At 64.9% G+C, this 112,078-nt stretch carries 107 protein-coding genes (2 of these 107 only partly in view); 50 read left to right on the top strand and 57 right to left on the bottom strand.

The features are described 5' to 3' along the window. Window positions 1-129, top strand: the final stretch of a protein-coding gene (locus tag JVX91_RS15740) for an SPFH domain-containing protein (protein ID WP_205335135.1). The gene continues 1,203 nt to the left of window position 1, outside the view; the window shows 129 of its 1,332 coding nt (coding positions 1,204-1,332); the start codon falls outside the window, past its left edge; the stop codon is at window positions 127-129. 104 nt (window positions 130-233) lie between these two features. Here the strand turns inward: JVX91_RS15740 and miaE are convergent, their stop codons facing one another. Next, window positions 234-845 carry a tRNA isopentenyl-2-thiomethyl-A-37 hydroxylase MiaE gene (gene miaE / locus JVX91_RS15735; RefSeq protein ID WP_205335134.1) on the bottom strand — a complete coding sequence of 204 codons (612 nt, stop codon included), beginning with the start codon at window positions 843-845 and terminating at the stop codon, window positions 234-236. 194 nt (window positions 846-1,039) lie between these two features. On the opposite strand from miaE, the gene JVX91_RS15730 reads away from it, so the two are divergent. Beyond that, the gene (locus tag JVX91_RS15730; protein WP_205335133.1) at window positions 1,040-1,903 is read left to right on the top strand and encodes a universal stress protein; all 864 of its coding nucleotides are present in this window, start codon (window positions 1,040-1,042) and stop codon (window positions 1,901-1,903) included. A gap of 54 nt (window positions 1,904-1,957) precedes the next feature. Here the strand turns inward: JVX91_RS15730 and JVX91_RS15725 are convergent, their stop codons facing one another. Beyond that, a complete protein-coding gene (locus tag JVX91_RS15725) occupies window positions 1,958-2,434 on the bottom strand; it encodes a DUF1289 domain-containing protein (RefSeq protein WP_205335132.1) in 477 nt (158 codons plus the stop codon). A gap of 382 nt (window positions 2,435-2,816) precedes the next feature. On the opposite strand from JVX91_RS15725, the gene acnB reads away from it, so the two are divergent. The 12 genes from acnB (at window position 2,817) to cobA (ending at window position 19,660) form a co-directional block, all read left to right on the top strand. After that, complete coding sequence (acnB, locus tag JVX91_RS15720; protein WP_205335131.1) at window positions 2,817-5,426, top strand: bifunctional aconitate hydratase 2/2-methylisocitrate dehydratase; 2,610 nt, start codon at window positions 2,817-2,819, stop codon at window positions 5,424-5,426. 382 nt (window positions 5,427-5,808) lie between these two features. Then, window positions 5,809-7,011 (top strand): CmpA/NrtA family ABC transporter substrate-binding protein, encoded by a 1,203-nt coding sequence (locus tag JVX91_RS15715; protein WP_205335130.1) that lies wholly within the window; start codon window positions 5,809-5,811, stop codon window positions 7,009-7,011. 2 nt (window positions 7,012-7,013) lie between these two features. Beyond that, on the top strand, window positions 7,014-7,592 hold the full coding sequence (locus JVX91_RS15710; RefSeq protein WP_205335129.1) for an ANTAR domain-containing response regulator: 579 nt from the start codon (window positions 7,014-7,016) through the stop codon (window positions 7,590-7,592). A 227-nt stretch (window positions 7,593-7,819) separates the two neighbouring features. Next, on the top strand, window positions 7,820-8,512 hold the full coding sequence (locus JVX91_RS15705) for a polysaccharide lyase family 7 protein (protein WP_205335128.1): 693 nt from the start codon (window positions 7,820-7,822) through the stop codon (window positions 8,510-8,512). Window positions 8,513-8,598: 86 nt separating this feature from the next. Further along, on the top strand, window positions 8,599-9,027 hold the full coding sequence (locus JVX91_RS15700) for a thioesterase family protein (RefSeq protein ID WP_205335127.1): 429 nt from the start codon (window positions 8,599-8,601) through the stop codon (window positions 9,025-9,027). A 70-nt stretch (window positions 9,028-9,097) separates the two neighbouring features. Further along, window positions 9,098-9,589, top strand: coding sequence for a cytochrome C (locus tag JVX91_RS15695; RefSeq protein WP_205335126.1), 492 nt, complete (start codon window positions 9,098-9,100; stop codon window positions 9,587-9,589). A gap of 320 nt (window positions 9,590-9,909) precedes the next feature. Continuing rightward, window positions 9,910-11,121: a nitrate/nitrite transporter gene (locus tag JVX91_RS15690; RefSeq protein WP_205335125.1), complete on the top strand. Its 1,212-nt coding sequence runs from the start codon at window positions 9,910-9,912 to the stop codon at window positions 11,119-11,121. A gap of 230 nt (window positions 11,122-11,351) precedes the next feature. Then, window positions 11,352-13,022, top strand: coding sequence for a bifunctional protein-serine/threonine kinase/phosphatase (locus JVX91_RS15685; RefSeq protein ID WP_205335124.1), 1,671 nt, complete (start codon window positions 11,352-11,354; stop codon window positions 13,020-13,022). A 274-nt stretch (window positions 13,023-13,296) separates the two neighbouring features. Beyond that, window positions 13,297-15,747: a nitrite reductase large subunit NirB gene (nirB, locus tag JVX91_RS15680; RefSeq protein WP_205335123.1), complete on the top strand. Its 2,451-nt coding sequence runs from the start codon at window positions 13,297-13,299 to the stop codon at window positions 15,745-15,747. A gap of 56 nt (window positions 15,748-15,803) precedes the next feature. Continuing rightward, the gene (nirD, locus tag JVX91_RS15675) at window positions 15,804-16,133 is read left to right on the top strand and encodes a nitrite reductase small subunit NirD (RefSeq protein WP_205335122.1); all 330 of its coding nucleotides are present in this window, start codon (window positions 15,804-15,806) and stop codon (window positions 16,131-16,133) included. A 38-nt stretch (window positions 16,134-16,171) separates the two neighbouring features. After that, window positions 16,172-18,886 carry a nitrate reductase gene (locus JVX91_RS15670; RefSeq protein WP_205335121.1) on the top strand — a complete coding sequence of 905 codons (2,715 nt, stop codon included), beginning with the start codon at window positions 16,172-16,174 and terminating at the stop codon, window positions 18,884-18,886. Between the two features lie 36 nt (window positions 18,887-18,922). After that, entirely contained in the window at window positions 18,923-19,660 is a 738-nt protein-coding gene (cobA, locus tag JVX91_RS15665) for a uroporphyrinogen-III C-methyltransferase (RefSeq protein WP_205335120.1), read from the top strand. Between the two features lie 67 nt (window positions 19,661-19,727). On the opposite strand, the gene JVX91_RS15660 is transcribed toward cobA, so the two are convergent. From JVX91_RS15660 to ppsA, 8 genes are all read right to left on the bottom strand, one after another. Further along, on the bottom strand, window positions 19,728-20,786 hold the full coding sequence (locus tag JVX91_RS15660) for an OmpA family protein (RefSeq protein WP_205335119.1): 1,059 nt from the start codon (window positions 20,784-20,786) through the stop codon (window positions 19,728-19,730). A 108-nt stretch (window positions 20,787-20,894) separates the two neighbouring features. Next, window positions 20,895-21,485 carry an RNA polymerase sigma factor SigX gene (gene sigX / locus JVX91_RS15655; RefSeq protein WP_205335118.1) on the bottom strand — a complete coding sequence of 197 codons (591 nt, stop codon included), beginning with the start codon at window positions 21,483-21,485 and terminating at the stop codon, window positions 20,895-20,897. Window positions 21,486-21,558: 73 nt separating this feature from the next. Beyond that, the gene (locus tag JVX91_RS15650; RefSeq protein WP_205335117.1) at window positions 21,559-22,383 is read right to left on the bottom strand and encodes a mechanosensitive ion channel domain-containing protein; all 825 of its coding nucleotides are present in this window, start codon (window positions 22,381-22,383) and stop codon (window positions 21,559-21,561) included. Window positions 22,384-22,385: 2 nt separating this feature from the next. Beyond that, window positions 22,386-22,634, bottom strand: coding sequence for a CrfX protein (locus JVX91_RS15645; RefSeq protein ID WP_205335116.1), 249 nt, complete (start codon window positions 22,632-22,634; stop codon window positions 22,386-22,388). A gap of 54 nt (window positions 22,635-22,688) precedes the next feature. Beyond that, a complete protein-coding gene (locus JVX91_RS15640; RefSeq protein ID WP_205335115.1) occupies window positions 22,689-23,687 on the bottom strand; it encodes a zinc transporter ZntB in 999 nt (332 codons plus the stop codon). A 113-nt stretch (window positions 23,688-23,800) separates the two neighbouring features. Then, on the bottom strand, window positions 23,801-24,289 hold the full coding sequence (gene rraA / locus JVX91_RS15635; RefSeq protein ID WP_024765711.1) for a ribonuclease E activity regulator RraA: 489 nt from the start codon (window positions 24,287-24,289) through the stop codon (window positions 23,801-23,803). A gap of 96 nt (window positions 24,290-24,385) precedes the next feature. Continuing rightward, entirely contained in the window at window positions 24,386-25,360 is a 975-nt protein-coding gene (locus JVX91_RS15630; protein WP_205335114.1) for an alpha/beta fold hydrolase, read from the bottom strand. A 65-nt stretch (window positions 25,361-25,425) separates the two neighbouring features. Continuing rightward, a complete protein-coding gene (gene ppsA, locus JVX91_RS15625) occupies window positions 25,426-27,795 on the bottom strand; it encodes a phosphoenolpyruvate synthase (RefSeq protein ID WP_205335113.1) in 2,370 nt (789 codons plus the stop codon). A 166-nt stretch (window positions 27,796-27,961) separates the two neighbouring features. On the opposite strand from ppsA, the gene JVX91_RS15620 reads away from it, so the two are divergent. The 6 genes from JVX91_RS15620 (at window position 27,962) to JVX91_RS15595 (ending at window position 34,842) form a co-directional block, all read left to right on the top strand. Then, the gene (locus JVX91_RS15620; RefSeq protein ID WP_017516884.1) at window positions 27,962-28,780 is read left to right on the top strand and encodes a pyruvate, water dikinase regulatory protein; all 819 of its coding nucleotides are present in this window, start codon (window positions 27,962-27,964) and stop codon (window positions 28,778-28,780) included. Window positions 28,781-28,942: 162 nt separating this feature from the next. Continuing rightward, complete coding sequence (locus JVX91_RS15615) at window positions 28,943-30,604, top strand: DUF3300 domain-containing protein (RefSeq protein ID WP_205335112.1); 1,662 nt, start codon at window positions 28,943-28,945, stop codon at window positions 30,602-30,604. A 10-nt stretch (window positions 30,605-30,614) separates the two neighbouring features. After that, a complete protein-coding gene (locus tag JVX91_RS15610; RefSeq protein ID WP_205335111.1) occupies window positions 30,615-31,511 on the top strand; it encodes a DUF2950 domain-containing protein in 897 nt (298 codons plus the stop codon). A 261-nt stretch (window positions 31,512-31,772) separates the two neighbouring features. After that, a complete protein-coding gene (locus JVX91_RS15605) occupies window positions 31,773-32,312 on the top strand; it encodes an ATP-dependent zinc protease (protein WP_205335110.1) in 540 nt (179 codons plus the stop codon). Window positions 32,313-32,316: 4 nt separating this feature from the next. Then, window positions 32,317-33,852 (top strand): inactive transglutaminase family protein, encoded by a 1,536-nt coding sequence (locus JVX91_RS15600; RefSeq protein ID WP_205335109.1) that lies wholly within the window; start codon window positions 32,317-32,319, stop codon window positions 33,850-33,852. Between the two features lie 3 nt (window positions 33,853-33,855). Then, entirely contained in the window at window positions 33,856-34,842 is a 987-nt protein-coding gene (locus tag JVX91_RS15595; RefSeq protein ID WP_205335108.1) for an alpha-L-glutamate ligase-like protein, read from the top strand. Window positions 34,843-35,063: 221 nt separating this feature from the next. Here the strand turns inward: JVX91_RS15595 and JVX91_RS15590 are convergent, their stop codons facing one another. The 7 genes from JVX91_RS15590 to JVX91_RS15560 form a co-directional block, all read right to left on the bottom strand. After that, a complete protein-coding gene (locus JVX91_RS15590) occupies window positions 35,064-36,248 on the bottom strand; it encodes a MalM family protein (protein ID WP_240201600.1) in 1,185 nt (394 codons plus the stop codon). An 11-nt stretch (window positions 36,249-36,259) separates the two neighbouring features. Continuing rightward, complete coding sequence (locus JVX91_RS15585; protein ID WP_205335107.1) at window positions 36,260-37,858, bottom strand: outer membrane protein transport protein; 1,599 nt, start codon at window positions 37,856-37,858, stop codon at window positions 36,260-36,262. A gap of 18 nt (window positions 37,859-37,876) precedes the next feature. After that, window positions 37,877-38,881, bottom strand: a complete 1,005-nt coding sequence (locus JVX91_RS15580) for a transporter (protein WP_205335106.1) — start codon at window positions 38,879-38,881, stop codon at window positions 37,877-37,879. A gap of 48 nt (window positions 38,882-38,929) precedes the next feature. Next, entirely contained in the window at window positions 38,930-39,691 is a 762-nt protein-coding gene (locus JVX91_RS15575) for a C39 family peptidase (protein WP_205335105.1), read from the bottom strand. Between the two features lie 78 nt (window positions 39,692-39,769). Then, window positions 39,770-40,225: a DUF6160 family protein gene (locus JVX91_RS15570; protein WP_205335104.1), complete on the bottom strand. Its 456-nt coding sequence runs from the start codon at window positions 40,223-40,225 to the stop codon at window positions 39,770-39,772. Between the two features lie 229 nt (window positions 40,226-40,454). Further along, window positions 40,455-43,178 (bottom strand): helix-turn-helix transcriptional regulator, encoded by a 2,724-nt coding sequence (locus tag JVX91_RS15565; protein ID WP_205335103.1) that lies wholly within the window; start codon window positions 43,176-43,178, stop codon window positions 40,455-40,457. A gap of 1 nt (window position 43,179) precedes the next feature. Continuing rightward, window positions 43,180-45,888 (bottom strand): helix-turn-helix transcriptional regulator, encoded by a 2,709-nt coding sequence (locus JVX91_RS15560; protein WP_205335102.1) that lies wholly within the window; start codon window positions 45,886-45,888, stop codon window positions 43,180-43,182. A gap of 162 nt (window positions 45,889-46,050) precedes the next feature. On the opposite strand from JVX91_RS15560, the gene pabB reads away from it, so the two are divergent. Further along, a complete protein-coding gene (gene pabB / locus JVX91_RS15555) occupies window positions 46,051-47,394 on the top strand; it encodes an aminodeoxychorismate synthase component I (RefSeq protein ID WP_205335101.1) in 1,344 nt (447 codons plus the stop codon). Window positions 47,395-47,649: 255 nt separating this feature from the next. On the opposite strand, the gene thrH is transcribed toward pabB, so the two are convergent. Next, the gene (gene thrH / locus JVX91_RS15550) at window positions 47,650-48,267 is read right to left on the bottom strand and encodes a bifunctional phosphoserine phosphatase/homoserine phosphotransferase ThrH (RefSeq protein WP_205335100.1); all 618 of its coding nucleotides are present in this window, start codon (window positions 48,265-48,267) and stop codon (window positions 47,650-47,652) included. A 189-nt stretch (window positions 48,268-48,456) separates the two neighbouring features. Here thrH and JVX91_RS15545 point away from each other — a divergent pair, with 189 nt between their 5' ends. From JVX91_RS15545 to JVX91_RS15535, 3 genes are all read left to right on the top strand, one after another. After that, entirely contained in the window at window positions 48,457-49,191 is a 735-nt protein-coding gene (locus tag JVX91_RS15545; RefSeq protein ID WP_205335099.1) for a phosphoadenylyl-sulfate reductase, read from the top strand. Window positions 49,192-49,276: 85 nt separating this feature from the next. After that, window positions 49,277-49,621 (top strand): hypothetical protein, encoded by a 345-nt coding sequence (locus JVX91_RS15540; protein ID WP_045208573.1) that lies wholly within the window; start codon window positions 49,277-49,279, stop codon window positions 49,619-49,621. A gap of 134 nt (window positions 49,622-49,755) precedes the next feature. Then, complete coding sequence (locus JVX91_RS15535; protein ID WP_205335098.1) at window positions 49,756-50,385, top strand: phosphatase PAP2 family protein; 630 nt, start codon at window positions 49,756-49,758, stop codon at window positions 50,383-50,385. A gap of 53 nt (window positions 50,386-50,438) precedes the next feature. Here JVX91_RS15535 and cysB read toward each other — a convergent pair whose 3' ends face one another. The 5 genes from cysB to JVX91_RS15510 all read right to left on the bottom strand — a co-directional run bounded on the left by cysB (window position 50,439) and on the right by JVX91_RS15510 (window position 54,428). Further along, window positions 50,439-51,413, bottom strand: a complete 975-nt coding sequence (gene cysB / locus JVX91_RS15530; protein WP_015476838.1) for an HTH-type transcriptional regulator CysB — start codon at window positions 51,411-51,413, stop codon at window positions 50,439-50,441. Window positions 51,414-51,579: 166 nt separating this feature from the next. Continuing rightward, a complete protein-coding gene (locus JVX91_RS15525) occupies window positions 51,580-52,065 on the bottom strand; it encodes a universal stress protein (RefSeq protein WP_205335097.1) in 486 nt (161 codons plus the stop codon). 95 nt (window positions 52,066-52,160) lie between these two features. After that, window positions 52,161-53,072 carry a 5'-nucleotidase gene (locus JVX91_RS15520; protein WP_205335096.1) on the bottom strand — a complete coding sequence of 304 codons (912 nt, stop codon included), beginning with the start codon at window positions 53,070-53,072 and terminating at the stop codon, window positions 52,161-52,163. A 16-nt stretch (window positions 53,073-53,088) separates the two neighbouring features. After that, window positions 53,089-54,042 (bottom strand): putative 2-dehydropantoate 2-reductase, encoded by a 954-nt coding sequence (locus JVX91_RS15515; RefSeq protein WP_205335095.1) that lies wholly within the window; start codon window positions 54,040-54,042, stop codon window positions 53,089-53,091. Beyond that, entirely contained in the window at window positions 54,042-54,428 is a 387-nt protein-coding gene (locus JVX91_RS15510; protein ID WP_205335094.1) for a thioredoxin family protein, read from the bottom strand. Before JVX91_RS15510 ends, JVX91_RS15515 begins: the two co-directional genes overlap by 1 nt. Here JVX91_RS15510 and JVX91_RS15505 point away from each other — a divergent pair. Further along, on the top strand, window positions 54,427-54,846 hold the full coding sequence (locus tag JVX91_RS15505) for a PilZ domain-containing protein (protein ID WP_205335093.1): 420 nt from the start codon (window positions 54,427-54,429) through the stop codon (window positions 54,844-54,846). The two genes, JVX91_RS15510 and JVX91_RS15505, sit on opposite strands and share 2 nt — an antisense overlap. A 180-nt stretch (window positions 54,847-55,026) precedes the next feature. Beyond that, entirely contained in the window at window positions 55,027-56,103 is a 1,077-nt protein-coding gene (locus JVX91_RS15500) for a 3-deoxy-7-phosphoheptulonate synthase (RefSeq protein WP_205335092.1), read from the top strand. A 64-nt stretch (window positions 56,104-56,167) separates the two neighbouring features. Here JVX91_RS15500 and JVX91_RS15495 read toward each other — a convergent pair whose 3' ends face one another. Both JVX91_RS15495 and JVX91_RS15490 read right to left on the bottom strand, forming a co-directional pair. Continuing rightward, window positions 56,168-56,452, bottom strand: coding sequence for a GNAT family N-acetyltransferase (locus JVX91_RS15495; protein ID WP_017516909.1), 285 nt, complete (start codon window positions 56,450-56,452; stop codon window positions 56,168-56,170). 22 nt (window positions 56,453-56,474) lie between these two features. After that, entirely contained in the window at window positions 56,475-57,749 is a 1,275-nt protein-coding gene (locus JVX91_RS15490) for a hypothetical protein (protein WP_205335091.1), read from the bottom strand. A gap of 224 nt (window positions 57,750-57,973) precedes the next feature. Here JVX91_RS15490 and JVX91_RS15485 point away from each other — a divergent pair, with 224 nt between their 5' ends. Beyond that, entirely contained in the window at window positions 57,974-58,663 is a 690-nt protein-coding gene (locus JVX91_RS15485; protein WP_205335090.1) for a crotonase/enoyl-CoA hydratase family protein, read from the top strand. 156 nt (window positions 58,664-58,819) lie between these two features. Beyond that, window positions 58,820-59,011, top strand: coding sequence for a hypothetical protein (locus JVX91_RS15480; protein WP_205335089.1), 192 nt, complete (start codon window positions 58,820-58,822; stop codon window positions 59,009-59,011). Between the two features lie 106 nt (window positions 59,012-59,117). Here the strand turns inward: JVX91_RS15480 and JVX91_RS15475 are convergent, their stop codons facing one another. Beyond that, on the bottom strand, window positions 59,118-59,624 hold the full coding sequence (locus JVX91_RS15475) for a macro domain-containing protein (protein ID WP_205335088.1): 507 nt from the start codon (window positions 59,622-59,624) through the stop codon (window positions 59,118-59,120). Between the two features lie 287 nt (window positions 59,625-59,911). Between JVX91_RS15475 and JVX91_RS15470 the strand changes: the two genes are divergently transcribed. Together JVX91_RS15470 and JVX91_RS15465 are read left to right on the top strand one after the other, a co-directional pair. Next, complete coding sequence (locus JVX91_RS15470; RefSeq protein WP_205335087.1) at window positions 59,912-60,133, top strand: hypothetical protein; 222 nt, start codon at window positions 59,912-59,914, stop codon at window positions 60,131-60,133. A gap of 88 nt (window positions 60,134-60,221) precedes the next feature. Continuing rightward, window positions 60,222-61,193: a magnesium and cobalt transport protein CorA gene (locus tag JVX91_RS15465; RefSeq protein ID WP_205335086.1), complete on the top strand. Its 972-nt coding sequence runs from the start codon at window positions 60,222-60,224 to the stop codon at window positions 61,191-61,193. A gap of 182 nt (window positions 61,194-61,375) precedes the next feature. Here JVX91_RS15465 and JVX91_RS15460 read toward each other — a convergent pair whose 3' ends face one another. From JVX91_RS15460 to JVX91_RS15445, 4 genes are all read right to left on the bottom strand, one after another. Beyond that, complete coding sequence (locus JVX91_RS15460) at window positions 61,376-62,113, bottom strand: amidotransferase (RefSeq protein ID WP_205335085.1); 738 nt, start codon at window positions 62,111-62,113, stop codon at window positions 61,376-61,378. A gap of 204 nt (window positions 62,114-62,317) precedes the next feature. Beyond that, on the bottom strand, window positions 62,318-62,872 hold the full coding sequence (locus JVX91_RS15455; RefSeq protein ID WP_205335084.1) for a cysteine hydrolase family protein: 555 nt from the start codon (window positions 62,870-62,872) through the stop codon (window positions 62,318-62,320). 272 nt (window positions 62,873-63,144) lie between these two features. Next, the gene (locus JVX91_RS15450) at window positions 63,145-65,289 is read right to left on the bottom strand and encodes a 3-hydroxyacyl-CoA dehydrogenase NAD-binding domain-containing protein (protein WP_205335083.1); all 2,145 of its coding nucleotides are present in this window, start codon (window positions 65,287-65,289) and stop codon (window positions 63,145-63,147) included. A 161-nt stretch (window positions 65,290-65,450) separates the two neighbouring features. After that, window positions 65,451-66,656: an acetyl-CoA C-acetyltransferase gene (locus JVX91_RS15445; RefSeq protein ID WP_205335082.1), complete on the bottom strand. Its 1,206-nt coding sequence runs from the start codon at window positions 66,654-66,656 to the stop codon at window positions 65,451-65,453. 671 nt (window positions 66,657-67,327) lie between these two features. On the opposite strand from JVX91_RS15445, the gene JVX91_RS15440 reads away from it, so the two are divergent. After that, window positions 67,328-68,131: a cytochrome c gene (locus JVX91_RS15440; RefSeq protein ID WP_205335081.1), complete on the top strand. Its 804-nt coding sequence runs from the start codon at window positions 67,328-67,330 to the stop codon at window positions 68,129-68,131. A 602-nt stretch (window positions 68,132-68,733) separates the two neighbouring features. Here JVX91_RS15440 and JVX91_RS15435 read toward each other — a convergent pair. The 4 genes from JVX91_RS15435 to JVX91_RS15420 form a co-directional block, all read right to left on the bottom strand. Then, a complete protein-coding gene (locus tag JVX91_RS15435) occupies window positions 68,734-69,468 on the bottom strand; it encodes a proteasome-type protease (RefSeq protein WP_205335080.1) in 735 nt (244 codons plus the stop codon). Between the two features lie 78 nt (window positions 69,469-69,546). Beyond that, window positions 69,547-70,356, bottom strand: a complete 810-nt coding sequence (locus JVX91_RS15430; protein WP_205335079.1) for a transglutaminase family protein — start codon at window positions 70,354-70,356, stop codon at window positions 69,547-69,549. Then, window positions 70,353-71,303, bottom strand: a complete 951-nt coding sequence (locus tag JVX91_RS15425; protein WP_065327624.1) for an alpha-E domain-containing protein — start codon at window positions 71,301-71,303, stop codon at window positions 70,353-70,355. Before JVX91_RS15425 ends, JVX91_RS15430 begins: the two co-directional genes overlap by 4 nt. A 2-nt stretch (window positions 71,304-71,305) precedes the next feature. Further along, entirely contained in the window at window positions 71,306-72,718 is a 1,413-nt protein-coding gene (locus JVX91_RS15420) for a circularly permuted type 2 ATP-grasp protein (RefSeq protein ID WP_205335078.1), read from the bottom strand. Window positions 72,719-73,084: 366 nt separating this feature from the next. On the opposite strand from JVX91_RS15420, the gene ydcS reads away from it, so the two are divergent. From ydcS to JVX91_RS15395, 5 genes are all read left to right on the top strand, one after another. Beyond that, entirely contained in the window at window positions 73,085-74,242 is a 1,158-nt protein-coding gene (ydcS, locus tag JVX91_RS15415; protein WP_205340020.1) for a putative ABC transporter substrate-binding protein YdcS, read from the top strand. A gap of 275 nt (window positions 74,243-74,517) precedes the next feature. Then, the gene (locus JVX91_RS15410) at window positions 74,518-75,537 is read left to right on the top strand and encodes an ABC transporter ATP-binding protein (protein ID WP_205335077.1); all 1,020 of its coding nucleotides are present in this window, start codon (window positions 74,518-74,520) and stop codon (window positions 75,535-75,537) included. Continuing rightward, window positions 75,534-76,436 (top strand): ABC transporter permease, encoded by a 903-nt coding sequence (locus JVX91_RS15405; RefSeq protein WP_205335076.1) that lies wholly within the window; start codon window positions 75,534-75,536, stop codon window positions 76,434-76,436. The genes JVX91_RS15410 and JVX91_RS15405 overlap by 4 nt, the downstream gene beginning before the upstream one ends. Further along, window positions 76,426-77,247: an ABC transporter permease gene (locus tag JVX91_RS15400; RefSeq protein ID WP_205335075.1), complete on the top strand. Its 822-nt coding sequence runs from the start codon at window positions 76,426-76,428 to the stop codon at window positions 77,245-77,247. The genes JVX91_RS15405 and JVX91_RS15400 overlap by 11 nt, the downstream gene beginning before the upstream one ends. Window positions 77,248-77,338: 91 nt before the next feature. Then, the gene (locus tag JVX91_RS15395; RefSeq protein WP_205335074.1) at window positions 77,339-78,763 is read left to right on the top strand and encodes a gamma-aminobutyraldehyde dehydrogenase; all 1,425 of its coding nucleotides are present in this window, start codon (window positions 77,339-77,341) and stop codon (window positions 78,761-78,763) included. A 598-nt stretch (window positions 78,764-79,361) separates the two neighbouring features. Here the strand turns inward: JVX91_RS15395 and JVX91_RS15390 are convergent. From JVX91_RS15390 to JVX91_RS15365, 6 genes are all read right to left on the bottom strand, one after another. Continuing rightward, a complete protein-coding gene (locus JVX91_RS15390; RefSeq protein WP_205335073.1) occupies window positions 79,362-80,066 on the bottom strand; it encodes a type 1 glutamine amidotransferase in 705 nt (234 codons plus the stop codon). Between the two features lie 188 nt (window positions 80,067-80,254). After that, window positions 80,255-80,593, bottom strand: a complete 339-nt coding sequence (locus JVX91_RS15385) for a ribonuclease E inhibitor RraB (protein ID WP_024765445.1) — start codon at window positions 80,591-80,593, stop codon at window positions 80,255-80,257. Between the two features lie 289 nt (window positions 80,594-80,882). Further along, window positions 80,883-81,566: a hypothetical protein gene (locus tag JVX91_RS15380; protein WP_205335072.1), complete on the bottom strand. Its 684-nt coding sequence runs from the start codon at window positions 81,564-81,566 to the stop codon at window positions 80,883-80,885. A gap of 153 nt (window positions 81,567-81,719) precedes the next feature. Further along, on the bottom strand, window positions 81,720-82,478 hold the full coding sequence (locus JVX91_RS15375; RefSeq protein ID WP_205335071.1) for an SDR family oxidoreductase: 759 nt from the start codon (window positions 82,476-82,478) through the stop codon (window positions 81,720-81,722). Then, entirely contained in the window at window positions 82,475-83,422 is a 948-nt protein-coding gene (locus JVX91_RS15370; protein WP_205335070.1) for an alpha/beta hydrolase, read from the bottom strand. Before JVX91_RS15370 ends, JVX91_RS15375 begins: the two co-directional genes overlap by 4 nt. After that, window positions 83,406-84,881 carry an NAD(P)/FAD-dependent oxidoreductase gene (locus tag JVX91_RS15365; protein WP_205335069.1) on the bottom strand — a complete coding sequence of 492 codons (1,476 nt, stop codon included), beginning with the start codon at window positions 84,879-84,881 and terminating at the stop codon, window positions 83,406-83,408. The genes JVX91_RS15370 and JVX91_RS15365 overlap by 17 nt, the downstream gene beginning before the upstream one ends. A 150-nt stretch (window positions 84,882-85,031) precedes the next feature. Between JVX91_RS15365 and JVX91_RS15360 the strand changes: the two genes are divergently transcribed. Further along, window positions 85,032-86,048 carry an AraC family transcriptional regulator gene (locus JVX91_RS15360; protein WP_205335068.1) on the top strand — a complete coding sequence of 339 codons (1,017 nt, stop codon included), beginning with the start codon at window positions 85,032-85,034 and terminating at the stop codon, window positions 86,046-86,048. 140 nt (window positions 86,049-86,188) lie between these two features. Here JVX91_RS15360 and JVX91_RS15355 read toward each other — a convergent pair whose 3' ends face one another. The 3 genes from JVX91_RS15355 to speE form a co-directional block, all read right to left on the bottom strand. Further along, on the bottom strand, window positions 86,189-86,974 hold the full coding sequence (locus JVX91_RS15355; RefSeq protein ID WP_205335067.1) for a sulfite exporter TauE/SafE family protein: 786 nt from the start codon (window positions 86,972-86,974) through the stop codon (window positions 86,189-86,191). Between the two features lie 217 nt (window positions 86,975-87,191). Beyond that, entirely contained in the window at window positions 87,192-89,267 is a 2,076-nt protein-coding gene (locus JVX91_RS15350) for an LTA synthase family protein (RefSeq protein ID WP_205335066.1), read from the bottom strand. Window positions 89,268-89,560: 293 nt separating this feature from the next. After that, the gene (gene speE / locus JVX91_RS15345; protein ID WP_205335065.1) at window positions 89,561-90,421 is read right to left on the bottom strand and encodes a polyamine aminopropyltransferase; all 861 of its coding nucleotides are present in this window, start codon (window positions 90,419-90,421) and stop codon (window positions 89,561-89,563) included. A gap of 180 nt (window positions 90,422-90,601) precedes the next feature. On the opposite strand from speE, the gene JVX91_RS15340 reads away from it, so the two are divergent. Both JVX91_RS15340 and JVX91_RS15335 read left to right on the top strand, forming a co-directional pair. Beyond that, a complete protein-coding gene (locus JVX91_RS15340; RefSeq protein ID WP_205335064.1) occupies window positions 90,602-91,507 on the top strand; it encodes a DNA-3-methyladenine glycosylase in 906 nt (301 codons plus the stop codon). Window positions 91,508-91,509: 2 nt separating this feature from the next. Then, window positions 91,510-91,986, top strand: a complete 477-nt coding sequence (locus JVX91_RS15335; protein ID WP_205335063.1) for a methylated-DNA--[protein]-cysteine S-methyltransferase — start codon at window positions 91,510-91,512, stop codon at window positions 91,984-91,986. Window positions 91,987-91,995: 9 nt separating this feature from the next. Here JVX91_RS15335 and JVX91_RS15330 read toward each other — a convergent pair whose 3' ends face one another. Further along, on the bottom strand, window positions 91,996-92,529 hold the full coding sequence (locus JVX91_RS15330) for a methylated-DNA--[protein]-cysteine S-methyltransferase (RefSeq protein WP_240201599.1): 534 nt from the start codon (window positions 92,527-92,529) through the stop codon (window positions 91,996-91,998). Between the two features lie 24 nt (window positions 92,530-92,553). Then, window positions 92,554-93,132, bottom strand: a complete 579-nt coding sequence (locus tag JVX91_RS15325) for a helix-turn-helix domain-containing protein (protein WP_205335061.1) — start codon at window positions 93,130-93,132, stop codon at window positions 92,554-92,556. 67 nt (window positions 93,133-93,199) lie between these two features. On the opposite strand from JVX91_RS15325, the gene JVX91_RS15320 reads away from it, so the two are divergent. Further along, the gene (locus JVX91_RS15320) at window positions 93,200-93,727 is read left to right on the top strand and encodes a dihydrofolate reductase family protein (protein ID WP_205335060.1); all 528 of its coding nucleotides are present in this window, start codon (window positions 93,200-93,202) and stop codon (window positions 93,725-93,727) included. 311 nt (window positions 93,728-94,038) lie between these two features. On the opposite strand, the gene JVX91_RS15315 is transcribed toward JVX91_RS15320, so the two are convergent. The 6 genes from JVX91_RS15315 to aroC all read right to left on the bottom strand — a co-directional run bounded on the left by JVX91_RS15315 (window position 94,039) and on the right by aroC (window position 98,668). Further along, a complete protein-coding gene (locus JVX91_RS15315; protein WP_205340019.1) occupies window positions 94,039-94,230 on the bottom strand; it encodes a PLD nuclease N-terminal domain-containing protein in 192 nt (63 codons plus the stop codon). A 61-nt stretch (window positions 94,231-94,291) separates the two neighbouring features. After that, on the bottom strand, window positions 94,292-94,975 hold the full coding sequence (gene mtnC, locus JVX91_RS15310) for an acireductone synthase (protein ID WP_205335059.1): 684 nt from the start codon (window positions 94,973-94,975) through the stop codon (window positions 94,292-94,294). Between the two features lie 182 nt (window positions 94,976-95,157). Then, window positions 95,158-95,703, bottom strand: a complete 546-nt coding sequence (locus JVX91_RS15305) for an acireductone dioxygenase (protein ID WP_205335058.1) — start codon at window positions 95,701-95,703, stop codon at window positions 95,158-95,160. A 47-nt stretch (window positions 95,704-95,750) separates the two neighbouring features. Continuing rightward, window positions 95,751-96,377 carry a methylthioribulose 1-phosphate dehydratase gene (locus JVX91_RS15300; protein ID WP_205335057.1) on the bottom strand — a complete coding sequence of 209 codons (627 nt, stop codon included), beginning with the start codon at window positions 96,375-96,377 and terminating at the stop codon, window positions 95,751-95,753. Further along, window positions 96,361-97,521, bottom strand: coding sequence for an MFS transporter (locus JVX91_RS15295; RefSeq protein ID WP_205335056.1), 1,161 nt, complete (start codon window positions 97,519-97,521; stop codon window positions 96,361-96,363). The genes JVX91_RS15300 and JVX91_RS15295 overlap by 17 nt, the downstream gene beginning before the upstream one ends. A gap of 55 nt (window positions 97,522-97,576) precedes the next feature. Continuing rightward, window positions 97,577-98,668, bottom strand: coding sequence for a chorismate synthase (gene aroC / locus JVX91_RS15290; protein ID WP_205335055.1), 1,092 nt, complete (start codon window positions 98,666-98,668; stop codon window positions 97,577-97,579). A 122-nt stretch (window positions 98,669-98,790) separates the two neighbouring features. On the opposite strand from aroC, the gene JVX91_RS15285 reads away from it, so the two are divergent. Continuing rightward, on the top strand, window positions 98,791-99,822 hold the full coding sequence (locus JVX91_RS15285; RefSeq protein ID WP_205335054.1) for an alpha/beta fold hydrolase: 1,032 nt from the start codon (window positions 98,791-98,793) through the stop codon (window positions 99,820-99,822). A gap of 48 nt (window positions 99,823-99,870) precedes the next feature. Then, a complete protein-coding gene (locus JVX91_RS15280; RefSeq protein ID WP_205335053.1) occupies window positions 99,871-100,656 on the top strand; it encodes a hypothetical protein in 786 nt (261 codons plus the stop codon). Window positions 100,657-100,857: 201 nt separating this feature from the next. On the opposite strand, the gene prmB is transcribed toward JVX91_RS15280, so the two are convergent. Then, on the bottom strand, window positions 100,858-101,772 hold the full coding sequence (prmB, locus tag JVX91_RS15275) for a 50S ribosomal protein L3 N(5)-glutamine methyltransferase (protein ID WP_205335052.1): 915 nt from the start codon (window positions 101,770-101,772) through the stop codon (window positions 100,858-100,860). A 179-nt stretch (window positions 101,773-101,951) separates the two neighbouring features. On the opposite strand from prmB, the gene JVX91_RS15270 reads away from it, so the two are divergent. The 4 genes from JVX91_RS15270 (at window position 101,952) to folE (ending at window position 104,357) form a co-directional block, all read left to right on the top strand. Then, window positions 101,952-102,548, top strand: a complete 597-nt coding sequence (locus tag JVX91_RS15270) for a cysteine hydrolase family protein (RefSeq protein WP_024765423.1) — start codon at window positions 101,952-101,954, stop codon at window positions 102,546-102,548. Window positions 102,549-102,719: 171 nt separating this feature from the next. Then, window positions 102,720-103,040, top strand: a complete 321-nt coding sequence (locus tag JVX91_RS15265; RefSeq protein ID WP_205335051.1) for a hypothetical protein — start codon at window positions 102,720-102,722, stop codon at window positions 103,038-103,040. Window positions 103,041-103,110: 70 nt separating this feature from the next. After that, entirely contained in the window at window positions 103,111-103,668 is a 558-nt protein-coding gene (locus JVX91_RS15260; protein WP_205335050.1) for a Smr/MutS family protein, read from the top strand. Window positions 103,669-103,811: 143 nt separating this feature from the next. Further along, entirely contained in the window at window positions 103,812-104,357 is a 546-nt protein-coding gene (gene folE / locus JVX91_RS15255) for a GTP cyclohydrolase I FolE (protein ID WP_205335049.1), read from the top strand. Window positions 104,358-104,420: 63 nt separating this feature from the next. Here the strand turns inward: folE and JVX91_RS15250 are convergent, their stop codons facing one another. The 4 genes from JVX91_RS15250 to JVX91_RS15235 all read right to left on the bottom strand — a co-directional run bounded on the left by JVX91_RS15250 (window position 104,421) and on the right by JVX91_RS15235 (window position 107,986). Next, window positions 104,421-105,272: a cache domain-containing protein gene (locus tag JVX91_RS15250; protein WP_205335048.1), complete on the bottom strand. Its 852-nt coding sequence runs from the start codon at window positions 105,270-105,272 to the stop codon at window positions 104,421-104,423. A 95-nt stretch (window positions 105,273-105,367) separates the two neighbouring features. After that, window positions 105,368-105,829 carry a bacteriohemerythrin gene (locus JVX91_RS15245; RefSeq protein WP_205335047.1) on the bottom strand — a complete coding sequence of 154 codons (462 nt, stop codon included), beginning with the start codon at window positions 105,827-105,829 and terminating at the stop codon, window positions 105,368-105,370. Window positions 105,830-106,207: 378 nt separating this feature from the next. Further along, window positions 106,208-106,810: a glutathione S-transferase family protein gene (locus JVX91_RS15240; RefSeq protein ID WP_205335046.1), complete on the bottom strand. Its 603-nt coding sequence runs from the start codon at window positions 106,808-106,810 to the stop codon at window positions 106,208-106,210. A gap of 9 nt (window positions 106,811-106,819) precedes the next feature. Further along, entirely contained in the window at window positions 106,820-107,986 is a 1,167-nt protein-coding gene (locus tag JVX91_RS15235; protein ID WP_205335045.1) for a PLP-dependent aminotransferase family protein, read from the bottom strand. An 82-nt stretch (window positions 107,987-108,068) separates the two neighbouring features. On the opposite strand from JVX91_RS15235, the gene JVX91_RS15230 reads away from it, so the two are divergent. Beyond that, complete coding sequence (locus JVX91_RS15230; protein WP_205335044.1) at window positions 108,069-108,512, top strand: MarR family transcriptional regulator; 444 nt, start codon at window positions 108,069-108,071, stop codon at window positions 108,510-108,512. Here the strand turns inward: JVX91_RS15230 and JVX91_RS15225 are convergent. Continuing rightward, window positions 108,509-109,150: a hypothetical protein gene (locus JVX91_RS15225; RefSeq protein ID WP_205335043.1), complete on the bottom strand. Its 642-nt coding sequence runs from the start codon at window positions 109,148-109,150 to the stop codon at window positions 108,509-108,511. The genes JVX91_RS15230 and JVX91_RS15225 overlap by 4 nt on opposite strands. Before the next feature lie 182 nt (window positions 109,151-109,332). Between JVX91_RS15225 and JVX91_RS15220 the strand changes: the two genes are divergently transcribed. The 3 genes in view from JVX91_RS15220 to JVX91_RS15210 are tightly spaced (at most 46 nt apart) and all read left to right on the top strand, a layout consistent with a single transcriptional unit that may run on beyond the window. Further along, on the top strand, window positions 109,333-109,935 hold the full coding sequence (locus tag JVX91_RS15220) for a LysE family translocator (protein WP_205335042.1): 603 nt from the start codon (window positions 109,333-109,335) through the stop codon (window positions 109,933-109,935). 12 nt (window positions 109,936-109,947) lie between these two features. Further along, entirely contained in the window at window positions 109,948-111,147 is a 1,200-nt protein-coding gene (locus tag JVX91_RS15215) for a benzoate/H(+) symporter BenE family transporter (RefSeq protein ID WP_205335041.1), read from the top strand. A gap of 46 nt (window positions 111,148-111,193) precedes the next feature. Further along, window positions 111,194-112,078: the 5' portion of an AAA family ATPase gene (locus JVX91_RS15210; RefSeq protein WP_205335040.1), read on the top strand. It continues 279 nt past the right edge of the window; 885 of the gene's 1,164 nt are visible here — the first part of the coding sequence; it begins with the start codon at window positions 111,194-111,196; its stop codon lies off the right edge, out of view.

The following is a 112,078-nucleotide window of genomic DNA, read 5'->3' as shown; positions in this document are numbered from 1 at the left end:
CCCAGCGTGATGATGGCCGGAGGTCAGACCGGCGCCAGCAGCCGCCAGGACGAGATCGGCCAGCTGATGGGCGTGCTGGCTACAAAGGCCGCACGCGACCTGGCGCTGGACCTGAAGGTGAAGGACTGACGCCGCATCTGTAGGAGCGAGCAAGAACTAGGCGTCCCCCTCGGTCCTACGAAGAGCCAATAAAAAAGCGCCCGTCTGGGCGCTTTTTTATTGCGGGGCGCAAGTCAGGCCGCCAGCTCCGCCGGCACGCCACTGTGGAAGCGGAACTCACTGTCCGGCGACTGGATCAGGCCGGCTTCCACCTCACGGATTTCGGCCACCCGGCGCTCGATGTCGGCGTCATCGCCATAACGACGAGCCAGGCTCAGATAGCCCTGAAAATGTCGCGCCTCGGATTTCAGCAGCGAGCCATAGAACTTCGCCAGATCGGCATCCAGGTGATCCACCAGCGCGGCGAAACGTTCGCAGCTGCGACATTCGATGAAGGCGCCGACGATCAGGGTATCCACCAGCTTCTGCGGTTCGTGATTGCGCACCACGGCGCGCAGGCCGGAGGCATAGCGGCCCGCGGAGATTGGCCGCAACGGGATGCCGCGCTTCTTCAGGATTGCCAGCACCTGTTCATGGTGGCGCAACTCCTCGCGAGCCAGGCGCGACATGAAGTTCACCAACTCCTCATGGGCGCTGTACTTGGCGATCAGGGCCAGGGCCGTGCTGGCGGCCTTGAACTCGTTGTTCTTGTGGTCGATCAGCATGACCGCCTGATCCCGCAATGCGGCTTCCACCCACGCATCCGGCGTGGCACAACCGAGGAATTCCCTGATTTCAGACAGCATGCTCGACTCCACCAACGACCCACTCCAAAAACCCAGCGCACCGGCGCCCTGCTGGCCGGTGCCATAAAGGCGGAGCATTATACGAGGGCCGTCGCGCGGAACCAGCTTCCAGCGTTGATATGCCTCAACGTCATGACGGCGATATCCCGACTACAGTTGTTCCACATAAACAACGCGCACGAAGGGAGACGATCATGCAAGCCATCCGTAGCATCCTCGTAGTCGTGGACCCGGACCAACCGGAAGGTCTCGCACTGAAACGCGCCCGGCTCATCGCCAGCGTGACCCAGTCGCACCTGCACCTGCTGGCCTGCGAGCGACGCAGCGACTACACCGCCAAGCTCGAGGCGGTGGCCGAGGAACTGCGCCAGGAGGGCTTCAGCGCCTCCAGCCGGCAGGCCTGGAAGGACAACCTGCACCAGACCATCATCGCCGAACAGCAAGCCGAAGGCTGCGGCTTGGTGGTCAAGCAGCACAGCCCGGACAACCCGCTGAAGAAAGCCCTGCTCACTCCGGATGACTGGAAGCTCCTGCGCTTCTGTCCCGCACCAGTGCTGCTGGTGAAGACCAGCCTGCCCTGGGCTGGCCGCAATATCCTCGCCGCCGTGGACGTGGGCAACAACGACGCCGAGCACCGCACCCTGCACGCTGGCATCGTCAGTCATGCGTATGACATCGCGGGCCTCGCCCACGGCCAGCTGCACGTGATCAGCGCCCACCCCTCGCCCATGCTGTCGGCTGCCGACCCGACGTTCCAGCTCAGCGAAACCATCGAGGCCAAGTACCGAGAAGCCTGCATGGCCTTCCAGGCGGAGTACGGCGTGGATGACCAACACCTGCACATCGAGGAAGGTCCGGCGGATGTATTGATCCCGCGTGCGGCGCACAACCTCGACGCGGCGGTGACGGTGATCGGCACCGTAGCGCGCACCGGGCTGTCTGGCGCTCTGATCGGCAACACCGCCGAAGTGGTGCTGGACGCGCTGGAAAGCGACATCCTGGTGCTCAAGCCAGACGACATCGTCGCGCATCTGGAAGAGGTCGCTGCCAAGCCTTGACCTGTAGGAAAGCAAAAGCGCCCATTCGGGCGCTTTCTCATTGGTAGGCGGACATCAGACTCGCGGTTCCAGCCCGTCGGCCAGGAAACTCGGCGCGATGTAACGTTCGTAGTGCGCCTCGGAGAGGATGAAGAACTCCTTGTCGATGGCGTCGCGCAGGTCCGGCAGCGGCCATTCGCGGAATTCCGGCAGCAGCGCCAGGCCGTAGGCCTCCACCTGGTTGATCATCCGCGAGCCGCGGGCGATCAGCTGGTACGCCCAGCAATACGGCGACTGCTCGGGGACGAAGCGGATCTGCCGCTGCTCCAGCTGGCTGCGCAGCAGGGGCGCATCGAAGACCTCCAGCTTGGCCATCATCACTTGTGCCAGGAGTATCTCCAGACGGCTCAAGACCGCCCGTTTCTCCTCGTCGCCGTAGCGGTTCCAGTTCACCACTTCGTGGTGGAAACGCTTGCAGCCACGGCAGACCAGGTCGCCATATACCGTCGAGCAGAGCCCGACACAGGGGGTTTTGATGCGTTGCGAAGACATGGTTGAACAGGTTGCTGGCAAAGCGGGCATGTTAGCCCTTTGTCTAGGCAAGATCACCCTCGGGCCCCACGCAAATCGGCTTACCAAGGCCCATTAATTCCATTAGAATGGCTGCGCCTTTTTGGCGTCATTGTCCGAAAGAAGCTGTTTTCAAAGCGTCACGAAGCACAGATTCCGGCAGCCGCGCGGTCTGGGCGCCTCCCTCAAGCGCCCAGACCCATCAGTCCCAGGCCACCCCGGCGTAAAACTTTGAAAACAGCTTCTGCCCGGAGATCGCCGGTGCCGTCGTAGGTCAGTGGATTACCGTCCACCATGCCTGACGAATGGATCGGAGGGGTCTCCTGGATACGCGTCCTCCGGGACCACTGATGAGGGAAATACTGTGCTTGAAGCCTATCGCAAACACGTAGAAGAGCGTGCCGCCCAGGGCGTCGTGCCCCAGCCGCTGAACGCCGAACAGACCGCAGGTCTGGTCGAACTCCTGAAGAACCCGCCGGCCGGCGAAGAAGAATTTCTCCTCGACCTGATCACCAACCGCGTACCGCCGGGCGTGGACGAAGCCGCCTACGTCAAGGCCGGTTTCCTGTCCGCCGTTGCCAAGGGTGAAGCCACTTCCCCGCTGCTCTCCAAGACCCGCGCCCTCGAGCTGCTGGGTACCATGCAAGGCGGCTACAATATCGCCACCATGGTCGAGCTGCTGGACAACGCCGAGCTGGCCGAAGTCGCCGCCGCCCAACTGAAGCACACCCTGCTGATGTTCGACGCCTTCCACGACGTCGCCGAGCGCGCCAAGAAAGGCAACGCCGCCGCCAAGGCCGTGCTGCAATCCTGGGCCGATGGCGAGTGGTTCAAGGCCCGTCCGGCCGTCGCCGAGAAGCTGACCCTGACCGTGTTCAAGGTCCCCGGCGAAACCAACACCGACGACCTGTCCCCCGCTCCGGACGCCTGGTCGCGCCCCGACATCCCGCTGCACGCGCTGGCCATGCTGAAAATGGCCCGCGACGGCATCGAGCCGGTCCAGCCGGGCTCCGTCGGTCCGCTGAAGCAGATCGAGGCCGTTAAAGCCAAAGGCTTCCCGGTTGCCTACGTCGGCGACGTGGTCGGCACCGGTTCGTCCCGTAAGTCCGCCACCAACTCGGTGCTGTGGTTCTTCGGCGACGACATCCCCTACGTTCCGAACAAGCGCGCTGGCGGCTTCTGCTTCGGCACCAAGATCGCCCCGATCTTCTACAACACCATGGAAGACGCCGGCGCCCTGCCGATCGAATTCGACTGCACCAACCTGGCCATGGGCGACGTCATCGACGTGTACCCGTACGAAGGCAAGGTCGTGCGTCATGACAGCGGCGAAGTGGTCACCACCTTCGAGCTGAAGACTCCGGTCCTGCTGGACGAAGTCCGCGCCGGCGGCCGTATCCCGCTGATCGTTGGCCGTGGCCTGACCGAGAAGGCCCGCGCCGAGCTGGGTCTGGGTGCCTCCGACCTGTTCAAGAAGCCGGAAGCTCCGGTCGACAGCGGCAAGGGCTTCACCCTCGCCCAGAAAATGGTTGGCCGCGCCTGCGGTCTGGCCGAAGGCCAGGGCGTACGTCCGGGCACCTACTGCGAACCGAAGATGACCACCGTCGGTTCCCAGGACACCACCGGCCCGATGACCCGCGACGAGCTGAAAGACCTGGCTTGCCTGGGCTTCTCCGCCGACCTGGTGATGCAGTCCTTCTGCCACACCGCTGCCTATCCGAAGCCGATCGACGTCAAGACCCACCACACCCTGCCGGACTTCATCATGACCCGCGGCGGTGTCTCCCTGCGTCCGGGCGACGGCATCATCCACAGCTGGCTGAACCGCATGCTGCTGCCTGACACCGTCGGCACCGGCGGCGACTCGCACACCCGCTTCCCGATCGGCATCAGCTTCCCGGCCGGTTCCGGCCTGGTCGCCTTCGCCGCTGCCACCGGCGTCATGCCGCTGGACATGCCGGAATCGGTTCTGGTGCGCTTCAAGGGCAAGCTGCAACCGGGCATCACCCTGCGTGACCTGGTCCATGCGATCCCCTACTACGCGATCCAGGCTGGCCTGCTGACCGTCGAGAAAAAAGGCAAGAAGAACATCTTCTCCGGCCGCATCCTCGAGATCGAAGGCCTGAACGACCTGACCGTCGAACAAGCCTTCGAGCTGTCCGACGCCTCCGCCGAGCGTTCGGCTGCCGGTTGCACCATCAAGCTGCCGGAAGAGGCCATCGCCGAGTACCTGAAGTCCAACATCACCCTGCTGCGCTGGATGATCGGCGAAGGCTACGGCGACGCCCGCACCCTGGAGCGCCGCGCGCAAGCGATGGAAGCCTGGCTGGCCAACCCGCAACTGCTGGAAGCCGACAAGGACGCCGAATACGCCGCCGTCATCGAGATCGACCTGGCCGACGTCAAGGAGCCGGTACTCTGCGCTCCGAACGACCCGGACGACGCTCGCCTGCTGTCCAGCGTACAAGGCCGCAAGATCGATGAAGTCTTCATCGGTTCCTGCATGACCAACATCGGTCACTTCCGCGCTGCCGGCAAACTGCTGGACAAGGTCAAGGGTGGCATTCCGACCCGTCTGTGGCTGGCTCCGCCGACCAAGATGGACGCCCACCAGCTGACCGAGGAAGGCTACTACGGCATCTACGGCAAGGCTGGCGCGCGCATGGAAATGCCGGGCTGCTCGCTGTGCATGGGTAACCAGGCTCGCGTACAGACCGGTTCGACCGTGGTCTCCACCTCGACCCGTAACTTCCCGAACCGTCTGGGCGACGCCACCGACGTGTTCCTGGCATCCGCCGAGCTGGCCGCTGTCGCTTCGATCATCGGCAAGCTGCCGACCATCGAGGAGTACATGGCCTACGCGAAGGACATCGACAGCATGTCTGCCGATATCTACCGCTACCTGAGCTTCGACCAGATCGCCGAGTTCCGTGAAGCTGCAGCCAACGCGAAGATCCCGGCCGTTCAGGTCTGAGTGATTCCAGCGTGACGAAAAGCCCCGCCTCGTGCGGGGCTTTTCTTTTCCAGAAAGCCCGCCATAGAGCCCTCGCCGCCGGGACTCACGATGGGCCTAATACTTATTGACCGGTTACGCCCTCGCCTTCTGGGTCTATGGTGGAAAACAGGCTCCTGCCGATATCCGTGCTCAGGTGCCCTTGTGGAACCCTCCAGAGGTGCGCTCCCTTCCTCTGCGCCCCGCCCTCCATGGCGGGGCTTCTTTTTTCCCGCCCCTGGCACAACCCTTGCTGCCCACCTGATACCTACGATCCAACGGCGGATCGTCCCCGACAATGGCGTCGCGCCCACCTTTCCTCGATGGGGAGGTGGCGCGACGCCTTTTGCGTTCAGAGGTGCAGATGATCGACAACAGCAGCGGCCGCCTGGACAACCTGGCCTGGGTGGCCGGCTCCGATGCCCCGGAGAAGACCGCGCTCAACCTGGGCTTCATGGCCCTCACCGACTCCGCCTCGCTGGTGGTGGCCGCAACCCAGGGATTCGGCCAGCCCTACGGGCTGACGCTGAACCTGCAACGCCAGAGCTCCTGGTCAGGACTGCGTGACCGCCTCCTCAGCGGCGAACTGGATGCCGCGCAGGGCCTCTATGGCCTCATCTACGGCATGCAACTCGGTCTGGGTGGAGCGCAGGCCACCGACATGGCCGTGCTCATGGGGCTGTGCCAGAACGGCCAGTCGATCAATCTCTCCACCCCCTTGATGCGCGATGGCGTGACCTCCGCTGAAGCACTCCAGCAGCATGTGCGCCAGAACGGTGCGCAATTGACCCTCGCCCACACCTTCCCAACCGGCACCCACGCCATGTGGCTGTACTACTGGCTGGCCAGCCATGGCATCCATCCCCTTCAGGATGTGCGCAGCCTGGTGGTGCCGCCGGCGCAGATGGTCGAGCACCTGAAAGCCGGCCGCATCGATGGCTTCTGCGCTGGCGGCCCCTGGGGCGCGCTGGCGGTGGACGAAGGCATGGGCTTCACCCTCGCGACCAGCCAGCAGATCTGGCCGGACCACCCGGAAAAGGTTCTGGGCACCACCCGCGCCTTCGTCGAGCAATACCCCAACACCGCCCGCGCGCTGATCATGAGCATTCTCGATGCCAGTCGCTTCATCGAAGCCAGCGAAGACAACCTGCGCAGCGTCGCCCAGTTGATCAGCGGCGAGGAATACATCGACGCCCCGCTCGCCAGCATCGAGCCGCGCCTGCTCGGCCGCTACCAGGACGGCCTGGGCCACGCCTGGCAGGACGCGCACCCACTGCGCTTCTTCAATGGCGGCCAGGCGACCTTCCCCTGGCTCTCTGACGGACTGTGGTTCATGACCCAGTTCCGCCGCTGGGGCCTGCTGCGTGAGGACGTCGACTACCTCGGCATCGCCCGCCAGGTCCAACGACTCGACCTGTATCGCGACGCCGCCAGCGCCGTGGGCATCAGCGTGCCGCATGCCGAAATGCGCAGCTCGACCCTTATCGATGGCCGCCCCTGGGATGGCAGCGATCCGGCCGGCTATGCCCGCAGCTTCGACCTCAATGCACTGGCGGAGCGAGGTTGAGCATGCTGCGCATCCTGCTGATCAACGACACCCCGAAAAAGGTCGGGCGCCTCAAGGCAGCCCTGGTGGAATGCGGCTTCGAGGTCATCGATGAATCTGGCCTGACCGTCGACCTGGCGCAGCGCGTGGAAACCCTACGCCCGGACGTGATCCTCATCGACACGGAATCCCCCGGCCGCGACGTGATGGAACAGGTGGTGCTGGTCAGCCGCGACCAGCCGCGCCCCATCGTCATGTTCACTGACGAGCACGACCCGCAGGTGATGCGCCACGCCATCCGTTCCGGGGTCAGCGCCTACATCGTCGAAGGCATCCAGGCCGAGCGATTGCAGCCGATCCTCGACGTCGCCATGGCTCGCTTCGAGAGCGACCAGGCATTGCGCGCCCAATTGCAGGCCCGCGAGCAGCAGTTGGCCGAGCGCAAGCGTATCGAGCTGGCCAAGGGGCTGCTGATGAAGATGAAGGGCTGCGCCGAGGAAGAGGCCTACACCCTGATGCGCCGCCAGGCCATGGGGCGCCAACAGAAGCTTTCGCAGGTTGCGGAGCAGATCATCGCGATGCACGAGATGCTGGGGCACTGAGAACCGCCGGCCATCTGCCAGCGGCGGCATGGCGCGATCATTTCGCCAGCCGCCAGGCTGGCCCCCGACGCGCGCACCAGCCCCTATGCTGCGGGCGCCCGGCAGGTTCCGGGCATCCGACGTGCCCATCGACCGGAGTCGATCGGGCATCGCAGTGGCCGCCGCCGGCTAGGCACCCCGGCGTCCACCCGACCACGCCGCGCAAGCGGCCCAGCCAGGGCAATTCCATGATCGACCTCACCACCTGGAACCTCAGCGTCCCCACCGACCCGACACCGACCGAAGTCACCACCCAGCAGATCGCCAGGGGCTACGAAAGCCGCTTCTTCCGCCGCGAAGGCGCCAACGTGGTGTTCTGGGTGCCCGTCACCGGATCGCACACCTCCGACAGCGTGTTCCCCCGCAGCGAACTGCGCGAAACCACGACAGATGGCGAAGTTTCCAACTGGTACTACAACCAGGGCGACAACGAACTGCGGGTCACCATGAGCGTCCAGCAGGTCCCCTCGAAGAACAAGATCATCATCGGCCAGATCCACAGCCGCTCGCCCTATACCGGCGATGGAGAGCCCCTGGTCAAGCTGCAGTACCACTACATCCCCGAGCAGCAGAGCGGGCGCCTGGAGGCCCTGGTGCGCAATCATCCCGACGACAGCGCCAGCCTCAACGTGCTGCTGCTGGACAACGTCGCGCTGGACCAGCGCTTCAATTACAGCCTGCGCGTCACCTCGGTGGGCAACCTGGGCATCCGCGTGGAAAGCTCCGACGGCCGGGCCAACTACTACCGCAAGATACTCAGCACGACCTGGTCCAAGCAGTTGCTCTACTTCAAGGCCGGCGCCTACATCAGCGACAACTACGGCAACGATAAAGAAGGCGCCAAGGTCACCGTCTACCATCTGAACATCGCTCATCGCTAAGCGCTCATTCAGTGGCCTGATAGGGCGCGCAGCGGGCGCACGGCGCGTAAAATACGCGCCACGCCCGTTTATCCCAGAGACCGTCCATGGCCCGCCTGAAACTCGAATTCCCCGAAGAACTCTTCATCTACAGCACCAAGCTCACCGTCCGCGTCACCGACATCAACGGCGCCAACCACCTGGGCAACGACTCGATGATCTCGATGATTTCCGAGGCCCGCGCACGCTTCCTGTTCGACTATGGCATCCGCGAGACCGGCATCATCGTCACCGACCTCGCTACCACCTACCGCGCCGAGGCCCACGCCCGCGACCAGTTGCTGTTCGAGGTCGGCGTGATGGACTTCAATAAGTACGGCGGCGACATCATCTTCCGCATTACCCGCCCGGCCGACGGCACCCTGGTGGCCATGGCCAAGTCCGGATTCGTGTTCTTCGACTACAAGGCCGGCAAGGTCGTGGAGATACCGACGGCATTCCGCGACACCTTCCCCAACGTCAACTGGATCGCCTGAGCGGCAAGCGAAGCGGCGGCGCGCTATACCTCTGGAGTCGTACCCATCAGCCTTCAGAGGAGATTCCAGCATGCCGTCCTTCCTTCGGGTGGGCGCGCTGTCCGGTTGTCTGTGCCTACCCTTCCACTCCCTGTTTTCACTCGCCCTGGCGGCGGAAACCGACCCGGTCCAGCGCGGCCGCTATCTGGTCCAGGTCGCCGGCTGCAACGACTGCCACACCGCCGGCTACATCCTCGCTCCGGACAAGGTGCCCGAGAGCACCTGGCTCACCGGCGACCAGCTCGGCTGGAGCGGTCCCTGGGGTACCACCTATGCCAGCAACCTGCGCCTGGCCATGCAGGCCTATGACGAGGAGCAATGGCTGGCGATAGCCAGACAAGCCAACTTCCGCCCGCCGATGCCGTCCCACGCGCTGCGCATCATGGATGAAGCGGACCTTCGCGGAATCTATCGCTACGTCCGCCACCTGGGGGCTGCCGGGGACAGGGCCCCCGATTACGTACCACCCGGCGGAACTCCCAAGGGGCCGGTCGTGCTCTTTCCGTCCCCGCCGACGCCCTGAACCGCCCTATCGGGGAGCACGCCATAGGCGCATACGCCCCGATGTGGCACTGCGGGCAACCCGAAGAATCCGTTAACTCATTGGCCTATCGAGGTTTTCCGTTGTTGGCCCGCGCCTTGCTCTGCACAAGGCGATGGTAATCAACGGCGATTACCCGACTTCGACAAAGGCGTCGCATCCACACCCGCACAGTGCGGTGGGTGGAGCGACGCCTTTTTCGTTTGCCCCGGCGCAGGGGCCCTGCGGGACCTTTCTCGAGCCCGGCAGCCGCCATGAGCGTGGCTGACCGGTGTCCTCAACCGTTGCTGATGAGGTGTTCGATGAACACGAGTTTCTGGAAAGCCGGCCATGCGCCGACCCTGTTCGCCGCCTTCCTATATTTCGACCTGAGCTTCATGGTCTGGTACGTCCTCGGCCCACTGGCGGTGCAGATCGCCACCGACCTGCAACTGACTACGCAACAGCGTGCGCTGATGGTCGCCACGCCGATCCTCTCCGGCGCCGTCCTGCGCTTCCTGATGGGCCTGCTGGCGGATCGCTGGTCACCCAAGGCCGCAGGCATCCTCGGCCAGGTAATCGTCATCTGCGCGCTGTTCGGCGCCTGGCAGCTGGGCATCCACAGCCTGGAGCAGGCGATGATCCTCGGCGTGCTGCTGGGCATGGCCGGCGCCTCGTTCGCCGTGGCGCTGCCGCTGGCCTCGCAGTGGTATCCGCCGCAGCACCAGGGCAAGGCCATGGGCATCGCCGGCGCGGGCAACTCCGGCACCGTGCTGACCGCGCTGTTCGCCCCGGCCATCGCTGCCGCCTTCGGCTGGCAGAACGTCTTCGGCTTCGCGCTGATCCCGCTGCTGGCGACCCTGATGGTGTTCGCCCTGCTCGCCCGCAACGCCCCGGAGCGGCCGCCGGCCAAGTCCCTGGCGGATTACCTGAAGGCCCTGGGCGACCGTGACAGCTGGTGGTTCATGTTCTTCTACAGCGTGACCTTCGGCGGCTTCCTTGGCCTGGCCAGCACCCTGCCCGGCTACTTCCACGACCAGTACGGCCTCGACCCGGTGACGGCCGGCTACTACACCGCCGCCTGCGTCTTCGCCGGCAGCCTGATGCGCCCACTGGGCGGCGCCCTGGCCGACCGCATCGGCGGCATCCGCAGCCTGCTGGTGATGTACACCGTCGCCGCGATCTGCATCGCCGCCGTGGGTTTCCACCTGCCCAGCGCAGTGGCCGCCCTGAGTCTCTTCGTGGTCGCCATGCTCAGCCTCGGTGCGGGCAACGGAGCGGTATTCCAGCTGGTGCCGCAGCGCTTCCGCCAGACCATCGGCGTGATGACCGGCCTGATCGGCATGGCCGGCGGCATCGGCGGCTTCTGCCTGACGGCGGGCCTTGGGGCGATTAAGCAGGCGACCGGCGACTACCAGATCGGCCTCTGGCTGTTCGCCAGCCTCGGCGTACTGGCCTGGTTCGGTCTGCACGCGGTGAAGGCGCGCTGGCGTACTACCTGGGGCAGTGCGGCCGTTACCGCGGCGCGGGTGTAGGCCATGCCTTTTGCGGCAACACAGGCTTTTTGCAGGGATAACAGTCTTCTCCCGGGCCAATCCGTGCCTGTGCCTCCCCCCTCACCCCAACCCTCTCCCTCAGGGAGAGGGGGCTGTCCGTGCCGGCTGACGCTGAGATTTCATCTCGTACCGAACGATCCCCTCTCCCTCTGGGAGAGGGTTAGGGTGAGGGCCGCCCCGAGCACCAATCCATCCCGCAGAAGCAGGCCATGAACCTGACCCTCAGCTTCGCCCAAGCCAGCGCCACCGGCCCGCGCGACGAGAACCAGGACGCCCTGCGAGTGGTCACCCCGCCCGCCGGACTGGCCACCAGCAAGGGCCACCTGTTCGCCATCGCCGATGGCGTCAGCCACTGCGCCGATGGCGGCCTGGCCGCGCGCCTGACCCTTCAGGCGCTGGCCGCAGACTACTACGCCACCCCCGAGACCTGGGCCGTTGCCCAGGCCCTCGACCGCCTGCTGATCTCGCAGAACCGCTGGCTGCTGGCCAACGGCGGGGGCCAGCCCCTGCTCACCACCCTCACCGCGCTGGTCCTGCGGGGCCGGCGCTTCACCCTCGCCCATGTCGGCGACTGCCGCCTGTACCGCTGGCACGCAGGCGTTCTGGATTGCCTGACCCAGGACCACGTCTGGGAGCAACCCGGCATGCAGCACGTGCTCAAGCGCGCGCTGGGACTCGACCAGCACCTGGTGGTGGACTACTGCGACGGTGAACTGGAGGCCGGGCAGAGCTTCCTGCTGGTCAGCGACGGCATCTGGGCTGCCTTGGGCGACAGCGCCATCCAGCGCCTGCTGGAGGACGCGCAGAGCCTGCAAGCCTGCGCCGACGCCCTGGTCAGCGCCGCCCACCTGGCCGGCAGCCAGGACAACGCCAGCGCCCTGTTGCTGCAGGTGGAAGAGCTACCACCCACGAGCCTCGGCGACGCCCTCGCCCAGCTCGACCACTGGCCCGCACCACCGGCGCTACGGGACAATCAGGAATTCGAGGGCTGGCAGGTCGTGGGCAAGCTGGCCCAGTCCCGCCAGTCGCTGATCTACCACGTGCGCGATCGGCAGAATCGCCCCTGGCTGCTCAAGACCCTGCCGCCAGCGCTGCGCGACTCTCCGGAAGCCACCCAGGCGCTGCTGCTGGAGGAATGGTTCCTGCGCCGCGTGCAGGGCCGCTATTTCCCCGAGCTGCACAGCCTGCCGCAGCGCCAGCACCTCTACTACGTGATGCGTGAGTATCCGGGGCAAACGCTGGACGAGCAGCTGAACCTCAACGGCCCGCTGAACCTGCCCGACTGGCTGGACATCGCCCAGCGCCTGCTGCGCGGCCTGGGCCAGTTGCACAGGCGCAATATCCTGCACCGCGACATCAAGCCGGAAAACCTGCACTGGGCCGACGACGGCGAGCTGCGCCTGCTGGACTTCGGCCTGGCTTACTGCCCCGGACTGTCGCAGGAAGACCCGCACGACCTGCCCGGCACCCCGAGCTACCTGGCGCCGGAATCCTTCCAGGGCGCACCGCCGGATGCCCGCCAGGACCTCTACGCCGCCGGTGTCACGCTGTATCGTCTGCTCTGCGGTCATTATCCCTATGGCGAGATCGAAGCCTTCCAGCATCCGCGCTTCGGCACGCCCGCACCGGCCAGCCGCTACCGCCCGGACGTATCTGCCTGGCTCGACGACTGGCTGGCAAAGCTGATCGCCGCCCAGCCGCAACAGCGCTTCGAAACCGCCGAGGAATGCCTGCTCGCCCTGGAGCAAGGCGAACGGCAGGCGCCGGCACGCCCGCGCCCCCTGCTGGAGCGCGAGCCGCTGAGGGTCTGGCGCGGCGTCGCCCTCGCCTCCCTGGCGATCAACCTGGGGCTGCTGCTCTGGTTGTTGCACCAGGGCTGAGGGCGCACCAGTTCGGCCCAGAACGCATCACCGCAGTGCAGCAAGAACGACGATTCGCCGGGCGATCTACCTGAAAGCCCCGAAAACCGGGGAGCGAGCAAGTTGGCACAGCCCCTGCAATAACCGCTTCAACAATCTACAAAAGCGCGTCCCTCAACGAAGAGGCTCGCACTTCCCGATCGAACGGGACTTGGACAAAGGCGTCCTCGCTGGGTAACCGGCGGGACGCCTTTTTTGTTTTCCGTGTTTCAGCTTTGCGTGACGGAGCCCTGACATGAAAAAGCTCAAGCTCGTACTAATCGGCAACGGCATGGCCGGCGTGCGCACCCTCGAAGAACTACTGAAGATCGCGCCCGACCTCTACGACATCACCGTGTTCGGCGCCGAGCCCCACCCCAACTACAACCGCATCCTGCTCTCCCCCGTGCTGGCCGGCGAACAGGCCTTCGAGGACATCGTCCTCAACGACCTCAACTGGTACAGCGAGAACGGCATCCGCCTGCTGCTCAACCGCAAGGTCACCCGCATCGACCGCCATCGCCGCAAGGTCTACGCCGAAGACGGCACCGAAGCCGAATACGACCGCCTGCTGATCGCCACCGGCTCCAACCCCTTCATCCTGCCGGTGCCGGGCAGCCGCCTGCAGGGCGTGATCGGCTACCGCGATATCGCCGACACCCAGACCATGATCGACACCGCCGGCACGCACAGCCACGCCGTGGTCATCGGCGGCGGCCTGCTCGGTCTGGAAGCGGCCAACGGCCTCAAGCAGCGCGGCATGGACGTCACCGTGGTGCATCTCTCCGACTGGCTGCTGGAGCGCCAGCTGGACCGCACCGCCGGCAAGCTGCTGCAAGAAGCGCTGGAATCGCGCGGCATCCACTTCCGCCTCAACACCCACACCGAGGAACTGATCGACGACGGCAGCGCCCGCGTCTGCGCCATCCGCTTCAAGGACGGCGAAGTGATCGCCGCCGACCTGGTGGTGATGGCCGCCGGCATCCGCCCCAACACCGAACTCGCAGAAAAGACCGGCCTGCCCTGCAACCGCGGCATCCTGGTCAACGACACCCTGCAGACCTACGACCCACGCATCTACGCCCTGGGCGAATGCGCCAGCCACCGCGGCATCGCCTACGGCCTGGTGGCGCCACTGTTCGAACAGGCAAAGGTCTGCGCCAACCACCTGGCCATGCTCGGCTTCGCCCGTTACCAGGGCTCGGTGACCTCCACCAAGCTCAAGGTCACCGGCATCGACCTGTTCTCCGCCGGCCAGTTCATGGGCGGCGAAGGCACCGAGACCATCACCCTCTCCGACCCGATCGGCGGCGTGTACAAGAAGCTGGTGATCAAGGACGACGTGCTGGTCGGCGCCTGCCTGTACGGAGATACCGCCGACGGCGGCTGGTATTTCCGCCAGATCCGCGAGAACCACAACGTCGCCGAGATCCGCGACCACCTGATGTTCGGTGAAAGCAGCATTGGTGACGTCGGCCACCAAGGCCAGAACAGTGCGGCGAGCATGTCCGACAGCGCCGAAGTCTGCGGCTGCAACGGCGTGTGCAAGGGCTCCATCGTCAAGGCGATCCAGGAGAACGGCCTGTTCAGCGTCGACGAGGTGAAGAAGCACACCAAGGCCGCCAGCTCCTGCGGCTCCTGCGCGGGGCTGGTGGAGCAGATCCTGATCAGCACCGTGGGCGGCGCGGCGGATGTGAAGCCCAAGAGCGAGAAGGCCATCTGCGGCTGCAGCGACCTCAACCACGGCCAGGTGCGCCAGGCCATCCGCGAGCATCACCTGGTCACCCTGGGCAGCGCCATGCGCTTCATGGACTGGCGCACTCCGGATGGCTGCGCCACCTGCCGTCCAGCGCTGAATTACTACCTGATTTCTACGTGGCCGGGCGAAGCGAAGGACGACCCACAATCGCGCCTGATCAACGAGCGCGCCCACGCCAACATCCAGAAAGACGGCACCTATTCAGTCGTTCCGCGCATGTGGGGCGGCGTCACCAACGCCGCCGAGCTGCGCCGAATAGCCGATGTCGCCGACAAGTACCAGGTGCCCATGGTCAAGGTCACCGGCGGCCAGCGCATCGACCTGCTGGGCGTGAAGAAGGACGATCTCCCGGCCATCTGGAAGGAACTGGACATGCCCTCCGGCCACGCCTACGGCAAGTCCATCCGCACCGTGAAGACCTGCGTGGGCAGCGAGTTCTGCCGCTTCGGCACGCAGAACTCGACCCAGTTGGGCATCGATCTCGAGCACGACCTGTTCAACATGTGGTCGCCGCACAAGGTCAAGCTCGCAGTCTCCGGCTGCCCGCGCAACTGCGCCGAGGCCGGCATCAAGGACATCGGCATCATCGGCGTGGACTCCGGCTGGGAGCTGTATATCGGCGGCAACGGCGGGATCAAGACCGAGGTGGCGGAGTTCTTCGTCAAGCTCAAGACCGCCGACGAAGTCCGCGAGTACAGCGGCGCCTTCCTCCAGCTCTACCGCGAGGAAGCCTTCTACCTCGAACGCACCGTGCACTACCTGCAACGGGTCGGCATGGAGCGCATCAGGAAGGCCGTGCTGGAAGACGCGGAAAACCGCCAGGCGCTCAATGCGCGGCTGCAATTCTCCCTGTCACTGGAACAGGACCCATGGCAGGAGCGTATCGCCCAGCAGCCGCTGAAGAAGGAATTCGAACGGATTCCCCTCAAGCAACTGGAACCCGCCTGAGTTCCCGCCGGGCCCCGCCATCGGGGCCCTTACTACCCGATTGCCGGAGACACCCCATGAACTGGTTCGACATCTGCGCCCTGGACGACATCAACCCGCTGGGCTCGCGCGTCATCGCCGGCCCCAAGGGCGACATCGCGATCTTCCGCACCTCTGACGACGAGGTCTTCGCCCTCGATGACCGCTGCCCGCACAAGGGCGGCCCGCTGTCCCAGGGTCTTATCTACGGCAAGCGCGTGGCCTGCCCGCTGCACAACTGGCAGATCGAGCTAGAGAGCGGCGACGCCGTGGCCCCCGACCAGGGCTGCGCCCATCGCCACGCGGTGAAGGTCGAGGACGGCCGCGTGCTGCTGGCCCTGCGCGGCGACCTGGCCCACTGCGCCTGAACTCCATTGCGCCTGAATGAGAAATGCGAGGCCGCGCCATGACTCCGCACCGTCGCACCACCGCCTCCACCTGCTGCTACTGCGGCGTCGGTTGCGGCGTACTGATCGAGCACGATGACGAGCACATCCTGGGCGTGCAGGGCGACCCACAGCATCCAGCCAACTTCGGCCGCCTGTGCAGCAAGGGCTCGACCCTGCACCTCACCGGCGATGCGGATGCCCGCGCGCACTTCCCGGAACTGCGCCTGGGCAAGGGTCTGTCGCGCGCCCGCACCGACTGGGATACCGCGCTGGAACATGCCGCCGGCGTCTTCGCCGAAACCATCCGCGAGCACGGGCCGGACAGCGTGGCCTTCTATGTCTCCGGCCAGTTGCTGACCGAGGACTACTACGCCTTCAACAAGCTGGCCCGCGCGCTGGTCGGCACCAACAACATCGACAGCAACTCACGCCTGTGCATGTCCTCGGCGGTGGTCGGCTACAAGCGCAGCCTGGGCGCCGATTCCCCGCCCTGCAGCTACGAGGACATCGAACTGGCCGACTGCGTGGTGATCGCCGGCAGCAACATGGCCTACGCCCATCCGGTGCTGTTCCGCCGCCTGGAAGAGGCCCGCGCGCGGCGTCCGGAGATGAAGCTGATCGTCATCGACCCGCGCGTCACCGACACCGCCGAGCAGGCCGACCTGCACCTGGCGATCCTTCCGGGCACCGACGTCGCGCTGTTCCACGGCATCCTGCACATCCTGCTCTGGGAAGGCTGGATCGACCTCGCCTTTATCGACGCCCACACCGAAGGCCTGGATGAGCTGAAAGCCCTGGTGCGCGACTACGGCCCGCTGGCCATGGCGGAAATCTGCGGTATCAGCGCCGACGACCTGCAACGCGCCGCCCAGTGGATCGGCCAGGCGCCGTCCTTCCTCTCGCTCTGGTGCATGGGCCTCAACCAGTCCACCGCCGGCAGCGCGAAGAACAGCGCGCTGATCAACTTGCACCTGGCCACCGGGCAGATCGGCCGCCCCGGCGCTGGCCCCTTCTCCCTCACCGGCCAGCCCAACGCCATGGGCGGCCGCGAGACCGGCAGCCTGTCCAACCTACTGCCCGGCCACCGCGAAGCCGCGAATGCCGGGCACCGCGCGGAAGTCGCCACTTACTGGGGAGTCGAAAAGCTCCCGGAAAATCCCGGCCTGAGCGCCATCGAACTCTTCGATGCGGTCCGTGACGGCCGCATCAAGGCCCTGTGGATCGCCTGTACCAACCCGGCACAATCGCTGCCGGACCAGACCCGTGTGCGCGAAGCCCTCACCGCCTGCCCCTTCGTCATCGTCCAGGAAGCCTTCACCACCAGCGAGACCTGCCAGTACGCCGACCTGCTACTGCCCGCCGCCAGCTGGGGCGAGAAGGAAGGCACGGTGACCAACTCCGAACGACGCATCAGCCATGTACGCCCGGCCATTCGCGCCATCGGTGAGGCCCGAGCGGACTGGAGCATCGTCTGCGACTTCGCCCGCCGCCTGGAGCAGCGCCTGCGCCCCGGCGAGCCCAGCCTGTTCGACTTCGGCTCGCCGTCCGCGCTGTTCGACGAATACAAGCTGCTGACCCGTGAGCGCGACCTGGACCTCTCCGGCATCGACTACGCGCTGCTGGACACCCGCGGCCCGCAGCAATGGCCCTTCCGCTCCGGCGCAGCCCGGGGCACCGAGCGCCTGTATGGCGACGGGCAATTTCCCACCGCCAATGGCCGCGCCCGACTGATCGCCGAGCCCTACCGCGCACCGAAGGAGAAGCGCGATGCGCGCTATCCACTGATCCTCAACACAGGCCGCCTGCGCGATCACTGGCATGGCATGACCCGCACCGGTACAGCGCCGCAACTGTTCGGCCACGTCGAAGAAGCCGTCCTTAGCCTGCACCCGGATGAACTACGCCGTCGGCGCATCAGAGACGGCCAACTGGTGCGCCTGCACAGTCGGCGTGGCGAACTGGTGCTGCCAGTGCAAGCGGACGACCGCCTGCGCCCCGGCCAGGCCTTCCTGCCGATGCACTGGGGCGATCGCTACCTCAAGGGGCTGGGCATCAATATACTCACCCTGCCCGCGGTTGACCCTCTGTCCCGCCAGCCGGAACTGAAACACGCCACCGTGGAAGTCAGCCGCGTCGAGCTGCCCTGGCAGTTCTTCGCCCTGGTGGAAGGCGAGGTACAGAAGCGTTTCGATGCCCTGCGCCCGCTATTCGAAGACTTGCGCTACGCCAGCTTCAGCCCGACCGGCCGCGAGCGACCGGCACTGGTGATCCGCGCTGCGCACGTTGAGGCGCCCAGCGCGGAGTGGCTGGCCCGCATCGATGCTCTGCTCGGCCTGTCTGATGGCCCGGTCATGGCCTACGACGACCCGCGCCGCACCGTCGGCAAACGCGTGCGTATCGAACAATCACGAATTGTCTCGCTGCGCCTGGCCGGCGAAACCGCCGCCCGCGGCTGGCTGCGCGAACTGTGGAAGGAAGGCCGCGCCGACCAGGAACTGCGCCGCTGGCTGCTCGCCCCGCTCAGCGCCGCCCCTGGCAAGTCCGGCGGCGCGATGGACAAGACCCTGTGCAATTGTCTGAACGTCAGCCAGAGCCGTATCCAGGCCGGCATCGACAAAGGCCTGGACCTGGAGGGCCTGAAATGCGAACTCAAGTGCGGGACCGCCTGCGGCTCCTGCGTACCGGAAATCAAGCGCCTGCTGGCCCGGAAGCCGTTGGCCGCCACCGCCTGAACCAAGCCGCGAAGACGGTAGCCTGAGGAGAACGACATGAGTGGAAAAGTCTGGCTGATCGGCGCCGGCCCGGGTGACCCGGAATTGCTGACCCTGAAGGCCGTCCGTGCCATGGCGCACGCCGACGTGGTGCTGATTGACGACCTAGTCAATCCAGCGGTACTGGAACACTGCCCGTCCGCGCGGGTGATCGCTGTCGGCAAACGCGGCGGCTGCCGCTCCACACCGCAGGACTTCATTCACCGCCTGATGCTGCGCTACGCGCGCCAGGGACGCCGCGTGGCGCGCCTGAAGGGTGGCGATCCTTGCATCTTCGGCCGTGGCGGCGAAGAGGCGGACTGGCTTGCAGCGCGGGGAATCGAGTGCGAGCTGGTCAACGGCATCACTGCCGGGCTGGCAGCCGCCACCCAATGCGGCATCTCTGTGACCCTGCGCGGCGTCAGCCGGGGCGTAACGCTGGTGACCGCGCACACCCAGGACGACAGCTCGCTGAACTGGCGCGGCCTGGCCGAAGGCGGTACCACGCTGGTGGTGTACATGGGAGTGGCGAAGCTGGCGGAGATCCGCGACGGCCTGCTTGATGGCGGCATGGCTGCCAACACGCCGGTGGCGATGATCGAGAACGCTTCCCTGCCCGCCCAGCGGGAGTACCGCAGCCAACTGGCGGACATGCTGGAAGACGCCCAGCGCTTCACCCTGAAGAGCCCGGCGATCCTGGTGATCGGCGAAGTCGCCGCCACTGCGCAGCAGACACTCCTGGCCTGTACCGCCTGAGCCTCACTTTCCTGCAGGCAAAGAAAAACCCGGCCTAGGCCGGGTTTTTCTCGTCAGCTCAGACCAATTACTTGGCTTGGGCTTCCACTTCGGCTTCTACGCGACGGTTAACAGCGCGGCCTTCGGCGGTTGCGTTGTCAGCAACCGGACGGGACTCACCGTAACCAACAGCGTTCACGCGGCCGCCTTCAACACCGTACTCGTTGACCAGTACGTCACGAACGGCGTTGGCACGACGCTCGGACAGTTTCTGGTTGTAGGCGTCGGTGCCGACGGAGTCGGTGTGGCCTTCAACGGTGGTGGAAGTGGACGGGTACTGCTTCATGAAGTCAGCCAGGTTTTTGATGTCAGCGTAGCTGTTCTCTTTAACCTTGGACTTGTCGAAGTCGAATTTCACGTCCAGCTGAACGCGAACGACTTCAGCAACAGCCGGGCAGCCGTTGGCGTCAACGGTGACGTTGGCCGGGGTGTTCGGGCACTTGTCGACGTTGTCGCAGACGCCGTCGTTGTCGGAGTCGGAGCAGACTTCAGCAACCGGTTCCGGAGCCGGGGCCGGCTTGGCGCCGCCACCGAAGTTCATGCCAACGCCCAGGCCAGCCATCCACTCGCCCTGGTGACCGTTGTCACGCTTCTCCAGGCCGTACTGGCCGTCGAGGCTGGCTTTGGCATAGAAGTTGTCGGTGAAGTAGTACTTCAGACCGGTACCGATCATGGCCATGGTCAGGTTCTGACGGCTGCCGTTCTCGGAGTTGATGTTGGTCAGGCTCTGGTGGCCGACACCTGCCGAGACGTACGGACGCAGGTTGCCAGCACCCGGGGTGCCGAAGTGGTAGATGGCGTCCAGAGTGCTCAGGTTGCCATGAACCTTCTTGTTGCCGGTCTCGTAGGTGCCACGAACGTCGTGGTACTCACCGTAGGAGAGAGCCAGCTCGACGTCGTCGGTCAGGAAGTAACCTACCGAGCCGCCGTACAGATCGGCGTTCTTCATGTTGCGGGTGCTGTCGGTGAAGTAGCGCTTGCCGAAAGCTTCAACTTCGACGGCGCCCTGGCCTTGAGCGAACGCGTTGACAGCGGCGGTGGCGATCAGCGAGCCAACTACGACGCCTAAGGTGTTCTTCAGTTTCATCCGTTAAATCCCCATCTTGGTGGTCAATAAGTTGTCCAACCATAGGCCGTACAACTTGGGTGGCAAGTTTATCAGAACTTCCCAAACAGAGAGACAATATTTCCCGGACTAAGATTCCGTCACATTGGAAAACTTTTCTCTCATTCGATCGAGTGCACGTTTGTAGCGCATTTTGGTGGCACTGAGCCCCATGTGCATGATGTCGGCGATTTCCTGGAACTCGAGTTCCGCAACAAATCGAAGCACGAGAATTTCCCGATCAATGGGATTGACATGAACTAGCCAGCGGTCTAGCCCACCTCGCTCCTCGACTTTCGGAGCCTTCTCTTCAGAAGCTTCCTCGATCGGATCCAGACTCAGCGCATCGAGCAATCTGCGTTTGCGGCGTTCCTTCCGATATTGGGTAATGCACTCGTTGTAAGTGATGCTGTACAGCCAGGTCTTGAACTTCGACTTGCCCTCGAAGTTCTTCAGACCATACAACACCTTGAGCATGACCTCTTGACACACATCATCGGCGTCCCGGTCATTGCCCAGATAGCGCGCACAGACGTTGAACAGCGTGCGCTGGTAACGGCGCATCAGCTCTTCGTAGGCCCGTGTCACGTGGAACAGTTCCTCGTGAGAACGCTCCACCAGCTCCTCGTCGGTCAGCTGGCGCGGGTCGTAGCGCAAGGACAGTGATTGCGGCTTGTTCAAGTCGGGTCGGGCCAGGTCAAGTCAGCGTCCGGCGCGGCTTCGGCGAAGGCGCACCGGCAATCGGTCATCATCTTCAGCGACTGGTCACACGCTGATCGAGCAGGATGCGGTTGGCGATCGACACCAACTCACCCTCATCCGTCAGCAGGATAGTCTTGATGGTACCAATTTCCTCGATGATGCCTTCGATATCCGCGACTTTCACCTGTTGTCCAACCTGGTACAGCTCCCGCACGTAGATCCCCGCGATGATCTGCCCTGCCACCTCGCGACTGCCCAACCCCAGCGCCAGCGCCGCGGCGAGGCCGATGGTGATCAGCACGATGGCGATGATGTAGTTGAGCAGGTCGGTCTTGATCTCGAGCTGGCCGATGGCGACCGAGATGCTGATGATGATGACCAGCCACTGGGCAACTCGGCCCAGGCCGTTGGCATAATCCAGGCCGAACCCATCGGCGGCGCCACGTACCAGGCTGTTGGCCAGTTGGGCGAGCAGGACGCCGACGATCAGCACCAGCGCTGCGCCGAATACCTTGGGCAGATAGAGCGCCAGCGCGTCGAGGGACGTCGACACCCGCGGAAGCCCCAGGGTGTCCACGGCGGAAACCAGGAACACCAGCAGCACGAACCAATACATGATCTTGCCGATCAGTGTCGACACCGGCACCTGGATGCCAGCGCGCGACAGCAGCTTGGTCAGACCGGTGCCGCCCATCAGGCGGTCCAGGCCGAGCTTGGCGAGCAGCTTGGAGAGCAGCGCATCGAGCAACTTGGCGACGACGAAGCCGAGCAGCACGATCACCAACGCGGCCAGCAGGTTCGGAATGAACGCGGCCAGCTTGCCCCACAGGGTGTTCATGGCGGTCAGCAGGCTCTGCGTCCAGATGTCGATTTGCATATTCAGTCGGCCTTGTCAGCGGAAGGGGCGGAATTCTGCGCGCGGCGCGAAACCGGTGCAAGGTGCATGGCTCCACGGCTCACGCCAATGGTCAGGGCTTCGAACCAATGCCCGACCAGGCTGAACAGATCGCCGGCGCCGACCTGGCGATTGGCGGTCTTGAGGACGCGATCCAGCCGCGAATTGTCTCCCGGCTGTTCCGGGGGCATTCGCAGCAGATCACGCAAGGATTCTTCAAATGGGTCGTGCATGCGCACCTCGCCTGTGTGAGGTGCTTGACGCCCCCACCACCTCAAAAGTCACACCTAGAGCCATCGCAGGCGGCGGAATATCCACCACTGGAACGTCGCCAGGCCGCCAATCAGAAGGCAGGCCGCGACAAACCCATAAGGCGCGTCCGAGCCCGGAATTCCGCCGACGTTGATGCCCAGGAGCCCGGTCACGAAGCTCATGGGCAGGAAAAAGCCGGTGATGATACCAAGCAGGTACATGGTTCGGTTCATCCGCTCGGTAATTCGACGATGTTCGGCTTCCTGAATCAGGCTGATGCGCTCGCGGACCAGCTCGAGCTCTTCCAGGTTGCGGGTCAGGCGGTTGTACAGTTCGTTCCAGTAGTCGGCATCGTCGCCCACGGTCCAGGACAGCTTGAACTTGACCATCTGCGCGTAGATTTCCCGCTGCGGCGCCAGGTAGCGGCGCAGGCCTGCGGCGCGTCGACGCAGGGTGCGCAACTGATGCTGGTCGGGGATGCTGCGCTCGTCCTCCTCGATGGCCTCCTCCATGGCGTCGAGCTGGTCGGCCAATCCGGCGATCAGGGTGTCTACACGGTCGGTGAGGTAATGGGCGAGATACAGCACCACTTCCGAGGCGGTCTTCGGGCCGCGCCCGGCATCGAGATCAGCGCGCAGGTCGGCCACGGCCTTGAGCGGACGCAGGCGCAAGGAGATCACCCGCCGGGATTCGGCGTAGACGCGCAGCGACACCATGTCCTCAGGCACCGCGCCAGGGTTCAGGTTGACGCCGCGCAGGAACAGCAGCAGGCGCTCGCCACCCAGGTCCACCAGTCGCGGCCGGGTCGCCTCCTCCAGCAGCAGGTCACAGGCGAATTCGTTCAGCCCGCTGGATTCGCGTAGCCAGGACTGGGCCTCTGGCACTCCGCGATCCCAATGCACCCAGAGGCTCTCCTCGGGCTTGAGATCCAGCAGCGGCAGTTCGCTGCGATTGATCCGCCGGCCGCCGCCGTGGCCGTCCAGCACAAAGCCGTCGATCAACCCCCGCTCCGTGCCACTCTCATACTGCTGCATGTGGTTTCCCTTCACTCGACGTCGATCGCCCGATGCGCAACGAAAGTCCCCATGAAAAATGCCGGAAGCTTTCGCTTCCGGCATTGACCCGAACACTTTCTGAAAGGTTCGATTTATTCCGGCATTTTCAAGGCTTTAGGCGAGACGATGATGCCATTGTTGTCAGCATAGACGAACTCGCCCGGGCGGAAGGTGATGCCACCGAAGGTCACCGCGACGTTGAGGTCGCCGATGCCGCGCTTGTCAGTCTTCATCGGATGGCTGGCCAGCGCCTGGACGCCCAGGTCGGTCTGGGCGATCACGTCGACGTCACGGATGCAGCCGTACACCACGATGCCTTCCCAGCCGCTCTTGGCGGCTTTCTCGGCCAGCATGTCGCCCAGCAGCGCGCGGCGCAGCGAGCCGCCGCCGTCCACCACCAGGACCTTGCCCTTACCGTCCTTCTCGACCTGCTCCTTGACCAGCGAGTTGTCCTCGAAGCACTTGATGGTGACGATCTCGCCACCGAAGGAGTCCCGCCCGCCGAAGTTGCTGAACATCGGCTCGACGACCTGGACCAGCTCCGGGTAGGCATCGCACAGATCGGGGGTGACGTAATGCATGGAAAACGCTCCTCTTGATGAAATCCGGCAGGCTCCAAGCCTGGATGTGACCGAAAGCCGCAATGGCGTCACAGTCTACTCCCTGCCGCGTCAAGCTCAAGCCCGCGCCAGAGCGCTCTCCCCCGCTGGCAACGAGCCGTGCTCCAGCCAGTGCTGCAACTGCGGCCAGACTTCACGCTGGGCGCCCTTGCTGATGAGCATCTCGACGTGGCCGAAATCGTCCGAGAATCCCTGCCGACGCCCCAGGTGCAGGTACTCGCGCACCTCGGAGCCGAACTGCTCCAGCAGTTTCCGGCAGGCCCAGGCCGGGTCCTGGATGTCACCGTCGGAGGCGACCGCCAGCACCGGGACGCGAACATTCTGCAGACCGCTCCACCAGTCGTTGTCCTTCTCGCCGAAACGGCCGAACAAGCTGTACCAATGCAGGGTTTCCAGCGCCAGCCCGAGTGGCTCGTCTTCTGGGCCGCGCTTGAGGCGGGAACCCGACAGTCCCCCCATGCGCTTGAGCAGAAAGCGCCCGCTCCAAGCCACCGGCGGCAGCTTCAGCGGCCAGTAGGTACGGCTGACCTGGCTGCCGCACAGCGCGATGCTGGCCGCCGTCGCTTCATCCAGGTAGCCGCCGCCCAGGGCGGCAGCCAGGGTGATGCCACCCAGCGAATGACCGATCCAGTGCGGCGCCTGGCCGCTCTGCTCGACCACGAAGGCGGCGATGGCCGGCAGGTCGAAGCGCGCGTAGTCCGCTACGCGGTTGCGATCGTAATCGTTGTTGCGCGGCGACAGGCCGTGACCGCGCATCTCGGCGATCCAGACGTCGAATCCGGCGCGCGCCAGGAAAGCCCCCAGGCCGACACCCTTGGGCGAATACCAGAAGCGCCGGTTGGAGAAACTGCCGTGCAGCAGGATCACCGGCACACCGCGACGCCCTTCCGGGCGCCCAAGGCGCGTGAGGGCCAGCTCGACGGTGGAGTCCGGGCTGTTGTTGGGCTTGAGGCGGTAGATATCCTCGGCGAGGTCACCGCGCAATTCCGCGCTCAGGAGCGCGACGGGAAAGAGTTGACTGCTGCTTTGCATGGAATCGCTTGCACAAAAAAGGGCGGGTGAATTCACCCGCCCTTCTCAGGATGGTAGAGGAAACGTCAGGACTGGCCTTCGGCGAGGAAGAACCAGGTATCGAGGACCGAGTCGGGGTTCAGCGACACGCTCTCGATGCCCTGCTCCATCAGCCACTTGGCGAGGTCCGGGTGGTCCGACGGGCCCTGGCCGCAGATGCCGATGTATTTGCCGGCGCGGTTGCACGCCTGGATGGCGTTGGACAGCAGCTTCTTCACGGCCGGGTTACGTTCGTCGAACAGGTGCGCGACGATGCCCGAGTCACGGTCCAGGCCCAGGGTCAGCTGGGTCAGGTCGTTGGAGCCGATGGAGAAGCCATCGAAGAACTCGAGGAACTCGTCCGCCAGCAGGGCGTTGGACGGCAGCTCGCACATCATGATGACTTTCAGGCCGTTCTCACCGCGCTTGAGGCCGTTGGTGGCCAGCAGGTCGACGACCTGGGAGGCTTCACCCAGAGTACGCACGAACGGCACCATCAGCTCGACGTTGGTCAGGCCCATCTCGTTGCGGACCTTCTTCATCGCGCGGCATTCGAGCTCGAAGCAATCGCGGAAGGACTCGCTGATGTAGCGCGAGGCGCCACGGAAGCCGAGCATCGGGTTCTCTTCTTCCGGCTCGTAGAGCTTGCCGCCGATCAGGTTGGCGTATTCGTTGGACTTGAAGTCCGACAGGCGCACGATGACTTTCTTCGGCCAGAAGGCGGCGGCCAGGGTGCTGACACCCTCGACCAGCTTCTCGACGTAGAAGCCGACCGGATCGTCGTAACCGGCGATGCGCTTCTCGACGCTTTCCTTGATGTCTGCCGGCAGGCTTGCGAAGTTCAGCAGCGCCTTGGGGTGAACACCGATCATGCGGTTGATGATGAATTCCAGACGGGCCAGGCCCACGCCTTCGTTCGGCAGTTGGGCGAAGTCGAAGGCACGGTCCGGGTTGCCGACGTTCATCATGATCTTGAACGGCAGCTCCGGCATGGCATCGACCGAGTTCTGGCGGATGTCGAAGCCCAGTTCGCCTTCGTAGATCAGGCCGGTGTCGCCTTCGGCACAGGATACGGTTACGCGCTGGCCATCTTTCAGCGCCTGGGTGGCGTTGCCGCAGCCGACGACGGCGGGGATGCCCAGTTCACGGGCGATGATCGCAGCGTGGCAGGTGCGGCCGCCACGGTTGGTGACGATGGCGCTGGCGCGCTTCATCACGGGCTCCCAGTCCGGGTCGGTCATGTCGGAGACCAGTACGTCGCCCGGCTGGACCTTGTCCATCTCGGAGACGTCGTGGATCACCTTGACCGGGCCGGCGCCGATGCGCTGGCCAATGGCGCGACCTTCGACCAGGACCTTGCCTTTTTCCTTGAGCAGGTAGCGCTCCATGACGTTGGCGCTGGAACGGCTCTTCACGGTCTCCGGGCGGGCCTGGACGATATACAGCTTGCCGTCATCGCCATCTTTGGCCCACTCGATGTCCATCGGACGCTCGTAGTGCTTCTCGATGATCAGGGCCTGCTTGGCCAGCTCGGTCACTTCGGCGTCGGAGAGCGCGAAGCGGGCGCGGTCGGCCTTCTCCACGTCGACCACCTTGACCGACTTGCCGGCCTTGGCTTCGTCGCCGTAGATCATCTTGATGGCCTTGCTGCCCAGGTTGCGACGCAGGATCGCCGGGCGGCCGGCTTCCAGGGTCGGCTTGTGGACGTAGAACTCGTCGGGGTTCACCGCACCTTGCACCACAGTCTCGCCGAGGCCGTAGGCGCCGGTGATGAACACCACGTCACGGAAACCGGATTCGGTGTCCAGGGTGAACATCACGCCGGCAGTACCGGTTTCCGAGCGGACCATGCGCTGCACGCCAGCGGACAGGGCGACCAGCTTGTGGTCGAAGCCCTGGTGCACGCGGTAGGCGATGGCACGGTCGTTGAAGAGGGAGGCGAAGACTTCCTTGGCCGCGCGGATCACGTTGTCCACGCCGCGGATGTTCAGGAAGGTCTCCTGCTGGCCGGCGAAGGAAGCGTCCGGCAGGTCTTCGGCGGTAGCGGAGGAACGCACGGCGACAGCCATGTTGTCGTTGCTGCCGGCCATTTCGGCGAAGGCCTTGCGGATCTCGGCATCGAGCTGCGCGGGGAACTCGGCGTCCATCACCCACTGACGGATCTGCGCACCGGTCTTGGCGAGGGCGTTGACGTCGTCCACGTCCAGGGCGTCGAGCGCCGCATGGATGCGATCGTTCAGCCCACTCTGATCGAGGAAGTCACGGTAGGCCTGGGCGGTAGTGGCGAAGCCACCCGGTACGGAAACGCCGGCACCGGCGAGGTTGCTGATCATTTCGCCCAGGGATGCGTTCTTGCCCCCCACATGTTCGACATCGTGGACGCCGAGCTTATCGAGGGAAACTACGTACTCTACCAAGGTGATCTCTCCACTATGTGTTGGAAAAGGTCATACAAGTCGGTGCGGCCCCACCCTGTCTGGCCGGAGCCGGAAAAATGGGTGAGAATGCCCCGGCAAAGGGCCTTGCAAACGTGGGGCCTATCATAACCAGGATTCGATCCTACCTATAAGGCCCGCAGCGCACATGAAACGAACTGCATTTTTCATTTCCGACGGCACCGGCATTACTGCCGAAACCCTCGGCCAGAGCCTTCTGGCGCAGTTCGAGAACATCAATTTCACCAAACTGACGCGACCTTACATCGATACCGAAGAAAAAGCGCGCGTCATGGTACAGCAAATCAACCGGGCTGCGGAGGCGGACGGGGCGCGCCCGATCATCTTCGACACCATCGTCAATCGTGAGATCCGCTCGGTTCTGGCGCAATCCAACGGTTTCATGATTGACATCTTCTCGACCTTTTTGTCCCCGCTCGAGCAAGAATTATCCTCAGACTCGTCGTATTCCGTCGGAAAATCCCACAGCATCGGCCACAACCCGCACTACATGGAGCGGATCGATGCGGTGAACTTCGCCCTTGACAACGACGACGGCGCCCGCACCCACTACTACGACAAGGCCGACCTGATCCTGGTCGGCGTCTCGCGCTGCGGCAAGACGCCCACCTGCCTCTACATGGCCCTGCAATACGGCATCCGCGCGGCAAACTACCCGCTGACCGAAGAAGACATGGAGCGCCTGCAACTGCCCAACGCGCTCAAGCCTTACAAGCACAAGCTATTCGGCCTGACCATCGACCCGGACCGCCTCACCGCCATCCGCCACGAACGCAAGCCCAACAGCCGCTATGCCAGCTTCGCCCAGTGCGAGTTCGAGGTTCGCGAGGTGGAGAACCTGTTCCGCCGCGAGAACATCGCCTACATCAATTCCACGCATTTCTCGGTGGAGGAAATCTCCGCGAAGATCCTGGTGGAAAAAGGCGTCGAGCGCCGCCTGAAGTAATCCCCCAGAGACTCATCGCCTCTCCGCTCGACGGCCGGTCATACCGGCCGTTGATCTTTCGGCAGCTTCTTGCCGCTGCGCCTATCATTCTCCAGACCCACGAATTACCCGTGACCTATGTCATGGGGCGGGCATTCCATAGCACCGGCACAGGAGAGCGCCATGCGAGGATGTCAGTATCTGGTTCTGGTCTCACTACTGGCGCTGTCGGGTTGTGATTCGGATGAACCGCCCAACGCCAAGACGGCCACCCCGAACACACCAGCCGCCAATCAACCCACCGTCGCAGCCGCTGCGCCAGCCCCCACGCCTGCTCCAGTACCCGCGCCCGCGCCTGCCACGGCAACGCCCACGCCCACGCCCACGCCCACGCCAGAGTCGCCGCCCCAGGCGATATTCACCACCGAGCAACTGGACCAGATGCTCGCGCCCCTGGCGCTATACCCCGACTCGCTATTGGCGCAGGTGCTGATGGCGACCACCTATCCGGGCAACGTGGCCGACGCGGCAGCATGGTCGAAGGAGCACCCCAAAGTCAGTGGCGACGACGCCGTCAAGCAAGTGGCAGATCAGCCATGGGACCCCAGCGTCCAGTCGCTGGTCGCCTTCCCGCTGGTATTGGCCACGCTGGGGCAGGACCCGGTCTGGGTGCAACGGGTCGGCGATGCCTTCCTGGCCCAGCCTGATGCGGTGATGGACGCCATCCAGCGCCTGCGCCGCCAGGCCCAGGCCGCCGGCAACCTGAGCTCCAACGAGCAACAGACCGTCACCGTGAAACCCGCCGCCGCGGCTCCCGCACAGCCAGCTTCAGGCGGCAACGCCGTGGTGGTTCAGCAACCCGCGCCGGCACAGACGATCGTCATCGAGCCGGCCAACCCACAGGTGGTCTACGTCCCCAGCTACAACCCCACGCAGGTCTATGGCACCTGGGCCTACCCCTCCAGTCCGCCGGTCTACTACCCGCCTCCACCCCAATACCCCGTCGCCACAGCGCTGGCCTCCGGCCTGGCGTTCGGCGCGGGCGTCGCCATCGTCGGCTCGCTCTGGGGCGACTGCGACTGGGACGACCACGAGATCGATGTCGATGTGGAGCACTACAACAACTTCAACAGTAACCGGAACGTCAACGTCAACCGCGACTTCAACAGCAACCGGACGGTCAACGCCAACCGCACCGCCTGGCGCCACGACCCGACCTATCGCAATGGCGTGCCGTATCGCGATGCCCGCAGTCGCGAGCAGTACAACCGCCGCCTGGCAGGCGGCGAGCAGCGCGAAGCCATGCGCGGGTTCGACTCCGCGAGAGCCGAAGAACGCTCGCGAGCACGGGAAAGCCTGACCCAGCGTGGCATCGCACCGCCTGCGAACAACCAGCAGGCGCGTGAACGCGCCCAGGCGGCGACACGAGACCTGCGCGATAACCCGCAGGCTCTCCAGCGCGCCCAGCAGGCCAACCGCGAGCCCCGCGACGCCAACCAGGCTCGCGAACGCGCACAGAACGCCACCCGCGAGCTGAAGAACAATCCCGAAGCCCGCCAGCGCGCACAGAACGTGGCGCAGAACCGCAGCACACAATCTCAGCAGCGCCCCAGGGCACAGAACAACCAGCAGATTCGCGAGCAGGCGCGCGAGCAGCACGCCAGGACCCAGGCGCCACGCAACAACGCCTTCGCCGGTGCCAACAACCCCAGGCAAACCCGCGATTTCGCCAACCGTGGACAAGCCAGCCGCGCCGCCGCCAGCCGCCCCCAAGCGCAGGCGGCTCGCGCCGGCCATACCGTGCAACGCCCTGCCCGCGCGCCCCGTGGCGGCGGTCGCCGATAGGAGACGACTCATGCGTATCGCATCGCGCCTACTGGCGCTCGCCCTCCTGGCAGCACTGCCCGGCAGCCTGCTGGCACAGGACGCCTTCCCCTCTCCGGAGGCTGCCGCCGACGCCTTCATCGCCGCGCTCGGCACCGAGAAGGCCGATCCCGAACGCCTGGCCGCGCTGCTGGGCAAGGACTGGCACAGCTATATCCCGACCGAAGGCATCGACCGCGCCGAAGTCGACGCCTTCCTCGCCCACTATCGAGACAAGCACCAGATCGAGAAGGACAATCCCCACCTCGCCCACCTGGTCGTCGGCAACGATCCCTGGACCCTGCCCCTGCCAATCGTCCATGAGAAAAAAGGCTGGGCATTCGATGCCAAGGCGGGCGGCGAGGAAATCCGCATCCGCCGCATCGGCCGCAACGAGGAATCGACGCTGGAAGCCGTGCAGGCCTATCACGATGCGCAGATGGACTTTGCCGAGGTCGATCGCAACGGCGACGGCATCCTGGAATACGCGCAGAAGTTCGTCAGCAGCGACGGCCGCCATGACGGTCTGTACTGGCCCGAGGAGGATGGCGGCGAGGAAAGTCCGCTCGGCCCGTTGTTCGGCGACGAGCTTCCCGGTGATGGCTGGCATGGCTACCACTACCGGATTCTCACCGCCCAGGGACCGTCAGCGCCCGGCGGCGCCTACAGCTATCTGATCGACGGCAGGATGACGCGCGGATTCGCCCTGATCGCCTGGCCGGTGCGGTACGGCGACAGCGGCGTCATGAGCTTCATGATCAGTCACGATGGCGAGATCTTCTCCAAGAACCTCGGCCCGGAGAGCGGGAAGATCGCCATGAAGATGACCCGCTTCGACCCTGACAGCAGTTGGAGCGAAGTTGCCGTGCCGGGAGAAAAGAATCCCTGAACCCCCGCGGTCCGGCCGTCCCCCTGGACGGCTGGACTCGCCGGCAAGGCACGCCGTCCTCCCCTGGCCGACTGGCCGTCGGACCGTCACATGCCTGCAACAAAACCGTGCCTTGGCGCCAACCGACTGTCGCCACTCAAAAACCACATGATAGAATTCTGCGCGCTCGCGCCTGGCGAACATGGCCCGCCCCGCAGCTCGCGGGCCATGCCCGAGGCAACCATTTTTCAAGGCTTTGCGGCCACCCACTCATCAAGACTCATGAGACTCACGCCCACAGCCCTGTTCCTCTTCAGCCTTATCCTGCTATCCGGCACCAGCCTCGCTGCCGGCAAGACCGTCTATGGCCTGAACGAGTACGCCCGCATCAACGACCTGGACATCGAGCTGGCCGCCAAGCTCGATACAGGCGCCAAGACCGCTTCCCTGAGTGCCCGTGACATCAAGCGCTTCAAGCGCGACGGCGAGACCTGGGTGCGCTTCTACCTGGCCACCGATACCGCCGACAGCCAGCCGATCGAGAAACCCCTGGCGCGCATCAGCAAGATCAAGCGCCGCCATGGCGACTACGATCCCGACGAGGGCAAGGCCTATACCGCCCGCCCGGTGATCGAACTCGAGCTGTGCATGGGCAAGGCCCTGCGCACCATCGAGGTGAACCTTACCGACCGCAGTGCATTCCAATACCCGCTTCTGATCGGCTCCGATGCCCTCAAGCGGTTCGGCGCACTGGTCGACCCGAGCCTGAAATACGCTGCCGGCAAGCCCGGCTGCCAACCCGTAGCGAAACCTGCCGAGTAACCCCATGCGCTCTCTTACCCTGCATCTGAAGGTCCTGATCGCCATCCTGCTGACGCTGGGCGTCGCGATCACCGCCTACCAGATCTTCGTCCTCGGCATTCCCATGACCGAGGCCGAGACCGACGACCTGTGGAACATCGACGCCAAGGTCGAATTCGTCGCCACGCCGAAGACCCCGGTGAAGGTGCAGATGTTCGTACCGCCGCTGGCCCAGGACTACGTCAGCCTCAACGAGAGCTTCGTTTCCAACAATTATGGAGTGGGCATCAACCGCTCCGACGGCAACCGCAAGGTGACCTGGTCCTCGCGCCGCGCCAGCGGCCAGCAGACCCTGTACTACCGCCTGGTGCTGACCAAGCGCTACGCCGGTGCCAGCGGCGAGAAGGCCAAGGAGAAAGGCCCGATCTTCCGCGACAGCCTGCCCCTGGAAGGTCCGGACAAGATCGCCGCCGAAGCCCTGATCGCGCCGATCCGCCAGCATTCGGCGGACGTCGAGACCTTCGTCAGCGAAGCCATCAAGCGCGCCAACAACCTCAACGACGACAACGTGAAACTGCTGCTGGCCGGCGACACCAGCCTGGACAAGCGCTCCCACGTGGTCGAGACCCTGCTCGCGGTGGCTCACGTGCCGCTGGAGCGCGTGCACACCATCCGTCTGGTCGCCAACCAGCCGCAGCAGCCCGAGCTCTGGCTGCGCAGCTACAACGGCAAGGAGTGGCTGTACTTCAATCCGGAAACCGGCGAACGCGGCTTGCCCAACGACCGCCTGATCTGGTGGCTGGGTGACGAGAGCCTGCTGTCCATCGAAGGTGGCAAGAAGGCCCAGGTCAGCTTCAGCCTCAACAGCAGCGAGATGAACGCCATCCGCCTGGCCAAGCTGTCCGACGAGAACACCGACGCCGCCTTCCTCGAGTACTCGCTGTACGGCCTGCCGCTGTCCACCCAGCAGACCTTCCAGATCATGATCATGATCCCGTTCGGCGTGCTGGTGATCCTGATCCTGCGCAACCTGATCGGCCTGCAGACCCTGGGTACCTTCACCCCGGTGCTGATCGCCCTGGCCTTCCGCGAGACCGGCCTGCAGTGGGGTATCGGCCTGTTCACGGTAATCACCGCGCTGGGCCTGTCGCTCCGCTCGTACCTGGAGCACCTGAAGCTGCAGATGCTGCCACGCCTGTCGGTGGTGCTGACCTTCGTGGTGGTGATGATCGCCGCCATCAGCCTGCTCAGCCACAAACTCGGTTTCGAGAGCGGCCTGTCGGTCGCCCTGTTCCCGATGGTGATCCTGACCATGAGCATCGAACGCCTGTCGATCACCTGGGAAGAGCGCGGCGCCGCCCACGCCATGAAGGCGGCCATCGGCACCCTGTTCGCCGCCGCCCTCGCGCACATGCTGATGCGCGTACCGGAGCTGGTGTACTTCGTGTTCACCTTCCCGGCCGTGCTGCTGATCCTGGTGTCGTTCATGCTGGCGATGGGTCGCTACCGCGGTTACCGCCTGACCGAACTGTTCCGCTTCAAAGCCTTCCTCAAGGACTAAGCCATGTTCGGCCTGATCAAGCGATGGAGAGCCCTGGAAGCCAAAGGCATCATGGGCATCAACCGACGTAACGCGGACTACGTGCTGAAGTACAACGAACGGCACCTGTACCCGATCGTCGACGACAAGATCATCACCAAGCAGCGCGCCATCGAGGCGGGCATCCACGTACCGGAGATGTACGGGATCATCTCCACCGAGAAGGAAATCGAACGCCTGCCGGAGATCATCGGCGAGCGCAGCGACTTCGTGATCAAGCCGGCGCAGGGCGCCGGCGGCGACGGCATCCTGGTGATCGCCGACCGCTTCGAGGAACGCTACAAGACGGTCTCCGGACGGATCATCAGCCATGAGGAAATCGAGCACCAACTGTCGAGCATCCTCACCGGCCTGTACTCCCTGGGCGGCCACCGCGACCGCGCGCTGATCGAGTATCGGGTAACCCCGGACCAGATCTTCAAGAGCATCAGCTACGAAGGCGTGCCGGACATCCGCATCATCGTCCTGATGGGCTACCCGGTGATGGCGATGCTGCGCCTGCCGACCCGCCAGTCCAACGGCAAGGCCAACCTGCACCAGGGCGCCATCGGCGTGGGGGTGGACCTGGCCACCGGCGTGACGCTGCGCGGCACCTGGCTGAACAACAAGATCAGCAAACACCCGGACACCACCAACGCGGTGGATGGCGTGCAACTGCCCTATTGGGACGGCTTCATGAAGCTCGCCGCCGGCTGCCATGAATTGTGCGGCCTGGGCTACATCGGCGTGGACATGGTGCTGGACCAGGACAAGGGCCCGCTGATCCTCGAGCTCAACGCCCGCCCCGGCCTGAATATCCAGATCGCCAACGACTGCGGCCTGACCCTGCGCACGCATGCCGTCGAGGCGCATCTCGCCGAGCTGGAAGCCAAGGGCGTGAAGGAAACCGTGGAAGAGCGCGTGCGCTTCTCCCAGCAGCTCTTCGGCCACGTGCACCCGAAGGAAGTCTGAGGGGCCCTGCTCCATGAAAAAGCCCGGCAAATGCCGGGCTTTTTCATGGGTGACCGCTGGGATGCAACCCCGTAGGGCGCATAACCTGGAACAGGTTATCCGCCGGATACTCTATGGCGGATAACGCTGACGCGTTATGCGCCCTACGCAACTGGGCGGTTCGCGAGCAAGGACTAGGCGTCCCCCTCGGTCCTACGAAAAGCATCGCCCCCGCGCACAGCTCATCGCACGACAGCCAGCTCGAAGCCCCCCTGGTCGCTGTGCTCGCGTACCTTCATCCCCGCCTCGTTCACCGCCAGGTTTTCCAGCGGCCGCTTGTAGGGCTTGTTGTCGAGGGTCTGCAGGCTGCGATCCTCGTCGGTGGTCAGCAGCAACACATAGCGCTCGCCCTGGTTGGCGCGCACCGGCACCGTGCCCTCGATGAAGGCGTAGCGGTACCAGGTCTCGGGGTTGAGCTTGTACACCGCATCGCTCACCAGGCGGGTCGGACGCTTCTGCTCGTCGAGGAACAGCAGCGACGGATAGACCACCTGGTGGTTGGCGAAGCTGCGCACGCGCAGGCCGTAGACACGCTGCGAACTGGGCAGCTTCATCGCCACGAAATAGCTCTTGCCCATGGGGAAATCGAAGCTGGGCGAGAACTTGTTCAGCTCCTCGTAGCGCGGCTCGTCCGAGGACAGTTCGGTGAAGTCGCCATCGCCCATCTGCTCACAGCAGCGCCGCTGCAGGTCGACATAGAGGTCATCCAGGGTCTTGCCGCTGCCCTTGAGCAGCGCCTTCATGGCATCGGTCTGCTCACCCATGCCGTCGAGCCCCGGCAGGTTGCTGGGACGGGTCTTGAGATCGATCTGCCGGCCCTCGGTGAAGGCGATCTGGCTACCGCCCTGCTCGCCCCGGCGGAATGCTGCGGCGCGCTGCTCGCTGGTGATCGGCGAGTTGCGTACCTGGCCCTTCTCGTCGACCCAGGTGAAGTAGGGGCTGCCATTCTCGCTGCGGACGAAACCACGGTCCTCATAGGACTCTGCGTCGATGTACTCCGCGGAATGATCGCCATTGGGCAGCACGTAGTCCGCGCGCCCCGGCGCCACCTGGCCGGCGGCATAGAAGCTGTTCTGCAGGTTGCCCTGGGCGTCGACCCAGGTGAAATAGCGGCGCTTGCTCTCCCCCGCCGGCTTGCTGCCAGGCCACTGGGTGACGCTGACATCCATCAGCCGGGCGCGGTCGCTCTGGTCGATGCGCCGGTCCGCCTGGCGCTGCTGCTGGGCATAGGTGGCGTCGACGAAGGTGTTGTGCACCTGGCCGTTGTCGTCGATCCACGACAGGTAGCGCCCGCTGGCGGAATACGCCGCGGGAGCGACCAGCCCGGCGGCGGCGAGGCAAGTCATCAGGAGGGTCAGCCTGCGCATGTCCAATGCCCTCAGAAGGTGGTGCGGTAAGTCATGGCGAAGATATAGGCCTTCACCGTGGTATTCACGTCAAGACCCGCGTAGGGGTTGTAGACCAGGTTGTCGATGCCGGTGCAGTTCAGGTTGCAGCTGGAGCCCGCCTTGATGCTCTGCTTGGAGACGAAGTAGTTGAAACCGAGGTCGATGACCGTGTCCTTGTCCCACTGGTAGCCCAGGCCGAGGCCATAGAGATCGGCATCGCCGATCGGCACCAGAGCGTCGGCCTTGTCCTTGGGAATCGCCGAGGGGCGGTACTCGTAGCCGGCGCGCAATTGCAGGCGGTCGTTGACGTCGTACTGCATGCCCATGGCGTAGCTCCAGGTGTCCTGGTAGCCGCGGTCGAGGATGATGCTGTGGTTGGTTGCGCCGTTGGGGGCGAAGTTCTTGGCGATGCGCAGCAGGTCGAGTTCCTTGTCGAACTCGATCTCGAACTTGTTCCAGTCGCTGTAATCGGTCCACTTCAGGTCGAAGTTGAACTGCCACTTGTCGAACGGCCGCAGCTTGATGCCGGTGGAGAAGCTGTCCGGGTTGACCAGGTTCATGGTGGCCACGCCATGTTCTTCGTCGGCGTTGCCGTAGGGGAACAGCGGACTGAGGAACGCGCCGAAGACGGAGTTCTGCATGCCCGACCAGAAACCCTGCCAGTCCTTGGTGTAGTCGACGCGGTATTTGCCCTTGAGGTGCATGCGCGACTCGCTCTGGTAGGTCGCGCCCCAGGCGAACCAGTCGTAGGGTTCCCAGAGGATGCCGAGGTTGTAGCTCGGCGACAGGGTCTGCTGCATGTCCAGCTTGAGGTTGGCCAGCGAATCGTAGGGGCCGATCCGCCCACCGCAGACGTTGAACACCAGTTCGACGATCTCCTGCGCGCCGGGCACGCAGGTGGTGTCGTGCAGGGTCTGCAGCAGGCCGGTGAGCAGGCCGGGGTTGCGGAAGTCGGTGTCCAGCGCCATCGCCTGGTGGGAAAAGCCGATGCTCATGCCCACCGAGAGGTCGTCGTTGACCTGGTATCCCAGCGACGGCGAGAAGTAGGTGATGCGCTGCAGCGAGACGCGGCGCCCTTCGAAGCGCCCCGGATCGCTGTCCGAATCCCGCGAGTAGCCCAGCGCCTGCGGAGCATAGACGTTGGTGGCGAAGGTGAACTTGGAGCCCGGCGGGTTGATGGAAAGGCCCGCCAGCGGGGCCACCAGCAGCGGCATGTCGGTCATGCCGCCGAGGCCCGGCAGGTACATGGTCGGCGTCAGGGTCCGGCTGCTGTCGCCGGCCACCGGGTCATCGTCCAGGCCGAAGGCCGAGGAGCCGTAGTCCGGCGGTGCGTGGAAGCCGGCGCGGATATCCATCACCCCGGTGATCAGCTTGATCGCCGTCTGACGGCCCTTGAGTTTGGTCAGCGCGGCCGGGTTGTAGTGCACCGCGTCGATACCGGTGGAGTCGGCCGTGACCGCGTTGGCCATGGCCATGGCCTTGGGGTTGCCGATGGTCAGATCGTTCGCCAGTTGAGCGTGGGCGAGCGTCGCCCAGCCAAGACTCACCCCTGCCATCGCCACCGCGAGGGGCGAAATGCGCATAGTCATGTGGTAGTCGCTCGTCGGTTACTGGGCCTTGAGGCCTTGGATATCCAGGGGAAGGGAAAGCCCTAGCAGTACATCCGGCGAGTCTTCGGTCAGACCGAAACCGGCGTTCACGTTGACGATGTAGTCGGGTGACGTTCGCAGCCCGAGCGAGAAGTTCATGATCGCGCTGGTCTGTTCCGGCGCCTCTACCGTGCGGTCGTTGAAGTAGTACTTGTTCTTGAACGAGTAGGCCATCTGGTACGAAGTGGCCAGCGACACGTCGTAGGACAGGGCATAGGCCATGCCCATGGCGAAGTTGATGGTGTCGCCCGGCACCACTTTCTGGAGTTCTTCGCCGTACTGGTTCTGGTGGATGTTGTCGACCTTCATGTTGTAGGTGTAACCCAGCGATCCGTAGAGCACGACCGGGTCGATCACGTAGGACATGTTGGCGCCGCCGCCCAGGCTGTAGTAACCACTGCCGGTGGATACGTCGCTGGCCACGTTCGTATCGTAGGGGCTGTCGCCGGTGGGCAACCCCAGGGTCGCGTAGAGGGTGGTGACCGGTGCGCCGCGACGAGCCGCCCAGGGCTGCCAGCGCAGGGTCGCGGAAATGTCACCCAGGCTGTAGGCGTGGATATCGCGCTCGGTGTCGTACTTCGCCACGAACGGCAGGCGCATGCTGAAGGTCAGGTTGTCCCAGATGCCGTAATCGAAGGTGAAGGAGTTGGTGAAGGTGTGCTGCGCCTCGCTCTGCGCCAGCACACTGTAGACGTTCTGGCCGGTGCGCACCGCCTGGATGCGGGTGTCGCGCATCAGCGAGTAGTCCAGTCCGTAGGTGAGTTGGCGCTCGCCCTTCTTGAGCAGGGTGTAGCTCTTCTCCGCAGCCTGGAAGACTTCCTCCAGCGCCTTGGCGCTGTCGGCGTCGCTATCCTTCTTGGCCAGTGCATCGCGCGCATCCTCGGACGACTTCTCTTCCGCCACGGCGCCTGTACTGGCCAGCAAGGCCAGAGCGGCAACGCACGCAAACCCCTTCAAATCCATCTCGCTATCCCCTGGTCTTGTTCTTATTCGTATGGGCCGATCGGGCAATCACTTGCGCCGGATGTACTGGACATCCCCCTTCGAGGCGGCTTCGCCAATCTGGTTCTGGGTGAGCTTGCTCATCTCCGGGAACTCGCGGAAAGCCAGCAGGCTGACGGTCCGGTCATCCACCAGGCGCAGGTCGTTCTCCCTCAGTTCAAGAGCGTTCTTGGGCTCCTGGCCGCTGGGGTAGATGACGAAGAGCACGTTCTGGTCCCAGATTTCCTCGAAACGGGCGCGGGTGAAACTGATGTTGCCCAAGGCAGGATCGGCAACGAAAACATGGTCGTTGTAGACATCACGGACCACGACGAAATGCTTGAAACCGGCATAGTGGATCGGCACCAGCGCCGGGTGTTCGAGCGAGTCCAGGTCGGAGAACTCGGCACGGAAGCCGCCACTCTTGTAGCCGAGTGCGGCGGCGTAGCGCTTCATGTCCAGAAGCGAGAATCCACGGCGCTGGACGATCTTGTCGGCCTCGCCGTACTTGATCAGGCCTTCCATGACCTGACGCTCCTCCAGGTTGCGCCCGAGGTAGTAGTCCAGCAGCGTGGTCAGCGCCGCAGAGCCGCAGCTGTAGTCATAGGCCTGGCGAATGACGTTGCGGAACTGCACCTGGCTCATCGGTTCGAGCTGCACCGATTCGCGGAAGGGACCATTGGGCGTGAGCGGCTGCGAGATATTCACTGTGCCCTGCTGTTGCGGCTTGGTATCCACGGCCTGGGTAAAACCGAACAGGCCCAGCAGGCTTCCCAGCAGAATCTCGAACATCCAGCCCCCTTCTCCTCAATCCTGGAAGAACCTTGCCGGCGAACGCCGGCAAGGGTTACCGCGCGTACAACCTCGGGATCAGTGACCCCAGACCTTCACGGTCGAACCAGCCAGGTTCAGGTTGGATACGGTCAGCGAGCCAATGCTGGCGCCAGTGGTGCCAACCTTGACGGCGTCGATGGTGACGTCGCCGGTCACGGTGGGCAGGCCGATGGCCAGCTGCTGGGTTGCAACAGCGGTGCCGCCACCGGCCGGGGTGATGTTGGTGGTCACCACGTCGACAGTCATCGGGGCGTTGTCGGCAATGGTCACGCTCGGCAGGTGGATACCCTGCAGGACCAGGGAACCACCGCCGGCGTCGGCGTCCTTGTAGGTGACGGCGCCGATGGAGGCGTTGAAGGTACCGGAAATGCTGATGCCGTCCTGGCCGGTGATACCGGACAGTGCAGCGTCATCCATGGATTTCATGTCGGCATGTGCCAGGAACGGAGCGGCCAGAACTGCGCTTGCAAGAACCAGTTGCTTGATTTTCATTGTTATAACTCTCCAGTGTTCAGGTGGGTTGCCCCAGGCACTGCAAGGAGCGTCCTGCCCCTCTGCAGGTTGACCGGCTTGGCCGGTCCTCCAAACCCGCAGCTTCTTCCATAGGCGCCGCGGGCATGGATTCGTGAAGCACGAAGCTTCGCGTCCTGATCTCCAAGCTACTGACCCGCCTTGAACCTGCCAGCCCATCCAAGGGATGGCGCAAAACCGACCTTCCCACTCAGGCTTCGCTGAGCAATCCCAGACTCTTCCCCTTGAGTACCGCCTGGGTCCGACTGCGTACGCCGAGCTTGGCGAACAGGTTGTGCAGATGCCACTTGATGGTGGCCTCCGACAAGTGCACCGCCTGGGCGATATCGCGGTTCGACAAACCCGCCGCCACGAGCCGCAGGATCTCCCGCTCGCGATGGCTAACATCCTGATTTTCATCGAAACTTTCCGGATCGACGGACAGCCTGCGGCATTGTTCTCGGAGCAGTTCCGCCACCCCCTGCCAGGCCGAGGCGCGCTTGGGCTCCGCCGCTTTCCAGGCCTCCCAGAGCGGCAGCAACCACAAGGCATCGTCCTGGAACAGCCGGCGATAGCCCAGATTCCACGCCTCTTCCAGCGTGGGGGCGAACAGAGCGAAGGCCTTTTCGCTGTTACCTTTCTGCCAATACGCCACAGAAAGTAACAGCGACAGACGCAGCCGCCGGTCGCGCTGATAGGCCGAGGTGAAGCCCGCCAGGCAGGACTCCAGGCGTTGCTGCGCGCGTTCGGCGTGGCGCTCGGAAAGCGCCAGGCGCGCCTCCGCCATGACCAGCGCCGCATGGGCATCGGCATAGCGCTCGGCGTTGAGCCCGGCAAGATGCCGCGCAAGCTGCAGGCAAACGCGCTCGGCCTCGTTCGGCCGGCGCATCCACAGCAACAGCTGCACCTTGCAGCTCATGGCGAGCGCATGCACCCGCTCATAGCCCGGCGACTGCAGGCCAACCAGCCATTCGTCGAGCTGGGCCAACCCTTGTTCGGCCTCGCCGGCGAAGAATCGCGCCTTGGCCATCACCAACTGACCGCGGCTGATCAGCTCCACCGGCGTGGCGACGTCGCGCCAGGTGGTGGCCAACGGCAATTCGGCGAGGATCGCGGCGTGGCGATCCTGCTCATACAACAGGTCGGCATAGGCCAGCGACAGCGGCCCGCCCACCCGGCTGCGCCGGCCGAAGACCCGCTCCACGCGACTGCGCGCGCTTTCCGCGATGGTCCGGCCACGCTCCAGCTCGCCACGCTCCTTGCAGATCAGCGCCTCGATCATGCTGACCACGACCTGCAAGTACTCGCTGTCCGCCATGCGCAGGCAATCGCGGGCGACACCGATGGCGTTCGCCGCTTCGGCGTAATCCCCCAGCAGCGCATAGGCCGCCGCCTGGATGCACGACAGGCTGGCACGGAACACCGGCTGGTTGCCCGGCACCAGCGCCAGCCACTGGCGCGCCACCTTCAGGCAGGCTTCCAGCTTGTCCTGGTAGAGCAACACCAGCGCCTTGAGCACCTGGGCCACCGCCAGCAACTCGGCCATGCCGAAATGCCGGACCTTGCCCTGCCCTTGCAACAGGCGGGCACTGAGCTCTTCGATCAGCGCCTCGGCCTCGGCGAACTTCTGCTCGAAGGCCAGTTGCCAGGCGTAGAAGATCTGGAACACCGGATGCTCGCGGATCACCTCGGCGGGAATGCTGCCGAGCATGCCGAGGATGCCGTAGACGCGGTTGCCGGCGATCAGCTTGGCGCCCTGGCGCTCCAGCAGGTCGGCGGCGAAGGCATAGTCACGGGCACGCAGGGCGTACTTGATCGCCCGGTCGGCCATGTCGCGACTCTCGCACCAGCGCGCAGCGGCGTGCAGCAGCGGCGTCGGGTCGGAGTTGCGGGCGAGGCGGCCCTGGAGAAACTCGGCGAACAGGTGGTGGTAGCGGAACCACTCGCGCTGGTCGTCCAGCGGAATGATGAACAACTGCTCGTTCTGCAGCCGCATCAGCATGTCCAGACCGTCGCGGCGGCCGGTCAGGGCATTGCAGAGTTCGGCACAGAACTCGTCCAGCACCGAGGTCTGGTCGAGGAACTGCTGCAGGGATTCGGGGAGACTGCGCAGCACATCCTCGGCGAGATAATCGGCGAGGTCGCGCTCGGTACCACTCAGGCCCTTGAGAAATCCGGCGCGATCCGGGTTGCGCGCCAGCGCCAGTGCGGCCAGGTGCAGCGCGGTGATCCAGCCTTCGGTGCGCTTGTGCAGCAGCTTCAACTCGCTGTCGGTCAGGGCCAGCCCCTTCAGCTCGGTGAGGTAGGTATCGGTCTCCTCGCGCGTCAGGCGCAGATCGTCGCCGCTCAGGCAGAAGGCCCAGGGCGCCAGGCCCGGCTCATCCACCAGGAAACGCGGGCGATAGCGGGTGCTGGTGACCAGCCGGATGTTGTCCGGCAGGTGCTCGATCAGGTAGCGCGCACCGTGGGCCAGCGCGGGATGGCGAATCTGGTGGAAATCGTCGAGGAACAGGTACAGCGGGCCGTCGAGGCGGGACAGGTCGGAGAGAAAGGCGTCGATGATGCCTTCCAGCGGCAGCGTCATGTCCGATTGCAGCAGGTTCGAGGTGTTGGCGCCAAACCCTTCCTCGACACTGCGGATGCTCGCCACCAGGTACTGCACCAGGCGTTGCGGCTCACTGTCACCCTCGTCGCAGGAGAGCCAGGCCACGTTCCGGCCATCTTCCTTCAGACGCTGCCTGAACAGGCTAAGGATGGTGCTCTTGCCGAAGCCGGCCGGCGCGCTGAGGATCAGCACGCGCTGCTGGCGGTTGGCATACAGGCGGTCGATCAGCGCGCGTCGCGGCAGCAGCGAATCGCTGTCGGTGCGCGGCGGGAACAGTTTGGTCCGCAGCAGCGGCATCGGCTGCTGCGGGAGGGTGGTCAGGGTCGTCATGTCAGAGCAGACTCAGCTCGCGGGCACGGCGAATCGCTTGAGTCCGATTGCGCACCTTGAGCTTCTCGTAGATGTTGTGCAGGTGCCATTTGACGGTGCCCAGGGCCAGCGACAACTGCTGGCCGATCTCCTCGTTGGAGAGTCCCTGCGCCGCCAGGCATACCACCTCGCGCTCGCGGTCGGTCAGACCTTCCTCGAGCACCTCCGGCAACCTGCGTGCTTCCTGCCCCGGCCAGACGGTCAACATTCCGCGAATGAAAACCTGCAAGGCCGGTTGCCGCTCGGTGGATTCCAGTTGCTGCAACAGCTGCCGGATCCCCTCGCCCTCCTCGATGAAAATGCTCCGTACCCCTTCCCGCTCGGCGCCGACCAGGCACTGTCCGAGCAGGCTGTGGGAACGCTCCTGGTAACCCAGGCGCTGGTAGCTCAGCGCTGCCAGCAAGTCCAGGCGCAGGCGCTGCAAGCCGTGCCAGCCCGGCTGCAACATGCCGCGCAGCTGGGTTATCTCATGCAGGGCTTCGCTGAAATGTCCGCGCGCCTGTAGCAGGCGAATGCGGCTGATGCCCTGCACCCAGAGCACCGGGTTGAACGGCATCTGCTTGTAGTGGCTGGCGAGCTTCGCCCAGTCGATCGCCTTGAGTCGCTGCTCGGCGCGCTTGCAGCGGTCGGTGGCGGTCTCCTGGAGGATCAGATTGATCTCCTCGCCCACCGCCATGGCGAAGAAGCGCCAGGACTGGTTGCGCGAGGCCAGGGTCTGCATCAGCCCGAGCGTGGCCAGCGCTTCCTTGCCGCGCCCCTGCAGGCGCTGGATGCGTGCCAGGCACTGCATGCCCTGGGCGTACAGGTCGATGGGGTTGACCACGTCGACCCGGCCCAGCGCCCAGCGCAGGCGTTCTTCCAGGCCATCGAGGTCGGTGCGGTAGTAGGCCGTCAGCGCCTCGGCGATGGCCGGCAGTGCCAGCGCCTGGGAGCGCTTGTCGAACAGCGGCATGGCCTGTTCGCGCACGCGCTCGATGAGCATCTGCGCCTGCTTGACCTGGCCCTGCTCCAGCGCCAGCACCACCTCGATGGTGCACAACTGCATGTGCAGGTAGCGGCCGTCGAGGAAGTGATTGCGCTGCTGCGCCAACCCCATCAGCCGCCGCGCCTGTTCGGCCTGACCGCGCACGACCTGGGCGAACGCGGCGATCAGCAGGATGGCGCCTTCGAGAAACGCGGAATTGCGCCCCAGCTGACTCTCGACGCGCCGAGCCAGCGTGATGCATTGCTCGAGATCGTCCTTCTGCAGCGCCAATACGGCTTTCACCGCAAGCGCCGAGAGGTATTGGTCGCCCATCGGGCCGCTGCCCTTGTGATCGCCCCAGCGCCCCAACAGCTCGTCGATCATGCGATTGGCTTCGGGCAGGCTGAGCTCCGAGGCGCGGGTCCAGACATCGCTGAGCACCAGGATCGGATAGCGCTCGGCGATCTCGTCCGGCACATGCCGGCGCCAGCGCGAAATCAGGTAGAGCTGGCCACGATTGATCAGCTCCAGCCCGCAACCGTCCACCAGCGCGGCGAGCATTTCCGGGTCCTCGGCGAGGCAGGCGTGCTCGATGGCCAGCGTCGGCATGTGGTGGTTGGTGAACCACAGGCTGGCGTTGAAGTGCAGTTGCTTGAAACGCTCGGGGTCGCGCTCGCGCAGGCGGGCACGGAGGAAGTCGGCGAACAATTGGTGGAAGCGGTACCACTGGCGATCACGGTCCAGCGGCAGGAGGAACAGCTGCATGCTGTCCAGGTGTTCCAGCAGCGCCTGGCCATCCTGGCGACCGGCAAGGGTATTGGCCAGATCGCCGTTGATGCGGTTGGCGATGCCCAGGGACAGCAGCGCGTCCTGGATATCCCGCGGCAGGCGTTCGAACACGGCGCGCAGCAGGTAATCGCCCACCGCCGCCTTTTCGCTGCTGAGCAGTTTGAGGTCTTCCGGCGCACCGGGTTGCTGGCGCAGCCACAGGCTGACCAGGTGAACCCCCGCCATCCAACCTTCGGTCTGGTTGTGCAACGACTGCAGGCAGCTATCTTCGAGTTGCAGGCCATCGCGGGCCAGGTACTCGCGGGTTTCGTCGCGGGACAGGCGCAATTCGTCCTGGCCGACTTCCAGCAGCAGGCCCTTCGCTCGCCAGGTGGCGAGGTTGAGCGGCGGCTGGGAACGACTGCCAATGGCCAGGGTCAGGCCGGGCGGCGCGTATTGAACCAGGCGATTGAGGCCGGCGAAGACATCGGGATGGTTGATCTCATGCAGATCGTCGAGTACCAGCAGAACCTTGCGCTCGTCGCGGGAAAGGTCCATCAGCAGGCTTTCCATCACCGCGACGACGGGCACGCGCATGGTATTGCGCACGTAGCCCAGCGCGTCCTCGCCCGTGCCCGGCACGGCGGTGGACAGCGCCTGAATGAGTTTCAGGCAGAAGCGACCGGGATCGTCGTCGTCGCTCTCCAGGGAGAGCCAGGCGACGCTATCGCCCTGCCTGGCACGGGTGCCGGACAGCGCCGCCAGGGCCGTGGTCTTGCCAAAACCGGCCGGGGCGGAGAACAGCAGTATCGAGGCATACGGATGACGATCCAGGGCATTCTGGACCGCGGGACGAATCAAATAATCAGCAGGCACCCGGGGGGGTGTTAATCTGGAGCGCAGAAGGCTGCCGGCTGCGGGTTCGAGCACTACATCCACGGCCTGTATCCCTATGTCATTATCGTTGTTGGTACGGAGCGTAGTCCGCGTGGGATATTTCAATTCTTATCAGAATGTCTTTCCTGCGTAAACTTAAGAAATAGCTCTAGGATCGACCCTTCAGACGACCTGATCACTTCATTTGCCTGCACGCGTCTACCCATGCCTGACTGTTTTCTGCACCCGCTTCCCTACCAGGAAGACCCGGGTGAACGCTTCGCCCTGATCCATCGCGCACCCGGCGCCGTCCTCCTGGATGCCGGTCGACCCATTGCCACACGTGGACGCTATGACCTTATGAGCGCCCAGCCATTGGCAGAACTGGCACCGGCTTCTGACGAATCGGCCAAGAGCTTTTTCGCCCGGGTGCGGGTGGCGCTGCAGAGCCTGGGCGACGCTCAGGCCCCCGATAATTGCAAAGTGCCATTCGTCGGCGGAATGATCGGCTATCTGGGATATGACTTTGGCCGGCGCATCGAACGCCTGCCCGAGCCGAACCTCGACGACCTCGCCCTGCCCGACGCGCGCCTGGGCCTGTATGCCTGGGCGCTGGTCACCGACCACGAGGAACGCAGCAGCCAGTTGGTGTTCCACCCTGCCTTGCCGCCTAGCGAGCAGGAGCGGTTGATTGCGCTATTCGAATGCGGTGCGACCGCCGAAGCCCTGCCGCCCTTCCGCCTGGGCGCGCCCTTCCGGCCGGACCTCAGCCGCGAGCAATACCGCGAGGCGCTGGAACGCGTGCATGGCTACATCCTCGCTGGCGATTGCTACCAGGTGAATTACACCCAGCGCTTTCGCGCGCCGTGCGATGGCTCGCCCTGGCTGGCTTACCGAGCGTTGCGCGAGGTCTGTCCTACACCCTTCGCCGGCTATCTGGAATTGCCTGAAGGCGCCGTCCTAAGCCTGTCGCCGGAACGCTTCATCCAGCTCCATGGCAACCAGGTCGAAACCCGCCCGATCAAGGGCACACGCCCACGCGGAAGCTCCCCCGAGAGCGACCGGGAAAATGCCGAAGCCTTGCTGGCCAGCGAGAAGGACCGCGCCGAGAACCTAATGATCGTCGACCTGTTGCGCAACGACCTGGGGCGCAGTTGCCGCCCAGGCAGTGTACGGGTGCCGGAGCTGTTCGCGGTGGAGACCTACCCCAACGTCCACCACCTGGTCAGCAGCGTGCGGGGCGAGTTGGCGGACGGCAAGGATGCGCTGGACCTGCTCGAAGGCAGCTTCCCAGGCGGATCGATCACCGGCGCCCCGAAAGTGCGCGCCATGCAGATCATCGATGAACTGGAACCGACCCAACGCAGCATCTACTGCGGCAGCCTGCTCTACCTCGACGTGCGCGGCGAAATGGACAGTTCGATCGCCATCCGCACCGTGCTGGTGAAGGACGGCCAGGCGAGTTGCTGGGCCGGCGGCGGCATCGTTGCCGACTCGGACTGGCAGGAAGAATACGAGGAGTCGCTGACCAAGGTTGACGTGCTCCTGCGCACCCTGGAAAGCCTGTAGCCCCTGTAGGAGCGAGCAAGCTCGCACCTACAAAGATCAAGAGCCCCTCACCCTCTCCCTCAGGGAGAGGGGACCGTACGGTGCAGGATAAAGCTATGGCGTCAGCCGGCACGATCTGCCCCCTCTCCCTGAGGGAGAGGGCTGGGGTGAGGGGAAAACAAGGCCACGGATTTTTCCAGGAAAAGACAGTTGCTCCTACCGAAAGCCGGAAAGAAAAAGCCCCGCATCTGCGGGGCTTTTTCGTCACATCCGGTCTTACAGGCTGAGCTGGCGGTTGGACGCCTTGAGGAACTCCTTCTTCAGGTCCTCATAGGTGTGCACGGCCGGGAATTGCGGGAACTCGCGAATCACGTTTTCCGGCGCGTGGAACAGGATGCCGGCGTGGGCTTCGGAGAGCATGGTGGTGTCGTTGTAGGAATCGCCAGCGGCGATCACACGGTAGTACAGGCTCTTGAAAGCAATGACCGACTGACGCTTCGGATCCTTCTGGCGCAGTTGGTAATCCACCACGCGATCGGTCTCGTCGGTGATCAGCTTGTGGCACAGCAGGGTCGGGAAACCGAGCTGGCGCATCAGCGGCTGGGAGAACTCGTAGAAGGTGTCGGAGAGGATCACTACCTGGAAGCGCTCGCGCAGCCAGTCGACGAACTCCACCGCGCCTTCCAGGGGCTTCAGGGTGGCGATCACTTCCTGGATGTCGGACAGCTTCAGGCCGTGCTCGTCGAGGATGCGCAAACGCTGCTTCATCAGCACGTCGTAATCCGGGATATCGCGAGTCGTCGCCTTGAGCGCTTCGATACCGGTTTTTTCAGCGAAGGCGATCCAGATTTCCGGAACCAGAACCCCTTCCAGGTCGAGACAGGCGATTTCCACGAACGATTTCCCCGCAGGTTTGACTTGAGAGGCGGCACTCTAGCCGCTCGCTCGGGGCGGCGCAACGCGGCACTTATACCCAAACACCACAGTCCACCTTCCTGATGGTTATTTAGGGGCATATTCGCCTCTTTGCTACCATCCCGCCCACAGAGCGCCTTGCGCCATTAAAACTAGGAATACCGCCTGATGAGCCTCCCGTTCGATATCGCGGAAATCGCCGCGACCTATGCCAGCAAATCCCCGCAGGACATCCTGAAGCTCGCCTTCGAGCACTTCGGCGACGACCTGTGGATTTCCTTCAGCGGCGCCGAGGACGTGGTGCTGGTGGACATGGCCTGGAAGCTCAACAAGAACGTCAAGGTATTCAGCCTGGACACCGGCCGCCTGCACCCGGAGACCTACCGCTTCATCGAACAGGTCCGCGAGCATTACGGCATGGCCATCGAAGTAATGACCCCGGACCCGCGCCTGCTGGAACCGTTCGTCAAGGAAAAGGGCCTGTTCAGCTTCTTCAAGGATGGCCATGGCGAGTGCTGCGGCATCCGCAAGATCGAGCCGCTCAAGCGCAAGCTGTCCACCGTCACCGCCTGGGCCACCGGCCAGCGCAAGGACCAGAGCCCCGGCACCCGCAGCCAGGTCGCCGTGGTCGAACTGGACGGCGCCTTCTCCACCCCGGAGAAACCGCTGGTCAAGTTCAATCCGCTGGCCAACATGAGCAGCGAAGACGTCTGGGCCTACATCCGCATGCTGGAAATCCCCTTCAACAGCCTGCACGAGCGCGGCTTCATCAGCATCGGCTGCGAACCTTGCACCCGCCCCGTGCTGCCGAACCAGCACGAGCGCGAAGGCCGCTGGTGGTGGGAAGAAGCCACGCAGAAAGAGTGCGGCCTGCACGCCGGCAATTTGATCAGCAAGGCCTGAGGCCTTAACCTCGGCTGACGGAAAATCCCACGTCAGCCCGCAGCCCAGGATCGGACTCCTGCATGCCTGCGGCGGAGCCGATCCCATGCGCATTACCCTGGTGAAGAAAGTCCTGGCCGACGGCCAGGATTGCCGCAAGTGCCGCGAAGTCCACGAACGCCTGGTCAAGGGCGGCTACCTGAACCGTATCGACCGCACCCTGGTCGCCGACGAGCGCAACCCTGCCAGCACCGGCTGGCTGGTCGCCGCACAATATGGCGTGGATACCGCACCCTTCTTCGTCGTGCGCCACGACGACGGCCGCGAGGTGGTCTACACGGTCTTCATGAGCTTCCTCCACGAAGTCCTCGAAGGCCGGGGCGAACTGCCGCTGGATTCGCGCGAGGCATTGGCGGAGCTGGCTCAGCGGGACGATCTCGATCGTTTGTGACGCGCTGCCCCTCTTGCACACCTCGCATCTGCCAGGCCGGGCCTTAAGGCTTCCTTCACCGGCCTGCGGCTAGGCTTACGCTGCCCATTGCACCGGCCTGTCACGGCCTCCATCCACCTGCCCGGCCGCCCCAGATGTCCAGCGCCTTGCCTTCGGTACCCAGCAATCTGCTGGATGCCGTCAACCAATCACTGTTCCTGCACATCAACGCCGCGCCAAGCACCTCCGCGGGGATGATTCATCTCGCCCAGCTGATCGCCACGGCCCCCTTGTTCCTGCTTCCGCTGGCCATGCTGTGGCTCTGGTGTCGTGGCGATGCCGGCCGGCGCAGCGCACTGCTCAGGGCGCTCTGCGTCATGGCCGCGAGCCTGGCCCTCGCGCAGACCATAGGCCTGCTCTGGCCCACGCCGCGTCCGTTCGCCTTGGGCTTGGGTCATGCGTGGCTCGCCCACGCCGCCAATGCATCGTTCCCCAGCGACCACATGACCCTGTTCGCTGGTGCCGCCATCAGCCTGCTCTGCGATGGGATCTACCTGCCGGGCGCAGCCATTGCGCTGACGGGCGTGCTGGTGGGATTGGCGCGTGTCTATCTCGGCATCCACTTTCCGCTGGACCTGCTGGGCGGCTGTGCCGTCGCTGCCATCGGCAATACCCTGGTGTGGATCGCCTGGAACCAGTGGGGCGGGCGTTGTACGGCGGCAGCGCAAGAACTCTATCGGCGCTGGCTGGCCCCGCTGATCCGACGCGGCTGGATTCGCGCCTGAAGCACCAATGAAAACGCCCGGCATGGCCGGGCGTTTTCGTATCGAGGCGGGACTCAGTAGACCGGCAACTCGATGCCTTCGAACAGCTCGTCCAGCTCGGTCTTGTTGTGGCACTGCACGGCCTTGGCCAGCAGGTCACGCGTCAGGTGCGGGGCGAACTTCTCGATGAAGTCGCACATGAAACCACGCAGGAAAGTGCCGCGACGGAAACCGATCTTGGTCACGCTGGACTCGAACAGGTGGCTGGCGTCGAGCATCACCAGGTCGCTGTCGAGCTTCGGATCGACCGCCATGTGCGCCACGATGCCCACGCCCAGGCCTAGGCGCACGTACGTCTTGATCACGTCGGCGTCGGCGGCGGTGAACACGACTTTCGGTACCAGGCCGCGCTGGTTGAAGGCCTCGTCGAGCTTCGAGCGGCCGGTGAAGCCGAACACGTAGGTCACGATGGGCTGCTCGGCGAGCAGTTCCAGGGTCAGCTTCGGCACCTTGGTCAGCGGGTGGCCCTGGGGCACGATCACGCAACGGTTCCAGCGGTAGCACGGCATCATGATCAGGTCACCGAACAGCTCCAGCGCCTCGGTAGCGATGGCGAAATCGACGGTGCCGTCGGCGGCCATCTCGGCGATCTGCATCGGCGTGCCCTGGTGCATGTGCAGGGAAACGTCCGGGTACTGCTTGATGAAGCCGCTGATCACGCCGGGCAGCGCATAACGCGCCTGGGTGTGGGTGGTGGCGATGGACAGCGTGCCCTTCTTCTCGTTGGAGAATTCCTGGGCAATCTGCTTGATGCTCTCGACCTTGCGCAGGATTTCGCCGGCGGTATTTATGATGCGCTCACCGGCCGGGGTCACGCGGGTGAGGTGCTTGCCGCTGCGGGCGAAGACTTCGACGCCCAGCTCATCCTCGAGCAGACGGATCTGCTTGCTGATGCCGGGCTGGGAGGTATAGAGGCTTTGGGCAGTGGCCGAAACGTTCAGATCGTGGTGCGCGACTTCCCAGATATAGCGCAGTTGCTGAAGCTTCATGGAATTTCCTCGAAATGAATGTCGCGACCCGCGATCAGGGGCTTCTGTTTTATAACCATATTAATGGTTTAAGGAATAAAACTAGACGTTTTTTTTCGCCCTGCATGCCATTCGTCTAATGCCGTACGGAAATTCCGGGCTTGCCCGACGTATCGTCACAAACCCTTCAGCGGTGCTGCAGCATCGGCACCAGATAGACCGGCACCTCGGCCAACTGCACCAGGCGCCCCGACGTCCGCCCCAGCGGTGTATTCAGCCCTTCCCCATGGCTGTGGCTGCCGACGATGATGATGTCCACGGCCAGGCGCCGTGCCTCCTCCAGAATCACCATCGGTGGGTCACCCTGAACCACGCGCACCGAACGAATAAACTCGGCATCCTGCCGCGCCTCCCCCAGTTCGTCGCGAAACCCTTCCATCACTCGCTGCTCGATGCTGCCCATGACATTGGCCAGGCCATTGGTGCGCATCTCCTTGAGCGTGCCTTCATCCAGGTAGGTCTGCAGAACCGACTCGGCGAACAATCCCAGCGGCTCGACCGCATGCACCACGTAGAGCTCGGCGTTATAGGCGCGGGCCAGCGAGAGAGCGTGCTGCAGTACGTAGGGGGCGTAGAGGCCAAGGTCGGTGGCGTAAAGAATCGATCTGATCATGCGGCCTCCTCGACTGCCTGCGCGGCGGGGCCTATCAGCAGCGTAGCAGGAGAACGTCAAACCCTCCGAGATGGCCGGTTGTCACGGGCGGACGGCTATCCGGAGACTTTCTGCTCGTTGCTCACACCGTGGGGAACGTGGCCCGTCGCTACTACATCGCGCGCCTTCTCGCAGTGCGCCGGCTGGTCGTCGAAGAACACGTCGGCGGCGAACGCTTCGAGGAACGCCGCCTTGTCGAGGCCACCGAGAAACAGCGACTCATCCAGGCGGATGTCCCACTCGCGCAGCGTGCGGATCACCCGCTCGTGGGCCGGCGCGGAACGTGCGGTCACCAGCGCTGTGCGGATCGGGCAGGACTCCTGCGGGAAGGCCTGCTGCACCCGGTTCAACGCCGCCAGGAAAGGCTTGAACGGGCCGCCGCCCAAGGGTTCGCGGGCGGACTCGCGCTCGTGCGTCTGGAAGGCCTCCAGCCCGCCCTGCTGATAGACCCGCTCGGAGTCGTCGGAGAACAGCACCGCGTCACCATCGAAGGCGAAGCGCAGTTCGCCGTTGGCCTCCCGGCGGGTGCCGCCGGACAGGATGGTCGCCGCGGCGAAGCCGGCCTCCAGCGCGTTGCGCACGTCATCGATGTGGGTGGAAAGGAACAGGTGGCAGTTGAAGGCCTTGAGGTAGGGATAGGGACTACGCCCGCCGACAAAGGCAGCGCGGGAAATGCCCAGGCCGTAATGCTGAATGGAATTGAACACCCGCAGCCCGGTATCCGCGCTGTTGCGCGAAACCAGGATGACTTCCACCGGCGCACTGTCGGTTCCGCCATTGAGGGCCAGCAGCTTCTGCACCAGGGCGAATGCATCTCCCGGCGGCAACACCTGGTCTTCTCGGGCAATCTGGTACTGGCGATAGGCTTCGACACCCTCGCTCTCATAGACCTGATGGCTCTCGCGCAGATCGAACAGCGCCCGCGACGAAATCGCCACCACCAGCTTGTCGCCCAGCCCTTTCGCCATGCGTGTTTCCTCGGTGTCAGGCTCCGCGAGCCTGGTTGCGTGCGTCGATGAAGCGCAGCGCGCGGTAGAGCGCCTCGATCTTCGGCAACTCGCGCCCCGCCTTGCGGGCAGCGTCGAGTGGCGCGGCGTAAATGGCGCCCAGCTCCAGCGGCCGGCACTGGCTGAAGTCATGGTACATGCTGGGCAGGTAGTCCGGCATGGCGTCGGTGGAGCTGAGCATCGCGCCGACGATTCCCGGCGGCAGCGAATGCCCGCAGGCAGCCGCGCCCGCGATCACTTCTTCCATCAACTCGCTCACCAGCGCGCGGCTGTCGGGGTTGTCCATGATGGCGCGGGTGCCCGTATCGAGCAGAACGGAAAGACCGTTGTAGGGAATGTTCCAGACCAGTTTCTGCCAACGCGCCTGTTCCAGGTTGGGCATGGCGTTGGAATCCAGGCCGGCACTGCGGAACAGGGCGGCGCCCTCCTCCACGATGGCTTGCCGCGCCTCGGCTTCCCCGGCAGGACCGGAGTGATAGCCGATGTTCACGCCGCCGAACGCCTGGTGCTCGATGACACCCGGCTCGGCGCGGTGCACACAGATGAAGCAAAGTCCGCCCAGCAGGTGAAGATGATCCGGCAGTAGCGCGCGCAGTTCGTCCTCGACGGCCAAGCCGTTCTGCAGCAGCAGGACCTTGGCGCCCTTCGCGGCGGCACGCTCGATCAGCGGCGCGAGATCGGCGTTGCTGGTGGTCTTCGCGCCCACCAGCAGCCAGTCGCAGGCCGGCATGTTGGCGACGTCGTCATAGGCATTCACCGGAGACAGGCTCAGTGCGCCATGCACCTGGCTGTTCAGGCGCAGGCCATTGCGCACCACGGCGGGATATTCGCTGCGCAGCAGGAAATGCACATCGTGCCCGGCACGGGCCAGCATCAGGCCGTAGAAACCGCCAATGGCGCCGGTTCCAATGATGCCGATTCGCAAATTCATCAAGGCAACTCCTCAGCAGGGCGCGACAGGCCATCGCGCAGGGCATGAATCAGGGGTTCGGGGCGCAGGGGCGCATGGATGGGCCCGAGAAAATGACCGTCGCGCACCAGGAACAGGGAAGGCAGATGGAAAACCTCGTAGCGCTCGACCAGGCCGCCGTTGTGACCGGCATCGACCCAGCACAGCCGATCCACAGGCAGGCCGAACTCCGGCAGCGCTTGCCGCGCCCAGCGACAGGACGAGCAGCCGGGGCTGGTGAAAATTAGCAATGACACGCCGGGCAGCTCCAGCAGCCGGCGGTCGGCGTCCAGGTCGGACAGCTCCAGCGCCGGCACTATACTGAGGTTGCCAACACTATAAAGATTGCAGTCGGAGCGTTCCGTCATGCGTCAGTTCCTGCGTCACCCATGCGACCTTCCGGTCGAGCTGGTCATCCGCAAGCAGACCTTCCTGCCGCGCCAGCGGTTGCACAATATCAGCCTCGGCGGCGTGGCGTGCAACTCGCCGCGGGGCTTTCGCCGCGGCACTTCCATCGAACTGCGCATCCCCCTGCTGGGTGACGCCGCGCGTTACGCGGGGATCGTCGCCTGGAGCCGCAAACAGAACAGCGACTACCGCGTGGGCATTGCCTTCATCGACGAGGACACGCTGTTCCGTGCACGAATGATTGAGCAGGTCTGCCAGATCGAGCACTACCGCCGCCAGCGGGCACTCGTGGAGGGTGACGAGCTGCCGATCGGGGACCTGGCACTGGAGTGGATCGCGCAGAACGCCGCAGACTTCCCATTGTTTTGCGCGGTCTGAAGGACGCGGCGCAGAAAGTCGCGCGAATGCCCGTATTTCGGGCTTTTTCCTGCCTCGGGCCATTGTCGAGGCGGCCGCGGAACGGTTAAGGTTCGGGTTCCCCTTAGCGACACTTCTGCCTGCGCCCCATCGCACGGGGAATCCTGGCGGCCGGCACCCGTGACCTGATTGAGTACCACGATGGCTGATTTACAGATCGACGACCTTAACGTTGCCTCCAACGAGACCCTGATCACGCCGGAGCAGCTCAAGCGCGAAATCCCCCTGACCGACGCCGCCCTGCGCACCGTCGCCAACGGCCGCCAGGTCGTCCGCGACATCCTCGACGGCAAGGACCACCGCCTGTTCGTGGTGATCGGCCCCTGCTCGATCCACGACATCAAGGCCGCCCACGAGTACGCCGAGCGCCTGAAGGTCCTGGCCGCGGAAGTGTCCGACACCCTGTTCCTGGTGATGCGCGTGTACTTCGAAAAGCCGCGCACCACCGTAGGCTGGAAAGGCCTGATCAACGACCCGTACCTGGACGACTCCTTCAAGATCCAGGACGGTCTGCACATCGGCCGCCAGCTGCTGCGCGACCTCGCCGAAATGGGCCTGCCCACCGCCACCGAGGCGCTCGATCCGATCTCCCCGCAGTACCTGCAGGACCTGATCAGCTGGTCGGCGATTGGCGCGCGCACCACCGAATCCCAGACCCACCGCGAGATGGCCTCCGGCCTGTCCTCGGCGGTCGGCTTCAAGAACGGCACCGATGGCAGCCTGACCGTGGCGATCAACGCCCTGCAGTCGGTTTCCAGCCCGCACCGCTTCCTCGGCATCAACCAGGAAGGCGGCGTCTCCATCGTCACCACCAAGGGCAATGCCTACGGCCACGTGGTACTGCGCGGCGGTAACGGCAAGCCGAACTACGACTCGGTCAGCGTCGCCCTGTGCGAGCAGGAACTGACCAAGGCGAAGATCCCGCTGAACGTGATGGTCGACTGCAGCCACGCCAACTCCAACAAGGACCCGGCCCTGCAGCCGCTGGTGATGGACAACGTCGCCAACCAGATCGCCGAAGGCAACAACTCCATCGTCGGCCTGATGGTGGAAAGCCACCTGGGCTGGGGCAGCCAGCCGATCCCGAAGGACCTGTGCCAGCTGCAGTACGGCGTCTCGATCACCGACGCCTGCATCGACTGGGACACCACGGTGAAGGCCGTGCGCAGCATGCACACCAAGCTCAAGGACGTCCTGCCTACCCGCCAGCGCGGCTGACGCTCAAGGCAGATACGAAAAAGCCGGGCAATTGCCCGGCTTTTTCATGTCCGCTCTGCGTGGATCAGAGCGCGGTATCGGTATGACGCTGGCGGCGTTCCAGGTAGCGCTCGACATAGGAGCACGACGGGATGACGCTGTAGCCCTTGCGCTCGGCATACTGCAGCGCGTGTTCGGTAAGGGCGGCGGCGATACCGCGGCCGCGCAGGCTGTCCGGTACGAAGGTGCGATAGATGTCGAGCGTCTGCTTGCCCAGATCCATGTAGGCCAGATAGGCGCGATGACCATCAACAGTCGTTACGAACTGGTGGCTGGTTTCATCGTGTTGGATGGACAACGACTCACTCACTTGCTCTCTCCTTCTTCGGGCCTCACAACATGACCCGTACCTGATTGATCTTGTTCAGGCGGAGGAACATCTGCGCCGAGCCAGTCCCCATCAGGACCGTGATGTAGGCTCGACCGTTCTCCACCTTGTGCAGCACACCCTGGTAATAGGCACCATCGAACGTGATGAACTGCAGGCGCTTGCCGGTGTACTGGGCAAGGCTTTCAACGCTAACGAACTCATATTGCTGCGTTCTGGCCTGCGACTCAACCGTTTCTTGGGCCGAAACCATTTGAAGATCGCTTTCCGGCGTGATTTTTCTCTTCAGTGGATCGACCCAGGCGAACCCCAGCGGGGAAACCGCTTGCTGGTTCACTAGGACGGTCGGATGCAGCATCTGGATCACATCCTTCGGCTCGAAAAATTGTAGCCCGTCCCACGCCATGCCTTCAGTGGGCGTCAACTCGACACGCAGCGAGCGCGGATCGTTCAGGTAGCGGCCGTAGGCGTCGAGTACCGGCTTGTCCAGCGCAATACGCTGCAGCCGCAGTGCCTTGTCGAATTGCTCCAGCGACAACGCCATATAAGCCTGCTGGTCGAGGCCGAGCTTGCCCCGGCAGAACTCGCTGACCCGACGCTGGTACTGGTTGTCGTTCATTTCCACGACGACCTGGGACACGCGCGGTGGATTCACGCGCATGTCGCCGGGGCGCTCCGAGACGTTCATCAACGTCATGCTGGTGTGCATGTCCAGCATGTCGCGCGTGTCGCTGCGCAGATCGAAGGTCAGCTTCTGCGCGCCCGGTTGCAGGCGGTAGGAGAACTCGATGTCCGACTGCAGGGTGCGATACCCCATCTGCAGCAGTTCATCCACACCGATGTTGCGCACGTTGCCGCAAGCCACTTCGCTCAGCGCAGTGAAGGCGCTCTTTTCCGCCGGCTGTGCGTAGAGCGACTGCATGAACGGACCATGGATCTGCAGCTCCACGCCGCTCAGGTCAACGGACATCTGCTCCGGCAGCTTGCCGTCGGCCAGGCGCTCCTTGAAGCTGAGCAGTTCGCGCAGGCCATTGAACTTGAGCTGGGCATGGGCAACCTTGAGGCTGTCCCGCGCCATGGGCACGTTGATCACCACGTTCTGCAAGCCGACGCGACCGTCGAACGAGGAGGAAATCCCGCCATAGGTGATTTCCATGAACGGCGATACGCGGGCGATGGCGTCATTCACCACGCTGCGGACCGACAGCCAGAGCGAGGCCTTGATGATCAGGGCCACCGCAACGACGGCCAGAAGGGACCACTTGATGATCTTCGACATGGAATGCACATCCTGGATTGTGCGGGGGCGGGGCGTAGGGATACTGGCAGCTTAACAGTACACCTGGCGCCCCTCCACGAGAGGCGTCTGAAAATGCGTGCATAGCGCACAGAAATGGACGGAAATTCATGGCACAGCGCTGACTCACCAGTCAGTCAAATCGCTTTACGCCCAAGGTCCACGTCAGTATGTTCTGGCCCACTTCCAACCCAGGATTTTCTGCCATGAGTGACCTGATCAGCTACCAATTCGAAGACGGCATCGCCACCCTGACCCTGAACAACGGCAAGGTGAACGCGATCTCCCCGGCGGTCATCGACGCGTTCAACCAGGCGCTGGATCAGGCTGAGAAAGACCGCGCGATCGTCATCGTGACCGGCCAGCCGGGCATCCTCTCCGGCGGCTACGACCTCAAGGTGATGACTTCCGGGCCGGAAAACGCAGTGAAGCTGGTCGCTGCCGGTTCCACGCTGGCGCGCCGCATGCTCGCGCACCCGTTCCCGATCATCGTCGCCTGCACCGGCCACGCGGTGGCCAAGGGTGCCTTCATCCTGCTCTCGGCAGACTACCGTATCGGCGTCGACGGCCCGTTCCAGATCGGCCTGAACGAAGTGGCCATCGGCATGACCATGCACCACGTCGGTATCGAACTCGCCCGTGATCGCCTGCGCCGCTCCGCCTTCACCCGCTCGGTGGTGAATGCCGAGATGTTCAACCCGCGCGACGCCGTGGATGCTGGCTTTCTCGACAAGGTGGTGCCGGCCGAACAGCTGCTGGCCGCCGCCCAGGAAGCCGCCCAGCACCTGAAGAAACTGAACATGACCGCCCACCGCAATACCAAGCTGAAGGTGCGCAAGCAGTTGCTGGAAACCCTCGACAAGTCCATCGAGCTGGACAAACAGCACCTGGCCTGATCGCCCAGGCATAAAAAAGCCCGGCTCATGCCGGGCTTTTTCATGCCACCACTATTACCTATAAGGCAACACTGATTAAGCCTGTTTGCTATTTTTCAAAAATTATTACGCATTAACCTATAGATGAACCCAAACAAACCAACCGAGGTGTTCATCATGAAACTCAACATCATCGCCGCCAGCGTCCTGGCCGCCGCTACCGCCTTTGCCGCTCAAGCCAGCTTCGCCGAAGAGTCCTCGCTGATGCAGGACCGCATGGTTCACATGACCCAGGCTGCCATCCAGCAGCAGCAATCCGAGCAGTCCGCCAGCCAGGTGAACGTCGAAGCCGCCGCCAAGCAGGGCTGAAACCTTCACACCCCAGCAGCCGCCTGCAGCAGGTGACGTCATGCAGTCGAGCCCGAAGCGAAAAGCCCGGCCTGAAGCCGGGCTTTTCAGGGGCGCCAGCGTAACCTCAGCTCAGCTTCTCTGCTGCCGCAACACCCCGCCGGTAGGTCTCGTAGACCACCACCGGGATATCCAGGTCGCCCAAGTACCGCTCCACCAACGGCTTGACCTCTTTCCAGTCCAGCCCACCGACCCCGGTCGCCAGGCAGGGCAACGCCAGGCTTGCGACGTGCTCGCTTTGCACGTACTTCGCCAATTCCTTCAGACAGTGGCTGACGTTCTCCAGGGCCGCTCCGGCCGGTTTCGCCCCACGCCCCTCCCCCTGCATGCCCTGCGTGAGCAGGTTGGCGATGCAACGGGTAGCGCCATCGGCGTCGACACCCGACCAGATCCAGATTGCACCCGGCTTCGGCGCATGCGAGTGCGAAGCATGACGGTAGTCACGCACCATCGACGGCCAGCGTTCGCGCAGGTCCAGCGCCAGCCCGCTGTCGAAATGGTCCTGCGGGGCGATGCCGTGCGCGATGACCTGGGCCTTGCTCAGCAGAATGTCGCCTTCAACGTATCGAATCATGGGGGGTTCCTTGCGTCCGGGAAGTCCTTGGCGGCCTCGCGCCACCAACTGATTTCCACGTTACGCCGGGTGGACTCCCTCTCCTTGACGAGGGTCAAGCAGCCATGAAGCCCGCCACAGTCCCGGAAACCTCCGACAGCGCTCTGCTGACATCACCCTTGCGCCTGGTTTCCGTGCCACCCGCATCTATCAATTTGCCTGATATCCAGAACCATTCGGTATCGTTATTCAATCGAATCGACCACAGCAACACTAGGCCATCGCTCCCCCCTACCCAGGTCGCCAGCATGAATCGCCAAGCCCACCGCTACGCTCGCAACGGCGCCCTCGCTGCCCTGGGGCTCTACACCATCGTGATTCTCGTGGTCACCGCCCTGGCCGCCGGCTTCGATGGCGCGCGCCGTGCCCCCGTGGATGACGTCGACCGCACCAGCCTGTTCCAGCGCTTCAACCAGGCGCTGCCAGTCGCGCTGCAAGGCCTCCAGGACTCCCTCGCCCCTCACTCCTGACCCCGCCGGCTGGCGCGTCGCGCCAGGCTGTCCAACACTGAACGCAGCCAGACATCACGCCAATTCCAGCTGCAGGGTGGGCATCGCCATGGGCCGAGTCATTGCTTCCGCCGTCTATAGCAAGGGCTACAAGGTCTCCGACATTGCGCTGGAGGATGGCTACCGCTGGGCATGCCAGCCCGACCACTTCGTCTGGACCGGCCTGCAGGAACCGACCCCCGAGGAAATGGCCAACCTGCAGCGGCAATTCAACCTGCACGAACTGGCCGTCGCCGACGCGCTGGAAAAGCACAGCCGACCGAAGCTGGAAACCTTCGGCGACGCGCTATTCATCGTCGTCTATTCACCGATCCGCGCCGATAGCCGGCTGATGTTCGTGGAGACCCATCTGTTCGCCGGCATCGGCTACATCATCAGCGCGCGCCACGGTTTTTCCCAGTCCTACGCCCAAGTCCGACAGCGCTGCGAGGCACGGCCGCTGCTGCTGGCCCATGGCACCGACTTCGTGCTCTACGCCCTGCTGGACTTCGTGATGAGCAACTACGAACCGGTGGTGGAGGCGATCCGCGAAGAGATCGAGGAGGTTGAGCAGCAGGTGCTGCGCAAATCGCTGACCCAGGAGCAGATCGAAAAGATCTACGGCCTGCGCCGCGAGGTGCTCAAACTCAAGCACTACGCCGCGCCCATGGTGGAGATCTGCCAGGAGCTGCAACGCCTGGACTTCCCCTTCATCGACAAGCAGATGCGCCCCTACTTCCGCGATGTGGCGATCCACGTCAACCGCCTGCTGGAAGACCTCACCACCCTGCGCGACGTGGCCACCCAGACCATCGAGGTCGGGCTGGCGCTGGAGTCTTCACGACAGAGCGTGGTGCAACGCAAGTTCGCCGCCTGGGCGGCCATTCTCGCCTTCCCCACCGCCGTGGCCGGCATCTACGGGATGAACTTCGAGTACATCCCGGAATTGCGCTGGCACTACGGCTATTTCCTGATCATGGGGTTGCTGGCGCTGGGGTGCGTCGGGCTGTACATCAGCTTCAAGCAGGCGGATTGGTTGTGATCCGTGCACGCCGGAAGGCAATCGCGGACGGAGTCCGCTCCTACGCTCGCCGGCCAGCGTAGGAGCGGACTCCGTCCGCGATCGGGTCCAATTCGCACAATCTTCATCAAAGACCGCCGCCCCACGCACACAAATGAAAACGCCGCTCAAGGGAGCGGCGTTTTCATTCAGCACAACAGCGATCAGGCGGCGCTTTTCTTCGCGTCACGGCCTTGCTGGACGAAGCGCATCATCCACTCGCCCACCACGGCGCCCTGGTGCGGGCGCGCGAGGCTGTCGATACCGGACTGGAATACCGGCTCACTGAAGATGTGCTTGCGCAGTTCCAGGATCGCCTGGGAATAGTCGCTCTGGAACTCCGGATGGCCCTGGAAGCACAGCACCTGGTCGCCGATGGCGTAGGCGGCGTTCGGGCAGAAATCACTGGAAGCGATGCGGCGCGCGCCGTGCGGCAGCTCGGTAACCTGGTCCTGGTGGCTGACCAGCAGGGTCAGGCCGTCACCCAGTGACGGGCTCATCCATTCCGACTGCTCTTCGACGCGATAGTCGTGGATACCCACGCCCCAGCCCTGACCGGCGCGCTCGGCCTTGCCGCCGAGCACCAGCGCCAGCAACTGGTGACCGAAGCAAACGCCCAGCAGCTTGTCGCCGCGCTGGTAGAGCTTGAGCACGTAGTCCTTGAGGGTCTGGATCCAGGGATCAGTGCCGAAGGAGTCCGCCTTGCTGCCGGTCACCAGGTACGCGTCGAACTTCTCATCGTCGGGCGGGTAATGCCCTTCCACCACGTTGTAGACCTTGAACTCGGCCGGAACGGGTTGCTTGGCGAACAGTTGCTGGAACATCCAGCCATAGCCCTTGTACTGGTCGATGAGTTCGGGGCGGAGGATGTCGGTTTCCAGAATGCAGATGTGCAACGACATGCAGGGGTGATTCCTGGGGGGTTAGCGGCTGATAAGGATGGTTTTCCTGACACTGATGAAACGCGCGTGAAAATTACGCCCTATTTTTTCACCGCACAAGATGCCGAGGCCGATTCTTGTGCAGGAATTTCAGGGGAAATACCGGAAAAACCGACTTCCTTCAATTGCATCGGCGCACAGGGGTGACGGCCGGTTGGCAAGGATTCAGTCCAGTGACCACTCGCGCAGGATCGAGTTCGCGTCCAGCACCTGCGCATATTCGCCTTGCAAGTTGGCCAGGGACATGGCGTGAACCTCCTCCGCACCACGCAGCACGCCGTTGAAATCGCGCTTTTCGAAGGCGAAGCAGGCGTCCGCCACCACCCGCGTGACGAAGCCCAGGTTGCCCGCCGTGCGTGCCGTGGCTTCCACCGAGTTGTTGGTGCTGACGCCGCAGATCACCACCGACTCGATGCCGCGCACCCGCAGCCAGCGCTCCAGGGCGCTGTTGATGAACGCGTCGGGGACGTTCTTCTCCACCACGTGCTCGTGGCCCAGCGGCGCCAGCTCTGGCTGGAATTCCGCGCCGGGCTGGCCCAGCCAGAACGGCGACCCCGGCGTACGCGAGATGTGCCGTACGTGCACCACTGGCCAGCCGGCCTTGCGCCAGGCCGCCAGCAGCTCGCCGATGCGCTGCTCGGCCTGCGGGTTGTTGCGCGGTTCGGGGGTGGTGCGCATGCCCATTTGCTGGTCGATGATCAACAGTGCGGGAGCGGTCATCGGTGCGGTCCTGATGGGTGGGAAGGCGTCATCCTAAGGTTTGCGCAGACAAGAAAAAACCGGCCACGCGGGCCGGTTTTTAGAGAGCGGTTGAAAATCCGTGCCAGTCGATTGCCCTCACCCCAGCCCTCTCCCAGAGGGAGAGGGAGAGGGAGAGGGAGCGGATCGTGCCGGCTGATGCCTCGGTTTCACCCTGCGCCGAACGGGCCCCTCTCCCTCAGGAGCGGGGCGCGTAGCCAGGGTTAGGGTTAGGGGCTCTCGAAGGAGCCGACTCAGAAGCTTTCGCCCCGCGCGGCCTTCTCCAGCAACAGCGCCGGCGGCAGGAAGCGTTCGCCATACTGCTCGGCCAAGTACTGGGCACGGGCGACGAAGTCCTTCAGGCCGTATTGGTTGATGAACTGCAGCGCGCCGCCACTCCAGGCCGCGAAGCCGATGCCGAAGATCGAGCCGATGTTGGCGTCGGCGGTGGAGGTCAGCACGCCCTCCTCCACGCAGCGCACCGTCTCGATGGCCTGGATGAAGAGGATGCGATCACGCACGTCTTCCGGCGAGATCTGCGCATCTGCCTTCTCGAAGCGCTGCTTCAGCTCCGGCCACAGGTGCTTCTTGCCGTTGGCGGGATAGTCGTAGAAACCGGCGCCGGCGGCTTTGCCCGGACGCTTGTACTCGTTGACCATCAGGTCCACCACGGCGAAGGCCGGGTGCTTGGGCAATTGCTTGCCTTCGGCCTCCAGGTCCTTGCGGGTCTGCTCGCGGATGTGAGTCATCAGGCTCATCGACACTTCATCGCTGATCGCCAGCGGCCCCACCGGCATGCCGGCCTGGCGCGCCTGGTTCTCGATCATCGCCGCCGATACACCTTCGCCGAGCATGGCCAGGCCTTCATTGGTGAAGGTGCCGAACACGCGGGAGGTGAAGAAGCCACGGCTGTCGTGGACGACGATCGGGGTCTTCTTGATCTGCAGGACGTAGTCGAAGGCGCGGGCCAGGGTGGCGTCGTCGGTCTTCTCGCCACGGATGATCTCCACCAGCGGCATCTTGTCCACCGGGCTGAAGAAGTGCAGGCCGATGAACTTCTGCGGCTGCGCCACCGCCTGGGCCAGGCCGGTGATCGGCAGGGTCGAGGTGTTGGAGGCGATCACTGCATCCGGCAACGCGGCGGATTCGGCGGCGGCGCTGACCTTGGCCTTCAGGCCGCGGTCCTCGAACACGGCTTCGATGATCAGGTCGCAACCTTCGAAATCCGCGTCACTGGCGGTCGGCTTGATCCGCGCGAGGAAGGCGTCGCGTTTCTCGGCAGTCATCTGGCCCTTGCCGACTTTCTTGTCCAACAGGCCGGCGGAGTAAGCCTTGCCCTTTTCCGCCGCTTCGATGGACACGTCCTTGAGCACTACCTCGATGCCGGCAGCAGCCGAGACGTAGGCGATGCCCGCGCCCATCATGCCGGCGCCAACGACGCCGACCTTCTTCGTCTGCTGCGGCGGGATGCCCTGCGGGCGGGACTTGCCGGCGTTGATCTCGTTGAGCTGGAACCAGAAGGTGCCGATCATGTTCTTCGCCACCTGGCCGGTGGTCAGCTCGGTGAAGTAGCGCGCCTCGATCAGCTGCGCGGTATCGAAGTCCACCTGGGCGCCTTCAACGGCGGCGCACATGATCTTCTCCGGCGCCGGGAAGCAGCCCTTGGTCTTGTCGCGCAGCACGGACGGTGCGATGGCGAGCATCTGCGCCACGGCCGGGCTGGACGGCGTGCCGCCGGGGATCTTGTAGCCGGCGCTGTCCCACGGCTGCTTGGCGGCCGGGTTGGCGGCGATCCATTCGCGGGCCTTGGCCAGCATGTCTTCGCGGCTGGAGGCCAGCTGGTGAATCAGGCCGGCCTTGAGCGCCTGGTCCGGGCGCACTTTCTTGCCTTCGACCAGGTACGGCAGGGCTTTCTCCAGACCCAGCAGGCGCACCATGCGCACTACCCCGCCGCCGCCAGGCAGCAGGCCCAGGGTGACTTCCGGCAGGCCGAGTTGGACGTGGCTTTCGTCCAGGGCGATACGGTGGTGGCAGGCCAGGCAGATTTCCCAGCCGCCGCCCAGGGCTGCGCCGTTGATGGCGGCAACTACCGGCTTGCCGAGGGTTTCCAGGCGCCGCAGCTGGCCCTTGAGCACCAGGATGCCTTCGTAGAAGGCTTGGGCGTCGGCCTTGGTGACCTTGATCAGTTCATTCAGGTCGCCACCGGCGAAGAAGGTCTTCTTCGCCGAGGTGATCACCACGCCGGCAATCGAGTCCTTCTCGGCTTCCAGGCGCGCGACGGTGGCGGCCATGGCCTCGCGGTACACACCGTTCATGGTGTTGGCGCTCTGGCCAGGCATGTCCATGGTCAGGACGACGATGTTGTCCTGGCCTTTCTCATAACGGATGGCGTCAGTCATTTTTGTTTTCTTCCCATGCTGGGGGATCGCTTCAGGGGCGTCACGAGCGAAGGTCAGGCAAGGCGGAAATTCCTCGGGAAGCGGCGTTGGCTGTAGCCAATGAGCATTCCCGGAGAATTTCCAACGCAGCTTGGCCGAGCGCAGTAGCCCATGATCGATCCTTAAATTCGTTCGATAATCGTCGCGATACCCATGCCGCCGCCCACGCAGAGGGTGGCCAGGCCGTAGCGCAGGTTGCGCCGCTCCAGTTCATCCAGCAGGGTGCCAAGGATCATGCAGCCGGTGGCGCCCAGCGGGTGGCCCATGGCGATGGAGCCGCCGTTGACGTTGACCTTGCTCTCGGGCACGCCCATGTCCTTCATGAACTTCATCACCACCGAGGCGAAGGCTTCGTTGACCTCGTAGAGATCGATGTCCTCGGCCTTCAGGCCGGCCTTGGCCAGCGCCTTGCGGGTGGCCGGCGCGGGGCCGGTGAGCATGATGGTCGGGTCGGTGCTGGTCACCGCGGTGGCGACGATGCGGCCACGGGCCTTCAGGCCCAGCTCGCGGCCCTTGGCTTCGGAGCCGATGAGCATGGCGGTGGCGCCGTCGACGATGCCGGAGCTGTTGCCCGGCGTATGCACGTGCTCGATGCGCTCGACGAAGCTGTACTTGCGCAGCGCGCTGGCGTCGAAGCCCATCTGCCCCATCATCTCGAAGCTGGGCTTGAGCGCGCCGAGGCCTTCGAGGGTGGAGTCGGCGCGGATGAACTCGTCATGGTCGAGCAGGACGATGCCGTTCTGGTCGGTGACCGGCACCAGGGATTTGGCGAACAGCCCTTCGGCGCGGGCCTTGGCGGCCTTCTGCTGGGAGCGCAGGGCGAAGGCGTCGACGTCGGCGCGGCTGAAGCCTTCCAGGGTGGCGATCAGGTCGGCGCCGATGCCCTGGGGTACGAAACTGGTGTGCAGGTTGGTCTCCGGGTCCAGCGCCCAGGCGCCGCCATCGGAACCCATGGGCACGCGGGACATGGATTCCACGCCGCCGACCACCACCAGGTCCTCGAAGCCCGAGCGCACTTTCATGGCGCCCAGGTTGACCGCTTCCAGGCCCGAGGCGCAGAAGCGGTTGATCTGCACGCCGGCGACCTGCTCGTCCCAGTCGGCCACCAGCGCGGCGGTCTTGGCGATGTCGGAGCCCTGGTCGCCCACCGGGGTCACGCAGCCCAGGACGATATCGTCGACCTGGGCGGTGTCGAGTTGGTTACGCTGCTGCAGCGCGCGCAGCACGCCGGCCATCAGGTTCACCGGCTTGACGCTGTGCAGCGCGCCGTCCTTCTTGCCTTTGCCGCGGGGAGTACGCACCGCGTCGTAAATGAATGCTTCGGTCATGGCGTTCTCTCTTAGAGTTGTCGTCACGCAGGCGTGGCGTGTCGGCCTACCTTAGCGGCGTAACGGCCAGGGGCAATGACCGCAGCGCTCAGCGCAATTGACCGCCACGCTCAGCGACCGACCGGAGGCGATCAGGCCGAAGGCTCTGGAAAGGGATTGTCGGCGGGAGCGGACGAGCGGTCGAAAAGCTGAACGGCGTTGTCACGCCCCAGTCATATAGAGGGAATATGCCTGAAGCTGCATCACTTGCTGCGAGATGGTCTAAGCCCACGCGGCACTAGGCTTAGACTCAATTCTGCAGATGATGCGAAAAGTGCCGTTGCCGGGCTTGCCGGGGCGGTTCGAAAAACCAGAAGCCAAGGTACGCGCTCCACTATCGACAGGCCGTGAGTGAGCCGTGCCAAGAACAAGAAAGGCGGAAGGACATCATGGACAAACAATCGAGAAAATGGCGTCAGGCAAGCCTGATCGTCTTCGCAACCACCGTTGTTCTGATCATTCCCAATCTGAGTCGTCTGGTCGGCTAGGGCCAACACCCGGCTTCCCCGCTGCTGCGCACCGCGTGCCGCCATCCGCGAGCCACGGTCAACGCAGCGCGGGAGCCACCTACCTCCTGCAGTGCCCACACCTCTGCTAATGTTCCGCGGCCCACTCGCCCACCGGAACCCGCCATGCGCCCACTGCTGCTGACGCTGCTCCTGCTCTGCCCCACCGCTTTCGCCGCGACGCTCACGCTGGAGCTGCCTGACGGCAAGCATGACTTCAGCACTGAACAGTTGCTGGCCAACCCCAAGGCGCAGGACATCGAGATTCCCGCCGACGTCTCCTACAACCGCGCCATGCACTACCGCGCGGTACCCCTGGCTGTGCTGCTGGACAGCGTGAAGCCCGGCGATCACCTGCAGGCCGTGGCGCTCGATGGGTTCGCCGCCGAGTTGCCGGCGGCGCCGCTGCTGGAGGACAAAGGCTCACGCGCCTGGCTGGCCATTGAGCAGTCGGACAAGCCCTGGCCGAAGCTGGGCGACGGCAAGCCATCCGCCGGGCCGTTCTATCTGGTCTGGACCGATCCCAAAGCCGCCGGCATCGGCCCGGAGCAATGGCCGTTCCAGGTTGCCACTATTCGTTACCTGAAACCGCTGGCTGAGCGTTTCCCGGCGTTGTTGCCAGCGAAGAATGCGTCGAAGCAGGTTCAGGATGGGTTCGCCCAGTTCCAGAAGAACTGCCTGGCCTGTCATCGCCTGAACGGTGCGGGGGATTCGCAGTTCGGGCCGGACCTGAATATTCCGCACAATCCGACGGAGTATTTCGCCGCGGGATATCTCAAGCAGTACATCCGCGATCCGCAGAGCCTGCGGCACTGGCCGGAGGCGCGGATGAAGGGGTTTGCGGCGGATGTGATCAGCGACAAAGAGCTGGATGAGATCGTGGCTTACCTGAAGCACATGGCGGGGCGGAAGTCTAAAGCCGGAGGCTGATCGGAAGGGCTTGCCCCGTAGGAGCGGATCTTATCCGCGAAATCCCGGCGCAGCCGGGACAGTGGTCTAGCTCAGCGCGTCGATCTGCCGGCGGGCATCGCGGATAAGATCCGCTCCTAACAAAAGAGCGAAACTCCAAGCTCCCCGCTCCCCTGTAGGAGCGGAGCTTCTCCGCGAAATCCCGGCGCAGCCGGGACACTGGTCTGGCTCAGCGCGCCGAGCTGCCGGCGGGCATCGCGGATAAGATCCGCTCCTACAAAGAGCGAAGCTCCAAGCTCCCCGCTCCCCTGTAGGAGCGGAGCTTCTCCGCGAAATCCCGGCGTAGCCGGGACAGTGGTCTGGATCAGCGCACCGATCTGCCGGCAAGCATCGCGGATAAGATCCGCTCCTACAAAGAGCGAAACTCCAAGCTTCCGGCTCCCCTGTAGGAGCGGAGCTTCTCCGCGAAATCCCGGCGTAGCCGGGACAGTGGTCTGGATCGGCGCGCCGAGCTGCCGGCGGGCATCGCGGATAAGATCCGCTCCTACAAAGAGCGAAAACCCAAGCTCCCAGCTCCCCTGTAGGAGCGGAGCTTCTCCGCGAACCCGCCCCGCAGCGAAACGTCAGTGCCAGTAATCCTCCGGCGGCGCTGGCAGTTCGCCGAGCAGCTGCCGCAGCCCCGCGCCCCACTGCCCGCGAATGCCCTCGAAGTACGCATCGCCTTCCTGGATGCGGTACCCCGCCGGGACCTCCAGGCTGCCTTCGCGGTACACCAGCAGATCCAGCGGCATGCCCACCGACAGGTTGCTGCGGATGGTCGAGTCGAAGCTGATCAGCGCGCAGCGCAGCGCCTGCTCCAGCGGCGTCGCGTAGCTCATGGCGCGGTCGATGATCGGCTTGCCGTACTTGCTCTCGCCGATCTGGAAATACGGCGTGTCGCGGGTCGATTCGATGAAGTTGCCCTGCGGGTAGACGTTGAACAGGCGCGGCACCTCGGTGCCGATCTGCCCGCCAACGAGGAACGAACTGCCCAGGTCGACGCCCTGGTTCTGGCCGATGTTCTCGTCGTGGTCGACCACCTCGCGCAGCGTCGACCCCACCAGCCGGGCCGCTTCGAACAGGTTCTCGACGTTCCCCAGGTTAGGTTCGTCGCTGCCCATGCGCTGCCGCAGCACGCTGATCACAGACTGCGAGGTGGCCAGGTTGCCGGCGGTCTGCACCACGATCAGACGCTCGCCGGGTGTGCCGAAGATATGCAGCTTGCGGAACACGGCGATGTTGTCGACGCCGGCGTTGGTGCGCGAATCAGAAACGAAGACCAGGCCCTGGGCGAGGTTCATGGCGACGCAATAGGTCATGACGTTCTCATGGCAGGTTCAGGGAGCGGGAAGCTGGCACCGATCTTAAGCCGGTGCCCGGCCTTTCGCCACGCCCGCTCACTGCTGCATCTGCTGGGCCTGCTGCAGATGCCCCGGCGCCACGGTGACGCGGGCATGCATCTGCTCGCCGCCGCCGCCCCGGCGCATGCCGCGCACCGGGCAGGCGTCGAGGTAGTCCAGGCCCACCGCCAGTTTCAGGTGGCGTTCGGGGCGATCCAGCACGTTGGTCACGTCGAAGCTGTACCAGGCGTTATCCAACCACGCCTCGGCCCAGGCATGGCTGGCCAGATGCTCCTCGACATCGGTGTAGAGGTAGCCGGAGACGTAGCGCGCCGGCACCCCGAGGTAGCGCAGACAGGCAACGAAGGCGTGGGCATGGTCCTGGCAGACGCCCTGCCCCGCGGCAAAGGCTTCGGCGGCGGTGCTGTCCACCTGGGTCGAACCGGGCACATAGGCGATGCGCTCGTTCAGCGCCTGCATCAGGCGGATCATCGCCTTGCGGTCGCGGCGCTCGGCGCACTGGGCGCGGGCAAACTCCTGCAGCGCGCCGTCGGCCAGGGTCAGGCGGGTGCTGCGCAGGAACGGCAGCGGCGACAGGTGATCGTGCTCGCACTCGTTCTGCACGTCGATTTCGACGTTGCCATGAGCGGCGATGGCGATGGCCTCGTGGGGCTCGTCGAGGGTCAGCACATGAAGGATGTTGCCGTAGGCATCGCGCTGCGGATGCGCCGGGCGCGGCAGATGCAGCTGCCAGTCGAGCACGTGCTGGCGCTCGCTTTCCTGCGGGGTGAGGCGCAGGTACTGGATGCTCGCGCGCACCTGGTCTTCGTAGCGGTAGGTGGTGTCGTGGCGGATGGAGAGTTTCATGCGGCCTCCAGGTACGAGCTGTGAATGGCGTTGGCGAGCTGGCGCACCAGCCCGATGTGGTCGGTGATCCAGGTGTGCAGGCCGGCGCCGAGCACCTCGTCGATGCCGGTGTAGCGCACCCGGGCTTCGAGTTCGGCGGCCATGCGCTGGGCCGGGCGGCCGTTGGCGCCCGGCAGGCTGGCGAGGATCTGGCGTAGCTCCTCGGCACAGGCCAGCAGCGAGCGCGGGACGTCCTCGCGCAGCAGCAGGAGTTCGGCGATGTTCCGCGCGTTCAGCGCATCGCGATAAAGCTCCGTGTAGCCCTCGAAGGCCGAGAGCGCGCGCAACAGTGCCGTCCACTGGTAGTAGCCACGGGCGGAACCTTCCGCCGGGCCGGCGCTATGCTCGCCCAGCACCTGATGCCGCGCATCGAGCAGGCGCAAGGTGTTGTCGGCGCGCTCGATGTAGGTGCCCAAGCGGATGAAGTGGAAGGCGTCGTTGCGCATGCTGGTGCCGAAGGTGGCGCCGCGGAACAGGTGGGAACGATCCTTCACCCACTCGCAGAAATGGCTGATGCCATAGCGCAGCAGGCCCTGGTGGGCGATGTCGCGCATCTCCAGCCAGGTGGCGTTGATGTTCTCCCACATGTCGGTGGTGATGCGCCCACGCACCGCGTGCGCCCCGGCGCGGGCGGCGCCGAAGCAGGAATAGATGCTGGTGGGGTTCTGCGCATCCAGGGCGAAGAAGTTCAGCAGGCGCTCGGCGTGCAGTTCGCCATGGCGAGCGAGATAGGCGTCGAGATTGCCGGTGATCAGCAGCGGCATGGCCAGTTCTTCCAGGCCATCGCCGCGACCGTCCTGCGGCATCAGCGACAACGAGTAGGAAACGTCGAGCATGCGCGCGAGGTTCTCGGCACGCTCCAGGTAGCGCGACATCCAGTAGAGATCGGAAGCGGTACGGCTCAGCATGATCAGTCCTCCACCACCCAGGTGTCCTTGGTACCGCCACCTTGTGACGAGTTGACGACCAGTGAACCTTCGCGCAACGCCACGCGGGTCAGCCCGCCGGGGACCAGGCGCACGTTGTCTGGCGCGGACAGCACGAAAGGCCGCAGGTCGATGTGGCGCGGGGCGATGCCGTTCTCGACAAAGGTCGGGCAGGTCGACAGGCTCAGCGTCGGCTGCGCGATGTAGGCCTCGGGGCGAGCCATCAGCCGCGCGCGGAAGGCTTCGATTTCCGCCGTGGTAGCCGCAGGGCCGACCAGCATGCCGTAGCCGCCGGAGCCCTGGGCTTCCTTCACCACGAGTTCAGGGAGGTGCGCCAGCACGTGGGACAGGTCCTGCGGACGGCGGCACTGCCAGGTCGGCACGTTGTGCAGGATCGGCTCCTGGTCGAGGTAGAAGCGGATCATCTCCGGCACGTAGGGGTAGACCGACTTGTCGTCGGCCACACCGGTGCCGATGGCATTAGCCAGCACCACGTTGCCGGCACGGTAGGCGGCCAGCAGGCCGGGCACGCCGAGCATGGAGTCAGGGTTGAAGGCCAGCGGATCGAGGAAGTCGTCGTCGATGCGCCGGTAGATCACGTCCACCTGCTGCGGCCCAGCGGTGGTACGCATGTAGACGCGCTCGTCGCGGACGAACAGGTCGGCGCCCTCCACCAGTTCCACGCCCATCTCGCGGGCCAGGAAGGCGTGCTCGAAGTAGGCGCTGTTGAAGCGACCCGGCGTCAGCACCACCACGCTGGGGTTATCCAGCGGGCTGGAGTTGCGCAGGGTGTCCAGCAGCAGGTTCGGGTAGTGGTCGATGGGCGCGATGCGCTGGGCGGAGAACAGCTCGGGGAACAGCCGCATCATCATCTTGCGGTTTTCCAGCATGTAGGAGACGCCGCTGGGGGTGCGCAGGTTATCCTCGAGCACGTAGTAGGCGCCGTTGCCGTCGCGCACCAGGTCGATGCCGGCGATATGCGCGTAGACATTGCCGGGCACGTCCAGGCCCTGCATCGCCAGTTGGTACTGGTCGTTGGCCAGGACCTGCTCGGGCGGGATAAGGCCTTCCTTGAGGATGCGCTGGTCGTGGTAGAGGTCGGCGAGAAACAGGTTGAGCGCCTGTACGCGCTGGATGCAGCCGGCCTCGATGGTCCGCCACTCGCTGGCGGGGATGCTGCGCGGGATGGTGTCGAAGGGGATCAGGCGCTCGGTGCCCTGGTCGTCGCCATAGAGAGTGAAGGTGATGCCTGCGCGGTAGAACAGCAGGTCGGCCTCGCGACGGCGCTGTTGCAGCTGCTCGCCGGGCATGTCCGCCAGCCAGCGGGAAAATTCTGTGTAGTGCGGTCGGCAGGCGCCAGCGGCGTCATGCATTTCGTCATAGAACACCCGAGCCATCTTCTACTCCTTGTTGCCGCTCGTCCTCGGCTGGGAAGGCCATCGCAAGGCCCGTGCCAGAGGTCGATTTCCTGTTGGTTCAATGACTTGCAAAGGCTGCCGGTACGCCTCGCACCAGCTCGGTGCGCTTTTGTCGGCCGTTGGCCCCGGCCCGCCCCGTTTGGGGCCGCGAGCGCCAGATGACGGGGCTTTGCGGGGCGCCGGGGGCTTTCTTGTCAGCCCCTGGGGCCGGAACTACGCTGCAAGAGCGTGCCCATTCGCTATGGACATGCAGCGGTCAACGGAGGTGCCATTTTTCTGCGCGCTGGTTCCGCAGTGGCTCCCACAACGAAGAACAACAGGAGTCCGTCCATGTCATCAGTGCAAATGTTTTCAGCGAAAGTCGCGGCGCTGGCCTTTGCCGGCGTCAGCCTGCTTTCAAGTGGCTCGTTGCAGGCCGCCGAGGCGCTCAAGCAACTCGGCCAGCCAGAGGGCGCCCTCGACATCATTGCCTGGCCCGGCTACGTCGAACGCGGCGAAAGCGACAAGAACTACGACTGGGTCAGCCAGTTCGAGAAGGACAGCGGCTGCAAGGTCAACGTGAAGACCGCCGCCACTTCCGACGAGATGGTCAGCCTGATGGCCAAGGGCGGCTACGACCTGGTCACCGCCTCCGGCGACGCATCGCTACGGCTGGTCTACGGCAAGCGCGTGCAGCCGATCAACATCGCCCTGGTGCCCAACTGGAAAAACGTCGACAAGCGCCTGCAGGACGCGCCCTGGCACACGGTGGACGGCAAGCACTACGGCACGCCGTACCAGTGGGGGCCGAACGTATTGATGTACAACACCAAGGTCTTCCCCAAGGCACCGGATAGCTGGAGCGTGGTGTTCACCGAGCAGAAGCTGCCCGACGGCAAGAGCAACAAGGGCCGTGTGCAGGCCTACGACGGGCCGATCTACATCGCCGACGCGGCGCTCTACCTGAAGGCCACCCAGCCCGCGCTGGGCATCCAGGACCCGTACGAGCTCAACGAAGAACAGTACGCCGCCGCCCTCAAGCTGCTGCGCGAACAGCAGAAGCTGATCCACCGCTACTGGCACGACGCGACGGTGCAGATGAGCGACTTCAAGAACGAAGGCGTCGCCGCCTCCGGTTCCTGGCCCTACCAGGTGAACGCGCTGCAGGGCGAGAAGCAGCCGATCGCCTCGACCATCCCCGGCGAAGGCGTCACCGGCTGGGCCGACACCACCATGATGCACGTCGACGCCAAGCACCCGGTGTGCGCCTACAAGTGGCTGAACTGGTCGCTGGAGCCCAAGGTGCAGGGTGACGTCGCCGCCTGGTTCGGCTCGGTGCCCGCCTCGCCCGACGGTTGCACCGGCAGCCAATTGCTGGGTGCCCAGGGTTGCGCCACCAACGGCTACGACCAGTTCGACCGTATTGCCTTCTGGAAGACGCCGCAGGCCAAGTGCGCTCAGGGACAGTGCGTGCCGTATAGCCGCTGGACGCAGGACTACATTGCGATCATGGGTGGGAGGTGATGCCCCTGCTGGATCAAAAGCCCCTCACCCTAACCCTCTCCCGCACGCGGGAGAGGGGACCGTTCGGTGCAGGATGAAACCTTGCCATCAGCCGGCACGAACGGCTCCCTCTCCCCAAGGGAGAGGGCTGGGGTGAGGGGATGCGTTGGCGCAGGACCTGTCCATAAAACTGTCGCTGGTACAAATGCCCCACCTCGCCGGCAAGTCGGCAAGCACCCCCGCCCCCATGCGCTACCTTTTCTGATGCAGCCCCCGCCACGCAGGTAGCCCGCAGCATGACCACAGCCGTCCAGTTCACCGACGTGAGCCGTCACTATGGCGAGGTGCGCGCCGTCGACCGCGTGTCCATCGAGATCCGCGACGGCGAGTTCTTCTCCATGCTCGGCCCGTCCGGCTCGGGCAAGACCACCTGCCTGCGGCTGATCGCCGGCTTCGAGCAGCCCACCTCCGGCTCCATCCGCATCCATGGCGTGGAAGCGGCGGGCCTGCCGCCCTACGAGCGCGACGTGAACACGGTGTTCCAGGACTACGCACTGTTCCCGCACATGAACGTGCTGGATAACGTCGCCTACAGCCTGAAGGTGAAAGGCGTGGCGAAGACCGAACGCTACCACCGCGCCGAGGAAGCCCTGGGCATGGTCGCCCTGGCCGGCTACGGCAAGCGCAAGCCCGCGCAGCTTTCCGGCGGTCAGCGCCAGCGCGTGGCCCTGGCCCGAGCGCTGGTCAACCGCCCACGCGTGTTGCTGCTGGACGAACCCCTGGGCGCGCTGGACCTGAAATTGCGCGAGCAGATGCAGGTGGAGCTGAAGAAACTTCAGCGCCAGCTCGGCATCACCTTCATCTTCGTCACCCACGACCAGAGCGAAGCGCTGTCCATGTCCGACCGCGTAGCCGTGTTCAACAAGGGCCGCATCGAGCAGGTCGACACCCCGGGCAACCTCTACCGTCGCCCCGCCACGCGCTTCGTTGCCGAGTTCGTCGGCACTGCCAACGTGCTGCGCGGCGACCTCGCCCAGCGCCTGCTCGGCGAGGCGCGCCCGCACTCGCTGCGCCCGGAGCACGTACGCTTCGGCCGCGCCGGCGAAGGCGAGCTGGAAGTCAGCGGCACGCTGTTCGACGTGCAATACATGGGCGCCAGCAGCCGCTACGAGATCGAACTGGAAAACGGCGTGCGCTTGGTCGCCGCCCTGCCCAACGGCGAACGCGAGGAGCGGCGGCCAAAACCGGGCGACGCGGTAACCGCCTGCTGGGCGCGCAGCGCGCTGGTGCCGCTGCTGGAAGAGCCGCCGTCATGAGGGCGATCTCCAGCTTCCTCTACCGGCGCAGCACGCTCTACCTGTTGATGCTGCTGATCCCGCCGCTGCTGTGGTTCGGGGTGATCTACATCGGCTCGCTGTTCGCCCTGCTCTGGCAGAGCTTCTACACCTTCGACGACTTCACCATGGCGGTGACGCCGGAGCTGACCCTGGCCAACTACAAGGCCCTGTTCAACCCGGCCAACTACGACATCGTCCTGCGCACCTTCAGCATGGCCATCGCCGTGTCGGTCGCCAGCGCCATCCTCGCCTTCCCCATCGCCTACTACATGGCGCGCTACGCCGGGCCCAAGGAAAAAGCCTTCTTCTACATCGCCGTGATGCTGCCGATGTGGGCCAGTTACATCGTCAAGGCCTACGCCTGGACGGTGATCCTGGCCAAGGGCGGCATCCTCTACTGGGTGATCGAACACCTGCACCTGCTCGGCCTGCTGAACCTGCTGCTGGAGGTGCCCGGCGTGGGCGGCAACACCCTGTCCACGTCGCACTTGGGGCGTTTCTGGGTGTTCACCTACGTCTGGCTGCCGTTCATGATCCTGCCGATCCAGGCCGCCCTGGAGCGCCTGCCGCCCACGCTGCTGCAGGCTTCGGCGGACCTCGGCGCACGCCCGCGACAGACCTTCTTCCAGGTCATCCTGCCGCTGGCCTTTCCCGGCGTGGTGGCCGGCTCGATCTTCACCTTCAGCCTCACCCTGGGCGACTTCATCATCCCGCAGCTGGTGGGCCCCAGCGGGCTGTTCATCGGCACCATGGTCTATGTGCAGCAGGGCGCGGTGGGCAACATGCCGCTGGCGGCAGCCTTCACCCTGGTGCCCATCGTGCTGATCGCCGTGTACCTGTCCATCGCCAAACGGCTGGGGGCCTTCGATGCGCTCTGACGCACATTCCACCGACCGCCCCTCCTGGTTCCTGCGCCTGGCCGCCTGGGGCGGGCTGGTGTTCCTGCACTTTCCGATCCTGGTGATCCTGCTCTACGCGTTCAACACCGAGGAATCGGCCTACAGCTTCCCGCTGCAGGGCTTCACCCTGAAGTGGTTCAGCATCGCCTTCCAGCGCGGCGACGTACTCGATTCCATCTGGCTGTCGGTGAAGATCGCCTGCGTCGCGACGCTGATCGCCATGGTCCTCGGCACCCTGGCCGCCGGCGCGCTCTATCGCCGCGATTTCTTCGGCAAGGAAAGCATCTCGCTGATGCTGATCCTGCCCATCGCCCTGCCCGGCATCATCACCGGTATCGCCCTGCTCTCGGCGTTCAAGACGCTGGGGATCGAGCCCGGCTTCCTGACCATCGTCATCGGCCACGCCACCTTCTGCGTGGTGATCGTCTACAACAATGTGATCGCGCGCTTCCGCCGCACCTCCTTCAGCCTGATCGAGGCGAGCATGGACCTGGGCGCTGACGGCTGGCAGACCTTCCGCTACATCATTCTGCCGAACATCGCCACGGCGCTGCTGGCCGGCGGCATGCTGGCCTTCGCGCTGTCGTTCGACGAGATCATCGTTACCACCTTCACCGCCGGCCACGAGCGCACCCTGCCGCTGTGGCTGCTCAACCAGCTCACGCGCCCGCGCGATGTGCCGATCACCAATGTGGTGGCCATGCTGGTGATGCTCGCCACCATGCTGCCGATTCTCGGCGCGTACTACCTGACGCGCGGGACAAGTGATGTGGCGGGGAGTGGCAAGTGATTTTCGGCGCATTACCAAGCGCCCTCACCCCAGCCCTCTCCCTCCGGGAGAGGGCTGGGGTGAGGGGAAACCCTTTGAAGGAGGAGCCCCCGTGCAAACCAAACTCCTGATCAACGGCCAGTTCGTCGCCGGCGAAGGCGTGAAGCTGGACGTCCTGAACCCCTCCACCGGCGAAGTGATCGGCCAAGTCGCCGAAGCCAGCGAAGCCCAGGTCGACACCGCCGTACGCGCCGCCAACGCCGCTTTCGACAACTGGTCACAGACCACACCGAAGGACCGCGCGCTTCTGCTGCTGCGCTTGGCCGACCGCATCGAGGAACACGCCGAGGAACTGGCCCACCTGGAATCGGACAACTGCGGCAAGCCCTACGCCGCCGCGCTGAACGACGAGATTCCAGCCATTGCCGATGTGTTCCGCTTCTTCGCCGGTGCTTGCCGCGTGCTGCCCGGCTCCGCCGCCGGCGAGTACCTGCCCGGCTTCACCTCGATGATCCGCCGCGACCCGGTGGGCGTGGTCGCCTCCATCGCGCCGTGGAACTACCCGCTGATGATGGCTGCCTGGAAACTTGGTCCGGCACTGGCGGCCGGCAACTGCGTGGTGCTCAAGCCGTCGGAGCAGACGCCGCTGACCGCGCTGCGCGTTGCCGAATTCATTACCGAGCTGTTCCCCGCCGGCGTGGTCAACCTGGTCTTCGGCCGCGGCCCGACCGTGGGTGCGCCGCTGGTCAGCCACGACCTGGTGCGCATGGTCTCGCTGACCGGCTCGGTGGGCACCGGCAAGGCCATCATCAAGAGCGCCGCCGACAGCGTGAAGCGCCTGCACATGGAGCTGGGCGGCAAGGCCCCGGTGATCGTCTTCGACGATGCCGACCTGGAGGATGTGATCGCCGGCATCCGCACCTTCGGCTTCTACAACGCGGGGCAGGACTGCACCGCCGCGTGCCGTATCTATGCCGGCAAGAAGGTCTACGACAACTTCGTCGCCGATCTGGCCAGCGCGGTATCCAGCCTCAAGACCGGGCTGCAGAACGATCCGAATACCGAACTCGGGCCGCTGATCACCGCCGCCCAGCGCGACAGCGTTTCCGGCTTCGTCGAACGGGCCAAGGCCAGCCCGCACATCCAGATCGCCACCGGCGGTAAGATGGTCAGCGGCAAGGGCTTCTTCTACGAACCCACGGTGGTGGCCAACGCCCAGCAGGACGACGAGATCGTCCGTCGCGAGGTGTTCGGCCCGGTGGTGTCGGTGACGCCGTTCAGCGATGCGGACGAGGCGGTGCGCTGGGCGAACGATTCCGACTACGGCCTCGCCTCGTCGGTGTGGACGAAGGATGTGGGCCGCGCCTCACGGGTCGCGGCGCGCCTGCAGTACGGCTGCACGTGGGTGAACACCCATTTCATGCTGTGCAGCGAAATGCCCCATGGCGGCTTCAAGCAGTCCGGTTACGGCAAGGATCTGTCGATGTATGGCCTGGAGGACTACACCGTGGCGCGGCACATCATGTTCAAGCATTGAATCGCGCGGGAGCCAGCTTCACGTCCTGTCAGAGCAGCTGTCTTTTCCGGAAAGCCCGTGCCAAAGCTTTCCCCTCACCCCAGCCCTCTCCCAGAGGGAGAGGGAGCCGTCCGTGCCAGCGGATGCCGCGGTTTCATCCTGCACCGAACGGCCCCTCTACCCTTGGGAGAGGGAGTCATCCGGGTCGGCTGACGCGAAGGTTTCATCCTGCACCGAACGGCCCCTCTACCCTTGGGAGAGGGAGTCATCCGTGTCGGCTGACGCGAAGGTTTCATCCTGCACCGAACGGTCCCCTCTCCCCTTGGGAGAGGGAGTCATCCGTGTCGGCTGACGCGAAGGGTTCATCCTGCACCGAACGGTCCCCTCTCCCCTTGGGAGAGGGAGTCATCCGTGTCGGCTGACGCGAAGGTTTCATCCTGCACCGAACGGCCCTCCTCCCCTTGGGAGAGGGAGTCATACGTGCCGGCTGACGCGAAGGGTTCATCCTGCACCGAACGGTCCCCTCTCCCCTTGGGAGAGGGTTAGGGTGAGGGGCTCTTGATCTTTGTAGGAGCGGACTCCGTCCGCGATGTCCCACCGCCGCCCCAAGATCGCCGGATCAGACCAACCCAGCCAGCTTCAACCAATGGCGGTAGAACCCTTCCGCCACCTGGTTCATCGCCGCGACCCGCTGCGGCAAGCCGTCGAGCATCACCTCGGCGCTCTCCTGGCTCGGCTGGCTGGGATCGAGGTATTCCGGGAAGCCGTTGACCCAGCCGCTGACCAGTTCCTCGGTCATCTCCGGATGCCCCTGCAGGCCGAGAATGCGCTCGCCGTAACTGAACCCCTGGTTCTCGCACCACGGGCTGGACAGCAGACGGGTGGCCCCTTCGGGGATATCGAAGGTGTCGCCATGCCACTGGTAGATCGGGAATTCCTCGGGCAGGTGCGCCAGCCACGGGCTCTGCCCTTCCTGGCGGCGCATCGGCTGCCAGCCCAGCTCGGTGTACGGCAGGCGATGGATCTGCGCGCCCAGCGCCTTGGCCAGCAACTGGCCGCCCAGGCAGTGGCCGATCATCGGTACGTCGCGCTCGATGAAGCGGCGGATCGCCGCGATCTCGTCGCGCAGCCATTGCAGGTCGTCGTTCACGCTCATCGGCCCGCCCATGATGGCGACGGCCTTGGGCCGCTCCAGGTCGTAGCCTTCCAGCTCGCCCAGGTCGGCACGGCGCACGTCGAACGGCAGTTGCAGGCGGTCGAGTACCGCGCCCAGATGGCCGGGCGGGCAGAAATCGACATGGGTCAGGATCAGGATATCGGTCATGGTCACCTCCGCGCGGCAGTCTGCCGCATCGGGGGCGTCGATGAAACCTGGCGTATCCGCAAGGTCGTCGTTGCACGACTGCCCTTCCCCGCACGAAGAAGCGCGCCGCCATGGCTGGCGACGGCGCACTTCCGGTTTTTGCGGGTAGAAGATCGGCCGCGCGAAGGCGGCCCAACGACGTGTTGCGATCAGCGCAGGGAAGTGACCTCCTGGGTCACGCCCCAACCATCGAGAATACCGCCCAGTGGCACCACGACTTCCTCCAGGTCGTGCTCGAAATCACCGATGGCGGCGTGGGTAGCGAACATCACCTTGCTGATCTGCAGGCTCCAGCCGCCGTCATCGCGGGCTTCGACCTGGGTTCTCAGCGATTCTCCGCGAAACTGCCGGGCAGCTTTGCGGGCGTTCTGTTCATCGGAAAAGATGGCGAAAAAGTCGATGGGATGAATGCGAGCGAAATCGAAGCCACCTTCCTTCATCCGGCGCAACACGTTGACGCTGATATCCTCCGAGAGGGGCTTTTCCATGGTATGCACCTCCTGTCGAGACGTTCAGAGTGTATTCCCGCCGACGAACGCGCCCGCACGGGCGCATTCCGGGCACTTCAGTGTGCCGCCAGGAAACGTCATTTGACGCAACGTCCCCCGAAATGGTGGCCAACTCCGTCGAACGCGCCGATCGGCGCGACGAAATTTCCCGGCCACATTTCTCAGCGTAGCGTCTGGCGGCGCGCCCTGCCGCAACTTTGACGCTCCAGCGGCGACAGCGGCGACAGGCGGCAGCCGGAGCTCGCCCGCCACCATCACACCCGCAACGCTAACCCCCGAGGGCCAGACAGATACCTGTCATCGCCACGCCCAGCGTGGTGAACGCCAGGGCACCCTGCCACGGCCGGCCACCCGCCCAGTGCGCCAGCAACCACCCCAGGCCGAACATCAGCAACAGGCCCGTGCCCTGTGCCAGGCGTAGCGCCAACAAATCGTCGTGGACAAGGAGCAGCGGCAGGATGATCGGCCAGGTCGACAGGAAGGTGTGCCCTGCAAGTATCAGCCAGGCCAGCCAGTGTTCCCGACCCAGTCGCGGGGTATCCCCCGTTCCGAGGACAGAGGCCATCATTTTGTGGCGCATGCGCTGAACGTCGTCGGGGCGCATGTCATCCACCAGCAGGTCGGGCAGAAAACCCCGCAGCCCCTCGCGGAAATGCTGGTCATCGCTCGCCCGGCGCAAGGCACGCAAGCCGCCATGCCGGCGCTCGCGCTCCACCCGCATGCCCACCAGGGTCATCAGTGCATCGACGATGCCCCAGGCCAGGTTGCACCCCAGCGCAGCCATCACCAATTGTTGCCGGCCTGTGCCGCCGGCGGCGGTAGGAATGACCGAGATGATCGTCAGCGCCATGATCACTCCGAAGGCGACTTCGCTGAGTCGGTCGAACGGGTCGGTCAAGTCGCTCCAGGCCTTGTTCCAGGCGGCTGCCCAGGAAAGACGCAGTGGCTCCACAGTCAGGCTCCCTCTGATGCGTTGCTGCCCCGGCCACCCGATGGCCAGGACGAAATATCAACACAGTCTAAAGGGACTGACGCGCACTGGCGTTTGCGCGGCGCATCGACCCGCGCCGCGCGGACAGGAGCGTGAGCGGCTGCGGGCCGCGGCTCAGCGGCTGAGCCAGGCCATCACCCAGCGATTGATCGCCGGCGGCGACAGCTGGCCGGACCAGTACATGGCGCGGAACATCGCGCCGATGGGGCGATGCACGCCATTGCTCTGGGCCTGGCGCCAGGCCGCCTTGGCGATGTCCTCGGCCACCAGGGTCACGCCCAGTCGACGCAGTACCGGCGGTTCGACGGTCTGGCTGGCGACCATCGGCGTGCGCACGAAAGGCGGCATCAGGTCGGCGACGCGAATACCGAGTTCGCGCCATTCCAGTTCCAGCGCCTCGGTCAGTCCACGCACGGCGAACTTCGACGCCGAGTAGCTGGCCATCTGCGGTACGCCGTAGAGCCCGGAGGCCGAGCCCATGTTCAGCACCTGTGCGCCGGGCGTGCGCTTGAGGTACGGCAGCGCGGCGTAGCAGCAATTGAGCACGCCCTGCACGTTGATGGCGATGATACGGTTGTGCTCGGCCAGGCTGATGTCCTCGAACCGGCCGAAGCGCAGGATGCCCGCGCAGTTGAACAGCAGGCGCAGTACACCGCCATGCTCCTGCGCAAATTCGTTCACCGCCGTGCCGACCGCCTCGGCATGGGTGACATCCAGCGCGCGATGCCAGGCGCCATCCAGCTCGGCGGCCAACGCTGCGAGCGGCTCGGGATTGAGGTCGACCAGGCCGACGCGCCAGCCGCGCTGATGGAACAGCCTGGCCGTCGCCGCCCCGATACCGGAGGCGGCCCCGCTGATGAGGATGGTGTTCATCGACGCACTCCCTGCAGATGGCCCACGAGAAAATCGGCGACGTCCTGCAGCGCGCGATCAGCCACGTCCAGCAGGCCGGCATGGGCCTGGAACACATGCCAACAGCCGGGGAAGCGTTGCAGCCGTAGCTCCACACCCTGACGTCGCGCAGCCTCTGCAAAACGCAGGCTGTCGTTGCGCAGCACCTCGTCCTCGCCGACCTGGATCAGCAGCGGCGGCAAGCCGGTGAGATCGGCATGCAGCGGCGACAGCTGGGCGTCTGCGCGGGGAATGTCGGGCGGGCAGAACATCTCCATGGCGCTGTCCATCCAGGCGCGGGTGATCAGCGGGTCGCCGGCCGCCGGGGCATGCAGGTGTTCGGCGGAAAGATCGGTCACTGGCGAGAAGGTCACCAGCGCCCCCGGCACCGGCAGGCCTTGCGCCCTGGCTTCCAGCGCCAGTTGCAGGGTCAGGTGGCCGCCAGCGGAATCCCCGGCGATGGCGATGGCCTGCGCGGGAATCCCCTTGTCCAGCAGCGCTCGATAGGCCGCCACGGCATCATCGCGCTGCGCCGGGAAACGGTGCTCGGGCGCGAGGCGGTAATCGATCACCCAGACCTCGGCCTGGCAGCGGCGCGCCAGGTTGGCGGTGATCGCCCGGTGCGTGGCCGGCGAGCCGATCAGGTACGCACCGCCATGCAGGTAGAGGATCACCCTGCCCTCGCCGCCGCCATCGGCGCGCCAGACTTCGGCGGGGACGCCGCCCAGGGTCGTCTGCTCGCGGTGTACGCCACGGGGCGTCAGCGTTGCGGCCGTCAGCCCGCGCAGCAATGCGCGTTGCGCCTTCACCGGCAGCTGCGGGCCCATCAGCCCGCGGAACAGCAGGTTGAGCGTGCCGCGCAGGGTGGCGGTGAGAATCCTTTGCTGGGTCGACAGCGGCATTACGGGTTCAACGGATGCAGTCATAGTCGGCGAACTCCGGCTGGCGGGTCTGTTGGCGGTAGCGGAAGGTGAAACCCGGCCAGTTCACGGTGTTGCGGCCGCTTTCGGTCTTGTACCAGCTGCTGCAGCCGCGCTCCCAGATGGTGTGCTGCAGGTCGTGCTGCAACTGGCGGTTGAAACCCTGCTGCACCTGCGGCTTGAGGTCCAGGTACTTCAGGCCCTCGCGCTGGATGCGTTGCAGGCAGCCGAGCACGTAGGGGAACTGGCTTTCCAGCATGTAGATGATGGAGTTGTGGCCCAGGTTGGTGTTGGGGCCGTAGAGGATGAAGAAGTTGGGGAAACCGCTGACGCTGATGCCCTTGTACGCTTCGGCGCCGTCGCTCCAGGCCTGGTTCAGTTCGCGCCCGGCAAGCCCGGTGATGCGCATCGGCGCGAGGAACTCGGTGGCGGCGAAGCCGGTGCCGTAGATGATCGCGTCCACCGGGTGGCGCTGACCATCGCGGGTGACGATGGCGTCCTCGGTGACCTCGCGGATGCCGGTATCGACCAGCTTCACGTTGCTGCGCGCCAGCGCCGGGTAGTAGTCATTGCTGATCAGGATGCGCTTGCAGCCCATGGGGTAGTCCGGCTGCAGCCGCGCACGCAGTTGCGGGTCGGCGATGCTCTTGCGCATGTGCAGATGGAAGCTGATCCGCATGAATTTCATCATCGGCGGGAACACCGTGAAGGCCAGCGCCCGCGCCTCGTGCTGGATGTATTTCAGGCCACGGTCCAGGCGCTGCAGCCAGGGCAGGCGCGCCTTGATGCGGCGCTCCCAGTCGGCGTAGGGACGATCCGGCTTGGGAATCACGTAGGCGGCGCTGCGCTGGAACAGCAGCAGCTCGGCCACCTTCGGTGCGATCTGCGGGACGAACTGGATGGCACTGGCGCCGGTACCGACCACCGCTACCCGCTTACCGTCCAGCGGCGACTCATGGTCCCACTGTGCGGAGTGGAAGGCCTTGCCCTTGAAGCGCTCGATCCCCGGCAGTTTCGGAATCAGCGGGCGGCTGAGCTGCCCCAGTGCGCAGACCAGCGATTGAGCGTGCAGCTCTTCGCCATCGGCACAGGTCACCCGCCATTCCCCGGCAGCTTCATCAAAGTTCGCTTCACGCACTTCGCAGTTGAAACGGATGCGCTCGCGCAGGCCGTACTTTGCCGCGCAGTGCCGGGCGTAATCGAGGATTTCCGCCTGGGGCGCGAATTTGCGCGACCAGTCGGCCTTGGGTTCGAAGGAGAAGGAATACAGGTGCGAAGGCACGTCGCAGGCGGCGCCCGGATAGACGTTCTCGCGCCAGCAGCCGCCCACCTCGGCAGCCTTTTCGAGGATAAGGAAGTCGGTGATGCCGGCCTTCTGCAGGCGGATCGCCAGGCCCAGGCCGGCAAAGCCGGCACCGATGATCAGCACGCGCGGGGCGGCCGATCGACGGGATGATGTTGTCATTGTTGTGCTCCCGGTTCTGATGTCCGCACAGCGGCGGATGACAACATCCTAGTGCGACTTCAGTCAGCGGGTTATGGCATAGTCGGACATAAAATTGTGACTTTCGGTCAGCGAATTTTCTTCAGAAGAACCGCTTCCTCAGAGGACGTGATGCCAGCCACCCCACCCTGGTCACCCCGGCGCAGCGCCATCAGCGTGCAGCTCATGACCCAGTTCGCCCTCGACCACGGCATGGCCCTGGAGCAATGCCTGGATGGCACCGGCCTGGACATCGGCGTGCTCGCCGACCCCGGCGCCGAGGTCGAAGCGACCCAGGAGCTGGAGCTGGTGCGCAACATCAACCGGCACATTGGCCAGCGCCCCGGCATCGGGCTCAAGGCCGGCCTGCGCTATCACCTCAACACCTACGGCATCTGGGGCTTCGCGATGCTCAGCAGCTCGACCTTCCTCAGCGCCGCGCACCTGGGCTTGCGCTACCTCGACCTGACCTATGCCTTCCACCGCATGACGCTGGAGGAACACGACGGCGAGGCGCACCTGGTGCTGGACGATGCGGCCGTGCCGGAAGACCTGCGTGACTTCCTCATCGACCGCGACGGCGGTGGCGTGCTGCGCATCCAGCGCGACCTGACCAACCAGCCGCCGCCGATCCGCCCGGCACTGTTCCGCCGCGAGGCGCCGGCCGACCTGCAGCCCTACATCGATGAACTGGGGGTGAAACCGCTCTTCGGTCAGGCGGAGAACCGCATCGTCTTCGACAGCCACATCCTCGAGATGCCGCTGCCGGGCGCCAACCCGGAAGTGGCGCGACGCTGCGAGGAACAATGCCGCGCCCTGCTCGCCCGGCGTCAGGAGCGCACCGGGTTGTCCGGGCAGATCCGCGATCGGCTGCTGGGAACGCCGGGGCGACTGCCGGACATGGAGCAACTGGCGGACGAACTGCACATGACATCGCGCACGCTGCGCCGTCGGCTGGAAACCGAAGGCAGCAGCTATCGCGCACTACTGGATGAGGTGCGCCAGGCGCTGGCCGAGGAGTTGCTGGCCACGGGCGCGATTCGTCTGGAGGAAATTGCCGAGCGGCTCGGCTATGGCGAGGTGTCGAACTTCATCCACGCCTTCCGCCGCTGGAAAGGCGTGACGCCGGGGCGTTTCCGCCGCAGTTAGAAAACCGGTTGACGATCTTGCGAGCTAGAGCCGTAGTAGGCGGAAAACGCCCGAAGAGCGGAGTTTACGTTCTGTAAATGAGCATCTGAGGGCGCTTTCCAACGCCCTACGGCCGACGCGCAGCAGATCGTAGACAGGTTTTAGAAGACCAGCTTGTAGCCGATCATCGCCAGCATCAGCGCCAGGCACGGACGCAGCACGCCGTCCGGAATACGCCCGGCCAGGTGGCTACCGACGTAGATGCCCGGCAGCGAGCCGATCAGCAGGTAGCCCAGCAGACCCCAGTCCATGTTGCCCATGCTGGCGTGGCCGAGGCCGGCGACCAGGGTCAGGGGTACGGCGTGGGCGATCTCGGTCCCGACAAGACGGCGGGTGGCGAGGAAGGGATAGAGGATGAACAGCGCGACGGTCCCAAGGGCGCCGGCGCCGATGGAAGTCAGCGCGACCATGCCGCCGAGGATGGCGCCGGTGATCACGGTCAGGGTATTCAGCCGGGGACCGCTGAAGTGGAAGCTGTCACCGGCATGGCGCTGAGCGAAGGCCAGTACCTGTTTCTTGAACAGCACGGCCAGCGCGGTGAGCAGCAGCACGACGCCCAGGGCGTTCTTGATCACGGCGTTCATGGCCGCGGTGTCGGTGTGCAGGCTGTGCAGGAACAACAGCGTCAGCGCCGCCGCCGGGACGCTGCCCAGGGCCAGCCAGCCGGTGATGCGCCAGTCGATGTTGTCGCTCTTGCGGTGAACCAGGACGCCGCCGGACTTGGTGATGGCGGCATAGAGCAGGTCGGTGCCCACCGCGGCGGCAGGGTTGATACCGAACCAGAGCAGGATGGGCGTCATCAGCGAACCGCCGCCGACACCGGTCATCCCAACGATAAAGCCTACGACAAGACCCGCGACTACAAACCCGATATTGCCGAAATCCATCTACGCGTCCTGACTGGCGAAACGATCACCTCGTGGTGTGCGCGGGAGGATACTGGCTTTTCTTATAATCCATTAGACCGATGCGGTCTTACTTTATAACTGTCTTTTGCTGACTCTGTGATCGGCCATTTCCACGCCGTCTCATCTGGAATGGCGCTCCAGGCGGAACGACAGGCAAGAAAAAGGGGCCCTAAGGCCCCTTTTACTCAGTCATCGATCACTTCACGTCAGGCTTGCCATCGACCACGCCGGTCTTGTTGTCCAGCAAGGCCTGGGTGGCGGTCTGAATGAAGGACTCCAGGCGAGTCTTCATCTGCGATTGCTCGGGGGTGTTTTCGATGCGGGTAACACCGAAGTCCTTGCCCAGCTTGTAATCGTAGACACGGATGTCGCCTTCCTTGGGCTTGATCAGGATGCGATTGCCGTAGACCAGCGCCACGTCCTGGCCACTGCCCGAGGGCTTGATCATGCCGAAGCCCTTGTCGCCTTCCGGCAGGTTCAGCAGATCTCGGCCCCAGCACTGGTGGCGCGCTTCGCCGCCCAGGCGGCCCATGATGGTCGGCACGATGTCGATCTGGGTGCCGACGGTATCGCGGGTCGCGCCGAACTTCTCCTGGATGCCGGGAGCGATGACCAGCAGCGGCACGTTGAAGCGGAACAGGTCCATCTCGGTCAACTGCTCGGGAGTGCCGAAGCCGTGGTCACCGACGATCACGAAGATGGTGTCCTTGTAGTACGGCGACTTCTTGGCCTTCTCGAAGAACTGGCCGAGCGACCAGTCGGAGTAGCGCATCGCGGTCAGGTGCTCGTCCAGGCTGCCGTAGCCGGTGACCGGCTGCACCGGCAGGTCCTTGGGCAGCGCGTAGGGCACGTGGTTGGACAGGGTCTGCAGCAGCGCATAGAACGGCTTGCCGGTGGCTTCCAGCTTGTCCAGCTCCTCGTTGCCGCGAGCGAACATGTCCTGGTCGGAGACGCCCCAGGTCGGGTCGGAGAACACCGGATTGACGAAGTCATTGCGGCCGATGAAGGAGGTCATGCCCTGGTTGGCGAAGAAGCCGGACTGGTTGTCCCAGGCGAAATCGCCGTTGTAGACGTAGACGTCCTCGAACTTGCGCGCCGACAGCAGCTGCGGCAGGCCGGAGAACTTGTGGCCGCCCTCGGGCGTCTGCATCAGGTACTCGAAGCCCGGCAGGTTGGGGAAGCACGCCATGGTGGCGAACATGCCCTGGTGGGTATGGGTGCCGTTGGAGAAGTACTGGGTGAACAGCAGCCCTTCCTTGCTCAGCTTGTCGAAGTACGGCGTGATGTTGCCCGGAGCGCCCAACGCGCCGACGTAGTGGCCGGCGAAGCTTTCCATCAGGATCACCACGACGTTCTTAACCGGCAGGGTGCCATTGGCCGGCGGCGTGTAGTCGCGGCGTACCGGCGCGTCATCGGCATCGACCAGTTTGTCGTCCGGCATCACCAGCATCTGGCGCACCGTGGCGAGGGCCTGGTCCTGCGGCAGGGTCGACTTCCAGATATTGTCGCGGTCTTCGGAGAAGCGGCTCTCGGCGGCCTTGATCAGGCTCAGGGTGCCGTTCAGGCCAAGCTGGTTGGCGAACTGCGAATCGGTGGTGAAGGCATCGCCCCAACGCAGCGGCGGGCCCTGGCGCAGGGTGCCGCGGGCGGCGACGACGCACAGCACGATCATCACCAGCAGCACGGCGACACGGATGTACCAGGCCGCCGCCGACGGGCCGCTGGCGGCCGGGCGGGTGGCGCGGTCGATGCCGCGGAACAGCATGTACAGCAGCCAGGTGGCGAAGGCCCAGGCCAGCAGGTAGCGGACGACCGGGTAGCCGTACCAGATCATGCTCATGACCGTTTTCGGGTCTTCGGACATGTACTGGAAGACCAGGCTGTTCAGGCGCTGATGGAACTCGCGGTAGAAGTCCATCTCCAGCACGCCGAGGAACAGCGTCAGGCTCGCGGCAACGGTCAGCCAGGCCTTCCACAGCCAGCGCCAGCCCATGGCGCGAACACTGGCGATAGCGAGCACCAGCGGCGCGACGATGTAGACCACGGCGCGGATGTCGAAGCGCATGCCGGTGAGGAATGCCTCGACAAAGGTGGAGGCCGGCGTGCTGCCGATCAGTTCGCGGTTATAGATGAACAGCGCAAGGCGCAGCAGGGAGTACATCACCATCAGCGTGACGACGCTGAGCGCGGTGAACGCCAGGTGGCTGGACACGGTCGGCCGCGTGAGGCTCGCACCGGTCTGGCGGTTGGTCAGGACTTCTGATTGGCCCATTTCTTGGTTCCGTTGTGAACGTTCGGGTTCTAAGGTGCGTCGTCTTTACGGACAGAACGGCTGCCCGCGCGAGCGCGAAAGGCTGCGGCATTACACCGCAAAAGCAGCGGCGGCGCATTCTATTCGGTACCGCTTAAGCAGACATTAAGCTGAACCTGGCAATCGTTTCGGGATGATGCAATTGCGCGTCGGCCCAGGTGGGACCGCCTGACGGCGGGCATAGTGCCGGATGGGGTGTGAAGAAAATGTCGGGCAAGCGCCGCCGCCCTGCCCTGGCGGCGGCGCGGGAGCGATCAGTCGTTGACCGGCTTGCCGATGGCCTGCAACACGTACTGCGGCAGGGCGAAGGCGCCCTGGTGGATGGCCGGGTTGTAGTAGCGGGTCTCGATGCCGCTGGCGGCGAAGCGCTGGGACAGGGTAGCCGCATCGACCTTGCGCAGCGCCGGATTGGTGGAGCCCCAGGCGAAGGTCATCGAGCCGCCGATGTAGGTCGGTACGGCCGCCTGGTAGAAGTGCCAGTCGGCGAACAGGCCATTCATGCGCCCGGCGGTATTGCGCACGATGTCCAGTTGCATGAAGGGCGTGCCGTTCTGGGTCACCAGCACGCCGCCGTCGTTCAGGCAGCGGTGGCAGGCCTGGTAGAAGTTCTCCGAGAACAACACCTCGCCCGGACCGATGGGGTCGGTGGAGTCGGAGATGATCACGTCGAACTTCTCGGTGGTGGTGGCGACGAAGCGCATGCCGTCGTCGATCACCAGGTTCAGGCGCGCATCGTCGAAGGCGCCCTGGGAATGGTTAGGCAGGAATTCCTTGCACATGTCGACCACGGTGCCGTCGATCTCGACCATGGTGATGTGCTCGACGCTGGCGTGCTTGGACACCTCCCGCAGCATGCCGCCGTCGCCGCCGCCGATGATCAGCACGCGCTTGGCGTTGCCGTGAGCGAGGATCGGCACGTGGGTGAGCATCTCGTGGTAGATGAACTCGTCGGCCTCGGTGGTCTGGATCACGCCGTCCAGCGCCATCACGCGGCCCATGCGGGCATTCTCGAAGATCACCAGGTGCTGGTGCTCGGTGCGCACCTCGTGGAGCATCCTGTCGACGCTGAAACGCTGGCCATAGCCGTCGTAGAGGGTTTCCTGGTAATCGTGCATGCAGTGGGCTCCCGTCGGGACAAGACACTAGGAGGGGACGGCCGGGCCGCCCCGAAAGAGGCGCGCATTCTACGTGCCCGAACATGACAGGTCGAACCCATGTCGTCGGTGAGGCCTCCAGGGCAGTTTGAAAGTCAGCCACGGGAGGACAGCCGCGCGCCCAGCAGGTAATGTCGCCCCATGAAAAACACTCTCCCCCTGCCCCAGTGCATCCGCCTGCCCTACCGCGCGCCCTGGGACTGGAAGCAGTTCCATGACCACTTCGCCCTGCGCAGCCTCGCAGGCGTCGAATGCCTGTCGCCCCGCCGCTACGCTCGCAGCGTGCGCGTGGGCAGCGAGATCGGCTGGTTCAGCGTACGCCCGCTGGAAGACAGCGCCGAGCTCGAACTGGACATCCACCTCGCACCGCAGCACGCACAAGCACTGGCGGCGCGGGTGAGCAAGATGTTCGACCTGGACAGCGATCCGCTCCATATCGCCGAGCATTTCCAGGCCGACCCGCTGCTTGCCCCACTTCTGTTGCAAGCGCCCGGCCTGCGCCTACCCACGGCCTTCGATCCGTTCGAGCAGGCCGTGCGCGCCATCGTCGGCCAGCAGGTCACGGTGAAGGCCGCCGTCACCATCGTCGGACGCCTGGTGCAGCGCCTGGGTGAAGAGTTGCCCGGCGACTGTGAAGGCCAACCGACCCGACTGTTCCCTACGCCCCAGGCCTTGGCCGACGCGGACCTCGCTGGCATCGGCATGCCCGGCAAGCGCGTGGAAACCCTGCAACGCTTCGCCGCCGCGTGCGCCAGCGGCGCCTTGGCCCTGCACATCGATGATGGCGCGGAAGACCTGGTGAAACGTCTCTGCGCCCTCCCCGGCATCGGCCCCTGGACCGCCGAGTACGTCGCCCTGCGCGCCTTCGGCGATCCGGACGCCTTCCCCACCGCCGACCTTGGCCTGCTCAAGTCGCCGGTGTGGGGCAGCGAAGGCATCACCGCCCGCGAGCTGCAACGCCGCGCCGAAGCCTGGCGCCCCTGGCGCGCCTATGCCGCCGTCTATCTCTGGCACGCCTACTCCCAGGCCGGCCGCACCGGAGGATGACCATGCACTACCGCTATCACGACAGCCCCACTGGCCGCCTGCTGCTGGCCGGCGACGAAGGTGGCCTGCGAATGCTCTACATGGACCTGGAGACCCGCCACTATCCGCAGCCGGACTGGCACGAAGGCAGCCCGCTGCTGGACGACGTGGCGCGCCAGCTGGACGAGTATTTCGCCGGCAAGCGCCAGCGTTTCGAGGTGAAACTGAACACCGGTGGCACCGAGTTCCAGCGCCAGGTCTGGCAAGCGCTGCTGGAGATTCCCTACGGCTACACCACCGTCTATGCGGAACTGGCGCGGCGCATCGGTCGGCCCAGGGCGATCCGTGCGGTGGGCACGGCCAACGGTGCCAATCCCATCAGCATCATCGTGCCCTGCCATCGGGTGATCGGCAGCAACGGCAGCCTCACCGGCTACGCCGGCGGCCTGCCGCGCAAGGAATTGCTGCTGCGCCTGGAAGGCGCGCTGGAAACCGCCTAGAAGTCCGGCCTAGAAATCGAAGGAAGCCTGCGCGGCCTGCGGGTCCTGGAAACCTTCCAGCGCCAGCATGCGCATCTTCGAGGTGCTGCCGCCCGGTGCGGAGAAACCGCCAGTCTTGCCGCCGCTGGCGAGCACACGGTGGCAGGGAATGATCAGCGGGATCGGATTGGACCCCATCGCCTGCCCCACCGCGCGGGACAAGCCGACATCGCCCAGGCGCCGGGCGATCTCGCCATAGGTCGTGGTCTCGCCGCGACCCAACTGGAGGATGTCGTCGTAGACGCGACGGTGGAAATCGCTGACCGCCGACAGGTCCAGCGGCAGGCTGTCGAAGGACACCGCCTCGCCCCGCGCATAAGCGAGGATCAATTGGCGCGCCTCGTCGATGAACGCAGGCCAGTGCGCGGTTTCGCTGCCGAGCGTGTCGAAGCGCTCGCGCACGCTGTGTACGGAGTCTCCCGGCAGATAGGCGCGCGTGATCCCCTGCGGGCTCCAGGCGAGCCCGAACCAGCCGAGGTCTGTTTCGATCAGGCAGTAATGCATCGAACGAGTCTCCATCCCTGAGCCTTATCCCGCAACTCTTTCCGCCTTCAGCACCACCTCGCACCAGCGTCGCAGCTCGGTGCCGATAGCGCTGGCCGGGGTGCCCCGGCGCTCGAAGGCCCACCAGAGCTGCGCGCCCTGCCACTGGCTGGCCATCAGGCGACCAAGTACCTGTTGCCGTTGCGGATCGTCGCTCAAGCGCCGCCCCAGTGCCGTTGCCAAGGCGACGCCCCACTGGGCGCCGCGCTCTCGCAACAGCGGATCGCGCATGTCCTCGCGCAGGATCAGCAACCCCTCCGCGTAATCGGTCTCACCCTCGCCCACGGGGAACATCGCCACCAGCATCCGCACCGCGCCCTCCGGGCTCAACTCGGCGCTTTCGTCGAGACGTGCGGTCTGCTCATCCAGTTGATCCCAGGCGCGCAGCAACACGGCACGCAGGAAATCAGCCTTGGTTGCGTGCCGCTGCACCAGCGTCGCGGCGGACAGCCCGACCTCACGGCCCACGCCGGCGAAGGTCACCGCCTCCGGCCCCTCGCGCACCATCAACGCCATGGCGGCATCCAGTATCGCTTCGTCGCTCACCGTCTTGGTCCGGGCCATGTCATCCTCTTTTATAAATGAACATTCATTTATATATTAATACAGAGCTTACCCACGGAGACTCAACATGGCCAGGATTCTCGGCTACATCGCCACCAGCCTCGACGGCTTCATCGCCACCCCGGAGCACGGTCTGGACTGGCTGTTCAGGCATGATCAACTGCAACTGGGCGAACACGACTATGGCCTGTTCCTCCAGGGCATTCGTACGGTCGTCATGGGCCGCGCGACCTACGACTTCCTCGCGGCCGATCCCAGTCCCTGGCCCTACGGCGCGAAGCGCGTGCTGGTGGTGACGTCCCGTCCTATCGACAACCCGAAGGGCGCGCTGGAAACCCGCCGCGATGTCGATGCGCTGATCGCGGAACTGCGCGCGCTGGACGACGGCAACGTGTGGATGCTCGGTGGCGGCCAATTGCAGATGGCCTTCATGGAGCGCGGGGCGCTGGATGAGCTGGAGATCTACGTGATGCCGGAGATCATCGGCGGCGGTTATCCGCTGTTCCCCGCCACCGGCTTGCGGGTGTCGCCGACGCTGCTGTCGGCCAAGGTCATCGAACCGGGGTGCGTGCGGATGCACTATCGGTTCGATTGAAGGGTAGGAGCGCCGCCATGGGTGCGATCACCGACAGAGTCCGCGTCTACAAGGTCCCCTCTCCCGCAAGCGGGAGAGGGGACCGTTCGGAACAGGGGGAAACCGCAGTGTCAGTCGGCACGAACAGCTCCCTCTCCCTTCGGAGCGGGGCGCGCAGCCAGGGTTGGGGAGAGGGGAACGCCCAGCTCAGATGCGCCAGATAAAGACAGTTGCTTCTACGATTTCAAAAGCCCTCTCCCGAAGGGAGAGGGCCGGGGTGAGGGAGATACTTGGTACGGACTCCCCAAAGGAGACAGGAAGCAACCGCTCCATCAGATCTTTACATTGCCCCTGGGCCCGGCAATGGCCCAGATAATCAGCCCGAGCACCGGCAGGATGACGATCACCAGAATCCACATGATCTTCATCGGCAGTTCGGCGACGCTTCTGACCACGTTGATGATGGCCCAGATATCCAGGGCGAAGATGATCAGACTGATCAGGCCACTCAGGGTCGAGCCCATGATGAGGTTCTCGCGGTTGGGATTGGTTCCTTCAGCGTAGCCTGCCAACCCCCGGCCTTCCTCAGACTCGCGCGGGATCGATCACTGCGAAGCTTACCACGGTGTCGTGGCCTTCCAGTACGCCGCCTTCGCGGGCCAGGCCGATGGTCTGCAGGCCGGCCTGCTGCGCAGCGTCCAGCTCCTGGACGATGTCGGAAAGGAAGAGGATGTCCTCGCCGGGCAGGCCGATGGCGGCGGCAATGCGGCGGTAGGATTCGACCTCGCGCTTGGGCCCGCTGGTGGTGTCGAAGTAGCCGGAGAACAGCGGTGTCAGGTCGCCCGCCTCGGAGCAGCCGAAGATCAGCTTCTGCGCCTGGATCGAGCCGGAGGAATAGACGTACAGCCGGTAGCCCTCGGCGTGCCAGTGACGCAGGGCATCCACGGCATCCGGGTAGACGTGCCCCTTGAGCTGGCCGGCACGGTAGCCCTGCGCCCAGACCATGCCTTGCAGTGCCTTGAGCGGCGTGGCCTTGCGGTCTTCGGCGATCCAGCCGAGAAGGATTTCGATGCAGCGCTCGGTGTCGGCGTTCGCCTCACCGCTGTCGGCGCGTACGGTAGCCAGTTGCTCGGCCACGGCCGGCTCGTCGGCATGCTCGCGCACAAAGTCCGGCAGGTGCGCGGCGGCGTAGGGGAAGAGCACATCGAAGACGAAGCTGACCGCGCTGGTGGTGCCTTCGATGTCGGTGAGGATGGCTTTGATTGGCATGGGGACTCCAGTGCAACGGTGGCTTTCGTAGGAGCGGACCTTGTCCGCGAATCCCGGCAACACCGGGGCAAACCCATCGCGGAGAAGCTCCGCTCCTACAAAGCGCACCACGCCCACCATAGGAGCGGACCTTGTCCGCGAATCCCGGCAAAACGCCGGGACAAGAGCAATTGAAAGCGCTGTCAGTCTTCCAGCAACGGAAAACGCTTGGCGATCTCATCACCCGTGAATTTCGCAACCCAGCCTTCTGCATTGTTGAACAGGCGGATGGCGACGAAGTGCGGGCGTTCGCCCATGTCGAACCAGTGGCGGGTGCCGGCGGGCACCGAGATCAGGTCGTTCTTCTCGCACTGCACGGCGTAGACGTGATCCTCGATGTGCAGGGTGAACAAGCCGCGACCGGCGACGAAGAAACGCACTTCATCCTCGCCATGGCGGTGTTCATCGAGGAACTTGGCGCGCAGTTCATCCTTCTGCGGATGGTCGGCGGTGAGGCTGACCACGTCGACGGTGACATAGCCCTCCTCTTCCTGCAGGCGGCGGATCTCGTGCTGGTAGGCGGCGATCACTTCTTCCTGGGTGGCGCCGGGGACGATGGGGGCATTCGCCGCCCAGCGCTGGAAGCGCACGCCCAGCTCACCCAGGGTGGAAGCGATGTCCTCGGCGTGGGTCAGCAGCTTCAGTGGCTGCTCGGGGTTGGATTCGTGGTAGACGGTCAGGCTGCTCATGGTCGTTATCCTTCTGGGCTTTTTTCTCAAAAGCGGGCCGGATTCGCTCAGCGCGTGCCGCCGCGAAGGCTCAGTACTTTCAGTTCGCATTCGAAGAGGAATTCGAAGGCTTCGATCTGGCGCAGGGCATCGGCCATGCGTGGCCCCCAAGTGTACAGGCCGTGGCCGCGGATCAGGTACCCGGGGCAGTCCGGATGCGCGTCCAGCCAGGGCTGCACCTTGGCGGCCAGGCGGGCGATGTCCTGGTCGTTGTCGAAGATCGGCACGGTGACGCGGCCTTCGTGGGTGGTGACGCCGCTGAAGGCCTTCTGCAGTTCGTAGTCTTCCAGCTCCAGGCGGTCGCCAGCGGTCAGGCGCGACAGCACCGTGACGTTGACCGAATGGGTGTGCAGCACCGCGCCGATCTCCGGGCGCCAGGCGTAGAGCTGGGTGTGCAGCAGAGTCTCCGCCGAAGGCTTCTTGCCCGGCTCCAGGCTGTTGCCGGCCAGGTCGGTTTCCAGCACATCGTCTTCGCCGAGTTGGCCCTTGTGCTTGCCCGAGACGGTGAGCAGCGCGCGGTCGGCCGCCAGACGCGCCGAGTAGTTGCTGCTGGTGGCCGGCGACCAGCCACGGCCATAGAGGAAGCGGCCGGCGTCGATGATCTGCCGGGTCAGCTGTTCACGGGTGTCGTTCATGCGGGTCCTCGTTCAGACGGGTCCAGATGATGAAGGCGGCGGCCAGCGCGGCGATGCTGGCGATGGCGAAAGTCCAGGCCGGCCCAAGGCTACCCCAGCTGTAGCCGGAGTAAAGCGCACCGAGCGCGCCACCGGTGCCGGCTAGCGCGGCGTAAAGCGCCTGACCCTGCCCTTGCTGGCGCGCCTGGAAACTGCGCTGGACGAAATGAATGGCGGCGGCGTGGAAGCTGCCAAAGGTCGCCGCGTGCAGCAACTGGGCAAACAGCAGCACCGGCAGGTGCCCGGCCAGCGTACCCAGCAGCAGCCAGCGCAAGGCCGCCAGCAGGAAGCTCGCCGCCAGCACCTGGCGCAGGGAGAAGCGCTTGAGCAGGCGCGGCATGACCAGGAACAGCAGCACCTCGGCCACCACCCCCAGCGCCCAGAGCTGGCCGATCAGCCCGCGGGCGTAGCCGAGCGCTTCCAGATGCAGGGTCAGGAAGGTGTAGTACGGGCCGTGGGACAGCTGCATCAGGCATACGCACAGGTAGAAGGCGAGCACACCGGGCTTGAGCAACTGTTTCAGGAAGCCGCCCGCGCTGGCCTCATCCTGTCGCGCCGGTGGCTGGGCATTCGGCACCCACCAACTGGCGCCGACGATGCCGAGCATGATCGCCAGCAGCGCCAGCGGATAGGCATCCAGGCTGGCGAACTCGAACAGCCAGCCAAGGCCGACCACGGTGCAGATGAAACCGATGGAACCCCATAGGCGCACGCGGCTGTAGGTTTCCGTGCGCCCCTTGAGGTGCGCCAGGGTGATTACCTCGAACTGCGGCAACACCGCGTGCCAGAAGAAGGCGTGCCCGGCCATGATCAGCGCCAGCCACGCATAGCTGTGGCCGAGGAAGATGCCGGCGAAGCACAGCGCCGTGCACACCGCGCCAAAGCGCACGATGGCCAGCCGCTGGCCGCTGCGGTCGCCCAGCCAACCCCACAGGTTCGGCGCCACGCAGCGCATCAGCATGGGGATCGCCACCAGCTCACCGATGCGTGGCGCGGAGAAACCCAGGTGATGGAAATACAGCGCGAGGAACGGCGCCGTCCCGCCCAGCAGGCAGAAGTAGAAGAAGTAGAAACTGGACAGCCGCCAGTAGGGAACCTGAGTCATCGGCGGCGCGACGAACCTTCCGCGAACCGGCTGGCTCGCGGAAGGCTCAGGTCGGTCAGAGCTGGCCGAGGACCGGAGTGCCGACCTTCACGTCGGCGTTCTGCGCGCGATGGCGCAGCAGATGGTCGAGCAGCACGATGGCCATCATCGCCTCGGCGATGGGCGTGGCGCGGATGCCCACGCACGGGTCGTGGCGGCCCTTGGTGATCACCTCCACCGGGTTGCCGTCGACATCGATGGAACGGCCGGGGGTGGTGATGCTGGAAGTCGGCTTGAGCGCCAGGTGGGCGATGATCGGCTGGCCGCTGGAAATACCGCCGAGGATGCCGCCGGCATTGTTCGACAGGAAGCCTTCGGGAGTCAGCTCGTCACGGTGCTCGGTACCGCGCTGGGCGACGCTGGCGAAGCCGGCGCCGATTTCCACGCCCTTCACCGCGTTGATGCTCATCAGCGCGTGGGCCAGTTCGGCGTCCAGGCGGTCGAAGATCGGCTCGCCCAGGCCCGGCGGCACGCCTTCGGCGACCACGGTGATCTTCGCGCCGACCGAATCCTGGTCGCGACGCAGCTGGTCCATGTAGGCCTCCAGCTCCGGCACCTTGTCCGGGTCGGGGCTGAAGAAGGCGTTCTCTTCGACGCTGTCCCAGGTTTTGAAGGGGATTTCGATGGGGCCGAGCTGGCTCATGTAGCCGCGCACGCTGATGCCCATGCTCGCCAGGACCTTCTTGGCGATGGCGCCAGCGGCTACGCGCATGGCGGTCTCGCGCGCCGAGGAACGGCCGCCGCCACGATAGTCACGGATGCCGTACTTGTGGTGGTAGGTGTAGTCGGCGTGGGCCGGGCGGAACAGGTCCTTGATCGCCGAGTAGTCCTTGGACTTCTGGTCGGTGTTGCGGATCAGCAGGCCGATCGGGGTGCCGGTGGTCTTGCCCTCGAACACGCCGGAGAGGATTTCCACCTCGTCGTCTTCCTGGCGCTGGGTGGTGTGGCGGCTGGTGCCGGGCTTGCGGCGGTCCAGGTCGCGCTGCAGGTCTTCCAGGGAAATCTCAAGGCCGGGCGGGCAGCCGTCGACGATGGCGACCAGCGCCGGGCCGTGGCTTTCGCCAGCGGTGGTGACGGTGAACAGCTTGCCGTAGGTGTTGCCGGACATGCGAGGCTCCGCGAAAAGACTGGTATCGAAAAGGCCGAGCAGTATACCTGCGTCAATCCGCCCTGCGAACCTTCGCCGCCCGCGAGGATCAAAGCGCCATCAGCCCCATCGCGAAGTTTTCGATGCGCCGTCTCGCCCTGCTCCTCTTCTGTCTTTTCACCAGCCTCGCCCAGGCCGCCCCCACCAGCATCCTGCAGCGTCCGTACGATCTGGACACCGGCCACGGCGTGCTGCGCGGCACGATGCTGCTGCCGCAGGTCGATACACCTCCGCCGGTCGTCCTGCTGATTGCCGGCTCCGGGCCCACCGACCGCGACGGCAACAACCCGGAAGGCGGGCAGAACGCCTACCTGCGCAAACTGGCCGAGGCGCTGGCGGAAAACGGCATCGCCAGCGTGCGCTACGACAAGCGCGGCGTGGCCCGCAGCCTGCCCGCGGCGCCCCGGGAAGAAGAACTCAGCGTCGAGGCCTACGTCAGCGACGTGGTGGCCTGGAGCGACAAGCTCGCCCACGACCCGCGCTTCGGCCGGCAGGTTCTCGTCGGCCACAGCGAAGGCGCGCTGATCGCCAGCCTGGCCGCGCCGAAAACCCACGCCGAGGCGCTGGTTGCCCTGGCCGGCAGCGCCCGTCCCATCGGTGATGTGCTGCGCGAACAGCTGCAGGGCCGGCTGTCTCCGCCGTTGCTGGCCGAAGCCGACCAGCTGATCGACACGCTGCAGGCCGGGCAATTGCAGCCCAAGGTGCCCGAGCCGCTGAAAGTGCTGTTCCGTCCCAGTGTGCAGCCCTACCTGATCTCGCTGTTCCGCCAGGTCCCGGCGAAGGCCTTCGCCGAACTAAAGCTGCCCACCCTGATATTGCAGGGCACCAACGACATCCAGGTCGGCATCGAGGACGCCGAGGCGCTCAAGCGCGCCAAGCCGGACAGCGACTTCCACCTGATCGCGGGAATGAACCATATCCTGCGCATCGTCCCGACCAGCGGTCCGCAACAGCTCGCCTCCTACAACAACCCCAACCTGCCGCTGGCCCGCGAACTGGTGCAGCGCATCACGGCCTTCGTGCAGAAGGCGCAGGGGTTGCCCGGCGGCACGCTGGCGACCGTTGAGGCGCCATCTGGAGCGAGCGTCTCAAGAAATCCGCCGGTGCGTCGATAAACCACGGGAACGCCCTGGTCACGCCCACCGGGCCCGAGGTAGATCCCCATGACAGAAACCGAACAGACCGCCGGCGTCGCGGCCGACGACAGCGCCGCCGCCCGCCCGCATCCCTGGGCCGAGCTGGCGCCGGAACACTATCGCCTGCTGCGCCTGGCGCCACTGCCCACCGACCGCACCACGGGCGCGCGGCCGCTGCGCTTCGTGCAGTTGGGGCGGGTCGAACGCCACAACGGCGAGCAGAGCCTGCTGCGCCTGACCGTTCAGGTGCCCGGCCAGGTGCTGCGCAAGGAAGTGAACCTGCTGGAGGTCTGGGCGGACCACCGCAACAAGGAAGTGCGCTTCGGCGCCGACTCGGGCTTCACTACCGAACCGCTGAACCGCGGCCTGGGGCGATTTCTGCTGGCCCAGGGAGTGGCCTGGGCGAAAAAGAAGTGGTCGCACTACCGTGTCGAGGGCGGCGCGCTGGCGATGAAGGACGCGCCCAACGAAGAGGCCCGGCAGCGCCGCGACCACTTCCTGCGCGCCCAGGGCTTCGATGTGATCTATGACGACTCGCGGCTGCTGAAGGCGCGCTACAGCGTCGGCCGGGTCAGCGAACTGTATGACGACTGGCACAAGGACAAGGTGCAGATCGTGCCGCTGCTGGAAGCCGGCGCCATGCTGGAACAGGCCGACCAGAACCTCGCCACCCAGGCCAACGAAATCCGCCGCCTGGAGCACCGCATCGAAACCTTCCGCCGCGACGACACCAGCCTGCGCTTCACCATTGCGTGCCTGACGGTATTCGCGGTGTTCCAGGCCGGGCTGCTGATCTGGATCGCCACGCACTGAGGCGTGGCGTGCCTTCGACGCCTCGCGCCGACCGTTCGGCGCTGCCGGTGGACAATCGCGGACAAGGTCCGCTCCTACCCAAAGCCGATCTCTGCGTGGGAGCGGACTCCGTCTGCGATGGGCCGAGCCCCACGCCGAAGCGTTCTTTTGTAGGAGCGAGCTTGCTCGCTCCTACAGGTTCATCGCTTCCGTGGATGTGGATCAGGTCTTTACGCGCATCCTGAACAGCTCCTGATGCTCGCGGCACTGCTGTGCCGAGAGCAGGAATACACCATGGCCGCCGTACTCGAAGTCGAGCCAGGTGAAGTCCACTTCCGGGTAGAGCGCCGCCACATGCACCTGGCTGTTGCCGACTTCTACCACCAGCGTACCGCGCTCGGTCAGGTGATCCGCGGCTTCGGCCAGCATGCGCCGCACCAGGTCCAGGCCATCGTTGCCGCAGGCCAGGCCCAGTTCCGGCTCGTGGTGGTACTCGGCGGGCATGTCGGCAAAGTCTTCGGCGTCGACATAGGGCGGATTCGACACGATCAGGTCGAAACGTTGGCCCGGCAGGCCTTCGAAGCCGTCGCCCTGCACGGTGTAGACGCGCTCGCCCAACTCATGGCGCTCGATGTTGATGTTGGCCACTTCCAGCGCGTCGAACGACAGGTCGCCCAGCACCACCTCGGATTCCGGGAAGGCACTGGCACAGGCGATGCCAATGCAGCCCGAGCCGGTGCACAGGTCGAGAATGCGCGCCGGGTCGTGCGCCAGCCAGGGCTCGAAACGACGCTCGATCAGCTCGGCGATGGGCGAACGCGGCACCAGCACGCGCTCGTCCACCACGAAGGGCATCCCGCAGAACCAGGCTTCGCCCAGCAGGTAGGCAGTCGGTACGCGCTCCTCGATACGCCGACGCAGCAGGTGCATCAGGTATTCGCGCTCCTCGTCCTCGAGACAGCAATCCAGGTAGGCGTCGGCCATTTCCCAGGGCAGGTGCAGTGCGCCCAGCACCAGTTGGCGGGCTTCGTCCCAGGCGTTGTCGGTACCGTGGCCAAAGAACAATTCCTCGGCGTGGAAGCGGCTGACGGCCCAGCGGATGTGGTCACGCAGGGTCAGCAAACGGGATTCGGTCACGGCGGCAGTCCTCGCAGCTCGCAAAAGGGGCGCATTCTAGCGGAACAGGGAGGTTCTGGGGCGCCTCCTGCCCTTTCCACAGAAGAATGCCAATACCACTTTGGCGCGCGTTCGCAAAGATTCACAGCAGCCGCGTTACGGCCCACAATGAGTGAACATGCATTTACAGGAGTCCAGACATGTCCCTTCCGCTCAGCATGCTGCAGATCAGTGGGCGCGGATATCCGCCGGCCACCCTGCGCCAGAGCACTCTGTTGATCATCGACGCGCAGGAGGAGTACCGCAGCGGCGTGCTGGCGCTGCCGGACCTGGATGCGGCGGTGGCGCAGATTCGCCTGCTGCTGGAGACGGCCCGGGCCATGGGGACCCCGATCGTCCACGTACACCACCTGGGCGTGGTCGGCGGCCTGCTCGATCCGCAGGGCCCGCGTGGCCGCTTCCTGCCGGAACTGGCCCCGCTGCCGGGCGAAGTGGTGGTGGACAAGCGCCTGCCCAACGCCTTCGCCGGGACCGACCTGCATGACCGCCTGCAGGCCGGCGGCCGCCTGGACCTGATCGTCTGTGGCTTCATGACCCATTCGAGCATCAGCACCACCGTCCGCGCGGCGAAGGATTATGGCTACCGTTGCACCCTGGTGGATGCCGCCTGCGCCACCCGCGATATCCCCACTCCGGAAGGTGGCGTGCTGGCCGCTCGCGACCTGCACCGTGCCGAAATCGCCGCCCTGGGCGACAACTTCGCCGCCGTGGTGGCCCAGGCCCAGGCGTTGGTCTGATACAACCGTCCCGACGGGCGGCAGCGACAACCGGCCAGGGCTGGGCTCAGCTTAGCCGCAGCACCCGCGAACCCGCACGAATCGTGGGTTCGCCACGCTTCCCGACCCCGGGGTTGGAACCCCACCCATCCCGGCCGGTCATAGCCTCGTTCAATAGATGAGGAAGGCGGGATGAAGATGTCCGATAGTTTCGACCCACGCACCCTGCGTCCCAAGCGGCCCGGGCGTTGGCGCTGGCGCTTCGCCGCCGCTCTTGCCGCGGTGATCGCCACCTTCGGCATCCTGTCCAGCATGGCCGGCGTAGCCGCCCTGCTTCGTCGCCAACCGGCCGTGGGCGTGATGCACATCGAACCGGGCGCTGGCGCCGTGTTGCTGGTCATCGGCCTGCTAGCCCTCTGGCTGGGCGTGATGTTCTGGCGCGCCGCCCGGCGCCGCGCACGCGGCCGCGATGGTCTGAGCCTGTCGCCACGGCTGATGCGCAAGCGCGACTGACGCCGCCCCCGCGCGATTCCGCAAGCCGTCCGCGATCCGCTAAACTGCGCGGCTCTTCGAGGAGGTGCGCATGCAAGACGACGACTTTTCCCAATTCGCCAGCGAGATGCGCGGCGTCAGGCGCATCACCGTGGACCAGGCGGACACCGGCAAACCCAAGTCCGACCGCAAGCAGCTCAAGGAGCTGCGGCAGAACGCGACCGTGCGCACCGAGAACATCCGGGTGGATGGCCTGTCCGACCAGTTCGTCATCGACGTCGGCCCCGAGGACGAACTCCACTGGGCCCGCGATGGTGTCCAGGAAGGCCAGATGCGCAAGCTCAAGGCCGGCCAGATCGATTTCGAAGGCAGCCTCGACCTGCACGGCATGAAGATCGAAAAAGCCCGCGAAACCCTCTGGGACTTCCTCGCCGAAGCCGCTCGCTTCGAGGTGCGCTGCGTCCGCGTCACCCACGGCAAGGCCGCGCGCATCGATGGCCGCAGCCCGATGATGAAGAGCCATGTGAACACCTGGCTGCGCCAGCATCCGCAGGTGCTCGGCTTCGCCTCCTGCCTGCCGCGCCACGGCGGTACCGGCGCCATCTACGTGATGCTGCGGCGGACCATGCTCGAAGGCCGCGACGAGTAAATCCTGCTCGGGATCTCCGACCACACTGCTGGCGCCAATCCACCAGCCATAACGCGCCAACCGGCGCTCGGGCCTTGCCAGCCAAGGCTGAGCGCCCTACCCTGCGCCACGGTTTTTATTTTTGTCATTGCCACAGGTAGATCATGTCCCTGGAACAAAACTACTCCGCGATCCTCAGCCAGCTCGGTGAGGATGTCACCCGCGAAGGCCTGGTCGACACGCCCAAACGGGCCGCCAAAGCCATGCAGTACCTTTGCCGCGGCTACCAGCAGACGCTGGAGGAGATCGTCAACGGCGCCCTGTTCAGCTCCGACAACAGTGAAATGGTGCTGGTCAAGGACATCGAGCTCTACTCGCTGTGCGAACACCACCTGCTGCCCTTCATCGGCAAGGCCCACGTCGCCTACATCCCGAATGGAAAAGTGCTGGGCCTGTCGAAGGTCGCACGCATCGTCGACATGTACGGCCGCCGCCTGCAGATCCAGGAAAACATGTCGCGGCAGATCGCCGAGGCCGTGCAGCAGGTCACCGGCGCGCTGGGCGTGGCCGTGGTCATCGAGGCCAAGCACATGTGCATGATGATGCGTGGCGTGGAGAAGCAGAACTCCTCCATGGTCACCTCGGTGATGCTCGGCGAGTTCCGCGAGAACGCAGCCACCCGCAGCGAGTTCCTCAGCCTGATCCGCTGAAGCCAGCTGCCATGAAAAAACCGGCCCTCGGGCCGGTTTTTTTGTGCCTGCGATTCTTCGCGATCAGCGCGTGTAGTAACCCACCGCGACCAGATAGTGGCCGGCCTTGCGCAGGAACGCGTGCTTGTTCTCCACCTTGCTGGTCACCGGGTTGCGCCACTGGTACTCGAACTCGGCCTCACCCTTGGACTTCACCAGCTCCAGCATGGCGTGGCCGATGGGGTTGCCGCCCGGGTCCTTCAGCGATTCGAAATCGGTGCCGACCATGCGCGTGTTGAAACCGTGGGCGACGAACTTCGAGGTATCCAGGTCGACCACGAAGACGTAGAGATCGTCCTCGATGAATGCCTTGTCCAACGCGTTGATCTGCTTGATCGTTGCATCCGGGTCCTTCTCGATGGCCTTCACCGCCTTGTCCAGCATGGCTGCCGCCTGCTGCGCCGATGCCCGCGGGATGTAGTAGCCCACGGCGATGAAGCGCTCGCCGACGCGCTGGTAGTACACGTGCTTGCGCTCGACCTTGCCGTCCGCCCAGTTCTTCCAGCGGTAATCGGCCTGCTGCACCTTGCCGGTATCCGGCGATTTCAGCGCCTGGACGAACTGCTGCTGCAACGAGGGATCGAGCGTGGACGAGACATCGCGGCCGATCAGCACCACCGATGGCCCGCCGCTGGCGAGCATGGTGCCCTGGCTGTCCACCACGAAGACGTAGAGGTCGCCATCGACGAACTCGCCCTGGCGGCTGAAGGCGGCAAAGGCCTTGTCACCGTCGTGTTTGTAGGCGGCCACCGCCTTGGACAACAGCGCCTTGGCGCGCGCGTCCTCGGTCTGGTTGGTCGCGCCCGACTGAGCGGCGAAAAGAGGGAAGGAAGAAAGGAACGTCAGCAGCAACAATGAATTCAACAGCGTCTTCATGCGCGAATACCCCCGTGGCATTGCTTGTAGTTGTGCACAAAGCATAGTTAGCCGTGGGAGATTCGCGTCGGCACACCGCAAAACGGGTGGCAGATTCAGCCGAAGAATCGTTTCATCGAACGCGACAGCCATCCACCATGGCTCTGGTCGCGGGTCAGCTCGTGCATGCTGGCCATCACCGCTTCCACGTAGTTGGCGTCATCGTTGCGGATATGGTTGAACAGCCAGCGCCCGAGCAGGCCCTTGAGCTCCTCGGCGACATCCTCACCGGCCTCGAAGCGCTGGCGATAGTCGGACACGCGCTTGATGAACAGTTCGTGGACCTTCTTGTGCGCGCGGGTGAACTGGTAGCCGGAATCCTCCAGCAGGGTCTCCTCGAAGGCGAAATGCGAGATGGTGTAGTCGACCAGTTCCTCGATCACGCCGCCGAGCATGGCTCGATCGTGATGGGCCTGGGCCTCGTGCAGTTGGTTGATCATCTCGACGATGCGTTTGTGCTGTGCGTCGATCACGCCGATCCCGGTATCGAGATCCGCCTGCCAGACCAGATAGGCCATCTTTCCCCCTCATTCGCCGGGCGACGACACTGCCAGCCGCTCGCACTCGGCCACATCGGTACGTCCGTATGGCAGTGCATTCAGGGTAGGGAGAGCGACAAAACGCCGCCATGATGCCGGTCAACCCCAACAGCTCGAAATCCGCGATTTAGAGCGGTTTTTTTCGGATTCATCTGATGGCAAATTGCCGGTTTTCGGTGCGCACAAGGAAAACCTTGCGTAGGAGCGGACTCCGTCCGCGATGGCACCGGCCAGCTCGGAGCGAGCGGAAAACGATCGCGGACGGAGTCCGCTCCTGCGTGGAGGTCGACTTTGGGTCTGCACAATGAAAAACGCCGCTTCCAGGGAAGCGGCGTTTTCGATGGCCAGGCGTGGAGATCAGCCCTGCATCCCCACATGCCGCGGATGGTCCGCCACCCGCGCCAGCCAGGCATTGATAGCCGGGAAGTTCGACAGGTCGAAGCCACCCTGGTGCGCCACATGGGTGTAGGCGTACAGGGTGATATCGGCGATGGAATACTGGTCGCCCACCAGATAGGGCGTCTGCTCCAGCTGCTTTTCCATCACTTTCAGCGCCTTGTAACCGCCCTTCTGGCAGCGCGCGTACTCTTCGCGGCGCTCCTCCGGCAGGCCGAGGTAGAACTCGATGAAGCGCGCCACCGCCACATAAGGCTCATGGCTGTACTGCTCGAAGAACTGCCACTGCAACACCTGGGTGCGCAGGCGCGGCTCGCTTGGCAGCAGGTCGCTGCCGTCGGCGAGGAAGTTGAGGATGGCATTGGATTCCCACAGGCAGGTGCCGTCTTCCAGCTCCAGCACCGGCACCTTGCCGTTGGGGTTCTTCGCCAGGAACTCGGGCGTCTGCGTCTCGCCCTTGAGGATGTCGATATCGCGCCACTGGTAAGGCAGGCCCAGCAGGTGCAGGGCCAGCTTGACCTTGTAGCAGTTGCCCGAGAGTTGATCGCCGTAGACGGTGTACATGCTCGCTCCTCAGTTGGCCTTGGCCGATTGGGCGTCGCGGATGACCTCGGCCAGGCGGCGCAGCCCCTCGCCCGCGCGCTCCGGCGCCACGTGACTGAAGTTAAGCCGCAAATAGCCAGGATTGGCATCGGGTTGAGTGAAGAAGGGCTCGCCGGGCATGAACGCCACGTTCTGCGCCAGCGCCGCGTCCAGCAGCGTGCGGGTATCCAGCGGTTGCTTGAGCTTCAGCCAGAAGAACAGACCGCCCTGGGGTACGTTCCAGTCGGCCAGGTCGGCGAAATGTTCCTCCAGCTGCGCCTGCATGGCGTCGCGGCGGATGCGATAGAAGTCGCGCAGCTCGGCCAGGTGACCACGGTAGGCCTCGGTGCCGAACCACTGCAGCGCCTGCCACTGGCCAACGCGGTTGGTGTGCAGGTCGGCGGATTGCTTCAGGCGCAGCAGGTGCGGAAACAGGTCCGGCGTAGCGATCAGGAAGCCCACGCGCAGGCCCGGCAACAAAGTCTTGGACACGGTGCCGGTGTAGATCCAGCTGGCTTTCTTCAGGCGGCTGACCAGCGGCGTCGCGGCGCCCTCATCGAACACCAGCTCGCGGTAGGGCTCGTCCTCGATCAGGGTCACGCCGAACTCGTCCAGCACGGCGGCCACTTCATCGCGACGCTGCTCGGTATAGCGCACGCCGGACGGATTCTGGAACGTCGGGATCAGGTAGGCGAAGGCTGGCTTGCTGGTCTCCAGGCGCTGGCGCAGCGCGGCGATGTCCGGGCCTTCGGCGCCCAGCGGCACGGTCAGGCAGTTCGCCCCGAACAGCTGGAAGGCCTGCAGCGCGGCGAGATAGGTCGGCGCTTCGAGCAGCACCTCGGTGCCCGGATCGATGAACAGCTTGCTGGCCAGGTCCAGCGTCTGCTGCGAGCCGCTGACGATCAGCACCTGGCTCGCCTCGCAAGGCACGCCCAAGGCGCGCGCTTCGGCGGCAATGGCTTCGCGCAGGGCCGGCTCGCCCTCGCTCATGCCGTACTGGCCCATGCTCACCGGCATGTCGGCCCATTCCACTTTCGGCAGCATCGGCTCGGCGGGCAGGCCGCCGGCGAAGGACATCACTTCCGGACGCTGGGCGGCGGCGAGGATTTCACGGATCAGAGAACTTTTCAGACGGGCAATGCGTTCGGAGAAGGCCATTGGGGGCACCGGTAGCGTGAGCACGGAAGAATGAGTCAAACTGCTTGACCGAAGCTACGACGACCAACACGGATACGTCAATATGCCTGACCTAACAAAAAACGCCCTGCAACTCCAGGCGATCGAAGCCTTCTTCTACAGCTACCGGGCATTCACCGCGAAACCCGACGAGATGCTGGCGCGCCGCGGCCTGAGCCGGGTGCACCACCGCATCCTGTTCTTCATCGCGCGCAAGCCGGGGCTGAGCGTCAGCCAGCTGCTGGCCGCCCTGGGCGTCACCAAGCAGGCGCTGAACGTCCCGCTGCGCCAATTGCTGGAGCGCGACCTGATCCGCAGCGAAGCCTGCGACAACGACAAGCGCCGGCGTCTGCTGGAGCTGACGGCCGAAGGCGGCAAGCTGGAAAAGGCCCTTCGCCGCGAGCAGGAGAAACTGCTGCAGCGCGCCTTCGGCGAAGCCGGCGCGGATGCGGTGACCGGCTGGCTGGCGGTGAACCAGGCTATCGCCCGCTCGCAGGACGCCGACTAGCGGGCGGCGCCGTCCAATTCGCGGGCGGCGCGCAGGAACATCAGCGCCATCGGCAACAGGCTGGCCATCGCCAGCACGGTGCCGAGCAGGAATAGCAACACGCTGAGCAGGCAAATGCCGGAAAACACCTCCAGCCATCCCATGATTTTCAGTGATGGATACGGCAGCTCGATCTTCAGCAGGCGGACCCCGTACCACAAGGTAACGATGCCGCTGGGCACGAACAGCGCCATGAGCCCCATCAGCGCGCCGTTCAGTTCGCCATTGAGCTGCCCATCGAACACCATACCGTAGACCTGCATCACGATTCCGATGGCGATGGACAACCCGACCGGCCAACCCAGGCCACGGGCGCGGAAGCGGTCCTCCAGAAAGGTGCGGGTGCGCCACAGCAGGAAGCAGCCGAGGATGGTGCAGAGCGTCCCCACCCACAGCTCATAGCGTTCCCAGAGGGGCATGTTTTTCAGGCTGCTGGTGAGCGACAGGAAGAGCTGCGCCAGGTTGCCCAGCAACAGGCCTACGCTCAGGCCAGCGAGCAGGCGCAACCGGCCGGCGCTCCAGCCGCCGTTGCGAAAGTCGCCGGGGGTGCTGTCATCCACCAGATCAACCTGGGGGGCGGCGTAGGGATTCTGTTCCATGGTGTCGGTGGTCCATTGGCCTTGCGGTAATTTCCGCACCATACCGAGCCACCCTGTGCCGCGCCACCGCCAGGCGCACTGTACGGGCCACTCGGCCGCTGGCTGTTATGGGACAGCCCGGCGCCGACAGGATTAGTCTGCAAGCACTGCCCTGCCAAAAAGAACAAGACCGGTACACCGCCATGCCCATCGAACTCCTCGGCGCCTTCGTGCTGTTCGCCTTCGTCACCTCCATCACCCCCGGCCCCAACAACATGATGCTGCTGGCCTCGGGCGTGAACTTCGGCATCCGCCGCACCATTCCGCACATGCTCGGCATCAGCATCGGCTTCCTGCTGCTGGTGGTCGCCGTGGGCCTGGGCCTGCACCAGCTGTTCGAGCGTTTTCCGGCCAGCTATACGGCGCTGCGCTACGCCGGTGGTGCATACCTTCTGTATCTTGCATGGAAGATCGCCCGCTCCGGTGCCCCCGAGGCAAAGGGCGAGAACGCCGCCAAACCCATGACCTTCCTCCAGGCCGCGGCCTTCCAGTGGGTCAATCCCAAGGCCTGGGTGATGGCCATCGGCGCCATCGCCACTTACCTGCCGGCCAACAGCTGGATCGGCAATGTGGTGCTGATCGCCACCCTGTTCGCCGTGGTCAACCTGCCCAGCGTGGGCGTCTGGACCATACTGGGCAGCCTGCTGCGGCGCTGGCTGGAAGACCCGCTGCGGCTGCGCCTGTTCAACGTCGGCATGGCGGCCCTGCTGGTCGCATCGCTCTACCCGCTGTTCACCCGCACCTGATGGAATTCGTGCATGACTGACTCCACTCCCGCCGCCGCGCGCCTGCGCCCGCTGGCCGACTCATCCCCCGCCGCCATCGTCGCCGGGTTCGTTGCCATGCTCACCGGCTACACCAGCTCGCTGGTGCTGATGTTCCAGGCCGGCCAGGCGGCGGGACTGACCACCGCGCAGATTTCCTCGTGGATCTGGGCACTGTCCATCGGCATGGCGCTGACCACCATCGGCCTGACTTTGCGCTACCGCACGCCCATCGTCATCGCCTGGTCCACTCCCGGCGCCGCGCTGCTGATCAGCAGCCTGCCCGGCGTGCCCTATGGCGAGGCCATTGGCGCCTTCATCGTCTGCGCCGCGCTGATCACCCTGTGCGGCGTCACCGGCAGCTTCGAGCGACTGATGCGCCAGGTGCCCGGTTCGCTGGCCTCGGCGCTGCTGGCCGGCGTGCTGTTCCGCATCTGCATCGAAATCTGCAACGCCGCGCAACAGCAGACGGCGCTGGTGGTGGCGATGTTCGTCAGCTACCTCGTCGCCAAGCGCCTGTCGCCGCGCTACGCGGTGTTCGCTGCGCTGCTGGTGGGCGTCGCCCTGGCCGGCCTCCTCGGCCTGCTCAACTTCAGCCACTTCCAGCTGGAGATCGCCCGCCCGGTGTGGACCACGCCGAGCTTCTCCCTGGCCGCCACCATCAGCATCGGCATCCCGCTGTTCATCGTCGCGATGGCCTCGCAGAACATGCCGGGCCTCGCCGTATTGCGCGCCGACGGCTACCAGGTGCCCGCCTCGCCGCTGATCTCCACCACCGGCATCGCCTCGCTGTTGCTGGCGCCGTTCGGTTCCCACGGGATCAACCTGGCGGCGATCAGCGCGGCCATCTGCACCGGGCCGGAAGCCCACGAGAACCCGCATAAGCGCTACACAGCCGCACTCTGGTGCGGGCTGTTCTACGGCATCGCCGGCATCTTCGGCGCCACCCTGGCCGCGCTGTTCGCCGCGCTGCCCAAGGCGCTGGTGCTGTCCATCGCCGCCCTGGCTTTGCTCGGCTCGATCACCAACGGCCTGACCAACGCCATGGCCGACGCCCGCCAGCGCGAGGCGGCGATGGTCACCTTCCTGGTCACCGCCTCGGGCTTCACCCTGTTCTCCGTCGGCTCAGCCTTCTGGGGACTGGTCGCGGGCCTGCTGACACAGCTGGTACTGAACTGGCGCCGCGCGCCCTGAACCGAGTTTGCTAGCATCGGGCGATTGCCTGAACCGGATCGCCCGCATGCTGCACACCCTCGCCGTCGCCAACTACCGCTCGATCAACTCGCTGGTGCTGCCGCTGGGCCGGCTGAATCTGATCACCGGCGCCAACGGCAGCGGTAAGTCCAATCTCTATCGCGCCCTGCGCCTGCTCGCCGAGACGGCCCAGGGCGGCGTGGTGAATGCGCTGGCCCGCGAGGGCGGGCTGGAATCCACCTTCTGGGCCGGGCCGGAAAGCCACTCGCGGCGAATGCGCTCGGGCGAGGTAGAAGTCCAAGGCGGCCCGCGCAACGAGGTGAAGCGCCTGCGCCTGGGCTTTGCGGGGGAAGACTTCGGCTACGCCATCGCCCTCGGCTTGCCGCCACCGCCGGTGGTCAGCGCCTTCGGCCTGGACCCGGAAATCAAGCACGAAAGCATCTGGGCCGGCCCCTGGTACCGCCCCGCTTCACAGCTGGTGGAACGCAACGGCCCGATGCTGCGCGCCCGCGAAGGCCGCAGTTGGCAGGTGCTGGAACAGCACATCCCGACCTTCGACAGCCTGTTCACCCAGATCGGCAGCGGCTCGGATTGCCCCGAAGCCCTGCTGCTGCGCGACCAGATTCGTGGCTGGCGCTTCTACGATCACTTCCGCACCGACGCCGACGCACCGGCGCGCCAACCGCAACTCGGCACCCGCACGCCGGTGCTGCACCACGACGGCCGCGACCTGGCCGCCGCGCTGCAGACGATTCGTGAAATCGGCGATGCCCAGGCGCTGGAAACCGCCATCGGCGACGCCTTCCCGGGCGCCGAATTGCAAATCGATTGCCAGCTGGGCGGGCGCTTCGCCGTGGCGCTGAAGCAGCACGGCTTGCTGCGCCCGCTGAGCGCCGCCGAACTCTCCGACGGCACTTTGCGCTACCTGCTG

It is taken from the genome of Pseudomonas sp. PDNC002 (assembly GCF_016919445.1).
Lineage (GTDB): Bacteria > Pseudomonadota > Gammaproteobacteria > Pseudomonadales > Pseudomonadaceae > Pseudomonas.
This window is presented reverse-complemented; position numbering and strand designations above follow the sequence as displayed.

What these genes read in the sequence shown, in the direction of transcription:
- miaE (WP_205335134.1), bottom strand. Translation starts at nt 845, where the DNA reads ATGCTGTCTGAAATCAGGGAATTCCTCGGTTGTGCCACGCCGGATGCG.
- JVX91_RS15730 (WP_205335133.1), top strand. Translation starts at nt 1,040, where the DNA reads ATGCAAGCCATCCGTAGCATCCTCGTAGTCGTGGACCCGGACCAACCG.
- JVX91_RS15725 (WP_205335132.1), bottom strand. Translation starts at nt 2,434, where the DNA reads ATGTCTTCGCAACGCATCAAAACCCCCTGTGTCGGGCTCTGCTCGACG.
- JVX91_RS15715 (WP_205335130.1), top strand. Translation starts at nt 5,809, where the DNA reads ATGATCGACAACAGCAGCGGCCGCCTGGACAACCTGGCCTGGGTGGCC.
- JVX91_RS15710 (WP_205335129.1), top strand. Translation starts at nt 7,014, where the DNA reads ATGCTGCGCATCCTGCTGATCAACGACACCCCGAAAAAGGTCGGGCGC.
- JVX91_RS15705 (WP_205335128.1), top strand. Translation starts at nt 7,820, where the DNA reads ATGATCGACCTCACCACCTGGAACCTCAGCGTCCCCACCGACCCGACA.
- JVX91_RS15700 (WP_205335127.1), top strand. Translation starts at nt 8,599, where the DNA reads ATGGCCCGCCTGAAACTCGAATTCCCCGAAGAACTCTTCATCTACAGC.
- JVX91_RS15695 (WP_205335126.1), top strand. Translation starts at nt 9,098, where the DNA reads ATGCCGTCCTTCCTTCGGGTGGGCGCGCTGTCCGGTTGTCTGTGCCTA.
- JVX91_RS15690 (WP_205335125.1), top strand. Translation starts at nt 9,910, where the DNA reads ATGAACACGAGTTTCTGGAAAGCCGGCCATGCGCCGACCCTGTTCGCC.
- JVX91_RS15685 (WP_205335124.1), top strand. Translation starts at nt 11,352, where the DNA reads ATGAACCTGACCCTCAGCTTCGCCCAAGCCAGCGCCACCGGCCCGCGC.
- nirB (WP_205335123.1), top strand. Translation starts at nt 13,297, where the DNA reads ATGAAAAAGCTCAAGCTCGTACTAATCGGCAACGGCATGGCCGGCGTG.
- nirD (WP_205335122.1), top strand. Translation starts at nt 15,804, where the DNA reads ATGAACTGGTTCGACATCTGCGCCCTGGACGACATCAACCCGCTGGGC.
- JVX91_RS15670 (WP_205335121.1), top strand. Translation starts at nt 16,172, where the DNA reads ATGACTCCGCACCGTCGCACCACCGCCTCCACCTGCTGCTACTGCGGC.
- cobA (WP_205335120.1), top strand. Translation starts at nt 18,923, where the DNA reads ATGAGTGGAAAAGTCTGGCTGATCGGCGCCGGCCCGGGTGACCCGGAA.
- JVX91_RS15660 (WP_205335119.1), bottom strand. Translation starts at nt 20,786, where the DNA reads ATGAAACTGAAGAACACCTTAGGCGTCGTAGTTGGCTCGCTGATCGCC.
- JVX91_RS15650 (WP_205335117.1), bottom strand. Translation starts at nt 22,383, where the DNA reads ATGCAAATCGACATCTGGACGCAGAGCCTGCTGACCGCCATGAACACC.
- JVX91_RS15645 (WP_205335116.1), bottom strand. Translation starts at nt 22,634, where the DNA reads ATGCACGACCCATTTGAAGAATCCTTGCGTGATCTGCTGCGAATGCCC.
- JVX91_RS15640 (WP_205335115.1), bottom strand. Translation starts at nt 23,687, where the DNA reads ATGCAGCAGTATGAGAGTGGCACGGAGCGGGGGTTGATCGACGGCTTT.
- rraA (WP_024765711.1), bottom strand. Translation starts at nt 24,289, where the DNA reads ATGCATTACGTCACCCCCGATCTGTGCGATGCCTACCCGGAGCTGGTC.
- JVX91_RS15630 (WP_205335114.1), bottom strand. Translation starts at nt 25,360, where the DNA reads ATGCAAAGCAGCAGTCAACTCTTTCCCGTCGCGCTCCTGAGCGCGGAA.
- JVX91_RS15620 (WP_017516884.1), top strand. Translation starts at nt 27,962, where the DNA reads ATGAAACGAACTGCATTTTTCATTTCCGACGGCACCGGCATTACTGCC.
- JVX91_RS15615 (WP_205335112.1), top strand. Translation starts at nt 28,943, where the DNA reads ATGCGAGGATGTCAGTATCTGGTTCTGGTCTCACTACTGGCGCTGTCG.
- JVX91_RS15610 (WP_205335111.1), top strand. Translation starts at nt 30,615, where the DNA reads ATGCGTATCGCATCGCGCCTACTGGCGCTCGCCCTCCTGGCAGCACTG.
- JVX91_RS15605 (WP_205335110.1), top strand. Translation starts at nt 31,773, where the DNA reads ATGAGACTCACGCCCACAGCCCTGTTCCTCTTCAGCCTTATCCTGCTA.
- JVX91_RS15600 (WP_205335109.1), top strand. Translation starts at nt 32,317, where the DNA reads ATGCGCTCTCTTACCCTGCATCTGAAGGTCCTGATCGCCATCCTGCTG.
- JVX91_RS15595 (WP_205335108.1), top strand. Translation starts at nt 33,856, where the DNA reads ATGTTCGGCCTGATCAAGCGATGGAGAGCCCTGGAAGCCAAAGGCATC.
- JVX91_RS15590 (WP_240201600.1), bottom strand. Translation starts at nt 36,248, where the DNA reads ATGCGCAGGCTGACCCTCCTGATGACTTGCCTCGCCGCCGCCGGGCTG.
- JVX91_RS15585 (WP_205335107.1), bottom strand. Translation starts at nt 37,858, where the DNA reads ATGACTATGCGCATTTCGCCCCTCGCGGTGGCGATGGCAGGGGTGAGT.
- JVX91_RS15580 (WP_205335106.1), bottom strand. Translation starts at nt 38,881, where the DNA reads ATGGATTTGAAGGGGTTTGCGTGCGTTGCCGCTCTGGCCTTGCTGGCC.
- JVX91_RS15575 (WP_205335105.1), bottom strand. Translation starts at nt 39,691, where the DNA reads ATGTTCGAGATTCTGCTGGGAAGCCTGCTGGGCCTGTTCGGTTTTACC.
- JVX91_RS15570 (WP_205335104.1), bottom strand. Translation starts at nt 40,225, where the DNA reads ATGAAAATCAAGCAACTGGTTCTTGCAAGCGCAGTTCTGGCCGCTCCG.
- JVX91_RS15565 (WP_205335103.1), bottom strand. Translation starts at nt 43,178, where the DNA reads ATGACGACCCTGACCACCCTCCCGCAGCAGCCGATGCCGCTGCTGCGG.
- pabB (WP_205335101.1), top strand. Translation starts at nt 46,051, where the DNA reads ATGCCTGACTGTTTTCTGCACCCGCTTCCCTACCAGGAAGACCCGGGT.
- JVX91_RS15545 (WP_205335099.1), top strand. Translation starts at nt 48,457, where the DNA reads ATGAGCCTCCCGTTCGATATCGCGGAAATCGCCGCGACCTATGCCAGC.
- JVX91_RS15540 (WP_045208573.1), top strand. Translation starts at nt 49,277, where the DNA reads ATGCGCATTACCCTGGTGAAGAAAGTCCTGGCCGACGGCCAGGATTGC.
- JVX91_RS15535 (WP_205335098.1), top strand. Translation starts at nt 49,756, where the DNA reads ATGTCCAGCGCCTTGCCTTCGGTACCCAGCAATCTGCTGGATGCCGTC.
- cysB (WP_015476838.1), bottom strand. Translation starts at nt 51,413, where the DNA reads ATGAAGCTTCAGCAACTGCGCTATATCTGGGAAGTCGCGCACCACGAT.
- JVX91_RS15525 (WP_205335097.1), bottom strand. Translation starts at nt 52,065, where the DNA reads ATGATCAGATCGATTCTTTACGCCACCGACCTTGGCCTCTACGCCCCC.
- JVX91_RS15520 (WP_205335096.1), bottom strand. Translation starts at nt 53,072, where the DNA reads ATGGCGAAAGGGCTGGGCGACAAGCTGGTGGTGGCGATTTCGTCGCGG.
- JVX91_RS15515 (WP_205335095.1), bottom strand. Translation starts at nt 54,042, where the DNA reads ATGAATTTGCGAATCGGCATCATTGGAACCGGCGCCATTGGCGGTTTC.
- JVX91_RS15505 (WP_205335093.1), top strand. Translation starts at nt 54,427, where the DNA reads ATGCGTCAGTTCCTGCGTCACCCATGCGACCTTCCGGTCGAGCTGGTC.
- JVX91_RS15510 (WP_205335094.1), bottom strand. Translation starts at nt 54,428, where the DNA reads ATGACGGAACGCTCCGACTGCAATCTTTATAGTGTTGGCAACCTCAGT.
- JVX91_RS15500 (WP_205335092.1), top strand. Translation starts at nt 55,027, where the DNA reads ATGGCTGATTTACAGATCGACGACCTTAACGTTGCCTCCAACGAGACC.
- JVX91_RS15490 (WP_205335091.1), bottom strand. Translation starts at nt 57,749, where the DNA reads ATGTCGAAGATCATCAAGTGGTCCCTTCTGGCCGTCGTTGCGGTGGCC.
- JVX91_RS15485 (WP_205335090.1), top strand. Translation starts at nt 57,974, where the DNA reads ATGAGTGACCTGATCAGCTACCAATTCGAAGACGGCATCGCCACCCTG.
- JVX91_RS15480 (WP_205335089.1), top strand. Translation starts at nt 58,820, where the DNA reads ATGAAACTCAACATCATCGCCGCCAGCGTCCTGGCCGCCGCTACCGCC.
- JVX91_RS15475 (WP_205335088.1), bottom strand. Translation starts at nt 59,624, where the DNA reads ATGATTCGATACGTTGAAGGCGACATTCTGCTGAGCAAGGCCCAGGTC.
- JVX91_RS15470 (WP_205335087.1), top strand. Translation starts at nt 59,912, where the DNA reads ATGAATCGCCAAGCCCACCGCTACGCTCGCAACGGCGCCCTCGCTGCC.
- JVX91_RS15465 (WP_205335086.1), top strand. Translation starts at nt 60,222, where the DNA reads ATGGGCCGAGTCATTGCTTCCGCCGTCTATAGCAAGGGCTACAAGGTC.
- JVX91_RS15460 (WP_205335085.1), bottom strand. Translation starts at nt 62,113, where the DNA reads ATGTCGTTGCACATCTGCATTCTGGAAACCGACATCCTCCGCCCCGAA.
- JVX91_RS15455 (WP_205335084.1), bottom strand. Translation starts at nt 62,872, where the DNA reads ATGACCGCTCCCGCACTGTTGATCATCGACCAGCAAATGGGCATGCGC.
- JVX91_RS15450 (WP_205335083.1), bottom strand. Translation starts at nt 65,289, where the DNA reads ATGACTGACGCCATCCGTTATGAGAAAGGCCAGGACAACATCGTCGTC.
- JVX91_RS15445 (WP_205335082.1), bottom strand. Translation starts at nt 66,656, where the DNA reads ATGACCGAAGCATTCATTTACGACGCGGTGCGTACTCCCCGCGGCAAA.
- JVX91_RS15440 (WP_205335081.1), top strand. Translation starts at nt 67,328, where the DNA reads ATGCGCCCACTGCTGCTGACGCTGCTCCTGCTCTGCCCCACCGCTTTC.
- JVX91_RS15435 (WP_205335080.1), bottom strand. Translation starts at nt 69,468, where the DNA reads ATGACCTATTGCGTCGCCATGAACCTCGCCCAGGGCCTGGTCTTCGTT.
- JVX91_RS15430 (WP_205335079.1), bottom strand. Translation starts at nt 70,356, where the DNA reads ATGAAACTCTCCATCCGCCACGACACCACCTACCGCTACGAAGACCAG.
- JVX91_RS15425 (WP_065327624.1), bottom strand. Translation starts at nt 71,303, where the DNA reads ATGCTGAGCCGTACCGCTTCCGATCTCTACTGGATGTCGCGCTACCTG.
- JVX91_RS15420 (WP_205335078.1), bottom strand. Translation starts at nt 72,718, where the DNA reads ATGGCTCGGGTGTTCTATGACGAAATGCATGACGCCGCTGGCGCCTGC.
- ydcS (WP_205340020.1), top strand. Translation starts at nt 73,085, where the DNA reads ATGTTTTCAGCGAAAGTCGCGGCGCTGGCCTTTGCCGGCGTCAGCCTG.
- JVX91_RS15410 (WP_205335077.1), top strand. Translation starts at nt 74,518, where the DNA reads ATGACCACAGCCGTCCAGTTCACCGACGTGAGCCGTCACTATGGCGAG.
- JVX91_RS15405 (WP_205335076.1), top strand. Translation starts at nt 75,534, where the DNA reads ATGAGGGCGATCTCCAGCTTCCTCTACCGGCGCAGCACGCTCTACCTG.
- JVX91_RS15400 (WP_205335075.1), top strand. Translation starts at nt 76,426, where the DNA reads ATGCGCTCTGACGCACATTCCACCGACCGCCCCTCCTGGTTCCTGCGC.
- JVX91_RS15390 (WP_205335073.1), bottom strand. Translation starts at nt 80,066, where the DNA reads ATGACCGATATCCTGATCCTGACCCATGTCGATTTCTGCCCGCCCGGC.
- JVX91_RS15385 (WP_024765445.1), bottom strand. Translation starts at nt 80,593, where the DNA reads ATGGAAAAGCCCCTCTCGGAGGATATCAGCGTCAACGTGTTGCGCCGG.
- JVX91_RS15375 (WP_205335071.1), bottom strand. Translation starts at nt 82,478, where the DNA reads ATGAACACCATCCTCATCAGCGGGGCCGCCTCCGGTATCGGGGCGGCG.
- JVX91_RS15370 (WP_205335070.1), bottom strand. Translation starts at nt 83,422, where the DNA reads ATGACTGCATCCGTTGAACCCGTAATGCCGCTGTCGACCCAGCAAAGG.
- JVX91_RS15365 (WP_205335069.1), bottom strand. Translation starts at nt 84,881, where the DNA reads ATGACAACATCATCCCGTCGATCGGCCGCCCCGCGCGTGCTGATCATC.
- JVX91_RS15360 (WP_205335068.1), top strand. Translation starts at nt 85,032, where the DNA reads ATGCCAGCCACCCCACCCTGGTCACCCCGGCGCAGCGCCATCAGCGTG.
- JVX91_RS15355 (WP_205335067.1), bottom strand. Translation starts at nt 86,974, where the DNA reads ATGGATTTCGGCAATATCGGGTTTGTAGTCGCGGGTCTTGTCGTAGGC.
- JVX91_RS15350 (WP_205335066.1), bottom strand. Translation starts at nt 89,267, where the DNA reads ATGGGCCAATCAGAAGTCCTGACCAACCGCCAGACCGGTGCGAGCCTC.
- speE (WP_205335065.1), bottom strand. Translation starts at nt 90,421, where the DNA reads ATGCACGATTACCAGGAAACCCTCTACGACGGCTATGGCCAGCGTTTC.
- JVX91_RS15340 (WP_205335064.1), top strand. Translation starts at nt 90,602, where the DNA reads ATGAAAAACACTCTCCCCCTGCCCCAGTGCATCCGCCTGCCCTACCGC.
- JVX91_RS15335 (WP_205335063.1), top strand. Translation starts at nt 91,510, where the DNA reads ATGCACTACCGCTATCACGACAGCCCCACTGGCCGCCTGCTGCTGGCC.
- JVX91_RS15330 (WP_240201599.1), bottom strand. Translation starts at nt 92,529, where the DNA reads ATGCATTACTGCCTGATCGAAACAGACCTCGGCTGGTTCGGGCTCGCC.
- JVX91_RS15325 (WP_205335061.1), bottom strand. Translation starts at nt 93,132, where the DNA reads ATGGCCCGGACCAAGACGGTGAGCGACGAAGCGATACTGGATGCCGCC.
- JVX91_RS15320 (WP_205335060.1), top strand. Translation starts at nt 93,200, where the DNA reads ATGGCCAGGATTCTCGGCTACATCGCCACCAGCCTCGACGGCTTCATC.
- JVX91_RS15315 (WP_205340019.1), bottom strand. Translation starts at nt 94,230, where the DNA reads ATGGGCTCGACCCTGAGTGGCCTGATCAGTCTGATCATCTTCGCCCTG.
- mtnC (WP_205335059.1), bottom strand. Translation starts at nt 94,975, where the DNA reads ATGCCAATCAAAGCCATCCTCACCGACATCGAAGGCACCACCAGCGCG.
- JVX91_RS15305 (WP_205335058.1), bottom strand. Translation starts at nt 95,703, where the DNA reads ATGAGCAGCCTGACCGTCTACCACGAATCCAACCCCGAGCAGCCACTG.
- JVX91_RS15300 (WP_205335057.1), bottom strand. Translation starts at nt 96,377, where the DNA reads ATGAACGACACCCGTGAACAGCTGACCCGGCAGATCATCGACGCCGGC.
- JVX91_RS15295 (WP_205335056.1), bottom strand. Translation starts at nt 97,521, where the DNA reads ATGACTCAGGTTCCCTACTGGCGGCTGTCCAGTTTCTACTTCTTCTAC.
- aroC (WP_205335055.1), bottom strand. Translation starts at nt 98,668, where the DNA reads ATGTCCGGCAACACCTACGGCAAGCTGTTCACCGTCACCACCGCTGGC.
- JVX91_RS15285 (WP_205335054.1), top strand. Translation starts at nt 98,791, where the DNA reads ATGCGCCGTCTCGCCCTGCTCCTCTTCTGTCTTTTCACCAGCCTCGCC.
- JVX91_RS15280 (WP_205335053.1), top strand. Translation starts at nt 99,871, where the DNA reads ATGACAGAAACCGAACAGACCGCCGGCGTCGCGGCCGACGACAGCGCC.
- JVX91_RS15270 (WP_024765423.1), top strand. Translation starts at nt 101,952, where the DNA reads ATGTCCCTTCCGCTCAGCATGCTGCAGATCAGTGGGCGCGGATATCCG.
- JVX91_RS15265 (WP_205335051.1), top strand. Translation starts at nt 102,720, where the DNA reads ATGAAGATGTCCGATAGTTTCGACCCACGCACCCTGCGTCCCAAGCGG.
- JVX91_RS15260 (WP_205335050.1), top strand. Translation starts at nt 103,111, where the DNA reads ATGCAAGACGACGACTTTTCCCAATTCGCCAGCGAGATGCGCGGCGTC.
- folE (WP_205335049.1), top strand. Translation starts at nt 103,812, where the DNA reads ATGTCCCTGGAACAAAACTACTCCGCGATCCTCAGCCAGCTCGGTGAG.
- JVX91_RS15250 (WP_205335048.1), bottom strand. Translation starts at nt 105,272, where the DNA reads ATGAAGACGCTGTTGAATTCATTGTTGCTGCTGACGTTCCTTTCTTCC.
- JVX91_RS15245 (WP_205335047.1), bottom strand. Translation starts at nt 105,829, where the DNA reads ATGGCCTATCTGGTCTGGCAGGCGGATCTCGATACCGGGATCGGCGTG.
- JVX91_RS15240 (WP_205335046.1), bottom strand. Translation starts at nt 106,810, where the DNA reads ATGTACACCGTCTACGGCGATCAACTCTCGGGCAACTGCTACAAGGTC.
- JVX91_RS15235 (WP_205335045.1), bottom strand. Translation starts at nt 107,986, where the DNA reads ATGGCCTTCTCCGAACGCATTGCCCGTCTGAAAAGTTCTCTGATCCGT.
- JVX91_RS15230 (WP_205335044.1), top strand. Translation starts at nt 108,069, where the DNA reads ATGCCTGACCTAACAAAAAACGCCCTGCAACTCCAGGCGATCGAAGCC.
- JVX91_RS15225 (WP_205335043.1), bottom strand. Translation starts at nt 109,150, where the DNA reads ATGGAACAGAATCCCTACGCCGCCCCCCAGGTTGATCTGGTGGATGAC.
- JVX91_RS15220 (WP_205335042.1), top strand. Translation starts at nt 109,333, where the DNA reads ATGCCCATCGAACTCCTCGGCGCCTTCGTGCTGTTCGCCTTCGTCACC.
- JVX91_RS15215 (WP_205335041.1), top strand. Translation starts at nt 109,948, where the DNA reads ATGACTGACTCCACTCCCGCCGCCGCGCGCCTGCGCCCGCTGGCCGAC.